Genomic DNA, 108,998 nt, shown 5'->3' with positions numbered 1-108,998 from the left:
CCCGCCCGGCGCCCAGCACCACAATCGCGTCGCCGCGCTGCGCCAGCCCCGCCCACTCCGCCTGTCTGAGCGGCTCCTGCTGCTCCAGCTGGCGCGCGCCCCATTCCACCGTCACCGGCAGGCTCATTACCAGTAAGCCGAGGAAACCGGAAAAGAAACAGAACACCGAGAAGCGCGGGTAGCGCCGGCGCAGGACAAAGCCCAGGAACAGCAGCAAAAGCAGCAGTCCCGGCGGCATGAAAATCTGTTTGAGGATGAAGCGGATCGGCATTGGCGACTCCTTGTCGAGGCGCCAAGCCTAACGGATCGATGGGGTATCAGCGCGCTTTCGCGTTACGGAACAACTGCGAGCCGCAGGACGTGCAGGGCAGCACACCCTGGTTGCGGCTCCAGGCGACCGGCGAGCCACACAGCGCGCATTGCAGCTGCTGCGGGCGCGGCACCAGGCGCGGACGACTGGGCGGCGTGGCCTGGCGCACATGGCGCGGTGCGCGGGTCGGTGAATGCTCCAACAGCGCAAGCTCTTCCGCCGCGGCATGCCAACCGCGCAGCCAATTCACATCCTGATCCAGATAGGCCCGGATCAATGCCAGCTCCGCACTGCTCAAGCCGCGCAACTCCAGCTCCATGGGGCATTCGTCACGTAGCCGCTCAGCGGTATCGGCCTCATCCAGGGCCAGTGCGAGCCGTTGCAACAACCGTTCATACAGACCGGAACCCGAAGCACTTGCGCGATGCAGCTCAGCCATCAGTCACCTCAAGACAGGCGGAAACCTCCCGCCTTCAGGCAAAGCTTAGCGGCCCCCCCCGTGCCACACCGAGCGTGCGACAAACGGCGCGGGCTACCGGCTCGGGTGGGGGTCATGTATGCTACGAGGCTTTCTGTAGCCACCTGACCCTTGCTTTCTCAGGGGCCGGTGAAGCGGAGGGCCACTCGACCTTCCCGGCTGCACAATTCTTTTCCGTACAGGTTCAAATCGCGCCATGCACGAGCAATATCAGCCCCTCGAGATCGAATCCCAGGCCCAGAACTTCTGGAACGAACACAACTCCTTCCGCGTCGACGAAGTCGCCGGCAAGAAGAAGTTCTACTGCCTGTCGATGTTCCCGTATCCGAGCGGCAAGCTACACATGGGGCACGTGCGCAACTACACCATCGGTGACGTGATCAGCCGCTACCACCGCATGCAGGGCAAGAACGTCCTGCAGCCGATGGGCTGGGACGCCTTCGGCATGCCGGCGGAAAACGCCGCGATGAAGAACAACGTCGCACCGGCGGCCTGGACCTACGACAACATCGCCTACATGAAGTCCCAGCTCAACAGCCTGGGCCTGGCCATCGACTGGTCCCGCGAAGTCACCACCTGCAAGCCGGACTACTACCGCTGGGAACAGTGGCTGTTCACCCGCCTGTTCGAGAAGGGTGTGATCTACCGCAAGAACGGCACCGTGAACTGGGACCCGGCGGACCAGACCGTGCTGGCCAACGAGCAGGTCATCGACGGCCGCGGCTGGCGTTCGGGTGCGCTGATCGAGAAGCGCGAAATCCCGATGTACTACTTCAAGATCACCGCTTACGCCGAAGAGCTGCTGTCCAGCCTCGACGACCTGCCGGGCTGGCCTGAACAGGTCAAGACCATGCAGCGCAACTGGATCGGCAAGTCCCGCGGCATGGAAATCGCTTTCCCCTACGACCAGGCTTCCATTGGCGATACCGGCCAGCTGAAGGTCTTCACCACCCGTCCGGACACCCTGATGGGCGCCACCTACGTCGCCGTGGCCGCCGAGCACCCGCTGGCCACCCTGGCCGCCGAGCGCGATCCGTCGCTGCAGGCGTTCATCGACGAGTGCAAGCGCGGCGGCGTCGCCGAAGCCGACATCGCCACCCAGGAGAAGAAAGGCGTCGCCACTTCCCTGTTCGTCGAGCACCCGCTGACCGGCGACAAGCTGCCGGTATGGATCGCCAACTACGTCCTGATGACCTACGGCGAAGGCGCCGTGATGGCGGTTCCCGGCCACGACGAGCGCGACTTCGAGTTCTCTAACAAGTACGGCCTGCCGATCGTCCAGGTCATTGCCAAGGTCGAAGGCGACAACGACTTCGAAGCCGGCACCTGGAAAGAGTGGTACGGCCTGAAGGACGAGAGCGTCATCACCGTCAACTCCGGCAAGTACGACGGCCTCGGCTACCAGGCCGCGTTCGACGCCATTGGCGCCGACCTCGCCGCCAAGAACCTCGGCCAGCAGCGTACCCAGTTCCGCCTGCGCGACTGGGGTATCAGCCGCCAGCGCTACTGGGGCTGCCCGATCCCGATCATCCACTGCGACGCCTGTGGCGACGTGCCGGTCCCGGCCGACCAACTGCCGGTAGTCCTGCCTGAAGACGTGGTACCGGATGGCGCCGGCTCGCCGCTGGCCAAATTGCCGTCGTTCTACGAGTGCAGCTGCCCGAAATGCGGCCAGCCGGCCAAGCGCGAAACCGACACCATGGACACCTTCGTCGAGTCGTCCTGGTACTTCGCCCGCTACGCCTGCCCGCAGTTCGAAGACGGCATGCTGGACAAGAAGGCCGCCAACTACTGGCTGCCGGTCGACCAGTACATCGGCGGTATCGAGCACGCCATTCTCCACCTGCTCTACGCACGCTTCTTCCACAAGCTGATGCGCGACGAAGGCCTGATCGACTCCGACGAGCCGTTCAAGAACCTGCTGACCCAGGGCATGGTCGTCGCCGAGACCTACTACCGCGTCGCTGCCAACGGCGGCAAGGAATGGTTCAACCCGGCGGACGTGGAAGTCGAGCGTGACGCCAAGGCCAAGGTCATCGGTGCGCGTCTGAAGACCGACGGCCTGCCGGTGGAAATCGGCGGCACCGAGAAGATGTCCAAGTCAAAGAACAACGGCGTTGACCCGCAGGCCATGATCGACGCCTACGGCGCCGACACCTGCCGCCTGTTCATGATGTTCGCCTCGCCGCCGGACATGAGCTGCGAATGGTCCGACTCCGGCATCGAAGGCGCCAACCGCTTCCTGCGCCGCGTCTGGCGCCTGGCCCAGGCCCACGTCAACGCAGGCCCGGCCGGCGCGGTGGACAAATCCGCCCTGGACGATGCGCAGAAGGCCATTCACCGCGCCATACACCTGGCCATCCGCCAGGCCAGCCAGGACGTCGGCCAGCACCACAAGTTCAACACTGCCATCGCCGCCGTGATGACCCTGATGAACGTGCTGGAAAAGGCCCCGGCCGAATCCGCCGCCGACCGTGCCCTGCTGCAGGAAGGCCTGGAAACCGTCACCCTGCTGCTGGCCCCGATCACCCCGCACATCTGCCACGTGATCTGGCAGGAGCTGGGCAAGGACGGCGCCGTGATCGACGCCAGCTGGCCGCAGGTCGACGAAGCCGCCCTGGTGCAGGACAGCCTGCAACTGGTGGTACAGGTCAACGGCAAGCTGCGCGGCCACATTGAAATGCCCGCCAGCGCCAGCCGCGAGGAGGTCGAGGCGGCCGCCCGCGCCAACGAGAACGTGCTGCGCTTCACCGACGGCCTGACCATTCGCAAGGTCATCGTGGTGCCCGGCAAGCTGGTCAATATCGTCGCCAACTAAAAGCAACGCTGGAAAAGACCCATTCGCCCGTGGCACCTTCGCCACGGGCATATCGGATCAACAGGAGTGAGGAAGCTTGATGAAACGTATCCTGACCAGCCTCGCGCTGATCGGCCTGGCCAGCGTGCTGAGCGCCTGCGGTTTCCAACTGCGCGGCCTGGGCGATACGAACTTTGCGCTCAAGGAAATCGACGTGAGTGCGCGCAACGCCTATGGCGAGACCGTCACGCAGCTCAAGCAGGTGCTTGAAGGCAGCGGCGTGAAAGTCGTCTCCCGCGCGCCCTACCACCTGATCCTGGCCCGCGAGGACGTAACCCAGCGCAGCGTCAGTTACACCAGTTCCGCCCGTAGCGCGGAAAACGAACTGACCAACACTCTGAGCTACGAGATTCGTGGCACCGACAACCTGCTGCTGCTCGCCAACCAGGTCCAGGTCCGCAAGGTCTACGTGCAGGATGAGAACAACCTGATCGGCTCCGACCAGGAAGCCCAGCAGATTCGTGCCGAAATGCGTCGTGACCTGGTCCAGCAGATGGTCACCCGCCTGCAGCTGATCACCCCGGCGCAGCTCGACGACCTGCAGGCCAAGGCCGAAGCCAAGGCCAAGGCTGAAGCGGACGCGATGAAGGCCGCGGACGAGGCTGCAAAGTCTCAGCCGCAGCAATCGCCGATCGAATTCCCGAAAGCGCAGTAAGCGACAAGGGGCCGGCCAACCGGCCCCTTTCTCATTATGAAGCTCAATCCCGGACAACTCGCCAAGCACCTGCAAGGCAACCTCGCGCCCGTCTACGTGGTCAGCGGCGACGAGCCCCTGCTCTGCCAGGAAGCCTGCGATGCCATCCGTGCCGCCTGTCGCCAACGTGATTTCGGCGAGCGCCAGGTATTCAACGCCGAAGCCAACTTCGACTGGGGCCAGCTGATCGAAGCCGGCGCCAGCCTCTCGCTGTTCGCCGAAAAGCGCCTGATCGAACTGCGCCTGCCCTCCGGCAAGCCCGGCGACAAGGGCGCGGCCATCCTCCAGGAATACCTGCAGCGCCCGCCGGAAGACACCGTCCTGCTGGTCAGCCTGCCCAAGCTCGACGGCAACACGCAGAAGACCAAATGGGCCAAGGCCCTGATCGACGGCGATGCTGCCCAGTTCATCCAAGTCTGGCCCATCGACGCGCACCAGTTGCCGCAGTGGATCCGCCAGCGCCTGTCCCAGGCCGGCCTCGCTGCCAGCCAGGAAGCAGTCGACCTGATCGCCGCGCGCGTGGAAGGCAACCTGCTGGCCGCCGCGCAGGAAATCGAAAAGCTCAAGCTGCTCGCCGAAGGCCAGCAGATCGACGTCGATACCGTCCAGGCCGCCGTGGCCGACAGTGCGCGCTTCGATGTTTTCGGCCTGATCGACGCCGCCCTGAACGGCGAAGCCGCCCATTGTCTGCGTATGCTCGAAGGCCTGCGCGGCGAAGGTGTGGAGCCGCCGGTGATCCTTTGGGCGCTGGCGCGGGAAGTTCGCGTGCTGGCCAGTCTCGCCCAGCAGTTCAGCCAGGGCGTGCCGCTGGACAAGGCCTTCAGCCAGTGTCGCCCGCCGATCTGGGACAAGCGCCGCCCGCTGATGAGCAAAGCCCTGCAACGGCACACCACGCAACGCTGGAACCAGATGCTGCAGGACGCCCAGCTGATCGATGCACAGATCAAGGGCCAGGCTCCCGGCAACGTCTGGAACAGCCTCGCCCGCCTCGCCCTGCTGGTCGCCGGCCAGCGCATCGGCCTGCCTTCGGCCTGATCGCGTTTTCCTCGGTGCAGCCGCGCGGTCAGCCGGCGAGTCATCGCGGACGGAGTCCGCTCGACAAGATCAAGAGCCCCTAACCCTGGCTACGCGCCCCGCTCCTCAAGCGGGAGAGGGGACCGTTCGGTGCAGGATGCAACCTGGGCGTCAGCCACGATCTGCCCCCTCTCCCTCAGGGAGAGGGCTGGGGTGATGGGAATTCAGCGGCACTGACGTCTCGAAGAGAACAGCCGCTCCCCAACCCGATCAACCCCGGCGCGATATTGCAGAACCTGCCCCCGTAGGAGCGAGCTTGCTCGCGAACCGCCCAGCGCCCGGAACTTCAGGACCGCGCCGGCACTGTCCGGTGCGCCTGCCCCTCCGCCCGGTCCAGCGCCACGCCACGGGTATCGCGGCCGGTGCTGATCAACACGCAGATGAGGATCGCCACCGTCCCGGCCACGATGGCCATCGCCGTGCCATAGCTGTAGCTCTTGGCAATTTCTGCCTGCAGCGGCGCGTTCACCGAAGCAATCAGGTTGCCCAGCTGGTAGACGAACCCCGGCAACACCGCACGGGTTCCCACCGGCGCCAGCTCGTTGAGATAAGCCGGAATAACACCCCAGGCGCCCTGGACCATGAACTGCATGAGGAAGGCCCCCACGCCCAGCGCCACCGCGCCATGGCTGAAGGCCCACAGCGGCAGTACCGGCAATGCCAGCAGCGAACCGCAGATGATCGCCTTCTTCCGCCCTATGCGCTCGGACAGGCTGCCGAAGAGGATACCCCCCAGGATCGCCGCGATGTTGTAAGCCACCGCAATCAGGCTGACCGTGTGCGTATCGAACCCGTGCTGCACCTTCAGGAAGGTCGGGTACAGGTCCTGCGTGCCATGGCTGAAGAAGTTGAAGCAGGCCATCAGCAGCACGGCATACAGGCACAACTTCCACTGACTGCGCAGCACCGGCCACAGCGGTGTCGACTCCTTGCGTTCGCGCGCCGCCTGCCAGATCGGCGATTCCGGGACCTTGAACCAGATGAACGCCACCAGCACCACCGGCAGGCAACCGACGATGAACATCCCGCGCCAGCCCAGCACTTCGAAGAACAGGCCGTAGATGATCGAGGCGATCAGGTAACCCGCGGGATAACCGGCCTGGAACAGCCCGGACACCATCCCGCGCGAACGCTCGGGAATGGTCTCCATCGCCAGCGACGAGGCCACGCCCCAGATTCCGCCCATGGCCACACCGTAGACCACCCGCAGGATCAGGAAGGTCGTCAGGTTCGGCGAAAACGCCGAGGCCAGCTCCAGCAGCGAGTAGATCAGGATGTTGATCATCAGCACCGGCCGACGCCCATAACGCTCGGCCGCACGACCAAACAGCAGCGCGCCGATGGGCCGCACGGCCAGGGTCAACAGGATCGCCAGCGATACCTGGGGCAGATCGACATGGAAGGTCTGGGCGATATCGGTGAGGACGAAGACCAGAAGGAAGAAGTCGAAGGCATCCAGCGTCCAGGCGAGCACCGAAGCGATCACCACATTGCGCTGGGTCGGGGACCATTGCTGCATGACGTATCTCCAGCCGGCGGCGCCGCGGTCCCTGCACGCCAGAGCGATAGTTAGCCAGCTATTAAGCTAGCCGAGCTCCAGTACGCGCCACAGCCGTCCGACTGAAAAGGTCTGTTACAAATTTTGCGACAAAGCGCCGCAGTCACCTCGCAACCTGCAGGACCTGACTTACCCCAACGACCTCACTCCCACTCGCGAACCTGGCGCACCTCCACACACCCCAACCGACCCGGCGGAATCTTCGCGGCGATACGCTCGGCCTCCTCCATGCTCTGGGCCTCGATCAGGTAGAAACCGCCCAGCTGCTCGCGCGTCTCGGCGAATGGCCCGTCCGTCACTGCCAGCCTCTCACCCTGGCCGCGCAGCGTGCGCCCCGTGGCGGTGGGCAGGAGCGCATTGGCGGCGATGTAGTTGCCGCTGCGGCGCAGTTGCTCGCTGTAGGTCATGCACTCGTCGACGATGGCGCGCAGTTCGGCCTCCGGCAGCCCTGCCGCCTTGTGCTCGTCGAAATAGATCATGCAGAGAAACTTCATCGCTCTGGTCCTCGTAGCTGTCCGATGCGCCAGGAAGGTGCGCCGCAGCCAGCGTAGTCCCGAATGACCTTCCGCGGCCTTGGCCCGAGCGCCGGCTGACCAAAGGCATTGGACAGGCGTGCCAGATAGGCGGAACATTTGCGCGCCGGCAACGGCGCCGGCCTCAATGAGGAAAGCCCCATGGCGAAGAAATCCAAACGGCCGAACAAGGCCAAGTCCCTGATCGCACAGCCCCTGTTCCGCAGCCGCCAGGAACAGCCGGCCAAAGGCAAAGGCAGCTACCGCCGCGAAGCCTCCCGTAACTGGGAGGCTTCTTCGCTTCTGGCGGCCTGAAACAGCAGAAAACCTGAACCACCCCTGCCCTTTCGCTTTCAACCGGACAGCCACGCACCTGGAGGTCCAACCATGAAAGCGCCCCTGATAGTCGCCATCCTCGCTCTTCCCTTCAGCCTCTCCGCCCATGCGTTCTGCTCCGACCAGGAAGCCGAAGCCAAGGGCAAGCAAGTCGCCGCCAAGGTCACCGAAGTCACCCGCAGCGATCCCCAGCGCGCGCAGAAGCTCAACGAAAAACTCGCGGAAATGAAGAAGTCCCGTTCCAGCGAACAGCGCCCGGACGACTGCGCCGCCTACGACGACATGCTCAAGGAACTCGATCAGAGCGCCCCGAAGGTCGACAAGGAAACCGGCGCCAGCCCCAAGCAATAACCAGGATCGCGCCGGCACGAATGTCTTGGCGGTTTACCAGCGGGCTCGGCCACCCAGTGGCGGGAATTTTCCACCGCCGCGGCCGTCGAACCTTGCGTATCCGTCGTCTCTGCCCAGCGCAGACGCGTCACAATGGCCATGTTAAGGTGGCCCCTCGCCTGCCAGTATCCGAGGAGAGCAATGCGCAAGCCTGTTTCACCCGTTGTCGGCCAACGCTGCCTGCTCGTCGCCGCCCTGTCCCTGGCCAGCTTCGGCCTGCTGACCTCCTGCACCGAGCCACCGCCCAAAGGCGCCGCCACCGAGCGCGCGCAACCCGCGCAGAGCTTCGCCCAATGGCGCGACGGCTTCCGCGCACAGGCGCTCGCCGCAGGCATCCCCGCTTCAACCTTCGACAGCGCATTCGAAGGCATCGAGCCGGATGAATCGGTTGTCACTGCCGACCGCAGCCAACCCGAGTTCAGCCGTCCCGTCTGGCAATACCTGGAAAGCGCGGTGTCATCCGCGCGAGTACGCAACGGACAGGACCGCCTGCAACAGAACGCCGAGGTACTGCAGCGCATCGACGCAACCTACGGCGTAGACCGGGAGGCCGTCGTGGCGATCTGGGGCATGGAGAGCAACTTCGGCCAGCAGATGGGCAGCAAGAACGTCATCCGCTCCCTCGCTACCCTGGCCTACGAAGGCCGTCGCCCGGACTTCGGCCGCGACCAGTTGATCGCCGCGCTGCAGATCATCCAGCACGGAGACGTGCCCGCCAGCAACATGATCGGCTCCTGGGCCGGCGCCATGGGGCAGACGCAGTTCATTCCGACCACGTACAACCACTATGCGGTGGACTTCGATGGCGACGGTCGCCGCGATATCTGGGGCTCGTCCACCGACGCCCTGGCCTCCACCGCCAATTACCTGAAGAGTTCCGGCTGGCGGCAAGGCCAGAGCTGGGGGTTCGAAGTGCGCCTGCCGCAGGGCTTCGACTATGCCCAGGCGGACATGGACATCCGCAAGCCAATGAACGAGTGGCTGCGCCAGGGCATCAAGGTGGCCAGCGGGAACCTGCCCAGCGACCCGCAAGCCAGCGTCGCGCTGCTCCTGCCCGCCGGTCACCGCGGTCCGGCCTTCCTGGTGACGGACAACTTCCGCACCCTTCTCAAATACAACAACTCGACCTCCTATGCCCTGGCGGTCGGACTGCTTGCCGATAGTTTCAAAGGCGGTGGTCGACTGGCAGGCAGTTGGCCGGTCGAAGACACTCCGCTCAGCCGCAGCCAGCGCCTGGAGTTGCAGCAATGGCTCGCGAGCCACGGCTATCAACCAGGTACCCCGGACGGCATCATCGGCGCCAATACCCGCAAGGCGATCCGCGCCTTGCAACAGTCCCTCGGCGAACCGGCGGATGGCTATCCCACCCCCGCGCTGCTGCAGCGCATTCAGCGTGACGATACCGCGCGCTAATGCAGGCTGGCTTCGGCGTCCTGGGGATTGCCGTCGTCGTCGATCCAGCTGAAACGCAGCCTCGCTCCCGATCCGGGCAACGATACGTTGCCCGCCAACAGGGGCAGGTCAAGGTGGTCGTACGGAGCCAGCATGTCTCCTTTTACCGCCAGCCGCTTGCCTCCTGCATCAATCTGCAGCTCCCCCAGCGTCATGTAATAGGGCGTGGGATTTTCCGCCCTCAACATCTGCCCATTCGCGCCCTGGACGACGGTGAAAATCAGCTTGGCGGCAGCCTCCTCCTCGGCATACGGCAAGTGTCCTGGACGATAAAGCACCTTCATCTGGGTGTGCATGGTCACCACGAGGCGCTGCTGGTCAGGCGGCAGCCCCTTGGATGCGTCAGAAGGAGGGATTTCGTGGATGTTCAGCCAGAACAAGGTTTCGCGATCGGCCGGCAAGGTTCCGCCGGTGAACAGCAGACGCAGGGTTCGGTGCTCTGTGGGGGCCAGGCGGAATACCGGCGGCAGGGTCATCATTGCGGAGACGGCCTTGTCAGGTGTCGAGTCCAGGGCGCCGTCGTCTATCCAGGTCTGCACCAGGACAGGATAAGTATTGAGGTTGGCCAACCGCAGGGTGACCTCACGATTGCCGGCCGGGAAGATTACCCGGGTATGCTCGGCCGTAACGCCGGCCATGGCCGGCGGTGCCGTCCAGCCCATGATCAGGCACAGGCCGAACGCGCTACAGGCTCGCACGAACTCATTGAACACGGATCAGCACTCTGGCCGTGGAATAGACCCTGCCAGCAGTAACCGGCTCACCGGTGCCCGCCGGCAACTTTTTCAACGTTGCGGTGAAGGTTTCACTGTAGTTGCCGTTGCCCAGATTACTGGTCGAAGCCGGGTCCACCAGGCGATACCAGCCGGCAGCATTGGCCACCGCGTCGCTGGTCTTGCTGGTATTGCCAGCGGAGTTGTCCACGCTGAGGAGGTTCATCGCGGTGCCTGGCGTGCTCTGGCGATAGATCTGGATGCCGACGCCGCGAGCGATGCCATTGCTGACCCCACCCACCGGGTACTGGTCCGACAGCAGATAGGGCAGGCCGGTCGAACTGGTGTTCAGCCCTGATAGCGCCTGCGCAGCCGCCACGGCACCAGTGGACGGCAGGAAGCCCAGAGCCGTCGCCGAGGAAGTCGTACAGCTGGAGGTGTTAGGCGTGCCCCAGCCGCAGGTCCCAGTGCCACTGGAGGTGTCCGCGTAGGTGTTGCTGACGATGGCGCCGCTCTGGCAGTTGAACTGGATGCTGAAGTTCGCCGTGCGGCTTCCGTTGCTGTTCAGCTCGCCCACCGTAATAGAGGGGAACTGCACCAACGGCGTCGCATTGGTCAATGCACAGGTAGAGGAGCGGCGCACCGAGATGCCCGACAGCCCGAGGAAGCCCGGCCATGTTCCTTCGTTATATCCCCACTGGTTTGCCCCCCCGGAGTAGGAGTCGGCACCGGGCGTCGGGCCGTTGAGCCCCGGCCCCGCGAAGCCAAGGTAGCCTAATGCCAGATTGGAGGGGAAGCTGCTTCCAGCTGAGTTGTTCGTTTGCGGAACGCTCGTCCATTTCCCGCCGGTCGCCCCGGCACCATTGTCGACACGGATCAGCTCAACCTGAACCTGGGCAAAGTTCTTTGCCTTGACCAGCAGGTAACCTTTGGTGTCCACATCCAGTCCAGTCAAGGCCCGCTGCTGCCAGTAACGGGTGAAGTATCCACCTCCCGGATTGAGGTTCTTGATGCGGATTCCGATGTTGGTCCAGGCCGTGTAGTAGGCATTGGGAACGGCGGCCACAGGGAAACTCTCCGCATAGCGGTCATTACCGTGGGTCGCATACAACTCGTAGAGACTGCCAGCATCGCCAGGCGCGCAGCGGAACAGTATCTGCTCGGGGTTGTAGCCACCCGACTTGCCCCATTGGGGAAAGAGTGCCGTGCTGGAGGTCAGGACGGTGCCTATGGGCTGGAAATTGGTATCGCTGGAAACGTTGACGACGCCGGAAAGCCCCAGAGAACCACCGCTATCGCCGCGCGCCCCGGGGTACCAGTAGACCACCACGCCGTCAGACGGCTGAATGGTGTAGTTATCCGGCTGGTTGCCAGTCGTGTTGTTCACCTGATAGCAAGTCGCGTACGCCGACTGCAGAAGGCCGAAGGAAGCGGCAGCCAGCGCGACGATGATGCCGTGTCGGACCGTGCAGCGCACCCGGGAAGAAATGGCTGATAGGCTGAACATGTTTTTCTCCGCATCAATCACTTCGTGACGGACACGCAGTGCGCATCCAGATGGATAAGGGCCTGGCTGTCGTCCTGCCCTTTCAGGTCATAAGGGATCTGGCAGGTCTCGTCGGACGCCTCGCCCCACCTCACTTTCAGGTGGCCCTGTTCGCCCTCGGCGCGCGCATAGAGTTGCCCGCCCTGGCCGACCATACCGATAGTGGCGCCCTGCTCATCGAGCACATCAGCCCCCAACGGCAGGACAGAGCCATCGGGGCGCGTGGCCTTGATCAGCAGCGCATGTCCGGCCAGGGTCTTGAACGTCAGCTTGACCATCGCACCGGCGTAAGGAGCAACCTGGCGGTCTGTCTCGACCAGTTCCGCGTCCTGGTTGATGCCCGCGGGATCGATGCTCACCGGGTTGTAGTGATAAGGGGAAAGCGCCGGTACCACCGCGTAGCCAGAGCTATTGATGCGCGCCCCTTGACCGCCGCGGACGGCAGCGCCCTCAGCTCCCTTGGCCTCGACCAGGGCGAAGGTATCGCCCAGATAAGGGCCAAACGTCAGGCCTCCGCTGTGCAGTACGGCGGCACCACGGGCACTGCCGCTCACCTGCTTGTACCCCTCGCCCTGGGAATAACTGGTGCCCAGCGCTACTGAAGGCAGTTGCTTCTGTAACGTGCCCCCCCAGTCCGTGGTGCGGCTGTCGGAGTCACGGTTGGCGTTGATGCTGTAGCCCAGCGTACGACTCTCTCCCGCCGTGCCGCTCAGGCCCGTCTGGTAGGAGGTATCGTGCGAATCACCGGAGCGCCGCGTCACCGAAGTCGTCAGGTTGGGAGCTTTGCTGCTGGAGCCCAGCGGCAGCGAAACGCTCAGCATGAAGACACTGTCATCAAAGTTATTGGTCGTGTCCTTGCGCGTAACGTAGTCGGGCAGCGGCTGGTCGTCATACAGGGTCGGGTCGTAATGCACCGACTTCTGCCGGGTGTACGAAAGGTTGTAGCTGACATTCCGCCAGGAGCTCGAATAACCGGTTTGGACCTGAGTGTCTCGACTGCTGCCGTCGTAGTAGTCCGCTGTCGAGCCCGATAGGTACAGGTTGCCGTAGCCGCCCAGCGACTGGCTGATGGTGGTCACGAACTGGTTGCGCTGCTGGTAAGTGGTCGAAGACCAGGTCGCACCATCTTTCTCGGCGGCGCGAACCCCCAGGACGTCGCTCAGGTCACGGAAGCCGTCGGTGGAATAGCGGTATCCGGCAAGAGTCAGGGTCGTCGCCGTGGGTTGGAAGGTGCGGCTGTAGGAAGCCTCCATGCGCCAGCCCTGCTTACGCGCGTCATCCTCGACCTTGGCGGAGGAGAATGTAGTGTTGAGGCCAAAGGCCCCCAGATCACTGGCCAGCACACCACCGCCCAGCAGCGCCAGGTAATCGTTCGCCACCCGCGCACCGCTGTTGAGCGTCACGCTATTGGTGATACCGCGCTGATACGTGAAATCGCCGAACAGATCCTCACCGTCGCCGTAATAACGCGCCTGGCCAAGACTGACGCTGTAGCGTGACTGGCCTGGACGCATCGAATCGGGTACGGCGGCGAACGGTACGGTGAAGGACGACACTTGTCCGTCAGCCTCGATGACGCGGACGTTCAAGTCTCCCTGGTAGCTGGTGCCGCCAAGGTCGTTGATCACGAAAGGGCCCGGCGCAACCGTGGTCTCATAGATATCGTGGCCGTTCTGGCTGACCACCACGCGGGCGTTGGTTGCCGCTACGCCGTGGATCTGCGGCGCGTAGCCGCGCTGGGAGTCCGGCAGCATGCGATCATCGGAGGCCAGCTGGACACCACGGTACCCCATGCTGCTGAACAGCCCCCCCGGGGTGAAGCTGTCACCCACCGTCATTTCGCTACGCAGTTCCGGCAATGCACGCTGGGCATATGTACGGATCGCGTTGAAGTCGCGGGCGCTCTGGCCTGCATAATCGGAGTAGCGATAGCTCGACTGCTGGCGAAGGCGCCAAAGCCCCAGGTTGATGCCCGAATTGAGCCCCAGGTAGCCATAGTCGGACGTGGCGCTGCCACTGCTGTCATATTTGGAGTGGTAGTAGCTGCCGTCGTAGTTGACGAATGCCATGGTGTCACCGGCATCCCACTCACTCGCACTGACGTAGCCGCGCGGCTTGTTGTCCATCACTGCCTGGGGGATCGACAGATCCAGCCGCAGCAGGGCAACGTCCAGCTTGTAGAGGCCACCGGGAACGCGTTGGTCCAGGGCTAAGCAAACCGGCTTGTCACTCAGCGGATCGCTATCGCGCTGGCCATTGTGCTGCACCGAGGAGCTGAGCAACTTGCTGGCCAGGACATGTACCGAGTCCACCAGGAAGTGATCGCTCAGGCAAGGAACAGCCTTGGCGTGCTCGCCTTCGCCTTCGGCACGGAACTCGACGGACTGGCGCGAGATGAAGGCGCCATTGACGAAAAGATCGACACTGTAGGTACCGGCATCGATCTGATCCGGACGGTTGAATCGCGACAGCTGTCCCTTACCCATAGGCGATCCCATCAACAGGCTGTCGTCGAACTGATAAGCCATCAGGTCCGGACTCGCATCGCTATGGGCTGCGCCAATGACCAGCAGCAGAGAAAAGCCCACGGTCGCCAGCAGCATCTGGCGGGCTGGAAAGGGGGGATGTCGGCTCATGATCAATGTCCGACTGCGTGCTCAATGGCAATTTGCGAGCCGTAGTCGTTCACCAGCGAAGCGCGGAGTGTCAACTCGCCAGCCGGCAGGCTCTGACCATGAGCCAGCGCCCAGACTGCCTTGGATTTCGGCGAGACCATACTGGTTTCCAGCGCGAATTCGCGACCGCCGACGACCACTTTGGCTTCAACGAACGAGGCAAAGTAGCCGGTGGGATTGCTGACCTCGATCACCGAGGCGTTGCCCTGGTGCGAGGCGGCGAACTGCAGGCTCTTGCCCAAGGACTCTGGCTTCCCGACGATACCGCTGGGGCGATAGAACAGCTTCAGCCGGCTGCGAGTCATGATCAGCATCTGGTTCTGATCCTTGTAGGCCTCATTGCGCGGGGGAATCTGCAGCACGTTGAGATAGAACACCGACTCCCGATCCTGTGGCAGACCGGAGCCGGTGTAGAGCAGGCGCAGGTTCTGGCCGGCCTTGGGCTCCATGCGAAACATCGGCGGAGTCAGCACGAACGGTGCATCCGCTTTTTCCGGCACGGAATCGGGGTTATTTACGTCAACCCAGGCCTGAATGACGTTGGGAAAGGGATCCTGGTTTGTCAGCTGGACGGTTTTTTCGCGTGCATCGCCCGGATAGATCACGCGTGTTCCCGTCACTACCACGCTGGCGGACGCCGTCGAGGCGAGCAGCGCCGCCGACAGTCCGAACAACATCGTCAGACAGGATTTTCTTACAATGCCTTCAAGTAATGCGTGCATGGTACCAACCTCATCTGTGGTGACTGGCACCTACTTCCTTGTTGCGCCAACTTATTCACGACCACTAAAACCAATAAAAAATCAAACTTAAAAAACGGCATAAAATAAAGACAAAAAAACTCCCCCGACCAACTTCAGAACAAGAAGCCACAGGCAAAACTCTTATTGGAGATTCGCTAATTAAAAAATGATAAAGGGCAATTCCCTATGCCCTACCCGATAGGGTTAAAACCGGTCTTACAGGTACGTAACGGTGTATTCAGTTACGCCAGTGACCGCACCGGCAGTCGCACCGCCAAGTACGGATACGTACTGCACTGCATAGTCATGCGAGCCGGAGGTAGCACCGCCCAGAGAAATACCGGTAGCAGCACTGACTACGCCACCGCTCAGGTCGATGACGGCGCCACCAGAGCTTTCCAGCAACTGCAGGGCCACGTTGGTTGCAGGCGAGGCGGTCGCAATGTTGCTCAGGTTACCGTCGCCATCGACGTTATGACCGAGGAACCTGGCCTTCACCGACTGCGCGCCGGTGGTGGAGCAGCCAGTTACACCGAGGGTAAACGGAGTTACACCAGTGGTGGAGTTTGCAGCTGCCAGGGACGATGCCGGAACGACCGGCAGCAGAACAGTTGCGTTACCCTGAGTACCGTTGATAGTGACGGTGCAAGTCTGGTCAGTTACTTCACCTTGGAATGTAATGGTATCTGCCGCGGCCGCAAAACCTGGGACAGCAACAATTGCCAGAGCAATAAGTTTCTTCATATGAGCGTACATGAGTGTTCTCCATAAACCGGGTACCAACTACCCTGGTAAATTAATTATTGAGCGCACACCCATCACAGATAACCAGAAACTCCCCATCACACTGTAAGAAAACTCTCTAATGAGGAAATTTCCTGCGCGAGCGAAAGAAAATCCCCGCAAGAGAAAAGAACAAACGGCAGCTAACTTTATGAATTTAAAGCAAGAAACAAAAAAGCCGGCATTACGGAGTAATGCCGGCCTTGGGGACGAGGTGACGATCAGCCGATCTTGGTGCCGTGCGCCTGCTGGTCGGCGTGGTACGAGGAACGTACCAGCGGGCCGGAAGCGACGTTCTTGAAGCCCATCTTCTCGCCTTCCTCGGCGAACCAGGCAAAGGTGTCCGGGTGGACGAAGCGCTGCACCGGCAGGTGGTTGCGCGAAGGTTGCAGGTACTGGCCGAGGGTCAGCATGTCGATGTCGTGCTCGCGCATGCGGTGCATGACTTCGATGACTTCCTCGTCGGTCTCGCCCAGGCCGAGCATCAGGCCGGACTTGGTCGGTACGTGCGGCACCATCTGCTTGAACTTCTGCAGCAGGTCCAGCGACCACTCGAAGTCGGAGCCCGGACGGGACGACTTGTACAGGCGCGGGACGGTTTCCAGGTTGTGGTTGAACACGTCCGGCGGCTCGTTGGCGGTGATTTCCAGGGCGATGTCCATGCGGCCGCGATAGTCCGGCACCAGGGTTTCCAGCTGGACGCCTGGGGACAGCTTGCGGATCTCGCGCAGGCAGTCAGCGAAGTGCTGGGCGCCGCCGTCACGCAGGTCGTCGCGGTCCACCGAGGTGATCACCACGTACTTCAGGCGCAGATCGGCGATGGCGATGGCGAGGTTGGTCGGCTCGTCGACATCCAGCGGCTTAGGACGGCCATGGCCGACGTCGCAGAACGGGCAGCGACGGGTGCAGATGTCGCCCATGATCATGAACGTCGCGGTGCCACCGGAGAAGCACTCGCCCAGGTTCGGACAGGAGGCTTCCTCGCAGACACTGTGCAGCTTGTGCTTGCGCAGCAGTTGCTTGATGCGGTCGACCTCGGGGGAAACGGGGATGCGCACGCGAATCCAGTCGGGCTTCTTCGGCAGTTCGTCGGTGGGGATGATCTTCACCGGAATGCGCGCGACCTTTTCTGCGCCGCGCAGCTTGACGCCAACTTCCACCTTGCCGGGCTTGGCGGCCGGGGCGGCCTGACCGGAGTTCTCCACAACAGTGCTCATCTAGGTTAGATCCCGCCCGTTAGGGTCTTCTGTGCCGCGTAGCCAAGGCGTTCGACGAGTTCGCCACGCAGGCGCTCGCGCACATCGGCCAATGCGATGGGGCCAGCCAGCTGACTGAGCTGGGTCATGGCCATGCCTGCGTAACCGCAGGGATTGATGCGTCGAAAGGGTTCCAGGTCCATGTCCACGTTCAAGGCCAGACCATGGAAGGAGCGGCCATTGCGGATGCGCAGGCCGAGGGATGCGATCTTCGCGCCGTCCACATAGACGCCCGGAGCATCGGGTTTGGACACAGCGGTAACACCGTAGCTGTCCAGCAGGCCGATAAGGCTCTGTTCGATGCGCGAGACGAGGTCGCGCACGCCGATGCCGGAGCGGCGCACGTCAAGCATCAGGTAGGCGACCAGCTGGCCGGGGCCGTGGTAGGTCACCTGACCGCCGCGGTCGACCTGGACGACCGGGATGTCGCCGGGAAACAGCACGTGTTCGGCCTTGCCGGCCTGCCCCTGGGTGAATACGCGCTCGTGCTCGAGCAGCCAGACTTCATCGGGCGTGACAGGTTCGCGCTCGGCGGTGAAGCGCTGCATGGCGTGCCAGGTCGGCTCGTAAGGCAGGATGCCCAGCTCACGAAAGCCCAGCGTTTCGCCCATCAGAGCACCATGTGGACGCGGCCGGTGGCGCGCAGGTCTTTATGGATGTTCTGCAGTTGGTCGACGCCGGTGGCAGTGATCAGCACCTGCACGGACAGGAAGCGGCCGTTGCGGCTGTCACGGGTGACCAGGGTGGTGATGTCGAGGTCCGGCGCGTGGCGCTGGATGACTTCGACGACCAGGTCCGGGAAGCCTTCCCCGGCGTCGCCGATGACCTTGATCGGATAGCGTTCGCAGGGGAACTCGATCTTCGGTGCAGGCTGTTCTGGGGTGTCAGCGGTATCAGGGGTATCAGTCATGGCTGTCGCGGGCGGATGGCCCGCCTCCGCATGAGCGTCCGGGTGGGGCGCTCCGGGTGGATCGGACGGCAACTGCCGGACCACGGGGGGACCAGGCAGTCGCAGGCGGGCATTTTACCCGAGTTTGCGACTGCGCGGGCGGGTCAATCCCGGCCTTGTATACAAAAGTACAAGGCCGGGACAGGCGGTCAGTTGAACAGACCGAAGAAGAACAGGCGGATGCTGTCCCAGATACGGCGGAAGAAACCGCCTTCTTCCACGGCGTTCAGGGCGACCAGATCAGAGGTGCGGACGACCTTGTCACCCAGCTTGACCTCGACCTTGCCGATCACCTGACCCTGCTGGATCGGCGCCATCAGGTTCGGTTCGACAACCATGTTGGCCTGCAGCTGCTTGAGCTGGCCGCGCGGTACGGTCATGGTCAGGTCTTCGGACAGGCCGGCCTTCACTTCGTGTTCGGAGCCTTTCCAGACCATGGCCTTGGTCAGCTCGGCGCCCTTCTTGTAGAAGGTCTGCGATTCGAAGAAGCGGAAGCCGTAGGTCAGCAGCTTCTGGGTCTCGGCGGCGCGGGCCTGTTCACTGTTGGTGCCGAACACCACGGCGATCATGCGCTGGCCGTCGCGCACGGCGGAAGCCACCAGGCAATAGCCGGCTTCGTCGGTGTGGCCGGTCTTCAGGCCGTCGACGGTCTTGTCGCGCCACAGCAGCAGGTTGCGGTTGGGCTGCTTGATGTTGTTCCAGAAGAACTCTTTCTGCGCGTAGATGGCGTAGTGGGTCGGCTCGCCGTAGATGATGGCGCGGGCCAGTACAGCCATGTCCTTGGCGGACGAGTAATGGTCCGGGTTGGGCAGGCCGGTGGCGTCCATGAAGTGGGAATTGGTCATGCCCAGCTTCTGCGCGGTGGTGTTCATCATGTCGGCGAAGGCGTCTTCGCTGCCGGCGATGTGCTCGGCCAGGGCGACCGAGGCGTCGTTGCCGGACTGGATGATGATGCCGTGCAGCAGGTCGCTCACCGAGACCTGGGAGCCGACCTTGATGAACATGCGCGAACCGCCGGTGCGCCAGGCATGTTCGCTGACGGTGACCAGGTCGGATTCGGCGATGCGGCCGCCTTCGATTTCCTTGGTGGCGATGTAGGCGGTCATCAGCTTGGTCAGGCTGGCGGGCGGCAGGCGCTCGTCGCCGGCGTTCTCGACCAGGATGTTGCCGCTGGCGCCGTCCATCAGCACCCAGGCCTTGGCCGCGAGTTGCGGGGCGGCGGGAACGACTTCAGCTGCCCAGCTGGCCACGGGGGCGCTGAACAGCACGAGCAAGGACAGGCGTTTGGCGAAGTTGAAGATGTTCATCCGTCTCTCTGGGGTTCACTAATGGTCAAACAATCCCCCGCGGGGGATCTCGTGAGGCGGCCTCTATGTGCCGCTATCGCACGTACGGTGGAATCTCAGTCCAGGCGCACGAGCTTGGGTTGGCCAAGGTTGGCCACGCGGATGCTGTCCTGCATCCGGCTTGCTTCATCCTGCGTTCCGATCGGCCCCAGGCGCACCCGGTACAAGGTCTGCTGGTTGACCACGACCGAGCTGATAAAGGATTTCGCCCCCGTCAGGCCGCCGACTTTCTCCTTGAGCAGCTCCGCAGCGTCCGGGTTGGCGAAGGCACCCACCTGGAGATACAGGCCATCGGCTGGTAATGAAGCGTTTTTTTTTGAGTCGATCTGGACCGGCGCCACCGGTACGGCGTGTTGCGCCGGCGGCGGGGTGTAGGTCTCGATGGGCTGAGCCATGGCGACCGCCTGTGGCTGCGCGGCGGAGGGCTGCGAGGCCATCTTCGGCAAGGCCATGATCATCGGCGGCTGCTTGCCCTGGGAAGCCCACCAGCGGTCGGGGTCGATACCCTCGACCTTGACGTGCGCAGTGCCGGTTTCGGCGTAGCCGAGCTTCTTGGCGGCGGCGAAGGACAGGTCGATCACCCGGTCGGAGTAGAACGGGCCGCGGTCGTTGACGCGGACGATGACGCTCTTGCCGTTGTCCAGGTTGGTGACGCGCACGTAGCTGGGCAGCGGCAGGGTCTTGTGCGCGGCGGTCATGCCGTACAGGTCGTACTGCTCGCCGTTGGCGGTGGCCTGGCCGTGGAACTTGGTGCCATACCAGGACGCCGTGCCGGTCACGCTATAGGCACTGGCGTTATTGAGCGGGTAGTAGGTCTTGCCCAGCACGGTGTAGGGGTTGTTCTTGAACGGCCCGTTGTGCGGCATCGGCACGGCGTCCGGGATGCGCGAGACGTCGACGTCCCACCAGGGCGCGCCGTCGCGGTGCGGACGGTTGTAGTCATAGGGGCCGGAAATGCCGTTGTTCACCTGCGGCTGCGGTTGAGGCGCGCGGTTACCGGTGCAACTCGCGAGGAACACGGTGCTCAGGCCAACGCAGGCGGCCAGCGACCAGAGGCCGGGACTTGCGATTCGCTTGCTCAATGGACACCTCGTGCCTTGGCGATCTCGCCGGCCAGCTGATGGACCGCCATGGCGTACATGGCGCTGCGGTTGTAACGGGTGATCACATAGAAGTTCGGCAGGCCGACCCAGTACTCGGTGCCCTGCGCGCCTTCCAGGCGCATGGCGGTGACCATCAGGTCATCGCGAATCACGTCATGGGTACGCCAGCCCTGAGAGCGTAGCTGGCCGAGGTTCATCTGCGGGTCGAGCCCCTGGGTGAGCGCGTCCTCGGCAGTGGAGGTGCCGATTTCCGCCTGCGACACCACCGGCTCGCCGGTGTGCCAGCCGTGCTGCTTGAAGTAGTTGGCGACGCTGCCGATGGCATCGGTGGGGTCGCTCCAGATATTGATGTGGCCGTCGCCGTCGAAGTCCACGGCATAGGCACGGAAGCTGCTCGGCATGAATTGCGGCAGGCCCATTGCACCGGCGTAGGAGCCGGTCAGGCTGAGCGGGTCGACCTGCTGTTCGCGGGCCAGCAGCAGGAACTGCTTGAGCTCCTTGCGGAAGAAGTCGGCGCGCGGCGGGTAGTCGAAGCCCAGGGTGGACAGCGCGTCCATCACCTTGAAGTTGCCGGTGTTGCGGCCGAAGAAGGTCTCGACGCCAATGATGGCGACGATGTACTGGGCTGGTACGCCGTATTCCTGCTCGGCACGGGCCAGGGCTTCGGCATTCTGGTTCCAGAAGTCCACGCCACGGTTGATGCGCGCGTCGGTGACGAAGATCGGACGGTATTCCTTCCAGGTCTTCACCCGTTCGGCAGGGCGGGAGATGGCGTCGAGGATGGACTGCTTGCGCTCCACATCGTGGAAGAGGCCCATGAGCTGTTCGCCGGCGAAGCCGTAGTCACGGGTCATCTCGCTGACGAACTCGGCGACCTGGGGCGAACCATCGTAGTCGCCCGCGGCAGCAACGCCGGACACGCCGATCGCCCCCGCGATTCCGACCCAATGTACCCCCCTGGCAGCCCAGGCGCGCAGTACTTGCATTCCGTTCTTCACTCTTGTCATCAAACCTGGGTGATCCACTTCCGATGGGTATGGATCGACATCAAAACGCCGAACCCTGACATCAGGGTCACCAGCGAAGTTCCGCCGTAACTAATGAAGGGCAGCGGTACCCCCACCACTGGCAACAATCCGCTGACCATACCAATGTTGACGAACACATACACGAAGAAGGTCATGGTGATACTGCCGGCGAGCAACTTGCCGAACAGCGTCTGTGCCTGCGCCGTGATCACCAGCCCCCGGTAGATCACCAGCAGGTACAGCACCAGCAGGAGGCACACCCCGACCAGGCCGAACTCTTCGCCGAGCACGGCAATGATAAAGTCCGTATGGCTTTCGGGCAAAAAATCCAGATGGGATTGCGTACCCAGCAGCCAGCCCTTGCCGAAGACGCCACCCGAACCGATGGCTGCCTTGGACTGGATGATGTTCCAGCCGGTGCCCAGCGGGTCGCTTTCCGGGTCGAGGAAGGTCAGCACGCGCTGCTTCTGGTAGTCGTGCATGACGAAGTACCACATGCCCACCGCGACCGGCACCGCGGCCGAGACGGCGGTGATGATCCAGCGCCAGCGCAGGCCGCCGACGAACAGCACGAAGGAACCGGAGGCCAGCACCAGCATGGCGGTACCCAGGTCCGGCTGCTTGAGGATCAGCACGAAGGGCACGACGATCAGCGCCAGGCCGATCACGCTGTGCTTGAAGCCCGGCGGCAGGGCACGCTTGGACAGGTACCAGGCGATGGTCATGGGCATCAGCAGCTTCATGAATTCCGCCGGCTGGAAGCGGATCACCCCGGGAATATTGATCCAGCGGGTCGCGCCCATGGCGTTGTGGCCCATCACGTCCACCACCACCAGCAGGGCCACGCCGATCAGGTAGCCCAGCGGCACCCAGCGGGCGAGGAAGCGCGGCTCGATCTGTGCCAGCACGAACATCGCGCCCAGGCCCAGGCCGAAGGAAGACGCCTGCTTGATCAGCAGGTCCCAGCTCTTGCCGCTGGCGGAATACAGGACGAACAGGCCGGCCGAGCCGAGGGTCACCAGCAACAGGAGCAACAGGCCGTCGATATGCATGCGTTGCAGCAGGCTGGAGCGCCGCTTCATCACATCTTCGCTGGACAGCGTGCGGTCGAAATTTCCGTTCTTGGTCATGGTTTGGGCGCCTCCGCCGTAGCCTGAGGTGCGTATTCGGGTTTGAGCTTGCCGGTCTCGTCCAGCAGCCAGGCGTCGGTCACGGCCTTGAGCACGGGGGCGGCGACGCCGGAGCCGGACTCGCCGTTCTCCACCATCACCGCCACGGCGATCTGCGGATTGTCTGCCGGGGCGAAGCCGACGAACAACGCGTGGTCACGATGGCGCTCGAGCAGCTTGGAGCGGTTGTACTTCTCGCCCTGCTTGATCGCCACGACCTGCGCGGTACCGGACTTGCCGGCAATACGATAGACGGACGTGGCGCCGACCTTGTGGGCGGTGCCGCGGGCGCCGTGGACCACCTGCTGCATGCCGTAGTCCACCAGGTTCCAGTTGTTCGGGTCCTTGAGCTCGATGTCCGGCATCGGGTCCTCGTCCACCGGCGGCTTGCCGTCGATGGTCTTGGCCAGGTGCGGGCGAATCCACTTGCCCTTGTTCGCCAGCAGCGCGGTCATTTGCGCCAGCTGCAGCGGCGTGGACTGCATGTAGCCCTGGCCGATGCCCAGAATCAGGGTTTCACCCGGGAACCAGGCCTGCCGGCGCAGGGCGCGCTTCCACTGGCGGGATGGCATCAGGCCATCAGCCTCGCCATACATGTCCAGAGCCACGCGCTGGCCGAAGCCGAACCGGCTCATGTAGTCGTGCAGCCGGTCGATCCCCAGCTTGTGGGCGAGATCGTAGAAGTAGGTGTCGTTGGACCGCATGATCGCGGTTTCCAGGGTGACCCAGCCGTCGCCGGTGCGGTTCCAGTTGCGGTACTTGTGGTCGTAGTTGGGCAATTGATAGAAGCCGGGGTCGAACACACGGCTGGTGGGCGTCACCACACCCGCGTCGAGCCCCGCAATGGCCACCGCCGGCTTCACCGTCGAGCCCGGCGGGTACAGGCCGCGCAGTACGCGGTTGTACAGCGGGCGATCTTCAGAGTCACGCAGCGCCGCGTAATCCTTGAAACTGATGCCGGTGACGAACAGGTTAGGGTCGTAGGCCGGCTGGCTGACCATCGCCAGCACCTCGCCGGTGGACGGCTGGATCGCCACAATGGCGCCGCGGCGGCCGGCGAGCGCAGTCTCGGCGGCGGCCTGCAGCTTGCTGTCGATGCTCAGCACGATGTCCCGGCCGGAAATCGGCTCGGTGCGCTTGAGCACGCGCAGCACGCGGCCACGGGCGTTGGTCTCGACTTCCTCGTAGCCCACGGTGCCGTGCAGCGCGTCTTCGTAGAACTTCTCCACCCCGGTCTTGCCGATGTGGTGGGTGCCCGAATACGCCACCGGGTCGAGTCTCTTCAGCTCCGCCTCGTTGATCCGGCCGACGTACCCGACCGAGTGGGCGAAGTGCTCACCCAGCGGATAATGGCGGACGAACTGCGCGGCGACGTCGACGCCGTTCAGGCGGTACTGGTTCACCGCGATGCGGGCGATCTGCTCCTCGGACAGCTCGAACATGATCGGCACCGGCTCGAACGGCCGCCGCCCCTGCTTCATGCGCTTCTCGAAGATGGCCTTGTCTTCCTCGGTCAATCCAAGGATTTCGACGAGGTTCTTCAACGTATCCTGCAGGTTCTCCGTACGTTCGCGGGTAATCGTCAGGCTGAAGCTGGGACGGTTGTCGGCGATGATCACCCCGTTGCGGTCGAAGATCAGCCCACGATTGGGCGGAATCGGCTGCACGTGGACGCGGTTGTTCTCCGACAGCGTCGAGTGGTACTCGTATTGCGTCACCTGCAGGTGATACATGCGCGCCACCAGCACCAGCGCGAGCAGGAAGATCGCTACCCCGCCGACGATGACGCGGGCGCGGACCAGGCGGGCGTCCTTCTCGTGGTCCTTGAGCTGTATCGGCTGCGGCATCGAAAACGGCTACGACTACTTGTGGTAGGGGTGCCCGGACAGCACTGTCCAGGCGCGGTAGATCTGCTCGCCGACCAGGATGCGCACCAGCGGGTGCGGCAGGGTCAGCGGCGACAGCGACCAGCGCTGTTCGCTGCGCGCGCAGACCTCCGGCGCCAGGCCTTCCGGCCCGCCGACCATGAGGTTGACGGTGCGCGCGTCCAGGCGCCAGCGGTCGAGTTCCTGCGCGAGCTGGGGGGTGCTCCAGGGCTTGCCTTCGACTTCCAGGGTGACGATGCGTTCCCCGGGCTGGACCTTGCTCAGCATGGCCTCGCCTTCCTGGCGGATCAGCCGTGCCACGTCGGCATTCTTGCCGCGCGTGTTCAACGGGATTTCCACCAGTTCCAGGGACAGCTCCGAGGGCAGGCGCTTGACGTACTCCGCCCAGCCCTCTTCCACCCAGCGCGGCATGCGCGAGCCAACCGCGATCAGACGCAGGCGCACGACACGCTTACTCGGCGCTGTGGGACGCGCGGCTCTGCTCGGCGCCCTGCCACAGACGCTCCAGGTCGTAGAACTGGCGGGTGGCCGGCTGCATGACATGGACCACGACGTTGGCGAGGTCGATCAGGACCCATTCGCCGCCTTCCTGGCCTTCGCTGCCGATCGGGCGCACGCCCTGTTCCTTGACCTTTTCCAGCACGTTGTCGGCCAGCGACTTGACCTGACGGCTGGAGGCGCCGGTGGCGATGACCATGACGTCGGTGATGCTGGTCTTCTCGCGCACGTCGATGACGGTGATGTCCTGCGCCTTGAGATCTTCCAGGGCGGCGATGGTCAGTTCGACCAGTTGTTCGGTTTGCATGTATGACTCTCTGACTTGTTCAGTGGGGCGCCTGGTACAGGCCGTGCGCCTCGATATAGTTCAATACCGCATCCGGCACCAGGTAGCGCACCGAGCGCCCCTGCGACAGGAGTTGGCGGATCTGCGTGGCGGAAACTGCAAGCGGCGTCTGCCAGACGAAGGTGATCTGCCCGGCTGGGCCGATCATCGCCTTCGGGTCGGCAACACTGCGCGCCGCCAGCAGGTCGCGCAGGTCTTCCGGCGGCTCGCTGTCGGCATCCGGGCGCTGCAGCACGACGATATGACTGTGCTCCAGCAGCTCTTCCCAGCGATGCCAGGTCGGCAGGCCGCAGAATGCGTCCCAGCCGACCAGCAGGAACAACTGGTCCTGCTCATCCAGCTCCCCACGCAGCGACTCCAGGGTGTCGATGGTGTAGGAGGGTTTGTCACGCTTCAGCTCGCGGTCGTCGACCACCAGCGGGTCTACGCCGGCAACCGCCAGCTCGACCATCGCCAGCCGCTGCTCCGGTTTCACCTGGGGGGTGTCGCGGTGCGGCGGGCGGAAGTTGGGGATCAGGCGCAACTCGTCGAATTCGAACTGCTCGGCCATCTCCAGCGCACTGCGCAGATGACCGATGTGCACCGGGTCGAAGGTGCCGCCGAACAGACCGACACGACGGGAACGCGCCTTGTTCATCAGGTCCGCACGTGCCCGTCGCCGAACACCACGTACTTCTCGCTGGTCAGGCCTTCCAGGCCGACCGGACCGCGGGCGTGCAGCTTATCGGTGGAAATGCCGATCTCCGCGCCCAGGCCGTACTCGAAGCCATCGGCGAAGCGGGTCGAGGCGTTGACCATGACCGAGGCCGAATCCACTTCGGTGAGGAAGCGGCGGGCATCGGTGAAGTTCTCGGTGATGATCGCGTCGGTGTGTTGCGAGCCGTAGGTGTTGATGTGCTCGATGGCCTGGTCCAGGCCGTCGACGATGCGGATCGACAGGATCGGCGCGTTGTATTCGGTGCGCCAGTCTTCCTCGGTGGCTTCCAGCACATCGGCGCCCAGCAGTGCACGGGTGGCGGCATCACCGCGCAGCTCCACGCCCTTGTCGCGGTAGATGGCGGCCAGCGGCGGCAGCACGCGGTCGGCGATACCGGCGTGCACCAGCAGCGTTTCCATGGTGTTGCACGGCGCATAGCGCTGGGTCTTGGCGTTGTCAGCGACGCGGATTGCCTTGTCGATATCGGCGGCAACGTCGATGTAGACGTGGCAGATGCCGTCCAGGTGCTTGATCACCGGGACCTTGGCGTCACGGCTGATGCGCTCGATCAGGCCCTTGCCGCCGCGCGGAACGATGACGTCGACGTACTCGGGCATGGTGATCAGCGCGCCGACAGCGGCGCGGTCAGTGGTTTCCACGACCTGCACGACGCTGGCCGGCAGGCCGGCCTTGGCCAGGCCCGTCTGGATGCACGCGGCAATCGCCTGGTTGGAATGGATCGCCTCGGAGCCGCCGCGCAGGATGGTGGCGTTGCCCGATTTCAGGCACAGGCTGGCGGCGTCGATGGTCACGTTCGGGCGGGATTCGTAGATGATCCCCACCACGCCCAGCGGCACGCGCATCTTGCCCAGCTGAATACCGGACGGCACGTAGCGCATGTCGCGGATTTCACCGATCGGGTCCGGTAGCGTGGCGACCTGGCGCAGGCCCTCGATCATGTCGTCGATGCGTGCCGGAGTCAGGGCTAGGCGGTCCAGCATGGCTGGCTCCAGACCATTGGCACGGCCATTGGCCAGATCCTGCTCGTTGGCTTCGGTCAGCTGGGCGCGGGCGGCGTCCAGGGCATCGGCAGCGGCCAGCAGGGCTTGGTTCTTCTGCGCGGTCGTGGCGCGCGCGACGATGCGCGACGCTTCACGGGCGGCGCGGCCCAGGCGGCTCATATAGTCGAGAACGGACTCGGTCATGATCAAACGCGTCTGCGTGAGGGAAATGCGCAAGTATAGCGGGAGCGCCCCCTCAGCGGCCAGCCACAGCAGCCGGCCGGTCAGCGACGCGCCGCACGTAACGCCCACCCGCCCCACGCCCCGCCCCATCGGCGAAACGGTGACATTCGCAGGCCCCCAGGCCCCATCCGCCGCCCGAAGGTTGGGTAACCAAATTCGTATCGGCTGGTTACCTTGCAAGCATGGCTAATTGCCCCCGCAGTGCTCGCATGCCAGGGACTCACGCCAGGGAAGAACAACAAGAGGCGGCCCACCGCCGGAGAACTGCCATGCGCTATCGCACCGATTACAGCGCCCAGGCCCTGACCGCCGCCCCGGCGGTGCTGGAACTGGACGGTTGGCAACTGCACTACCAGGCCTTTTCCTCCAGGGAAGATGACACCCGCCCGCCGGTCCTGCTGCTGGGCGGCGCGTTCCAGAGCTTCCGATCCTTCGCCAGCGAGGTTTCCGAGCTGCTCGCCGGGCACCCGGTGATCCTCCTCGACCTGCCCAGTCAAGGCGGCAACCTGCAACTGGCGCCCCAGCTGAGCCTGGAAGACCTGGCCGACCTCATCGCCGCTTTCGCCGAAACCCTGCAATTGCCGCCTCTGATGCCGATCGGGTTGTCCTACGGCTCGGCGCTGGCCGCGCTGTTCGCCGCCCGCCACCCGGCGCGCTGTGGTCGCCTGCTGCTGGCCGGCATCACCGCCTTCGGCCGACCCGGCGCCCGCGCCCTGCTGGTTGAAGCCCTGGCGCGCCTGGAGCTGGGCGAGCAGGAACCCTTCGCCCATGGCGTGCTGACCGGCCTGATCAATCCATTGCGCCTGGGCGATACCGGTGTATCCCCGGTGTTCCGCAAGGCCCTGTTGCGCCAGCTGCAGCGCCTGACCCCAGCGGAAATCGAACGCTACCGGCAGAACAGCCAGCGCCTGCTGGCCTTCGGCGGCTTCGACCGTCACCCGCAATGCCCGACCCTGGTGCTGGCCGGCGAGTACGACCATTTCACCCAGCCGTGGGAACACGCCGAGTTCGCCCACGCCTGCGCCGACGCCGAGTTCGCGCTGATCCACGACGCCGACCACCTGGCCCAGTTCGAACGCCGCGATGCCTGTGCGCGGCTTTACAACCCGTTCCTGCTCGGCGAGCCACTGCCACGCAGCGCCGCCGGCAGCACGCGCTTCCTGCGCCAGCAGCTGCTGCACCTGGAGCGCCGCTTCGAGGCGCGCCTGGCACCGGCCGATCAACGCGCGGTACTGCGCAACAGCGAGGGCGGCGAATGGCGCTGCGAACTGGCGGAGCTGGGCTATTTCGGTGGCCTGATCCGCGTCGAGCTGCCGGCGGATCGCCCTGCGCGCGGCTGGAAGCTGGCCGCCGCCGGTTTGCCTGAGCTGGATATCCTGCCGTTACGCTACAGCGGCGACGGCCTGGCGTTCATCTTCGCCCACGGCGACCCACAGGCCAGCGCCGCGCTGGCGGCGATGGTGGTGCCGATGCAGCAGGGGGCGTGTGCGGCTTGATGGTTTGAATGTGGCGATTTCGGAGGCCGGGCTCTTCCCTCTCCCAGAAGGGTGAGGGGACTGGAACGGCATCATGCGAAACGTCAGATGCGCAGGCCGGCACCGAATGACTCCCTCTCCCCGTGGGAGAGGGCTGGGGTGAGGGGAAGCGCGGGCACAAGCGTCCTGCATTGATATTGTTCGCGAGCAAGCTCGCTCCTACATGCCCCCGAATAAGCCGCGGCTGCTCTTCGTAGGACCGAGAGGGAAGCCTAGTTCTTGCTCGCGAACCGCTCAGCCCCGAACAGTCCCGAACCTAAAGCCGCGCCTCGATCACCCGCACCAGACTCGGCATCCGCCCTTTCGGCAAGCCCAGCCCCACCCCATCCACCTGCGGATCGAGCACGCCCACCCGGCCAAACCCGCAACCAACGAACGCCTGCTCGATTTCCGCCGCGCTGCGGTAATGCAGCGGATAGCCACCCCGCGTCAGCTTGCCGATCAGCCCGACGCCCCAACGAATCTGCCGGTAGCGCGGGTGCTCGCGCAGGTCGGGATAGAGCTCGGTCAGGTAGGTCGCCTCGGGGAAGCGCCGCAGGGCCACGGCCAATCGACGCCAGAACCCCTCGATCACCGGGCGCTGGAAGTAATTCACCAGCCCTTCGGTAATCACCACCACGGGGCGCTCAGGGTCCAGTTCGGAGAGCAACGCGGCGAGGCTCTGCTCGCCGTCTTCGGCAAGGATATCCACAGCACGCACGCGGTGCTTGCCGTCCAGCCAGCCCTGCTCCTGCAGCAGCGCAGACTTGCGCGCGGCCATGGGCGGCAGGTCGGCTTCCAGGTAGGTCAGCTGGGGATAGCGCTGACGGAAACGCCGGCCTCGGGGCGACAAGCCACAGGCGATCTCGACCACCTGGGAAACGCCGCGCGACTCGATGGCCTGGGTCAGCCGGGCATCGATCAGCAGGTGACGTTGTAACAGGAAGTCTTCGATATTCAGCCCGAAGCCGACCCGCGCACCCCAGTTGATCGGCGCCACGCAACCGTGCACCCAGCGGCCGAACGCCGTTGCGAAGGCCGGATCGGCAAGCTGGTGGCGATACCAGACGTAACCGGTGTAGTGCGCGCTGGGGGTAATGTGGGCGCTGTCGGCCCGGATCCGTTCAGCCATGCTTAAGAATCTTGTTGTTATGATTCCCCAGCCTAAGACCGGCCCGAGAACCGCGACAATCCGATGCCCGCCGAACCCAACCTAAGTTTGCCCTGGCCAGGGGCCAATCCCCTGCCGGACGCCTTCTTCAATCGCGATGCCCTGACCGTCGCCCGCGAACTGCTGGGCAAGGTGATCCGCCATCGGGTCGGCGACCTGTGGCTCTCCGCGCGAATCATCGAGACCGAGGCCTATTACCTGGCCGAGAAAGGCAGCCACGCATCGCTGGGCTACACCGAAAAGCGCAAGGCGCTGTTCCTCGATGGCGGGCACATCTACATGTATTACGCGCGCGGCGGCGACTCGCTGAACTTCAGCGCCGGCGGCGCCGGCAATGCCGTACTGATCAAGTCCGGGCACCCCTGGATGGACCGCATCTCCAGTGACGAATCACTGGCCGCCATGCGCCGGCTCAACCCCGCCGCCGACGGCAGCGAGCGCCCGCTGGGCAAGCTGTGCAACGGCCAGACACTGCTCTGCCGCGCGATGGGCCTGAAAGTGCCGGACTGGGACGCCCAGCGCTTCGACCCGCAGCGCCTGTTCGTAGACGATATCGGCGAAACGCCGTCGCACGTTATCCAGGCCGCGCGCCTGGGCATTCCCCACGGCCGCGACGAGCACCTGCAGTACCGTTTCGTCGATGCCACCTTCGCGCCCTTCTGCACGCGCAACCCACTGCGCCGCGGACAGGTCGAAGGCCATGACTACCACCTGCTCGGAACCCAGGACGCCACCTTCCGATGATCGATCTCGCCGCCTTCAACACCTGGATGGCCACCCATCCGCAATGGCTCGCCCTGGTCCTGTTCCTGGTCGCCTTCCTGGAATGCGCCGCCATCATCGGCATCATCCTGCCCGGCGTGGTGATGCTCTTCGCCATCGCCGTGCTGGCCGGCAGCGGCGCCCTGGGGCTGGGGGAAACCCTGGCATTGGCGTTCTTCGGCGGCCTGCTCGGTGACCTGTCGTCCTACTGGATCGGCCGCCACTTCCACCAGGACATCCGCCGCCTGCCAGTGCTGCGCCACCACCCGGAATGGATTGCCAGCGCGGAAGGGTTCTTCCACCGCTATGGCGTGGCGAGCCTGCTGGTGGGCCGCTTCATCGGCGCGCTGCGCCCGTTCCTGCCGATGGTTGCGGGCATGCTGGACATGCCGTTCGGCCGCTTCGTCAGCGTTTCCATCATCGCCGCCGCCGGCTGGTCCATCGCCTACCTGGTGCCGGGCTGGGCCACCGGTGCGGCCATGCGCCTGCCGTTGCCCGAAGGCTTCTGGCCGGAGGCCGGTGTGGTTGCCGCGTGCATCGCCGTGGTGTTCGCCCTAGTGATCCACGCCGAGCTGCGCAAGGAGCGCAATGCTCCGCTGATCGGCGCCGTCGGCTGCTTCGTACTGCTGTTCGCCATGCTGATCGGCTGGCCGCATCTGGACGCTCTGGACAAGGGCCTGATGGCGCTGGTGCAGGAACACCGCCACGCGTGGCTGGACCATGTGATGGTGGCTGTCACCCGCGTTGGCGACTTCCGCACCCAGTTCATCGCCGGCGCGCTGCTGGCGATACTGCTGGCCGCCCTGCGGCTGTGGCGCCACGCCTTCTTCGCCGCCGGCACCATGGTCGGCACCGCGCTGCTCAACACTGCGCTCAAGCACCTCTTCGGCCGTGCCCGGCCCGAGGTGATCGCCGATCCGCTGTCCGCCTTCAGCATGCCCAGCGGCCACAGCTCGGCGTCCTTCGCCTTCTTCCTGGTACTCGGGGTGCTGGCCAGTCGGGAGAAATCCCCGCGGGTGCGCCTGACCTGGATGCTGCTGGCGGTGATTCCGGCGGCGAGCATTGCGCTGTCCCGCGTCTACCTGGGCGCCCACTGGCCCAGCGACATCATCGCCGGCGCCCTGCTCGGCGCGGCGGTGTGCGCCGCCAGCCTGTGGATAAGTCAGCGACGCATCGAGCTGCCAGCCCTGGCCCCGCGCATCTGGTGGAGCCTGTTGCCGACCGCCATGGTGCTGCTGGCGGTAGCCAGCGCCTGGGGGCTGTCGTCGGCCATTCACCGCTACACGCCGCTCTGACCCGGCTTCAGGCCCAGGGGCGCTCGCGCATCAGTTCGGCGCAGCGCAACTGGACGAACTCGCGCAGCTGGGTCACCGCCCGGCTGAGCTGCGCGCGGTGGGTGCAGAACAGGTTCATCGGCGTGGCTTCGCCCAGGTAATCCACCAACGCCACCTCCAGCCGGCCGGCACGCACATCGGCCGCCACGTCCAACCAGGACTTGTACACCAGCCCCTGCCCCGCCACGGCCCAGCGCCGTACCACATCGGCGTCGTCACAGAGACGATCGCCGCGCACCGTCACCTCGTGTTGCTTGCGGCTGTCGCTGAAGCGCCAGCGCTCGTGGGCCCGGCCGCCCAGCATGTACAGCAGGCAGTTGTGCTTTTGCAGCTCGTCCGGGTGCTGCGGCTTGCCGTGGCGAGCGAAGTACTCGGGCGCGGCGCAGAGCACCCGGCGGTTGTCCGGGGCCAGCGGAAGCGCGACAAGGTTCGAGTCCCCCGGCAACCCCAGGCGGAAAGCCACGTCCACCGGTTGCCGGTAGAGATCGGCCTGACGGTCGCTGATCAGCAGGCGCAGGTTCATGCGCGGGTGCAGCGCCTGGAATTCGTCCAGCCAGGGCAGCAGCACATTGCGGCCGAAATCCGAGGGCGCCGAGACCTGGAAGTTGCCGGCGATCTCGCTCTTGCCGCCAGCCAGCAACTGACGACCGTCATCCAGGCTCTGCAACGCAGCGCGGGCGTGGGCCAGGTACAGCTCACCCTCGGCGGTCAGGCGCAGGCTGCGGGTCGAGCGGGCGAACAGGCGCACGTCCAGCTCGCTTTCCAGGCGTTTGAGCGCGGCGCTGGCCACGGCTGGCGACAGCTCCAACTCTCGGGCAGCGGCGGAAAGGCTGCCGCGCTCAGCAGTGCGGACGAATATCTGCAGGTCGTCGAAGCGCAGCATTTTCAAAAATCCGTTGAAAGAGACTCTCTACTTACGCGGTTTTTCTTCCCGACGAAAGAGAGCAGCATGCCCTCACCTTCCCCGCCCAACTGGAGATACCCGGATGAGCCTGACCCTGATCGCCATCATTCGCGCCAAGCCCGGCCGCGCCGACAGCCTGCAGGAGCGCCTGCACGGCATGCTCGCGCCGTCCCGCGCCGAGGCCGGCTGCCTGCAGTACGACCTGCACCGCGATATCAAGGACGCCGATCTGATCTACATGATCGAGCAGTGGCGCGACGAGGATGCCCTGGCCGAGCACGAGGCCAGCCCGCACTTCCAGGCCTTTGTGAAGGCCGCCGAACCTGACCTGGCGGAACTCGATATCCGCCTGATGAACCGCATCGACTGACCGTTCAAAGCGAATAGGAATTCCCATGAAAGCCATCGGTTACACCCAGAGCCTGCCCAGCAGCGACGCCAACTCGCTGCTCGACATCCAGCAGCCCGAACCCACGCCCGGCCCGCGCGACCTGCTGGTGGAAGTGCGCGCCATCTCCGTCAACCCGGTGGACACCAAGGTGCGCCAGCGCGCACAGCCCGCCGAAGGCCAGCACAAGGTGCTCGGCTGGGACGCCAGCGGCGTGGTCCGCGCCGTGGGCAGCGAGGTCAGCCTGTTCAAGCCGGGCGACAAGGTCTGGTATGCCGGCGACCTGACCCGCCCCGGCAGCAACTCCGAACTGCAATTGGTGGACGAGCGCATCGTCGGCGCCATGCCCAAGAGCCTGGACTTCGCCCACGCCGCCGCCCTGCCGCTGACCACCATCACCGCCTGGGAACTGCTGTTCGACCGCCTGCAGGTAGCCGAAGGCAGCGCCAGCAAGGGCCAGAGCCTGCTGATCGTCGGCGCGGCCGGCGGCGTCGGATCGATCCTTACCCAACTGGCGCGCCAGCTCACCGGCATGACCGTGATCGGCACCGCCTCGCGCCCGGAAACCCAGGAATGGGTGCGCAACCTCGGCGCGCACCACGTGATCGACCACCGCAAGCCGCTGAGCGAAGAGCTCAAGCGCATCGGCATCGGCGAAGTCACCCACGTGGCCAGCCTGAACCAGACCGAGCAGCACCTGCCCGAAATCGTCGCCAGCCTGCGTCCGCAGGGCCGCCTGGCGCTGATCGACGACCCGGAGAACCTCGACGTGCGTCTGCTCAAGCAGAAGAGCCTGTCGCTGCACTGGGAGTTCATGTACACCCGCTCGATGTTCCAGACCGACGACATGATCGAGCAGCACAAGCTGCTGCAGCGCGTGGCCGGGCTGATTGACAGCGGCGTGCTGAAGACCACCCTGGGCGAGCACTTCGGCAAGATCGACGCCGCCAACCTGCGCCGCGCCCACGCGCTGCTGGAGAGCAACACGGCGAAGGGCAAGATCGTCCTGGAAGGGTTCTGACCTCAGGCGCCGATGGGCGTGGACGCAGGACGGATAACCCGTTCGGGGTTTTCCGCCCTGCGGTCTGCTCCTTGCCGCTGGGGACAGAGGTTCGCGAGCAAGAACTAGGCGTTCCCCTCGGTCCTACAAAGAGCGCACTGGTGCTTCCGGTTACCTGTAGGAGCGAGCTTGCTCGCGAACCCGGCCGACTCAGTCGTCGGCCTTGGCACCCGCGAGCAACCGGCAAAGCTTCTCGGTGGCATCGAGCATCGCGAAGCTCGGCTTCTCCAGGTTGCGATCCGGCACCACCCAGAGCTGCTGGAGCCGCGTAGCGCTGAGTTGCTGCATGCCGGTCCAGGTGCGCAGTTGATCGTCGCTGGCCGCCAGGATCACCTGAGGGTCACGCGCCAGCACCGCTTCCTGGCCAACCTGCGGGGCAGGCAGGTCGAGGTCGGCGAACAGGTTGCGGCCACCGCAGACTTCCAGCGCCTCGCTAATGATCTGCCGACCGCCGACGGTATAGAGCGGGCGGTCCCACACCTGGTAGAACACCCTGAGCGGCTGTTCGCGCCGGTACTGCGCACGCAACTGCGCCATTCGCACATCGAAGGCTTGCGCCAACGCGTGGCCCTTCTCCGCTTGCCCCAGGCGCTCGCCCATTTCGCGGAATTGCCGGGAGATATCTTCCAGATGGTGCGGATCGGCCACGTAGAGCGGAATGCCCACGGCCTTCAGGCGCTGCAACTGCGCATCAGGCACGGCGCCGGGCCAGACCAGCAGCAGGTCGGGCTGCAGGGCAAGAATCTGTTCGAGATTGACCTGCCCGTAGCGGCCGACGGACGGCAGGGCTTTCAACGATTGCGGACGCGGCCCGCCGTCGAGCAGGCCGGCCAGCCGGTCGGCGGCGCCCAGTTCGAGGACCATGTCGGTGAGCGAGGGCGCCAGGCTGACCACCCGCTCTGCCGCCGCCACCGGCAAACCGGCGAGCAGCAGGAGCAGGCAGAGGAAGCGGCGCATCAGGCCAGTTGGCGCGGCAGGCGATACAGCCAGAGGATGACCAGGCTGGCGAAGCCCAGCAGCAGGACCGGCACACCATGCAGGTCAACCAGCACCGCCAGGGCGCCGATCCACGCCGGGATGCTGCCCACCAGCGCACCACCGCGCTGCGCGGCACCCAGTGCCTGCCACGCCGCAGGCTCGTCCGCGCCATCGCGAGCCTTGCCGGTAGCGATCAGTGCGTGCTTGTAGCGACGGAACAACGGCAGGGTGAGGAACATCGACACCAGGCCGACGACGAACACCGGTGTGGCCAGCTTGTCCGAGAACGGCGCATCGCCTACCAGTGCCAGCATCAGGTGCTGCGGTGCCAGCGCGAGCGCCAGCAGCAGCCACCAGATCAGATTCAGCCGGCGCCGGGCAGCGGCGCGATTCACGACGCAGAGACCTCGGCCTCGGCTTCGCCCTGATGCATATTGCCCAGCATGTGACCCAGCTTGCCTGCCTTGGTCTGCAGGTAGCGCTTGTTGTGCGGGTTCAGGCCCTTGTGCAGCGGCACCCGCTCGGCGACGGTCAGGCCGTAGCCTTCCAGCGCCTTGACCTTGCGCGGATTGTTGGTCATCAGCTTCAGCGAGCAGACGCTCAGGTGCTGCAGCATCGGCAGGCACATGGCGTAGTCGCGCTGGTCGGCGCCGAAGCCCAGGGCCAGGTTGGCCTCCACGGTATCGGCGCCCTCATCCTGCAGGGCATAAGCGCGGATCTTGTTGATCAGGCCGATACCACGGCCTTCCTGGCGCAGGTACAGCAGCACGCCGCGGCCTTCCTTGGCGATGGCCGACAGTGCGCCCTCGAGCTGGAAACCGCAGTCGCAGCGCAGGCTGAACAGCGCATCGCCGGTGAGGCATTCGGAATGCAGACGCCCCAGCACCGGCTGGCCGTCATCGAGCTTGCCCATGGTCAGGGCGACGTGTTCCTTGCCGGTTTCCTCGTCGAGGAAGCCATGCATGGTGAATTCGCCAAAGGGGGTGGGCAGCTTGGAGGCGGCGACGAAAACGACAGACACCGGAAACTCCTGAAAGATTTATCTAAGGAAGGAGGACCGGCATTGTAGCAGCAGCGCCGGCCGCACCGTCATTGCGAATTCTGCAAGATAAGCATCGATGCGGTTGATAGAAGCCCCGCCGTCAGTGCTTGGCCTGGATGTACATGATGCCCTGCTCTTCCCGCCAGCCGACGCGGTTGAGGAAGCTCATGCCGAGGAGAATCTCGGTGGGATAATCACCTTGGACCACCGCCGCCTCGACGCCGAGCAACTCGATGCCGCCAAGCTTTACGCTGTTGAGCATCACCCGCCAGCTCTTGACGGTGCCACTGGCCGTGGAGGCCATCATCGGTGTACCGCTGGCGCGGTAATCGATCCCCAGGCGCCGGGCCTCGCCTTCGTTCATGGCGATAGAGGTGGCGCCGGTATCCACCAGGAACTGCGCGTTCTGGTTGTTGATGGTGCCCGCGACCCAATAGTGGCCGCCGGTGCCGCGGGCGATGCTCATCTCGGTGCGTGCTGAGGGCGCGGCATAGCCGCCGCTGTTGTACTCGCGGCTCAGCTCATAGGTCTGCTCTACCCCGCCCACGCGCAGCACCGCCTTGTGGCTGTCGGCGCTGACCACCTGCACGCCTTCGGGGCCGGTCTGGCCGACTTTCACCAGCTTGCGCTGGCCGTCGATATTGAGCACCGCGGCACCGGGGAACAAACCGACCACCTGTACCTGCGGGGCCGCCACGGCAGCGATGGAACACAGGGACAGGCAGATCAGGGCGGACAGGCGCATTCGATCACTCCTTGGGCGGCAGCAGTGGTTTCAGCGGGGCGTAGGGCCAGTGCCAGCGAGCAAAGATGCGCTCCAGCTCGCCGCTGCGGTAGAGCGCCTGCATGCGCGAATCATAGAGTTTCGCCAGCGCCCGCCCGCGGTCGTTGTTGGCGAAGCCAAGATACAGCGGAATCGAGCCGACATCGGTGATGTGGTAGACGCTGGCGTCGACACCCTTGGCCTCGATCATCTCTTCCAGCTCGGGGCGGGCATCGATGAAGTAGTCGATGCGGTGGCCATCGAGCATCGGCAGCGCGGAGCTGCGCCGCTGCAGTTCGTTGCGCTGCTTCAGGTGATCGAGATAGCGGTCGAAGGCGTAGCCGCGCATCCAGGCCAGGCGGTAGCTGTCGAGCGCGGCCAGGGTCGGCCTGGGGGAAGTGTTCAGGCCCAGCGCACCAATGGGGTCGACGTCGTAAGGCCAGTGCGGATAGATGATGTTGTCGATTTCGTTGCGGTAGGAGCCGACCCAGGCATCCGCCTCTGCGCGCTGCACCAGCCCGACCGAGCGGACGTAGGGCTCGCTGCGCAGTTTCAGGCGTACGCCTTCTGGCTCATAGATGGCCCGCAACAGGTCCCAGGCCAGGCCACGGCCGTCGGCCTGGGTGTAGTTGACCCAGACCTCGCTGGCCACCTGGATTTCCCCGGGAACACCAGCAAGCCTTTGGGCGGGCTTGTCAGCGGCCGCGGCCGGGGGCACAGCCATCGACAGGAACGCCACCGGCAGCCAGCACAGGCAGAGAAGCAGGCACAGCAGTCGGCGCATCGAACGTCCTCAGATCAGCCAGTGGGCCCAACCCCATGTCAGGCCTTGCATCACCAACCAGGCGAACACCCCGGCCAGTACATCGTCCAGCATGATGCCCACGCCACCGTGGACGTTGCGGTCCACCCAGCTGATCGGCCAGGGCTTGGCGATGTCGATGATGCGGAACACCACGAAGCCAACCAGCAGCCACCACCAGCCTTCCGGCACCAGCCAGAGGGTGATCCACATGCCGACCATCTCGTCCCAGACGATGCCTTCGTGATCGTGCACGCGCAGGTCGTCGGCGACCTTGCCGCACAGCCAGAAGCCGAACAGCATGGTGACGCCCAGCATCAGCCAGTAACCCCAGTCCGGCAGCATCTGCCAGAGTGGTATGAAGGGTAGCGCAACCAGCGAACCCCAGGTGCCCGGCGCCTTCGGCAGGGTGCCCGAGCCGAAGCCGAAGGCCAGGAAATGCCAGGGATTGCGCCATACCGAATGGGGCACGGGTTGGGCGGGGGCCTGGTTGGGGTGTTCTGTCACGGTCACTCCATGAAATGCAGGTAGCCGCCCTGACGCGGCGTGATATCGGCACCGTTGCCGTCGAGCACGCGTACGCCCGAACCGGCTTCCACCCTACCGACCACACACAGGGCCGGCCAGTTCGCCGCCAGTGCCGCCAGGTGCTCAGGCGGCAGCGTGAAGGCCAGGACATAGTCGTCGCCGGCGCCCAGCTTGAGTTGCAGCGCGCGCTCGGCGCCCAGCAAGGCTTCCAGCGCAGGACTGGGCGGCAGCTTGTCGGCTTCGACAATGAGCGCCACTGCCGAGGCGCGAGCGATATGCCCGCAGTCGGCCAGCAGCCCATCGGAAATATCCAGCGCCGCCGTTGCCTTGCCACGCAGCGCCTGGCCGAAGTCCAGTTGCGGTTGCGGCGACCAGTAGCGCGCCAGCAGCGGCTCGGCGACGGACGGCTCGGCGGTCATCTCGCCGAGCACCAGCGGCAATGCCCCGCCCGCCTCGCCCAACAGGCCGCCGACACAAAGCAGGTCGCCGGGACGCGCGCCGGAGCGGGTCAGCGCCTGTCCGGCGGGCACGCCGCCGAACACGGTGACGGTCATCGCCAGCGGGCCGCGGGTGGTATCGCCACCGATCAGTGCCAGCGAGCACTCCTGCGCCTTCTGGTTCAAGCCACGGGCAAAGCCTTCCAGCCAGGCCGGATCGGCCTCGGGCAGGGTCAGTGCAAGGGTGAAACCGATAGGCGAGGCGCCCATGGCCGCCAGGTCGCTGGCAGACACCGCCAGGGCACGCTGGCCGAGCAGGAAGGGATCGCAGACGGTGGGAAAATGCACACCGACGACGAGTGTGTCGGTGGAAATCGCCAGCTGTTCGCCGGCGCGGGGCACCAGGAGCGCGCAGTCGTCGCCGATCCCCAGGGCCACTGCCTCGCCGCCGGCCGCACAGGCGGCCGAGGCGAAGTAGCGACGGATCAGCTCGAACTCACCCATGCTCAGAACCTGTTCAGGATCTGTAGCGAGAGGCCGTCAGCGGAGCGAAGAGCAGCACAGGAACCGGAGTTTATGAGCCATAAATGAGGCTTCCGAGCAGCGCATGAGCTCCGATCACGGTCTCGCAGTAGGATCATGGGCAGGTTCTCAGCGCTTGGCGCCCCGAAGTTCGGCGGCGCGCAGGCGCGGAGCGAGCTTGTCCAGCACGCCGTTGACGAACTTGTGTCCGTCAGTGGCGCCGAAGGTCTTGGCCAGCTCGATGCCTTCGTTGATGACGACCTTGTACGGCACGTCCAGGCGATTGCGCAGCTCGTAGGTGGCCAGGCGCAGGATGGCCAGTTCCACCGGGTCGATCTCTTCCAGCGCACGGTCCAGGCAAGGCGTGAATTCCTCGTCCAGATCGGTCTTCAGGCGCGGCACGCCGTGCAGGATCTCGTGGAAGTAGGCGCCGTCGACATCGCTGAAATCGTTGTCGGTACGGAAGGTCGCCTCGATCTCGTTGAGCGGCTGGCCAGCCATCTGCCAGGAATACAGAGCCTGCACCGCGAGGCTGCGGGCCTTGCGACGCATGGCGATCTTGTTCGGCTTGGCGGGCTTGGCCGGGGTGTTGCCGTCCTGGGTGCTCACTTGGCCTCCAGCTGCGACAGCAGGCTCACCATTTCCAAGGCGGACAGGGCTGCCTCGGCGCCTTTGTTGCCGGCCTTGGTGCCGGAGCGCTCGATGGCTTGTTCGATGGAGTCGACAGTCAGCACGCCGAAGGCGACCGGCACGCCGAACTGCAGGGAAACCTGCGCCAGGCCCTTGGTGCACTCACCGGCAACGTATTCAAAGTGCGGGGTACCGCCACGGATCACCGCACCGAGGGCGATGATGGCGTCAAACTCGCCGCGCTGGGCAACTTTCTGCGCCACCAGCGGGATTTCGAAGGCGCCCGGAGCACGGATCACGGTGATGTCGCTCTGGGCAACGCCGTGGCGCACCAGCGCGTCAATGGCGCCTTCCACCAGGCTTTCCACCACGAAGCTGTTGAAGCGGCCAACCACCAGGGCGAAGCGGCCTTTGGGGGCGATGAAGGTACCTTCGATGGTCTTCAGGGTCATGGGCAAGTCTCACTGTTAAAGAGCCGGAGCGTCAGCGTGACGCTCCGCAAATAGGGTAGAAGAACGGCACCGCCGTGCCAGGGCACGGCGGCGAGGTTCATTCGGGTAGTCCTGAGCGCGTCGCGAGCGCAGGTCGGGCAAGGCGGAAGTCGCCGAAAAAGCGCAGTTTACTGAAGTAAATGAGCATTTTGAGGCGGCTTCCAACGCGGCCTGACCAAGCGCAGCAGCGATCAGGGCTGCCCGTCAGCGGGCAGATATTCTACTACTTCCAGGTCGAAACCGGATATCGCATTGAAGCGCATCGGTGCCGACATCAGGCGCATCTTGCGCACGCCCAGGTCACGCAGGATCTGCGAACCGGCACCCACGGTGCTGTAGGTGGTGGTCGGCTTCTGCGCGGGCGCCGGGGTATTGGTGATCTCGCGGACGTGCGCCAGCAGGTCATCGCCGCCAACCTGGTGGCCCAGCAGCAGGACCACGCCGGTGCCGGCCTCGGCTACCTTGGCCATGGCCGCACGCAGGCTCCAGCGGCCCGCCTGGTTGACCATCAGCAGGTCGCGCAGCGGGTCGGGGTTGTGCACACGCACCAGGGTCGGTTCTTCCGCGCAGACCTTGCCCAGGGTCAGCGCCAGGTGCACATCGCCTTCCACGGAGTCGCGGTAGGTGATCAGGTTGAACTGGCCCAGCTCGGTATCCAGCGGCTGCTCGGCGAGGCGCTCGACGGTGCGCTCGTGGATCAGGCGGTAGTGGATCAGGTCGGCGATGGTGCCGATCTTGATGTCGTGCTGCTTGGCGAACTCTTCCAGTTCCGGGCGACGGGCCATGGTGCCGTCGTCGTTCATGATCTCGCAGATCACCCCGGACGGCTCGAAGCCGGCCATGCGCGCCAGGTCGCAGGCGGCTTCGGTGTGGCCGGCGCGAGCCAGCACGCCACCGGGCTGGGACATCAGCGGGAAGATGTGGCCGGGGCTGACGATATCGGCAGCGACGGCGTTCTTCGCAGCGGCAGCCTGCACGGTGCGGGCGCGGTCGGCGGCGGAGATGCCGGTGGTGACGCCTTCGGCGGCCTCGATGGAGACGGTGAACTTGGTGCCGAAGCCGGAACCGTTGCGCTGCACCATCAGCGGGAGCCCCAAGCGCTCGCAGCGCTCACGGGTCATCGGCATGCAGATCAGGCCGCGGGCAAAGCGGGCCATGAAGTTGATGTCTTCGGTGCGGACACACTCGGAGGCGATGATCAGGTCGCCCTCGTTCTCGCGGTCCTCGTCATCCATGAGGATGACCATCTTGCCCTGACGCATGTCGTCGAGCAGTTCTTCAATGCTGTTGAGTGCCATACGGGGACGAGCCTTTTCAGTGTTTCAGGAAGCCGTTGTCGGCCAGGAATGCTTCGGTGATGCCGCCGGCGCCGGCGCTGGGTTCAGCCGCCTTGTCGCCGAGCAGCAGACGCTCCAGGTAGCGCGCCAGCAGGTCCACTTCGAGGTTGACCAGGCGGCCACCGCGGTAGTCGGCCATGATCGTCTCCTGCACGGTGTGCGGGACGATGGTCAGCTCGAACTCGGCGCCGTTGACCGCGTTCACCGTCAGGCTGGTGCCGTCCACGGTGATCGAGCCCTTGAGCGCGATGTACTTGGCCAGCTCGCGCGGTGCGCGCACGGTGAACTGGATCGCGCGGGCGTTTTCCTCGCGTTTGACGATCTCGCCGACGCCGTCGACGTGGCCGCTGACCAGGTGGCCGCCCAGGCGGGTGGTCGGGGTCAGGGCCTTTTCCAGGTTCACCCGGCTGCCAATCTTGAGCTGCGCGAACGCGGTGCGCGCCAGGGTCTCGCGGCTGACGTCGGCCCAGAAGCCGTCGCCGGGTAGCTCGACGGCAGTCAGGCAGATGCCGTTGACGGCGATGCTGTCGCCCAACTTGACGTCGCCGAGGTCGAGCTTGCCGGTCTTCACGTACAGGCGCACGTCACCGCCTTTCGGGGTGATGGATGCGATGGTTCCGATGGATTCGATTATGCCGGTGAACATGTTGCCTCCCACACGGAGAAGGCAGCCGGCCGACAGGCCCGCGAAGCCAACAGGGAAAGGTATTGCATGAGGCGAACTCCTGTTTTTCGTTAGAAAACAGGGCGTATCGGATCGAAGGGACTTCTCGGACGCGCGCAGGCACGCCCCGATGGCTATCCCGTTCTCTCTTCATCCGGACTATGACCGTCGGCCCCGGAATCACACCGGGTCTGCTGACCCTGGCCATCCGGCGAACCGGTCTGGACAGGCGCTCGCGGGCTAGACGCATTGCGCGTCATTACCGCCGGTGGGGACTTGCACCCCGCCCTGAGAACGTCAATCGCGGTCGTTACAGCGTCGACCGCGTGTGGCGTTTTACCACAGGCCGGCGCAAGTCGGAAGCTTCCTATTGATCACTGCGCGTCCGCCGACTGGCCGGCGAGGGCTACGCCGGCGCGCCATCACAGCGGTCTGGCGGTGACCAGCCAGTCGTCACCCACGGCACGGATGTCGACGATCTTCAGCTCGCGGGATTCGCTCATGCGCTCCAGCGGCAACTCCAGCAGCGGCCTCGCGGAGGAACCGAGCAGCTTGGGCGCCATGAAGATGTTGTACTCGTCCACCAACCCGAGGCGAGCGAAGGCGCCGGCCAGCCGTGGCCCGGCTTCCACCAGCACTTCGTTGACGCCACGGCGGCCGAGCTCGCTCAGCAGTGCCAGCAGGTCGACCTGGCCGTCGAGGCCGGCAAGGTTGAGCAGTTCGTGGCCGACCACCGCGTAGTTCGGGTCGTCCTGGGTGCTCACCACCAGCGTCGGACCGGCCTGGAAGAAAGTAGCGGTCAGCGGCACCCGCAGGCGCCCGTCGATCAGCACGCGCAGCGGCTGGCGCTGCGAGGCCAGCTCGGTCTGCTCGGCGTCCAGGCCCAACTCATCCGGGCGTACGGTCAGACGGGCGTCGTCGGTCAGCACGGTATCGGCGCCGGAGAGCACCACACTGGCCTGCGCGCGCAGGCGCTGCACGGCGCGGCGCGCGGCCGGGCCGGTGATCCACTGGCTCTCGCCACTGGCCATGGCGGTGCGGCCGTCCAGGCTCATCGCCAGCTTCACGCGGACGAAGGGCAGGCCGGTCTCCATGCGCTTGAGGAAGCCCTGGTTGAGGGCGCGGGCTTCGTTTTCCAGCACGCCGGAGCGCACCTCGATACCGGCTTCGGCAATGCGCCGCATGCCGCTGCCCGCGACCTGCGGGTTCGGGTCCTGCATGGCCGCGACCACGCGGGCGAGGCCGGCGCTGATCAAGGCGTCGGCGCAGGGCGGCGTACGACCGAAGTGGCTGCAGGGCTCCAGGGTGACGTAGGCGGTGGCGCCACGGGCCTTGTCGCCGGCCTGGCGCAGGGCGTGGACCTCGGCGTGAGGCTCGCCGGCGCGCACATGCCAGCCTTCGCCGACGACTTCGCCATCGTGGACGATGACGCAGCCGACGCGAGGGTTGGGATGGGTCGTGTACCAGCCCTTGCGGGCCAGCTCGATGGCGCGGGCCATCCAGGCTTCATCCGGGCAGTTCACGGAATCGACGCCGCTCATTCTTTCGCCGGCTCCCGGGCCAGGCGCTCGATTTCCTCGCGGAACTCGTTGAGGTCCTGGAAGCGGCGGTAGACCGAGGCGAAGCGGATGTAGGCGACTTCATCGAGCTTCTGCAGCTCGGCCATCACCAGCTCGCCCAGCACCCGCGACTTGATCTCGCGCTCGCCGGTGGCGCGCAGCTTGTGCTTGATGTGCGCCAGCGCCTCTTCCAGCCGCTCGATGCTCACCGGGCGCTTCTCCAGCGCGCGCTGCATGCCGGCGCGCAGCTTGTCCTCGTCGAAGGGCTGGCGGCTGCCGTCCTGCTTGATCAGGCGCGGCATGACCAGCTCGGCGGTCTCGAAGGTGGTGAAACGCTCGCCGCAGGCCAGGCACTCGCGGCGCCGGCGGACCTGGTCGCCCTCGGCGACCAGGCGCGAATCGATGACTTTGGTGTCGTGGGCGCCGCAGAAAGGACAATGCATGGCGAGTCTTGGGCAGTCTTGTCGGAGGAAGAGGTAAGGGGCCATGGTAGCGCATCGCCTGGCTGAAGAAACCCTGCTCCCCGCAGACAAGCCGCAGGCATTACGCTATATAAGCGCCCGCCTGGAATCTGCCGCGATGGAGCCCGCCATGTACACCCGCCTGCTCTGCTTGTCCCTCACCGTCCTGCTGGCCGCCTGCGCCAGCGAAAAACCCGTGCCCGCCGCTGCGCCGGCACCCGCACCGAAGAACTCGGCGCCTGCCGCACTGGAACCGGTGCCGGCGCAAATGCGCGCCCTCTCCGGCCAGCTCAGCAGTTCCCAGGGCTACCTGCCGGCGGGTAGTGAAGTGGAAGTCGCGCTGCTGGTGATCGACGAGCGCGACCGTCCGCAACAACTGCTTTCCAGCGAGAAGCTCATTGCCAACGGCCAGGCGCTGCCCTTCCGGCTGATCTTCAATCCGCAGTCCTTCCCGGCCAATGCCCGCGTGGAACTGCATGGCCGCGTCTCGCAGTCCGGCCAACTGGCCTGGCGCCTGCCGCCGGTGCGCATCACCCAGCCGGAAACCCGCGCCCTGGGAGAGCTGCGCCTGGAGCGCGCACCGTGACGCCACCGCTTTCCCTGCAACAGGCCCTGGGCGAACTGCTCGGTGACGCACGCCTGTGCGCCGAACGCCTGCCGGGTACCGACATCGACCTGTGGCTGATCGATGCGAACAACATGGATCGCGAGTTCAGCCCCGACGAGACCCGGCGCATCCTCGAAGAGCCGCCCTACTGGTGCTTCTGCTGGGCCAGCGGCCTGGTGCTGGCACACTGGCTGGCCGAGAAACCCGAATGGGTGCGCGGCAAGCGCGTGCTGGACTTCGGCGCCGGCTCGGGCATCGCCGCCATCGCCGCCGCCAAGGCCGGTGCCGCCGAGGTGGTGGCCTGCGACCTCGACCCGCTGGCGCTGGACGCCTGTCGCGCCAACGCCGAGCTCAATGGCGTGGAGCTGACCTACTCGGCGGACTTCTTCCAGGAAGAAGACCGCTACGACCTGATCATCGTTGCCGACGTGCTCTACGACCGCGCCAACCTGCCGCTGCTGGACGAGTTCCTCAGCCGCGGCCGCGAAGCCCTGGTGGCCGATTCACGGGTCCGCGACTTCAGCCATCCGCTGTACCAGCGCCTGGGGATTCTCGATGGCTGCACCTGGCCGGACCTGGCCGAGCCGGCCGAATTCCGCCACGTCAGCCTGTACCACGCGCAACGAGGCTGAGCCGAACTGGCATTCGTAGGATGGTGTGGAGCGAAGCGATACCCATCACTCACCGCACCAACAGCATGAGTATCGCCTAGGCTCCATCCATCCTACGTTCAAGGGCAGCAATCGCGGGTTGTTTCCGTCAGGCAGCGCCCCCACTTATAGTGGCAACCACCTTCATCGCCCCACTCGCCCGAGATTTCCCATGAGCGATACGCCCTACATCTTCGACGCCAGCATCGCCAACTTCGATCAGGTCGTCATCGAGAACTCCTTCCACAAGCCGGTGCTGGTCGACTTCTGGGCCGACTGGTGCGCCCCGTGCAAGGCGCTGATGCCGCTGTTGGCGCAGATCACCGAGTCATACCAGGGCGAGCTGCTGCTGGCCAAGGTCAACTGCGACGTCGAGCAGGACATCGTGATGCGCTTCGGCATCCGCAGCCTGCCCACCGTGGTGCTGTTCAAGGACGGCCAGCCGGTGGACGGTTTCGCCGGTGCGCAGCCGGAATCGGCGATCCGCCAGATGCTGGAGCAGCACGTCCAGCCGCCCGCCCCGGCTGCCGGCAACCCGCTGGAACTGGCGCAGGCTGCCTTCAACGAAGGCCGTTTCGCCGAGGCCGAAGCGCAGCTCAAAGTCCTGTTGAGCGAAGACAACACCAACGCTGCCGCGCTGATCCTCTACGCCCGCTGCCTCGCCGAGCGCGGCGAGTTGGGTGAAGCCGAGACCGTGCTGGACGCGGTGAAGAGCGACGACCACAAGCAGGCGCTGGCCGCCGCCAAGGCCCAGCTGACCTTCCTGCGCCAGGCTGCCGACCTGCCCGATGCCGCCACCCTGAAGACGCGCCTGGCCGCCGACGCCAACGACGACGAAGCCACCTACCAGCTGGCTGTGCAGCAACTGGCGCGCCAGCAGTACGAGGCAGCGCTGGACGCCCTGCTCAAGCTCTTCGTGCGCAACCGCAGCTACGGCGAGGACCTGCCGCGCAAGACGCTGGTCCAGGTGTTCGACCTGCTGGGCAACGACCACCCGCTGGTGATCGCCTACCGCCGCAAATTGGCGAACCTGCTGTATTGATGAAAAGGGCGCCAATCGGCGCCCTTTCCTCATGCAGGAGCGAGGGGACGCCTAGTTCCTGCTCGCGAACCGAACCTGCTGCGGGGCTGTTCGCGAGCACGCTCGCTCCTACAGATATCCTGCTACTCCTCGACCCAGGTGAAGACCTGCACACCGTCGCGCACCTCGATCTTCACCTGCGGGCTGTGCCGCAGGCGCACCAGCAATCCCTTCGCCGCTCCCGTGCTGCCCGCCAGCGCTTCCAGTTCACCCATCAGCTCCGGCCCTTCCGTGCTGCCGCTGCGGCGCAGCAGGTCCTGCGCGGCCAGCCATAGTTTGTCCGACGGGCCAGCAGCCGTTGGCTGAGCGGCAACCGGCGCGGACGGCACAACGGCCGCCACCGGCAGGTTCTGCGCCAGACGGGCCCAGTCGGCGTCGTCCATTTCCACAGTCAGGTCCACCGGCCAGTCGCCGATGGTGCCCTTGATTCTCAGCATCGCCCTTCTCCTCACGCGGTTTCGCGCATGCTCCCACGGCATCGGCGCCACGCCAAACGCACGCTAAGCTGGCCTTAATTTTTCATCTGTTATAACGTAACAAAATCATTCATCAGACCGGAGTCTCCCATGCGCCCCCTGCTCCTCGCTGTCGCCCTGCTGCCCCTCGCCGCTCAAGCCCACGACGAACATGAACACGGCAGCCTCGGCAAGCACGAGCATGGCGTCGCCCAGCTCAACGTTGCCCTCGACGGCAAGACCCTGGAACTGGAGATGGACAGCCCGGCGATGAACTTCGTCGGCTTCGAGCATGCCGCCACCAGCGACGCCGACAAGGCCACGGTCGCCACCGTGCAGGCCCAGCTCAAGCAACCGCTGCAGCTGCTTGCCCTGCCCGCCTCAGCCAAGTGCAGCGTGCAGTCGGTGGAGCTTTCCAGCCCGCTGTTCGGCGATGCGCCCAAGGCAGAAGAGCACGACCATGACGACGGCGACCATGACGAACACGAAGGTCACCACCACGCCGATATCGACGCTCACTACCAGCTCACCTGCGCCCAACCTCAGGACCTGGCCACTCTCGACTTCGCGCCGCTGTTCAAGCGTTTCCCGGCGACCCAGAAGATTCAGGTACAACTGATCGGCCCGAGCGGCCAGCAAGGTGCAGAATTGACCGCCGCCAACCCGACCCTGAACTTCTGATCACGACGCGCTGAAATGACCGCATTGCTCGAACTCGACAACCTCGGCTTCGCCTGGCCAGGCCAGGCGGAGCTGCTGGACATCCCCGCCTTCACCCTGGCCCGCGGCGAAACCCTGTTCCTCAAGGGCCCGTCCGGCAGCGGCAAGACCACCCTGCTCGGCCTGCTCGGCGGTGTGCAGCGCCCGCAGCGCGGCAGCGTGAAGCTGCTGGGCGAGGACATCGCCCAGATGAAGTCGGCGCGCCGCGACCATTTCCGCGTCGACCACACCGGCTACATCTTCCAGCAGTTCAACCTGCTGCCATTTCTCTCGGTGCGCGAAAACGTCGAGCTGCCCTGCCATTTCTCCCACAGCCGCGCCGAACGGGCCACCCTGCGCCATGGCAGCGTGACCAAGGCTGCCGAGGCACTGCTCAAGCACCTGGGGCTGGGTGAGGCGACGCTGCTCGAGCGCCGCGCCGACAGCCTGTCCATCGGCCAGCAGCAGCGCGTCGCCGCTGCCCGAGCGCTGATCGGCCAGCCGGAACTGGTGATCGCCGACGAGCCCACGTCGGCACTGGACGCCGACGCCCGCGAAGCCTTCCTCCAATTGCTGTTCGCCGAATGCCGCGAGGCCGGCGCCAGCCTGCTGTTCGTCAGCCATGACCAGAGCCTGGCGCCGCTGTTCGACCGCAGCGTCTCGCTCGCCGACCTCAACCGCGCCGCCCGCGCCCCGGGAATCTGAGCATGTACCTGTTGCGCCTGGCGCTCGCCAGCCTCTCCAACCGCCGCTTCACCGCGCTGCTGACCATCTTCGCCATCGCCCTCTCCGCCTGCCTGCTGCTGGCGGTGGAGCGCGTGCGCACCGAGGCCAAGGCCAGCTTCGCCAGCACCATCTCCGGCACCGACCTGATCGTCGGCGCGCGCTCGGGCTCGGTGAACCTGCTGCTCTACTCGGTGTTCCGCATCGGCAATGCCACCAACAACATCCGCTGGGAAAGCTACGAGACCGTCACCCACAGCCCGCTGGTGAAGTGGGCGATCCCGATTTCCCTGGGCGACTCGCACCGCGGCTACCGCGTCATGGGTACCGACACCGGCTATTTCGAGCACTACCGCTTCGGCCGCGGGCAGCTGCTGGAACTGTCCGAAGGCCGACCGTTCGGCCAGGACCTGTTCGATGTGGTGCTCGGTGCCGAAGTGGCCCAAGCGCTGCACTACAAGCTGGGTGACAAGATCGTCCTGGCCCACGGCGTCAGCACCATCAGCCTGGTGCAGCACGACGACAAGCCGTTCACCGTGGTCGGCATCCTCAAGCGCACCGGCACTCCGGTGGACCGCACCCTGCACATTTCCCTGCAGGGCATGGAAGCGTTGCACGTCGACTGGAAGAACGGCGTGCCGGCCCGTGGCGCCGGGCGCATCAGCGAGGACCAGGCGCGGACGATGGACCTGCAGCCCAAGGCCATCACCGCCTTCCTGCTGGGCCTCAAGAGCAAGGTCGCCACCTTCACCCTGCAGCGGCAGATCAACGAATACGACGGCGAGCCGCTGATGGCGATCCTCCCCGGCGTGGCGTTGCAGGAACTCTGGGGGTTGATGGGCACGGCGGAGAAGGCGCTGTTCGTGGTCTCGCTGTTCGTCGTACTGACGGGCCTGATCGGCATGCTCACGGCCATTCTCACCAGCCTCAACGAGCGCCGCCGGGAAATGGCCATCCTGCGCTCGGTGGGCGCACGCCCCTGGCACATCTTCAGCCTGCTGGTGGCCGAAGCCTTTGCCCTGGCGCTGGCCGGCGTAACGCTGGGCGTCGGGCTGCTCTATGCTGGCGTTGCCGGCAGCCAGGCCTACGTGCAGGCGAACTACGGCATCTTCCTGCCACTGGCGCTGCCCAGCGCCTATGAATGGTCGCTGCTGGGCGGCATACTTCTGGCCGCGCTGCTGATCGGCTGTGTGCCGGCGTGGCGTGCCTATCGGCAATCGCTGGCCGATGGCCTGTCGATCCGCCTCTGAGCCAGCCCCGTGCAAGCCACCCCGTACAGAGAAGTCCCATGCGCCGTCTGCTGTTCCTGCTGCTGATGCTCACCAGCGCCGCCGTCTGGGCGGCGCCGCGCGAGCTGACCTGGCCCGAGCTGATCCCCGAGGGCGCGCCGCCGCCTCCACCGCCCGTGCCGCTGCATGACATGTCCAAGCTCTCCGACGTGCTCAACGCCGAGAGCGGCCCGGCGGTGAAGCAACAGACACCCGACGCCCCGGTGGTCAAGGCGCTGGATGGCCAGCAGGTGAAGATGCCCGGCTACATCGTGCCGCTGGAAGTCGAGGAAGACGGCCAGACCGTCCGCGACTTCCTGCTGGTGCCCTACTACGGCGCGTGCATCCACGTGCCACCGCCGCCGTCCAACCAGATCGTCTATGTTCGAGGCGGCAAGGGTGTAAAAGTCGACGAGCTTTACCAGCCGTTCTGGATCATCGGCACGCTGAGCGTGAAAGCGGTGGAGAGCGACCTCGCCGAGGCCGGCTACCAGATGCAGGCCAGCAGCATCGAACCCTACGAATACACCGGGCAGTGACGACCGTGCGGCATCTTGCCGCACGCCTTTGCCATGGGAAGCTTGGGGTCTTTATTGAGCCAAATCAAAAGAGCGCTTTTAGCGCTCTCTACTATTCTGAGCACCAACACTTATACCAAAGAGATATTGGAGCTCATCATGCGTAAGTCCTGGCTCACCGCCTCGCTTCTCTCACTCGCCGTCGCAGCACCGATCGCAGCCCAGGCCGCCGACATTCGCGGCCACCAGGCTGGCGACTTCCTCGTTCGCGGTGGTTTCGCCACCGTCGCACCGGACGACAGCAGTTCCAACATCAAGCTCGACGGCGGCAAGGTCAGCGGCACCAAGGCCACTGTCGACAGCGACACCCAGCTGGGCCTGACTTTCGCCTACCTGCTCACCGACAAGATCGGTATCGAGCTGGTTGCCGCCACTCCGTTCAAGCACCAGGTTGACGTGAAGGGCCTGAACCGCGCCACCGGCCTGACCGGCCTGGACGGCAAACTGGCCGACATCAAGCAGCTGCCGCCGACCGTGCTGCTGCAGTACTACCCCATGGGTGGTACCAACTCCGCCTTCCAGCCTTACGGCGGCCTGGGCATCAACTACACCACCTTCTTCGACGAAGACCTGGCCAGCAACCGCAAGGACCAGGGCTTCAGCAACCTGAAGCTGCAGGACTCCTGGGGCCTGGCCGCCGAACTGGGCATGGACTACATGCTCAACGAGCACGCCTTCGTCAACGCCGCGGTCTGGTACATGGACATCGATACCAAGGCCAGCGTCGACGGCCCGTCCGCCCTGGGCGTGCAGAAGACCAAGGTCAATGTCGACGTCGACCCCTGGGTTTACATGGTCGGTTTCGGCTACCGTTTCTAACGGAGCAAACGTGAAAAGGCGCCCAAGGGCGCCTTTTTCATTTTCAGGGAACCGGTATGTATCTCGAACTCAAAGCACTGCACGTCAGCCTGGCCATCATCAGCACCGCCCTTTTCCTGCTGCGCCTGGGGCTGAGCTGGTGGGGCAGGCAGCCTTCGGGCTGGCAACGCGGCTTGCCTCACCTGATCGACACCCTGCTGCTGCTCAGCGCCCTGGGCCTGGTGCACCTGGCAATGCCCTGGCCCCTGCCGGTCTGGCTGCAGGTGAAGATCGGCCTGCTGGTGCTCTATATCGTGCTCGCAGCCTTCGCCATGCGCAGTACCTCGCGGGCACCCAAGGCGGCCTTCAGCATCCTCGCCCTGAGTTCGCTGGCAGGCGTGTTCTTCCTGGCGGTCAACAAACCCTGGTGGTAATCAGCTGGGCCAGGCCGTCGGCCAGCGGCGTCGGCTCGTCCAGGCTGTAGCGCTGCAGCAGGCGGCGATTGTCGGCGCGGGAGTGGCGGATATCGCCGTGGCGCGCCGGCTGGTAGGTGATCGGCGGCAGGCCGCCAGTGAGCTTGCCGATCTCGGCCAGCAGCTGGTTCAGGCTGGTGGACTGGTCCAGGCCGACGTTGATCGCCGACTCGGCCACCTCGTCCGCCAGCAGCGCGGTCATCAGCAGCTTCACCAGGTCACCGACGTAGATGAAGTCGCGGGTCTGCTCGCCGTCGCCGAACACGGTGATCGGCAAGCCTTGCTCGGCGCGCTGGGCAAAGATGCTGATCACCCCGGAATACGGCGAAGACGGGTCCTGGCGCGGACCGTAGACGTTGAAGAAGCGGAAGATCGCCGGCTCCAGCGCGTGCTCGCGGCGATAGAAGTCCAGGTAGTACTCGCTGGCCAGCTTGTCCGAGGCGTAGGGCGTCAGGGGCGCCTTCACCACGTCTTCGTCGATGGCGCTGCCTTCGCCGTTCTGCCCATAGACCGCCGCGCTGGAAGCGAACAGCACTCGGTGGATGCCTTCCTGGCGCATGGCCTCGCAGAGGTTCAGGGTGCCGATGAAGTTGGCGCGGTGGGTACCCACCGGGTCTTCCACCGAGGCCTGCACCGAAGCGATCGCCGCCAGGTGCACGACACCCTGGCAACCGCTCACCGCAGCGCGCAGCGCTGCTTCATCGGCGACATCGGCGACGATCAGCTCGACGCGCGGATCGAGGTTCTCGCGCTTGCCGGTGGACAGGTCGTCCAGCACGCGCACGGCAAACCCTTGCGCCAGCATTGCATCCGCCAGGTGGGAGCCGATGAACCCCGCGCCGCCGGTGATGAGGATGGGCTGCGCGGAGGGAATGAGACGATCAGACATGGCGGTAGTAACGGTCCAGCAGGGCGGGCAGGCCGGCGCGCCAGGCGCGCGGCTTGATACCGAAGGTATGGAGGATCTTCTTGCAGGCGAGCACCGCGTGTTGCGGTTCGTCGCCGGCATCCGGGCGCGCGGCGTGGGCCTGCGGGCTCGGTTCCTGAACGGCCAGGGCGCGGAAGGCGCGCGCTTCGCCGAGCACCACCTGGCCCAGGGACAGGGTGGTGGTCGCTTCCAGGCCGCCGTAATGGTAGGTGCCCCAGAGCGGCGCCTGGCAATCGAGTTGCTTGAGTACCGAGAGGATCACCCGGGCGGCATCGTCCACCGGGGTCGGGTTGCCGCGCCGATCGTCGGCGAGGAACAGTACCTGCTCCTTTTCCGCCCGTTCGAGGAAGCGGCCGAGCACGCCGTTGGCGCTGTCATCCAGCAACCAGCCGAAACGCAGCAGCACGTGGCGCGGGCAGGTCGCCCGCACCCACTGTTCCATGCGCCATAGCGCCTGGCCACGCGGGCCGAGCGGCAGCGGCTCATCCTTCTCGCTATAGGCAGTGGCGCGGGCGCCATCGAATATGCGGTAGCTGGAGGGCTGGATCAGCAGGATTTCGTGGTGCTGGCAGAGCTCGGCCAGACGCTCCACCGCACGCTCCTGGCTGGCCAGGCGGGCAGCCTCGACAGCCTCGGCCTGGAACCAGTCGAAGTAGTAGGCGAGGTTGATCACCGCGTCCGGACGGGTCTCGTCCAGCAACACGGTGAGGCTGGCGGCGTCCCATCCCTGGTCGGGCGGTCGGGGGGCGAGGAAGCCGATGTCTTCCTCGGCGCCCAGGCGGATAAGCGCCTGTCCAAGGGCATTACCGCCACCCAACAGCATCAGGCGCATGCGCATATTCTGGGGGTCACTCGAATACGTGGGTTACCAGCGGCGCACGGGGCACCGTGGATGATGCCCGCATTTTTCCTGCCCCCCGGCACAGCGTCAAGCTTGGCCGACCCGCTGCAGCCTTGGCCGTGCGCGATAGTTACGCCCTAGGAGCGTCGGCGGAACAGCGGACGCGGCTCGATGGCCGAGCGCCCATAGAGCACACTGAGCCCTGCGAGCCCCTTCAGGGCGTCCTCCACGGACTTGTCCTCGCGCACGGCAAAGGCGTCGAAACCGCACTGGCGCAGGTGTGCCAGTTGGTCGCGCAACACGTCGCCCACCGCGCGCAACTCGCCGCGCCAGCCCAGCCGGCTGCGCAACAGATAGGCCAGGCTGTAGCCGCGGCCGTCGCGGAAGCTGGGGAAATCGATGGCGATCAGTGGGATCTCATCCAGCCATTGCGCAAGCTGTTGCGGATCGTCATCCGGCCCGAGCAATACGCCATGCCCTTGTAGGAGCGAGCTTGCTCGCGAACCACCCAGCTCCGGCGCCGACTGGAGCTCCTGTTCGCGAGCAAGCTCGCTCCTACCGGTGCACCGCTCCAGCCAGGCCTTGAGCGGCAGGATCAGGTTGCCATTGGGCAACTCCTCTGGCACTTCACGCAGCAAGGTCCAGGGATCATTCGGCGCCAGCTCGGCCACGCCATCAGACAGGCGAATCAGATTCTTCATGCAGGCACCTCCGCCTGGCGGTAGACCCGCGCTTTGAAAGGCTCCAAGCCGATGCGCTCGACCGTCTCGACGAAACGCTCGCCGGCGCCGCGCTGCTCGACATAGGTCTGCACCAGCGCCTCGATCACGTCCGGTACCTCGGCGGCGCTGAACGAAGGGCCGATCACCTTACCCAGCGCACTCTTCACACCTTGCGCGCCGCCCAGGGTGATCTGGTACCACTCGCTGCCGTTCTTATCGACGCCAAGGATGCCGATGTTGCCGATGTGGTGGTGGCCGCAGGCGTTCATGCAGCCGGAGATATTCAGGCTGAGGTCGCCCAGGTCATGCAGGTAATCCAGGTTTTCGAAGCGCTGCTGGATGCCCTGGGCGATGGGGATCGACTTGGCGTTGGCCAACGCGCAGAAGTCACCACCGGGGCAGGCGATGATGTCGGTCAGCAGCCCCTGGTTCGGCGTGCCCAGGCCCGACGCGCAGGCTTCCAGCCAGAGCGCGTGGAGATCGGCCTTGCGCACGTCCGGCAGGACCAGGTTCTGTTCGTGGGCGACGCGGATCTCGCCGAAGCCGAAGCGCTCGGCCCAATCGGCCACGCGCTCCATCTGTTCAGCAGTGGCATCGCCTGGCGGCGCCTCGGCGCCCGGCTTGGTGGACAACACCACGCTGGCATAACCCGACACGCGGTGCGGGCGCACATTGCGCGAAACCCAGCGGGCGAACGCGACATCGGCAGCCAATGCCGTGCCGTAGGCGAGATCGTCAGCGGCCGCGTAGACCGGCGCTTCGAAGGCGGCAGCCACACGCTCATATTCATCAAGGGTGAGCTGCGCCTCGCCATCGCGCAGGTGCTGCCACTCTTCTTCCACCTCGCGGGAAAACGCCTCGATACCCAGCGCCTTCACCAGGATCTTGATCCGCGCCTTGTACTTGTTGTCGCGCCGGCCGTAGCGGTTGTACACGCGCAGGATGGCCTCGACGTAGGACAGCAAATGCTGCCAAGGCAGGTCGTCGCGGATCACCTGGCCCAGCATCGGTGTGCGCCCCAGCCCGCCGCCCACCAGCACCTTGAGGCGCAGTTCGCCGTCCTCGGCGCGGCGCAGGTAGAGGCCGATGTCATGCATCATCACCGCCGCACGATCTTCCTCGGCGGCGCAGAGGGCGATCTTGAACTTGCGCGGCAGGAAGAGGAATTCGGGGTTCACCGTGGACCACTGGCGCAGGATTTCCGCCAGCGGGCGCGGGTCGAGGAACTCGTCGGCGGCGACCCCGGCGAAGGCCTCGGTGGTGATATTGCGCACGCAGTTGCCGGAGGTCTGGATGGCGTGCATCTCGACATCGGCGAGGCGCTCGAGGATGTCCGGCACGCGCTCCAGTTCCACCCAGTTGAACTGGATGTTCTGCCGCGTGGTGAAGTGGCCGTAGCCGCGGTCGTGCTCGCGGGCAATCCACGCCAGGGTGCGCATCTGCTCGCTGGACAAGGTGCCGTAGGGAATCGCCACCCGCAGCATGTAGGCGTGCTTCTGCAGGTACAGGCCGTTCTGCAGGCGCAGCGGCAGGAATTCCTCTTCGCTCAGCTCATCGCTCAGGCGCCGCTGCACCTGGTCGCGGAACTGCGCCACCCGTTCACGCACCAGGGCGCGGTCGTAATCGTCATATCGGTACATCGCCAGGCCACCTTCGGATCGTTGCGTGGCAGCCTGCTTCTGTCGTCGGGCGCGCCACATTGCGGTTGACCGAACTATGGCCGGCGGCTGTTGTGCAAAACAGCGGCAGATAACACGGGAAAAACCGGATCAGATGCGCGAGACGCCTGCCCCGGCGGGCCTGCGACCGGTTGCCGCAACAGGCCCGATCAGCCCCCTTATGGCACGTGGCGCCAACCCTGCAACGACGCGGCGCGGAGCGCATTTCACCATCTGATATGGTTTTTTCTGGCGAACCTGAATCTGTTTCGGGTGCAGACCGGTTCGTACAGTCGCGGCGCCTCTTCTGCCTGATGGGCCACGATAATGAGCGAAAGAATCCCCGCGAAGGTCATCGAAATCGACGCACCGCAACGTTTCACCCCGCCGCCGAAACCGCTGTCGGCGGTCACCCCGACGGTCTACACCAAGCGCTTCGCCGGACGTTTCCGCGACCTTCGCCGCCTCGGCGGCGCGCTGCTGTTCCTGCTGTTCTTCGGTACCCTCTGGCTGCAGTGGAACGGCCGCCAGGCGGTGCTCTGGGACCTGCCCGAGCGCAAGTTCTACATCTTCGGCGCAACCTTCTGGCCGCAGGATTTCATCCTGCTCTCGGCAATCCTGATCATCGCCGCCTTCGGCCTGTTCTTCATCACGGTGTTCGCCGGGCGTGTCTGGTGTGGCTACACCTGTCCGCAGAGCGTATGGACGTGGATCTTCATGTGGGCCGAGCAGGTCACCGAAGGCGACCGCAACCAGCGCATGAAACTGGACAAGGGCCCCGCCAGCGCCGAGAAAGTCCTGCGCAAAAGTGCCAAGCACGGCCTCTGGCTGCTGATCAGCCTGGCCACGGCAGTCACCTTCATTGGCTACTTCACGCCGGTGCGGCCGCTGGTGGCGGACCTGCTCACCTTCAGGCTCGACCTGGAAAGCACCTTCTGGGTCGCCTTCTTCGCCGCCGCCACCTACGCCAACGCCGGCTGGCTGCGCGAACAGGTGTGCATCCACATGTGCCCGTACTCGCGCTTCCAGAGCGTGATGTTCGACAAGGACACCCTGATCATTTCCTACGACGCAGCGCGCGGCGAGTCCCGTGGCGCACGCAAGAAGGACGCCGATCCCAAGGCCCTCGGCCTGGGTGACTGCATCGACTGCCACCAGTGCGTACAGGTCTGCCCCACCGGCATCGACATCCGCGACGGCCTGCAGATCGCCTGCATCGGCTGCGCCGCCTGCATCGACGCCTGCGACTCGGTGATGGACAAGATGGGCTATGACCGCGGCCTGGTGCGCTACACCTCCGAGCGTGCGCTCGAAGGCGGCAAGACCCACCTGCTGCGTCCGCGCCTGATCGGCTATGCGGCGGTGCTGCTGGTGATGATCGGCGCCTTCGTCTGGGCGCTGGAAGCGCGACCGCTGATCAACCTCGACGTCGCCCGCGACCGTGGGCTGTTCCGCGAGAACGCCGCCGGCGAGATCGAGAACATCTACAACCTCAAGCTGATCAACAAGACCCAGCAGCCGCAGCACTACCACCTGAGCCTCGCCGATGGCACCGGCTACCGCCTGCAGGGCGTGCCGGAGCTCATGCTGCAGCCGGGCGAGATCCGCGACTTCGCCGTCTCGGTCGCCAGCGAAGCGCAGAGCAGTGCCGGTGGTTCGCTGCCACTGCACTTCAGGGTCAGCGACGGCAACGAAGCCATCGACGCCGCCAGCACCTTCGTCTCGCCGAGGCGCTGAGCATGGCACGGGAGCTTGGCGTGACCTCGGCGCAGCGCCTAGAGTGGGCGGATTCCACCACCGCCCAGGGCGCCCCACAGGACAAGATGAAGCGCTACGAGAAATTCGCCGACGAGATCGCCGGCCTGATCCGCAGCGGCGTACTCGCCCCCGGCCAGAAAGTCCCCTCGGTGCGGCACGCCAGCCGCACCTACGGGGTCAGCGCTTCGACGGTGTTCCAGGCGTATTACCTGCTGGAGGACCGAGGGTTGATCGTTGCCCGCGCGCGCTCCGGCTACTTCGTCCGCGAGCACGTGCAGCGCGCGCTGGCCGAGCCGGAAATCGCCCGCCACGACGCGCAGACCACCGAGGTGGACGTCAGCGAACTGGTGTTCTCGGTGCTCAGCTCGATCAAGGACCCGGACACCGTGCCGTTCGGCTCGGCCTTCCCGGCGCCGGAGTTGTTCCCCCTGCCGCGCCTGGCGCGCTCCATGGCACATGCTGTGCGCGACATGGACCCGCGTTCGGTGGTGGCTGACCTCGCCCCCGGCAGCCACGCCCTGCGCCGGCAGATCGCCCTGCGCTACATGGTCGGCGGCATGCCGCTGCCGGTGGAGGAGCTGGTGGTCACCAACGGCGCGCTGGAAGCGCTCAACCTGTGCCTGCAGGTGGTGACCCAACCCGGCGACCTCGTGGCCATCGAAGCCCCGGCCTTCTATGCCAGCCTGCAAGTGCTGGAACGGCTGAAACTGAAAGCGGTTGAGATCCCCGTGCACCCGCGCGAAGGCATCGACCTCGACGTACTCGCCGACAGCCTGGCGCGTCTGCCGATCAAGGCCTGCTGGTTCATGAGCAACTTCCAGAACCCGCTGGGCGCCAGCATGAGCGAGGAGAAGAAACGCGCCCTCGCTGCCCTGCTGACCCAGCACCAGGTGCCGCTGATCGAAGACGACGTCTACGCCGAGCTGTACTTCGCCGCCCAGGCACCCAAGCCGGTGAAGGCCTTCGACACTGAGGGCCTGTTCATGCATTGCAGCTCGTTCTCCAAGAGCCTGGCGCCGGGCTACCGCGTGGGCTGGGTCGCTGGCGGGCGCTATGCCGAACAGATCGAGCGGCTCAAGCTGATGACCAGCCTGTCGGCGTCGGTGCCGGCCCAGGCGGCCATCGCCGACTACCTGCAACACGGCGGCTACGACCGCCACCTGCGCAAGCTCCGCCACGCGCTGGAAAGCCAGCAGCACGCGATGCTCGCCGCCGTGGCCCGGCACTTCCCCGCCGCCACCCGCGTCACGCGCCCCAGCGGCGGCTACTTCCTCTGGCTGGAACTGCCCGAGCAGATCGACGCGCTCAAGCTATTCCAACTCGCCCACGCCCAGGGCATCAGCCTCGCACCCGGGCCGATCTTCTCGGCGACGCGGCGCTTCGGCCACTGCCTGCGCCTGAACTACGGGCATCCGTGGACTGCCACCAGCGAACAGGCGATGGAAACCCTCGGCCGGATCATCCACTCGCTGCAGGGCTGAAGGCTCGAACTGCAGGACTGATCCGCACATTCGGAAACGATCTGTATCTGTGCGGCAAGTTGTCGCAGGAATACCCTGTCAGGCGGGAAAACCGGACAAGGGACGCTGCCATGGACGCGGAAGGCCTGATGATCTTGCTCACGGTGGGCGCCGCGCTCGGCGTGCACCTGTGGGTGCGTTGGTACCTGCGGCGCGCCTTGGAGCCGCGCTCGGAACAATGGCTCGCCTGAACCGCTCCTGCGAAGAGCAATGCCGGATCGGACCGGGCCTGCGCCCGCAGATGCGCAGGGATCAGCGGCCGGCTTGAAAACACTGGGCGTGGCGGGCGGCTGTTGCTATACAGGCAACGCCCACTGACCCTCCACGGACGGCCCAATGAATCTCTGGCAGCGCGACCTCAGCCATTCCCCCTATGCCGAACGGGTCCGCGCCGAACAGTTCGACGTATTGCGGCGCAACTCGCCCTTCTCCATCATTGCCGCCTACCTGGTCGCCGGCCTCACCACCTGGGTGCTCAACGGCGCGCTGCCGCTGGAGTCGCTGCTGGCCTGGTTCGCCGCACAGACCCTGCTCGGCGGCGCACGCCTGTGGCTGCTACGGCGCTACGACCAACTACGCGACAGCGGCGCCAGCCCCCGGCGCCGCTGGCTGATCCAGGTGATGATCACCACCGGCCTCTCGGGCCTGCTCTGGGGCCTGCCCGCCGCGTACTGGATGACCGTGCTGCCACCCTCGATGCAGATGTACGTGGTGGTCGTCCTGCTGGGCCTGGGCACCGGCGTGATGAATGCCTACAGCATCGTCCTGCCGCTGTTCTACCTGTTCATCGTACCGGCCTTCACCCTGCCATTCGCCGCCCTGCTGGTGCTGCTGCCGGACGCCCTGAGCAAGACGCTCGGCGCGGCAGCGCTGGTCTACGCCGTCACCATCTTTGCCTTCGCCTACCGCTTCCACGCCACCCTGGTGGACTCGCTGCTGCTGCGCTTCGAGAACAGCGAGCTGCTGCGCAAGCTCAGCATCGAGAAAGAGGCCGCCGAACGCAGCGACCAGGCCAAGACCCGCTTCCTCGCCAGCGCCAGCCACGACCTGCGCCAGCCGACCTACGCGCTGGGCCTGTACCTGGGCGCACTGAAGAAACAGCCGCTGAACGAGGCCAGCGAGAACCTCGTCGACCACATTTCCCGCGCGCTCGCCGCGCAGGGCTCGCTGTTCGACGCGCTGCTGAACATCTCACGACTGGACGCCGGCATCGTCCAGCCCAGCCTGCAGGCCTTCTCCCTCGCCGAACTGCTCGAACGTATCCAGCAGGAATGCAGCGTGCAGGCCGCAGACAAAGGCCTGAACCTGCGCGTACGCCCCGGCGCACCGTTCGTGAAGTCGGACCCGGCGCTGTTCGAACGCATCCTGCGCAACCTGGTGGAAAACGCCATCCGCTACACCGACCACGGCGGCGTGCTGATCGGCTGGCGACGCCGTGGCCGCCAGGTGCGCGTGGAAGTCTGGGACAGCGGCCCGGGAATTCCCGAGCGCGAGCAACAGAAGGTGTTCTGGGAATTCCACCAGCTCAACAACCCCGAGCGCGACCGCAGCAAAGGCCTTGGCCTGGGGCTGGCCATCGTCCAGCGCACCGCCAGGTTGCTCGACCATCCGCTGGCGCTGCTCTCGCGCGAAGGCCACGGCAGCGCCTTCATGATCAGCCTGCCCCGCGCCACCGCCGTGCAGCCGCGCAAAGCGGAAATCCTGCCGCCGCGCACAGTGGTGGGCAGCGACAAGCTGATCTACGTGATCGAGGACGATGCGGAAAACCGCGAAGGCCTGCGCCTGCTGTTCCAGAGCTGGGAATACCGGCATGTCATCGTCGCCGACGTCGCCGACCTGCTGGCCGACCCGACCGCTTCCGCGCAGAAGCCGGACCTGATCATCAGCGACTATCGCCTGCGCGACCACCAGACCGGCATCGACGCCATCGCCCGCCTGCACGGGCACTACGAAGACGACTGGATCGCCGCCGTGCTGGTCACCGGCGACACCGACCCGCAGCTGCTCGCCCAGGCTTCGGCCCATGGCTGGCCGCTGCTGCACAAGCCGCTGGCAGCGGAGCAGCTGAAGGCGATGATCGATGAGCAGTTCAGTGAACTGGAGCCGCTGGACGATCCCCTGTAGGAACGCGGGAGCAACTGGTTCCTGCTCACGAACGGACCTCGCCGATGACGCCAGCGTCAGACAGTTCGCGAGCAAGCTCGCTCCTACGAAGAACGACTACGGGCGATACAGGTGCGCATGCCCCGCGCTGTACAGCGATGAGTCGGCGAAGCCTTCCGCCCCCAGCACCTTGCCCACCAGGATCAGCGCCGTGCGCTTGAAATCCTTTGCCGCGGCCTTTGCCAGAATATCGCCCAGCGTACCGGTGACCTGATCCTGGTCCGGCCAGCTCGCCCGGTGGATCACCGCGATGGGGCAATCGGCGCCGTAGTGCGGCAGCAGTTCGGCGACGATGTTCGGCAACTGCCCCACGCCGAGGTGAATCGCCAGGGTCGCGCGGTGCTGCGCCAGTTCGGCAAGGGATTCGCCTTCGGGCATGCGTGTCTTGCTGGCGTAACGAGTGAGGATCAGCGTCTGCGAGATATCCGGCAGGGTCAGCTCGCAGCCGAGTATCGCCGCACAGGCAGAGGTGGCCGTGACGCCGGGAACGATCTCGTAGGGAATGCCCAGTTCACGCAGGTGGCGAATCTGCTCGCCGATGGCGCCGTACAGTGAAGGGTCGCCGGAGTGCACGCGGGCAACGTCCTTGCCTTCGCTGTGGGCCTGCGCCAGCAGTGCAACGATCTCGTCCAGGTTCAGCTCGGCGGTGTTCACCACGCGCTCGGCGCTGTGTCCTTCCAGCACCGCTGGCGGTACCAGCGAGCCGGCGTAGAGGATCACCGGGCAGGAACGGATCAGCCGCTGGCCCTTGACCGTGATGAGTTCCGGGTCGCCGGGGCCGGCGCCGATGAAATGGACCGTCATGGCTGCTCCTGTTCGGATTCGACGGGGATGAAGGCCAGCGCGCAGGTGGCCTGATCGCTGCGGCGTTTGCCCACCAGCAATCGCGCCGGCGCACCGGCCTGGGCTTCGGCCTGCAGCAGTGCCGCGGCTTCGGCCACGCTGGCAGCGCCGATGGCCGTGCGGACCGTTTCGGATGTGCGGTCCAGGCGCGGTTCGCACGCGGCCAGTTGTTGCGGCGTGAACAGCGCCAGCGGCAGGTCGAGGGCGGCAGACAGTACCGTCAGTCCCTCCTCGTCGGCCTTCAGCGTGGCGCTGGCCAGCGCAGTGAGGTTCGACTCATCGAGACCGGCCTCGGCCAGCGTCTGCACCAGCAAGGCGCGCAGTTCATCGAGCGTGCAGCCGCGGCGGCAACCGAGGCCGGCAACCAGCGTCATCAGCAATCTCCCAAAAACAAAACCCCGCAGACGGCCGGGCCGGCTGCGGGGTCGAGCATAACGCCTGGGTCAGACCGACGGTGCGAAGCGACGGAACAACCAGGCGGCGACAAGGCCCAGGGCCGCCCAGAACACCGCGTTGGTGATCAGCGAGGCGACGATGAACTCGTGGGCGATGCTTTCCGGCGCGAGGCTGGAATGTACTTCCGGCTGCGGCGCGCCGATCACATGCGGCACCACCAGCAGGGCGATACCGATGCCACGCAGCGCCCAATTGCGGCCGAACACCAGCAGCGCAAGGCCGCCAGCGGTGGCAGCGGCGGTGCCGATCCACCAGGTCTGGCGCAGGGTCAGGTCGGCGGCGGCGGTGCCGGGCACCTCCGGCGGCAGGCCAAGGGACGGCGCCAGGGTGAACACGTCGAAACCGGCCAGGCCCCAGAGCAGGCCTTCGGAGGTCTTGCCCGGCGCACGCAGGGTGAACAGGCCAGCCAGCATCAGGGCGAAGCCCACCGCGACCACCAGGTTGCCGCCAGTGGTGGAGAGGATGCGCTGCCAGCCGTCTTCCGGCTCCCAGGCTTCCGCGTCGTGCTCGTGGGCGGCCACTGCACCAGCAGCGTGTTCATGGGCGTGCTCGTGGTTTTCTTCGACCAGCGCGGCAGCCGGTTCGGCTTTCTCGTAGGTTTCCGCCTTGAGGATCAGCGGGGATACCCACAGCAACTGGACCACAGTCAACACCAGCGCCGCGATCAGACCGGCGAAACCGGCGGTCTGGGCGATACGTTTGATCATTTGCTCTTTCCTTTTCCTTCTCCGAACTCTCAAATCGAGCGAGCTAGAGCCAGGCAAGGCGGAGGGCCGGGGACGCGGAGTTGACTGTAGTCAATGAGCAGTCCACGACGATTCTCCAACGCAGCCTGGCCGACGCGCAGCCGATTGGACTCAGAACAGCGTCAGTGGCAGGGGAAGCCCGCACTGTGACGAGTATCGTGGGCGGCGTTGTGCACCGCATCGATGTGCGAAAAGCCGGCGAAATACACCAGCAGCGCACCGAGCAGGCTGGCGCCAACGGCCAGGCTGATGCGCTTGGAAAGGGGGATGGAAGTGCTCGACGCGTGCGTCAGGGTGCTGCTGGACATGAACGTTCCCTCTGGAAATCAAAGTAAGAGAACGCAGAGGTTGAACGCATTCGAACGCGCCGGAACGGCCGCGCCACGGCCTGCGCCCGCCCACCGCGGGTTTGCCAAAAACGAAGAATTCCAGGCCGGTCTCCGGGCTTGCGATGTCGGCCAGTGGCCAAGCGGGTCAACCTTCCCATGCCGGAGCACAGTGGCTACTGATGACCCTACGATCGCTTACCGTTGCGGGGGCAGCGCCGGACTGGTCCTTGCGGACGCACCGGCTTCCCGTTTCACCTCGCGCGCGTGGCGCGAGACACCTGAAACCGCGCTAGCTGACCACGAAGCCCTGCAAGCGTCAACCGATCCCCGGCGATTGACCGCCCCGCCGTCGCTGCGTAGCCTTCCTCCCTTCGAGGTTCTCCGGCGCTGGCCGGAGCTAAGAGGGAACGTGGAAATCTTCGGATGCGCCACGGCTGCCCCCGCAACTGTGAACAGCCTGTTCTTTCACGAGCCACTGCCGGCCACGGCGGGAAGGCGAGAGAACTCAAGAGGGCTGTGAGCCAGGAGACCTGCCTCGAGCAGCATCACGACAACCGGGCGGGGTGATCCGGTGGCGACCTTCGTTGCGCGGCGAACCCGCGCGCGCGCCCTTCATCCGCCCTCTCGCACCGCATCCTGCTCACGAGGCGCGCATGAAGACCCTGGCCAAACTCCCCGTCACCATCGTCACCGGCTTCCTTGGCGCCGGGAAGACCACCCTGCTCCGCCACATGCTGGATAACGCCGAAGGTCGCCGCATCGCGGTGATCGTCAACGAATTCGGCGAGCTGGGCATCGACGGCGAAATCCTCAAGCAGTGCTCCATCGGTTGCAGCGAAGAAGAAGCGGTCGGCCGCGTCTTCGAGCTGGCCAACGGCTGCCTGTGCTGCACCGTGCAGGAAGAATTCTTCCCGGTGATGCGCGAGCTGGTGGCGCGCCGTGGCGACCTCGACCAGATCCTCATCGAGACCTCGGGCCTGGCCCTGCCCAAGCCGCTGGTGCAAGCCTTCCAGTGGCCGGAAATCCGCAACGCCTGCACCGTTGACGCGGTGATCACCGTGGTCGACAGCCCGGCCGTGGCCGCCGGCACCTTTGCCGCCCATCCCGAACAGGTGGACGAGCAGCGCAAACAGGACCCGAACCTGGACCACGAATCGCCGCTGCACGAACTCTTCGAAGACCAGCTCGCCAGCGCCGACCTGGTGGTGCTGAACAAGGCCGACCTGCTCGACGCCGACGCGCTCGCCCGCGTCCGCGCCGAAGTCGCCGAGGAGCTGCCGCCAGCGGTGAAGATCGTCGAAGCCAACTCCGGCCAGCTGCCGCTCTCCGTGCTGCTCGGGCTGAATGCCGAGGCCGAGCTGCACATCGACAACCGCCCCACACATCACGATCACGAGGGGCACGAGGACCATGACCACGACGAGTTCGACTCCTTCCACGTCGACCTGCCGGAAGTGGAGGAACGCGCCCTGCTCGACGCATTGAACGCGCTGGTCGAGCGCCATGCCGTGCTGCGCATCAAGGGCTTCGTCGCCATTCCCGGCAAGCCCATGCGCCTGCTGGTGCAGGGCGTCGGCAAGCGCTTCGACAAGCACTTCGACCGTGCCTGGCGCAGCGATGAAACCCGTAGCACGCGCCTGGTGGTGATCGGCCAGGAGCTGGACCAGGCCACCATCGCCAACGAGCTGCGTACCGCCCTGGCGTAACACTGTTTTTTGTAGGAGCGAGGGGGACGCCTAGTCCTTGCTCGCGAACCAACCCCGCAGCGGGGCAATGTTCGCGAGCAAGCTCGCTCCTACGAAGAGCCACCATCGAGCAAGCCCATGCACCTGCTGCGCACCCAACCCGGCGGCTTCGTCCCCGACGACGGCATCGCCGACCTGGCCCAGACGCCTGCCGACCTGGTGATTCTCTGCAGCGGCGATTCGCACCTGGCGCTGCTCGCCGAGGCCGCCCGCGAGCTGCCGGAGGACTACCCGAGCCTGCGCCTGGCCAACCCCATGCAACTGCAGAACCACGCCTCGGTGGACCTCTACGTCGACGAGGTACTGCAGCACGCCAAGGTCATCCTGATCTCCGTGCATGGCGGCGTCGGCTATTGGCGCTACGGCATGGAGCAACTGGCGGCGCTGGCCGAGCGCGGCATCACGCTGATCGCCGTACCCGGCGACGACAAGCCCGACCCCGAACTGACCGCGCTGTGCAATGTGCCCGCGCTGGACGCCGAGCGCCTGTGGCAGTACCTGCGCCAGGGCGGCCTGGACAATGCCCGGCAGTTCTTCGCCTGTCTCGCCACGCGCCATCTGCAACGCGACTACCCGTGGAGCGAACCGCAGACGCTGCCGCGCGTCGCGCTGTATCACCCGCAGACCGGCAGTTGCGACCTCGCCCGCTGGCAGGCCGACTGGCACCCGGAGTGCCCGGTGGCCGCCTTGCTGTTCTATCGCACGCACCTGCAGGCGGCGAATACCGGCTTCATCGATACCTTCTGCGAACGCCTGCAGGCCCAGGGCATCAATCCGCTGCCCATCGCCGTCGCCAGCCTCAAGGAAGCTGCGTGCCTGGAAACGGTGGAAAACCTGCTCGATAGCGCCGACGCCGAACTGATCATCAACACCACGGGCTTCGCCCAATCGAACCCGGAATCGCCGCAGGACCGGCCGTTCCGACGCGACGTGCCGGTGCTGCAAGCCATCTGCTCACTGGACAACCTCGACCTCTGGCGCGCCAATCCGCAGGGCCTCGGCCCCCGTGACCTGGCCATGCACATCGCGCTGCCGGAGCTGGACGGCCGCCTCATCACCCGGCCGATCAGCTTCAAGGGCCTGGCCTGGCGCAGCGAGCGCAGCCAGAGCGACGTGGTCTGCTACCTGCCGCACCGGCCGGGCATGGATTTCATCGCTGAACTGGCGCGGCGCTGGATGCTGCTGGCGCGCAAGGCCAATGTCGACAAGCGCGTGGCGCTGATCCTGGCGAACTACCCGACCCGCGACGGCCGCATCGGCAATGGCGTGGGCCTCGATACGCCAGCCGCCGCGCTGAATATCCTCCGGGCGCTGGAGGCCCAGGGCTATCCCGTCGCCGGCCTGCCCGAGTCCGGCACCGCGCTGATCCACAGCCTGCTCGGCGGCGTCAGCAACGATCTCGACAGCCTCGACCTGCGGCCCTGCGCGCAGAGCCTGGCGCTGGACGACTACCTCGCCTGCTTCGCCCGACTGCCCGAGGTCAACCAGCAAGCCGTGCGCGAACGCTGGGGTGAGCCGCAGCAGGACCCGATGTTCCGCAGCGGCCGGATGATGGTCGCCGGCCTGCGCTTCGGCCTCGGCTTCGTTGGCATCCAGCCGGCGCGCGGCTACCAGTTGGACGCGGCGGCGATCTACCACGATCCGTCGCTGGTGCCGCCCCACGGCTACCTCGCCTTCTACTTCTGGCTGCGCGAGGTGTTCGGCGCCGACGCATTGGTCCACGTCGGCAAGCACGGCAATCTGGAATGGCTGCCGGGCAAGGGCGTCGGGCTCTCCGAGGAGTGCTGGCCGGACGCGATCCTCGGCCCGCTGCCGAACCTCTACCCGTTCATCGTCAACGACCCCGGCGAAGGTGCCCAGGCCAAGCGCCGCGCCCAGGCGGTGATCATCGACCACCTGATGCCGCCGCTGACCCGTGCGGAAAACTACGGCCCGCTGCGCGACCTCGAACGCCTGGCCGACGAGTACTACGACGCCTCCCTGCTCGACCCGCGCCGCGCCAACGAACTGCGCGGCGACATCCTCACGCTGGTGCGCGACACCTCGCTGGATCGCGAGCTGGGCTTGCAGCTGAGCGACGACCCGGAAAGCTGGTTGCCGCAGTTGGACGCCTACCTCTGCGACCTCAAGGAATCACAGATTCGCGATGGCCTGCATGTGTTCGGCGAATCGCCGGTGGGCGAACTGCGCCGTGACACACTGCTGTCGCTGGTGCGCATTCCACGCGGCGACGGACGCGGCGGCAACGCCAGCCTGCTGCGGGCGCTGAGCGAAGACCTGAAGCTCGGCCGCGATCCGCTGGACGAAGCCTTCGCCGAGCCGTGGGCAGGTCCGCGCCCTGATGTGCTGACCGCCGTCAGCGACGAACCCTGGCGCAGCAATGGCGACACCCGCGAGCGCCTGGAGCTGTTCGCCCTGCGCCTGATCGATGGCTCGGCCAGCGCGCCCGGAGACGCCAGCGCGGCGGTCCTCGCGCAACTGCACCAGCAGATCGCGCCGGCCCTCGACGCCTGCGGCGCCAGTGAGATCGGCCACCTGCTCGCCGGCCTCGCCGGCCGCTTCGTCCCGCCCGGCCCCAGCGGCGCGCCCAGCCGTGGGCGGGTCGACGTGCTGCCCACCGGGCGCAACTTCTTCACCGTGGACGTGCGCAACCTGCCCACGCCCACCGCCTTCCGCCTCGGCTTCCAATCCGCCAGCCGCCTGCTCGAACGCCACCTTCAGGACCACGGCGACCACCTGCGCCAGCTCGGCCTGTCGGTGTGGGGCACCGCGACCATGCGCACCGGCGGCGACGATATCGCCCAGGCGCTCGCGCTGCTCGGTGTGCGCCCGGTGTGGCAGGCCGGCAGCCAGCGCGTGGAGGATTTCGAGATCCTGCCGATCAGCCTGCTCGACCGCCCACGGGTGGACGTGACGCTACGGGTATCCGGCTTCTTCCGCGATGCCTTCGCCAACCTGATCCGCCTGTTCGACGCCGCCGTGCAGGCGGTCGCCGCGCTGGACGAGCCGGACGACCTGAACCCGCTGGCCGCCCGTGTGCGTGCCGATCAGGCACGCCTGCTCAGCGAGGGCCTGGAAAGCGACGAAGCCCGCCGCCAGGCCGGCTGGCGCATCTTCGGTGCGCAACCCGGCGCGTACGGTGCCGGCGTGCAGGGCGTGATCGAGTCGCGCCAGTGGGACAGCCGCGCCGACCTCGCCGAGGCCTACCTGAACTGGGGCGGCTACGCCTACGGTGCCGGCGATGACGGCACCCCGGCGCGCGAACGCTTCGCCCAGCGCCTGTCCGGCCTGCAGGCGGTGCTGCACAACCAGGACAACCGCGAGCACGACATCCTCGATTCCAACGACTACTACCAGTTCCAGGGCGGCATGCTGGCCGCCGCCGAGGTCATCCAGGGGCAATCACTTTCCAGCTACCACGGCGACCACAGCCAGCCGGACAACCCGCGCATCCGTACCCTCAAGGAAGAACTCGGCCGCGTGGTGCGTTCCCGTGCGGTGAACCCGAAATGGATCGCCGGGATGAAGCGCCACGGCTACAAGGGCGCCTTCGAACTGGCCGCGACGGTGGACTACCTGTTCGCCTTCGACGCCACCAGCGAACTGGTCGACGACCACCAGTACCGCCTGCTGGCCGACGCCTACCTGCTGGACGACGACACCCGCGAGTTCATCCGCCAGCACAACCCCGAAGCCCTGCGCGACATCGCCGAGCGCCTGGTAGAGGCGCAGCAGCGCGGGTTGTGGGAAGAGCCGGGGGAATACCGAGAGGTGCTGGAGAACCTGCTGGTGGATAGCGAGGAGCAGTGAGGGATTCCCAGCTGGCGTGGGGGCGGACTCCGTCCGCGATAGGATTGCCGCGCGCCGGATACCATCGCGGACGAAGTCCCCTCCTACACAAGTGCGGAGTGGCGCATTGACCTGTAGGAGCGAGCTTGCTCGCGAACCCGCCCAGCTTCGAAGCGGCCGGGAAACTCGTTCGCGAGCAAGCTCGCTCCTACAGGAAATCCTCAGCTGCGACGCAGGCGCTCGGCCGCGTTCAGCAACAACGCCTCGGTACCGCTCCAGCCGAGGCAACCATCAGTGATCGACACGCCGTAGCGCAGCTCGCCGGACAGCGGCTGGCAGCCGTCGAACAGGTGACTCTCCAGCATCACACCACGCAGCGAGCCGTCGCCGGCCAGGCGCTGGTCAAGCACGCTGTCCAGCACCGCCGGCTGGCGCAGCGGGTCCTTGCCGCTGTTGGCGTGGCTGCAATCGACCATGATGCTCGGATCGAGGCCGAGCTTCTCCAATCCCTGGCGAATCTGCTGCACGCTGGCCACATCGAAGTTCGGCCCGGCGTGGCCGCCGCGCAGCACCAGATGGGTGTCCGGGTTGCCCTGGGTCTGCACCAGCGACGGGCGGCCCTGCGCATCGATGCCGAAGTGCTGGTGCGGGTGCGCGGCCGAGCGCATGGCGTCAGTGGCGATGCCGATGCTGCCATCGGTGCCGTTCTTGAAGCCCACCGGCAGATCGAGACCACTGACCATCTCGCGGTGCACCTGCGATTCGCTGGTGCGCGCACCAATGGCGGCCCAGCCCAGCAGGTCGTCGAAGTAGCCGGCCACCAGCGGTTGCAGCAGTTCGGTGGCGACCGGCAGGCCGCGTTCGAGCATGCCCAGCATCAGCCGGCGCGACAGTTCCAGGCCGCCGGCCATGTCGCCGCTGCCGTCCAGCTGCGGGTCGTAGACCAGGCCTTTCCAGCCGATGGTGGTGCGCGGTTTCTCGACGTAGGCGCGCATTACCAGCAGCAACTGGTCGCTCACCTGCGGGGCGAGTTCGGCGAGGCGGTCGGCGTATTCGAGGGCGGAGACAGGGTCGTGCAGCGAGCACGGGCCGATCACTACCAGCAGGCGAGGGTCGCGGCCATCGAGTACGGCGCGGATCGCGTCGCGGCCTTCGCGGACACGGTGGGCCATGGCGGCGGACAGCGGCAGGTGCTGGCGCAGTTCGGCAGGGCTCGGCAGCGGTTGTTCGCGGCGGCGAGCGGAGGGCAGCGGCAGGTCGAGGACTTCGGCGGTGGCTGCGTGTGCTTGGCGGATCAGGGTGGAGGTGGAAGCGTTCATCTGACTGGCATCCTTGGCCGGCGCGGTGGTCGTTCCGCGCTCGGCGCTCTATCTAAGTGTTCGTGGCAAGGCTCGTTGGGTGGCACGCAGCGCGCTGCTAAATCGCCAGTCGGAGTTGCGGTAATAGCGGTAGTCGGTGGTGTAGGCGGTCATGTCTCGATCCTCTGTCTGAGCGTTTTCGCTCGTTTCAATGCGTTGGGCCTTGTGGGCCGGAAAAACAAAAACCCCGGTCGGGTTGCCGACCGGGGTTTTGGGAAACTGTCTGGTTGGCGACCCTGCTTGCTAGGGCGCCTGTGGGGTATCAGGCGCGCCTTTGGCTAAACCAATACCCATAGAAGAAATAACCGGCAGCAGCGGCCAGGACCTGCGCGCGAGCAACCACGGAGCCAATGGCACCGAGGCGGGCGAGGGACTGGATGGGCAAGCTGGACGGCATGATGTTCTCCGTGGAAGTAGAGCCAAGTTACTGCATCGCGGCGTGCCGATCAATGACTTGGCTCTATCGTTCTGATGGACATTGGTCGCACCTCCTACGCCCGGTTCGCTACCATGCACGGACGAAATCCGCAGGAATCCCCCATGAGCGCCCTTCCCCACTTCCCCCTGGCCGCCGTCGTCGGCGCCGATGAGCTGAAGCTGGCCCTGTGCCTGGCGGCCATCGACCCCGCCATCGGCGGTGTGCTGATCGAAGGGCCACGCGGGATGGCCAAGTCCACCCTCGCGCGCGGCGTCGCCGATCTGCTGGACGGCGGGCGCTTCGTCACCCTGCCGCTGGGCGCCAGCGAGGAGCGCATCGTCGGCACCCTCGACCTGGACGCGGCGCTGGGCGAAGGTCGCGCGCAGTTCTCCCCTGGTGTGCTGGCCCACGCCCACGGCGGCGTGCTCTATGTGGACGAAGTGAACCTGCTGCCCGACCACCTCGTCGACCTGCTGCTCGACGTGGCCGCCAGCGGGGTCAACCTGATCGAGCGCGACGGCCTGTCCCATAGTCACCCGGCGCGCTTCGTGCTGATCGGCACCATGAACCCCGAGGAAGGCGAGTTGCGCCCGCAACTGCTGGATCGCTTCGGCCTCAAGGTGCAACTGCACGGCTCCCCGGCGCCCAGCGAGCGCGCCGAGATCGTTCGCCGTCGGCTGGCCTTCGATGCCGATCCGCAGGCCTTCCTCATTCAGTGGCAAGGCGCACAGCAAGCGCTGCAACAGCGCTGTGTCGATGCCCGGCAAGGCCTTGCCGCGATTGCGCTGGATGATGCTGCATTGAACGAGATCGCCGAGCGCTGCCACGCCGCTGGCGTCGATGGCCTGCGCGCCGATCTGGTCTGGTTGCGCGCAGCCCGTGCCCACGCCGCCTGGCGCGACGCCAACGCCATCGAGGCGCTGGACATCGAGGCGGTGGAACACTTCGCCCTCGCCCATCGTCGCCGCCCTGCACCACCGCAATCGACAATGCCGCAGCAACCGTCGTCCAGGCAGGCGCAAGCACCCTCCAACGCCTCCAACGGCGAAGGCCAATGGGGTGAACTCCCCGCCCAGAACGTCACGATGGGCGAGCGCCGACAGTTGACGGGCTGGCCAAAAAAGCCCTGAGCATCCGCCCGCGCCAGGCCCCAGGCGCGGATGCCAACCCCCGACCCGGCCAACTTGCGGGCGGCCGCAGCGGCGCCCGCCAGCCGGGCGCGCACGGCCGGATCGACTGGCCCGCGACCCTGCGCAATGGCCGCCCGCAGCACCGCGCCGACCTGGTACTGCGAGCCCGCAGCCACAAGCCCAGCGAACTCTGGCTAGTGATAGTCGACGCCTCTGCCAGCACCCGCCGCCACGGCGCCCTCGCCCAGGCCAAGGGGCTGCTCGCCGACACCTTCGAACAGGCCTATCGCCAACGCGCGCGCCTCGCCGTGCTGCATGCCACCGGCGCACAGCCGCGCTGGTTGTGGCAGGGCCAGAAGGCATCGAGCCAGCTTCAGGTGTGGCTGGAGCAACTTGGAGCCGGAGGCGGCACCCCGCTGATCGAAGCGCTTGAGCAAGCCCGCGAATGGCTGGACAAGCGCCAGCGGCAGAAGCCAGCCGAACGCCAGCACCTGCTGATCCTGACCGATGGCCGCCTGCGCGACTGGCCGGCGTTGCAACCGATGGGCTGCCCGACTGTGCTGGTGGATATCGAGGGCGGCGCGGTCAGGCTGGGGCGGGCACAAGGACTGGCACAAGAGCTGGGAGCGAATTACCGCAGGATCGCCGAGTTGTCCGGCATGGACCGATAAGCGCGCCACTGTCACCTGCGAGCCGATCTGGCTAAAGTGGACTGCCGATGGATCGGGCATGTTCAAGGACAGAACTCTTCATGCAGACACGCACACTACTGCTGGCAGGCTTGGCCGCAGCCCTCGCCTACTATGCCTATGATGCCTACCACCGCCGCCAGGCCGCGACAGCCGTCGCACAGGCTAGCGCGCCGGTGGTAGTCCCGACCGACGCCCCCGGCTTCATGGAGACGCCCGCGCAGATTTCCGCGCAAAGCCAGAGCGAGATCATCAGTCACTACAGATCCCAGGGCTATCGCCTGAGATGCTATGGCGACCTCGGACCACGGGAACGCATTCGTAACGACGACTACCTTTGCCTGGCGCCGATCAGCTCGGCCTTCGCTGACATTCCCGCCAGCCAGGTGGTGTTCTTCTTCAGGAAAGAACGCCTGAGCCATGTGCGCTTTCTCTTTCCACCCAGTTCATTCAAACCGCTTCGGTACTACCTGACCACCGGACTTGAGAACGCCAGGCGCCTGCCCGAGTCCAGGTTCGGCGACTTCGGCCTGGACCCTTCGGGTAACAACCTGGTGGTCTGGAGAACGCGGCACGGACTTCTCACTGCCACGGAGACCAACCGTGCCGGCGAACCGGTGGTTGTCCTGTGGAGCGCCAAGACGAACTTCACTCGAATGAAGAACAACCCTTGGGCCAAGTAGTGCCGCGCTCACTCAAGGTTCCCCATTGCGCCCATGCAGCAGGAACCCCGGCCGCTCGCTCAGCCGCTCGTAGTAGGCGGCAACTGCGGGCAGTTCCGGGCGCTGCATGAGCGTCAGGTACCAGCGGTTCACCGACAGGCCAAGGACGACGTCGGCAAGGCTGAAGCAGGCGCCGGTGACGAAGGCACCGGTGCGCTCCAGCTGCCGGTCCAGCAGGGACATGCAATGGTTCCACTGCGCCTCGCTCAGGGCGATGGCGGATTCGTCGGTATGGCTGGGGCTGTTGCGCACACGGGCCATGAATACATAGCGCCAGGCATTGTTCAGTTCGGTGGCCTGCCACCCCATCCATTGCTCCACCAGCGCGCACTCACGGGGCGAGTTGGGCAGCAGCTCATCGAGCGGATACTGGCTGGCGAGATAGCTGCAGATGGCGTTGGACTCCCAGAGCACGAAGTCGCCGTCGACAAGCACCGGCACCATGGCATTGGGGTTGAGTGCGATGAATTCAGCCGAAGCCGTGGAGCGAAAGCCCGAGCCCCAGTCCTCCCGTTCGTACGGCAGGTTCAGTTCGGCGCAGGTCCAGAGCACCTTGCGCACATTGATCGATGAAGCGCGGCCGAGGATTCGCAGCATGGTGTCACTCCCTGTGAAAACCGGGGCTCAGCATAGAGGCGCGCCGGCCACCGGAGAAGCTTCATGACGGTTCTGCAGGAGCGAGCCTCCTCGCGAACCATGACGACGCTGTGAACGCTCCTCGTTCGATGCGTTCCCTCATTCCGCCAGCAGGCGTTCCAGCGCCGCCCACAGCGACTCAACGCTGTCGAACTCCCGCGCCACGAGCGGCAGCGCCGGGCGCGCCAGAATCAGTACCGGCACGCCCCGCTCGCGGGCGACCTGCAGCTTCGGCTCGGTGGCCTGGCTGCCGCTGTTCTTGCTGATCAGCACGTCGGTACCCAACCGCGCGAACAGCTCGCGTTCGCCCTCCAGGGTGAACGGTCCGCGGGCGCCCAGTACTTCGGCGCGCGCATTGCCTGGGAGGTTTTGCAGACAGCGCACCGTCCAGTGCTGGTGGGCGGGAATTTCATCGAGGTGTTCCAGCGGCTCACGACCCAGGGTGAACAGCGGACGGCGAAATTCTTTCAGTGCGCCGATCAACCCAGGCCAATCGGCGACCTCGCGCCAATCATCGCCAGCACCCGACTGCCAGCCGGGCCGCCGCAGCGCCCAGCACGGCACACCGGCCAGCTCCGCAGCATGCGCGGCGTTGGCGCTGATCTGCGCAGCATAGGGATGGGTCGCATCGAGCAGGAGGTCGAAGCCCTGTTCGCGGATGAATCCGGCCAGGCCTTCGGCGCCACCGTAGCCACCCACGCGCACTTCGCAGGCGAGGTCGTCCGGCACCTTGCCCAGGCCGGCCAGGCTGTAGAGATGCTGCGGTCCCAGCCGTCGCGCAATAGCCAGCGCCTCACCGATTCCGCCCAGCAGCAGGACCCGTTTCATCTCACCTCCAGCGCCTCGCCCACCAGGTTGCCCTGGCGGTCGATGGCGAAGACTTCCAGCGTTACTTCAACGGGCACGATACGCCGGGCGAAGGCCAGCGCGCGGGCGCACACCGCATCGCCCAGGGCGATACCCTCGGCGCGGCACAGCGCCAGCGCCTGCTGGCTGGTGTTGGCCTCGCGCATGCGTTGCTGCAGGTCTGCCGAAGCCCCGATCCCGGCGCCCCACTCGGCCAGTTGCGGCAGGTCGATGCTGGAGTGGCGGCTGTGCAGGTCCATGTGGCCGGCGGCGAGCTTGCTGATCTTGCCGAAGCCGCCGCAGACGCTGAAGCGCTCCACCGGCACCTTGCGCAGGTGCTTGAGCGCGGCACCGGCGAAGTCGCCCATCTCGATCAGCGCGGTGTCGTCGAAACCGTAGCGACGGCGCATGGCGTCCTCGCTGGCGTTGCCAGTGCAAGCAGCCAGGTGGCGGAAGCCGTTGGCGCGGGCGACGTCGATGCCCTGTTGGATCGAGGCGATGTAGGCCGAGCAGGAGAACGGCCGGACGATACCGGTGGTGCCGAGGATCGACAGACCGCCGAGGATGCCCAGGCGCGGATTCATGGTCTTCTGCGCCAGTTCGGCGCCGCCCTCGATATGGATCGTCACCTCGAAGCCGCCGGCATAGCCACACTCGGCCGCCAGCGCGGCAAGGTTGTCACGCATCATCTGACGCGGCACCGGGTTGATCGCCGGCTCGCCCACCGGCAGCACCAGTCCGGGTTTGGTCACCGTGCCGACACCGTCCCCGGCATGAAAGCGCACACCCGGCTCATCGCTCAGCACGACACGGGCGAATACCAGCGCGCCATGGGTCACGTCCGGGTCGTCGCCGGCGTCCTTCAGCGTGCCGGCTTCGGCACCTTCAGCAGTAAGCCGGCAGAACTCCAGGCGCAGGGTCGCGCAGCGCGCCTTGGGCAGGGCGATCTGCGCGGCATCCAGCGCTTCACCGGTGAGCAGCAGGCGCGCTGCCGCGAGGCTGGTGGCCGTAGCACAACTGCCGGTGGTGTAGCCGCTGCGCAGCGGGCGTGGCTGCTCCGGGGTTTCTTCGCGCATGCTCACTCGGCCAGCGGCTTCCAGACTTCCAGCAAAGTGATCGGCAGCGCCGCGCGCCAGGTGTCGAAGCCACCCAGCGGCTGCGCCTGGGACACCGACAGGCGGGTCAGCTCACCGCCGATGCGCGCGCGCCAGCTCAGCAGCATGGATTCGCTCTGCAGGGTGACGGCGTTGGCCACCAGGCGGCCGCCGGGTTTGAGCTGCTCCCAGCACTGTTCGAATACGCCGGGCAGGGTCACGCCGCCGCCGATGAAGATCGCATCGGGACGCTCCAGCCCCTGCAGCGCTTCTGGCGCCGCGCCGCAGACCAGTTGCAGCGCCGGTACACCGAGGGCATCGCGGTTGAAGCGGATGTGCTCCTGGCGCCCTTCGTTGGCTTCGATGGCCAGCGTGCGGCAGCTCGGATGCGCGCGCATCCATTCGATGCCGATGGAGCCGCAACCGGCGCCGACATCCCAGAGCAGCTCGCCCGGTTTCGGCGCCAGCCGCGCCAGGGTCACGGCGCGTACATCGCGCTTGGTCAACTGACCGTCGTGGCGATAGTCATCGTCGCGCAGGCCGACCGTGAGCGGCAGGCGCTGCGCGTCTTCACCTGCGATGCACTGCACCGCCAGCAGATTCAGCGCAGCCGCCTGCGCCAGCGACCAGTCATTCGCCAGACCATCGATGCGTCGTTCGTGGTCGCCACCCAGGTGCTCCAGCACGCTGAGCCGGCTCGCAGCAAACCCCCGCTCGCGCAACAGCGCAGCAACGGCCGCAGGACTGTCGCCGTCATTGCTGAGGATCAACAGCTTCACACCGTTGTGGATCTGGGCGTTGAGTGCGGCCAATGGACGCGCCACCAGCGACAACAGCGTGCAGTCCTGCAATGCCCAGCCCATCCGCGCGGCAGCTAGCGAGGCGGAGGACGGAGCGCAAAGCACGCGCATTTCCTCGGCCGGAACCTGGCGGGCCAGGCTTGCGCCGACGCCGAACCACATCGGGTCGCCGCTGGCCAGCACGCAGGTCGGTTCGCCGCGCCGGCGCAGCACCGGCTCCATGCTGAACGGGCTCGGCCAGGCCTGGCGGTTGGCGCGCAGGCAGTGCGGCAGCAGCTCCAGCTGGCGCGGCGCGCCGATCACTTCGCTGGCGGCGAGCAGGGCACGGCGCGCGGCCTTGCCGAGGCCGGCGTAACCGTCCTCGCCGATGCCGACGATGGTCAGCCAGGGCGTCATGAAAATTCCTCGAGAGTGCGACGATCGATCCGACGGGCAGGCTTTTCCTGCCTTCGGGCAAAGCAGGCATAATACCCGCTTCGTCGGTGCTCGTAGGACGCTTCGCCCCTATCGGTGAGGTTTCCGGGAGCCGAAGAGGGAACACGGTTAAGCCGTGGCTGCCCCCGCAACTGTAAGCAGCGAGTCCGCGCAATGCGGCGCCACGGGACAGCGTTCCGTGCCGCCGGCCAGGCCACTGGGCAACCGGGAAGGCCGCGCTGGATGAGGACCTGCCAGCCAGGAGACCTGCCGACGAAACCAGTCGCGTGTGCAGACATCGAGCGGGGTGTATCGGTGTCGTGAAGTCCCCTGTGGGGATTCGCAGGTCACCGCGACCCAGCCCTGGTGACCTCAGTGCAAGACACATCCGCTCTGCCCGTCCGCCCGCATGCCTGCCCCGGCCTGCTGCGCATCGTGGCCTCCCGCGATGGCGGCATCTGCCGCATCAAGCTGCCCTGTGGGCAACTGGACGCCAACGCCGCGCGCGCCATCGCCCTGGCTGCCGAACGACATGCCGACGGCGTGCTGGAGGCGACCAACCGCGCCAACCTGCAGATTCGCGGCGTGCATGCCGGCGCTGAAAATGCGCTGAGCCATGAACTGTTGGCCGCCGGCCTCGGCCCACGTGAATTGGCGTCGGATGATGTGCGCAATCTGCTGGTCAGCCCGGCGCTCGGCCTCGACGCCGCCACGGCTTTCGACGCGGCTCCGCTGGCCCGCCAACTGCTCGACCTGCTGGAGCGCACCCCGCGCTTCCATGGCCTGTCGCCCAAGTTCGGCATCCAGCTGGACGGAGGCGAAGCCCTGGCAATGCTGGCGCACCCCAACGATCTCTGGCTGTCGGCGATGTCTGACGACGCAGCACCGCTGTTCGCCTTCGGCCTGGCCGGTTGTCCGCCACGGAACGAGACGGATCGCCCCGCCCTTGCCGCCGTCAGCGCCGAGCAGGTGCCGCTGCTGGTGGAAACCTTGCTGCAGCTGTTCCTCGACCTCGCCGGCGACGGCCAGACGCGCATGCGCCACCTGCGCGAAATGCTCGGCGACGAAGTGCTGCTGGAGCGCCTGCAGCAACGCCTGCCCTTTGCGCTGCAACTCGGACCCGCTGTGGATAACTGGCGTCGCCCTGCAGCGCAGGCTTTCGGCCATCTCGGGATTCAGCCTCAGCGCCAGCCAGAAAGCACCATTGTCGGCGCGGGATTCGTCCTCGGCCGCCTCGACAGCGCCACACTGTTCGGCCTCGCCGATCTCGCCGAGCGCTTCAGCGGCGGGCAACTGCGGCTGACACCCTGGCAAAGCCTGATCCTGCCGGATGTGGCCCAGGTGGATGCCGCCGTTGCACTCGGCGCACTGGGCGGCCTCGGCCTGGTGATCGACGCTGCGCAGCCGCTGTCGCGCATCGTCGCGTGCAGTGGCTCCAGCGGCTGTGCGCGCGGGCTGGCCGATACCAAGGCCGATGCCTTGCGCCTCGCCGAACGCCTGCGCCACGCGCCACCAGCCGGCGTGCATCTGTGCGGCTGCCCGCGCTCCTGCGCCGCCGCCCACGTCGCCCCCTACACCCTGCTGGCCGTCGCCGACGGCCGCTATGACCTGTTCCGTCGCGCCGATGGCGTGGCCGGCTTCGGCCAGCCGCTGGCGCGCAACCTTTCCCTCGATGCCGCCGGCGACCTGCTGGCCGCACCCGGAGCCCAACCCGATGCTTGATTACATTCGCGACGGCCAGGCGATCTATCGCCAATCCTTCGCCACCATCCGCGCCGAAGCCGACCTCACCGGCATCCCGGCCGACCTGGAGAAACTGGCCGTGCGCGTGATCCACGCCTGCGGCATGGTCGACGTGGTGCAGGACCTGCGCTTCTCCGCAGACGCCGGTGCCATCGGCCGCGCGGCGCTGGCCGCGGGCGCGCCGATCCTCTGCGATGCGCGGATGGTCGCCGAGGGCATCACCCGCGCGCGCCTGCCGGCACACAACGAGGTGATCTGCACGCTCAACGATCCGGACGTCCCGACGCTCGCCCGCGAGCTGGGCAACACCCGCTCGGCGGTGGCCCTGGAGCACTGGCGCGAGCACCTCGAAGGCGCCGTGGTGGTGATCGGCAACGCGCCGACCGCCCTCTTCTACCTGCTGGAAATGCTCGATGCCGGCGCACCGAAACCGGCACTGATCCTCGGCTTCCCGGTGGGCTTCGTCGGCGCCATGGAGTCCAAGGACGCCCTGGCCGCCGACAGCCGCGGCGTGCCCTACGTGATCGTCCGCGGCCGTCGTGGCGGCAGCGCGATGGCGGCCGCGGCGGTGAACGCACTCGCCACGGAGGTGGAGTGATGGCCGGCCGCCTGATCGGCCTGGGCGTCGGCCCGGGCGACCCCGAACTGCTGACCCTCAAGGCGCTGCGCCTGCTGCGCGCGTCCCCGGTGATCGGCTACTTCGTGGCCAAGGCCAAACACCACGCGGGCCAGGGCGGCAACGCCTTCGCCATCATCGAGGAGCACCTGCTCGATGAGCAGCAACGCCTGCCGCTGGTGTATCCGGTGACCACCGAAAAGCTGGAACCGCCGCTGACCTACGAAGGCGTGATCAGCGACTTCTACGACACCGCCGCCGCTCAGGTGGCCGAGCATCTGGACGCCGGCCGTGACGTCGCGGTGATCTGCGAGGGCGATCCCTTTTTCTACGGCTCCTACATGTACCTGCACAACCGCCTTTCGGATCGGTATGACACCGAAGTCGTACCCGGCGTCTGCTCGATGCTCGGCAGTGCGGCCGTGCTCGGCGTGCCACTGGTGTACCGCAACCAGAGCCTCTCGGTGCTCTCCGGCGTGTTGCCGGAAGACGAACTCAAGCGCCGCCTGGCCGACACCGACGCAGCCGTGGTGATGAAGCTCGGCCGCAATTTCGACAAGGTCCGCCGCGTGCTGCGCGAGTTGGGCCGCGACGGCGGCGCACACTACGTCGAACGCGCGACCATGCGCGAGCAGCGCATCGTCGCGCTGGATGCCGTGGACCCGATGGCGTCGCCCTACTTCTCGATGATCGTCATCCCCGGCCAGCGGTGGAACGGCTAATGCGCACCGCTATCGTCATTCTCGGCCAGGGCGCACTGGCCACTGCCCGGCGCCTGCAGAAGGTTTATCCACAGGCGCGCGTGATGGGTCTGAAGGACCGTGTTGAAGACGCCGACGAGTCTTACGCGAACTTCGGCGATACCCTGCGCCAGCTCTACCGCGACGACACCCCGATCATCGCCCTGTGCGCTGCCGGCATCGTCATCCGTACCCTTGCCCCGCTGCTCGTGGAGAAGGGTGCCGAACCGCCGGTGCTGGCCGTCGCCGAAGACGGCAGCGCCGTGGTGCCGCTGCTCGGCGGGCTCGGCGGGGTGAATCGCATCGCCCGCGAAATCGCCGCCGCACTGGAGGTGGCGCCAGCCATCACCACCAGCGGCGAGCTGCGATTCGGCGCCTGCCTGCTCGATCCGCCGCAAGGCTATGCGCTGGCGGACATCGAGCAGGGCAAACGCTTCGTCTCCGACCTGCTGGGCGGCGACACGCTGCGCATCGAAGGCGACGCCCCCTGGCTGGACAAGCTGGACCTGCCGCTGGCCGAAGACGCCGCGCATACCTTGCGCATCGATGCGGGCGCCGCTGGCATCGCACACAACGAACTGCGCATCCATCCGCGCGTCGTGCTGGCTCACGTCACGCTGGTGGATTCGCATCTGCCTGAGCGCATCCACCAGGGCCTGGCGCAAGCCGGATTGGCAAAGGCATCGCTGGCGGCGGTCATCGCGCCGCGCTGCCGCATGGCCGATCCGGCCCTGGCAGAGGCCGCCAGCGAGCTGGGCGTGCCGCTGCGGTTTATCCACAGCGACGACGAGTTGCCACCGGCCGTGCTGCACGGCGACTCCTTCCACCTGCACCGCGCCGCGACGCCGGTCGAAGCCCAAAGCATCGGCCAGCCACGCGGCAAGCTCAGCGTGATCGGCCTCGGCCCCGGCGCCAGCGACTTCATGATCCCCGCCGTGCGCCGCGCCCTGGACGAAGCCCAGGACCTGCTCGGCTACGAAACCTACGTGAAGATGGCCGAGCCGCTGCGCGAGGACCAGGTGCGCCACTGCACCGACAACCGCGAGGAAATGCAGCGCGCCCGCCACGCTTTCGAGCTGGCCGCCAGCGGGCGCCGGGTTGTCGTCATTTCCTCCGGCGACCCCGGCGTATTCGCCATGGCCGCCGCCGTGATGGAAGCCCTGCACGAGAGCGACGACCCGCACTGGCATGGCGTGGAGCTGGAGGTGCTGCCGGGCGTGTCCGCCGCACTGGCCGCCGCGGCCAAGGCCGGGGCGCCGCTGGGGCACGATTTCTGTCTGATTTCCCTGTCGGACAACCTCAAGCCCTGGGAAACCATCGAGAAGCGCCTCGACCATGCCGGCGCCGCCGACCTGGCCATGGCCTTCTACAACCCGATCTCCAAGGCCCGCCCCTGGCAGTTGGGGCGCGCACTGGAAATCGTCCGCCGCCACCGCACGCCAGAGACGCTGGTGGTGCTCGGCCGCGATATCGGTCGCCCGGCGGAGGCCCTGCGCGTCGTCAGTCTCGGCGAGCTGACCCCGGAGATGGTCGACATGCGCACCCTGGTGATCATCGGCTCATCGCTGACCCGACGCTTCTCCCGCGTCGGCGGTGGTGACTGGGTGTACACGCCGCGCTGGTACCGCTGAGAAAAGGCACGAGGCCTGTTTGTAGGAGCGAGCTTGCTCGCGAACGGATTTCCCGGCAGCTCCGGTGCCGAACAGTTCGCGAGCAAGCTCGCTCCTACAGGAAACACCGGAGCCTCAGACATATCTTGCAAATGGCCATCGCCTTGTTGAAAATGCGATAAATTATCATTTGCAGTTTTGCGCGCCCATGTCTTCCACCTACGACGTCCAGTCGCTCTACAGCGACCATCACGGCTGGCTGCACAACTGGTTGCGCGGCCGGCTGGGCAATGCCGCCGATGCCGCCGACCTGGCGCAGGACACCTTCGTGCGCGTGCTGCTGCGGCCCGAGCGCAGTGAACTGCGCACCCCGCGCGCCTTCCTGCGGACCGTGGCCCGAGGCCTGGTGATCGATCACTGGCGCCGCGAGGAACTGGCGCGCGCCTACCTCGAATCCATCGCGCACCTGCCCGAGGCACAAGTCCCCTCGGCGGAGGCGCAGCACAACATCCTGCAACTGCTGGAAAACATCGCCCGCCTCCTCGATGGCCTCAAGCCCAAGGTGCGCAGCGCCTTCCTGCTGGCCCAGTGCGAAGGCATGCCGCATGCGCAGATCGCCGAGGAACTGGGCGTTTCCGTGCGCTCGGTGGAGCGCTACATCGCCGAGGCGCTGTTCCACTGCTACCAACTGCGGTACGCCGAATGAATGGCGCCACACCCGATCCACGGGTGGTGAAGCAGGCGATCCAGTGGACCCTGCGGCTGAACGGCAATGCCGATGCCGAACTGCGCAACGCCTGCGAACACTGGCGCCAGGCCAATCCCGAACACGAAACCGCCTGGCTGCGGGTGCAGGCGCTGAACAGTGAACTGGCGGCCGGCTACCAGGCAGTGCCCGGCGCTCGGGTGGCGCTGGAAACCCTGGAAAGCTCCACTCAGCGCCTGCAGCGGCGCCAGGCGCTCAAGCTGCTGTCGACCTTCGCCGTCGGCGCCTCCGCGCTGTGGCTGGCCCGCGAGGTCACGCCCTGGCAACGCTGGATGGCGGACTTCAGCACAACCGTCGGCGAGCGCCAGCGCTTCACCCTGGCCGATGGCAGCGTGCTGCAACTGAACACCGACAGCGCGGTGAACGTGTGCTTCGATACGAACCAGCGCCTGCTGCTTCTGGAGCGTGGCGAGATCCTGCTGAGTACGGCGAAGGACGCTTCACGCCCACTGCGGGTGAGCAACCGGGATGGTCTGTTCGAGGCGCTGGGTACGCGGTTTGTCCTGCGCCAGGACGAGCGCACCACACGCCTGAGCGTCGAGGAAGGTTCGGTAGCCATCGCTCCGCGCGTGCGCGGCCAGACCACTGCCATCGCCGAGCCCGGACAGACCTTCGAGATCAACGGCGACAGCGCCCTCCTGGCCGAACGCAGCAACATGGACAGCGCCGCCTGGGCCGATGGGCTGATCGTTACCCGCGACATGCGCCTGGCCGACTTTCTCGCCGAGATCGGCCGCTATCGCCACGGCCACCTGCACTGCGATGCCAGTGTGGCCGACCTGCGCCTTTCCGGCGTGTTCCGTCTGGATGACACCAACCAGTTGCTGGCCCTGCTACCGCAGACGCTGCCGGTGCGGGTGGAGAAGCGCACGGACTGGTGGGTGACGGTCAGCGCGCGGAGCTGAATGGGAAGATCGGCGCTCGGCTCAACACCCTCTCCCCCGCCCTCTCCCTGAAGGGGGAGGGGGTTATCCGTGCGAACGGAAAGAACTGCGCCCACCGGCGAGCAAAGGCGTATCACCCCACTCCGATCAGCCCCCTCTCCCTTCGGAGCGGGGCGCGCAGCCAGGGCTAGGGAGAGGGGCCCTTGTCCGAGCCTCAAACCAAGCCACCGATAAGGTCGCCGCAAAATAATATTTCTTCGCAATCGAGAATTATTTTTGTCGGGTTTCGCCGCCTCGGTCGGCAAGGAGGAATAACCCGATCATTCCCTTGCCCACGGAAGCCCCTCCATGCGAGCCGTCCACACCCCGACCGCCTCCCCCGCCCTGCCCCGCGCCAGCCGCCTGGCCCATGCCGTGCGCGGCGCGCTGCTGTGCGCCAGCCTCGGCGCCAGCCTGCCGCTGACCGCCTTCGCCGCGGACGATGCCGCCATCACCAGCAGCCGCGCCTATGCAATCCCGGCCGGCCCGCTGGGCGAGGTACTGAACGCCTTCGCCCGCGAAGCGGGGATCACCCTGTCGGCAACCCCGGAGCAGACTCGCGGGCTGAATTCGGCGGGGCTGAACGGCACCTACTCGGTGGACCAGGGCCTCGGGCGCCTGCTGGTGGACACTCCGCTGGAGGCCGTGGACCAGGGCAACGGCAACTACGTGCTGCGCCCGGCCGCACCGACCGACGTGCTGGCCATGCCGTCCAGCGACGTATTCGCCCTGGGCAACGCACTGGGCGAGGAAGACGGCTACCTGGCGACCCACAGCCAGATCGCTACCAAGACCTCCAAGTCCCTGCTGGAAACCAGCCAGAGCGTCTCGGTGATCACCCGCGAGCAGATCGACGACACCGCGTCGAAGACCGTGCAGCAGGCGATCCGCTACACCCCCGGCATCTTCACCGGCCAGGTCGGCGCCTCGAACCGCTACGACTACATCGTCATGCGCGGCTTCGCCGACAACAGCGTCGACAACATCTACCTCGACGGCCTGAAGGCCATGGGCGACAGCGGCACCTTCAGCTCGATGCAGATCGACCCGTACTTCCTCGAACGTATCGATGTGCTCAAGGGCCCGTCCTCGGTGCTCTACGGCCGCAGCCTGCCCGGCGGGCTGGTGGCGCTGACCAGCAAGAAGCCGCTGTACGAGGACTACCACCAGATCACCGGCACCGTCGGCAACATGGGCCAGAAGGAAATGGGCTTCGACTTCAGCGGCCCGCTGGATGAGGAAAAGCGCATCGCCTACCGCCTGGTCGGCCTGGGCAAGGGTTCGGACACCCAGTTCGACCACGTCAAGGAAGAGCGCTACGCCATCGCCCCGACCCTGGCCATCGACTTCACCGACGACACCACACTGACCCTGCAGGGCTACCTGCAGCATGACCCGAACGGCGGCTACCACGGCGGCGTGCCGGCGGATGGCGCGCTGTTCCACCACAACGGCCAGAAGATCTCCCGCGAATTCTTCGACGGCGAGCCGAGCAAGGACGACTTCGACCGTACGCAGCGCATGTTCGGCTACCAGCTGGAGCACCGCTTCGACGACGTCTGGACTGCGCGGCAGAACTTCCGCTACCTGGACTCCGACGTCGACCTTTCCCAGGTCTATGCGTACGGCTGGACCGCGCCTGACGAGAACACCCTGAACCGCTACTTCTCCGGCGCCAGCGAGCACCTGCAGGCGTACATCATCGATAACATGGCCCAGGCCGAATTCAACACCGGCGCCGCCAAGCACACCCTGCTGATGGGCCTGGACTACCAGAAACGTCGCACTACCGTGGACTGGCGCTCGGGCTCGGCGCAACCGCTGGACGCCTTCGACCCGCACTACGGCAACGACGCCATCAGCTACTACCCCGACGACAACCATACCCGTCGCCTGGAGCAGACCGGCGTCTACCTGCAGGACCTGATCGACATCGACAACTGGCGCTTCTCGCTGGGCATGCGCGAGGACTGGGTGACCGTCGAGGACAAGAATCGTAGCACCGGCAGCAAGGCCGACGACGACTGGAAGAAGTTCACCGGCCGCCTCGGCGCGCTGTACCTGTTCGACAACGGCATCGCGCCGTACATCAGCTACTCCGAGTCGTTCAACCCCAACGCCTACTCCGACCAGTCCGGTACACCGCTGGAACCGACCGAGGGCAAGCAGTGGGAAGCCGGCCTGAAGTTCCAGCCCGAGGGCAGCCGCAGCCTGTACACCGCATCGGTCTTCCACATCACCCAGGAGAACGTCGCGTCGAAGGAGCCGCAGGACAACTTCTACACCTCCGTGGGCGAAGTGCGCTCCCAGGGCCTGGAGCTGGAGGCCCACACCCAGGTCACCGACAACCTCAAGGTGCTCGGCAGCTACACCTACACCGACATTACCTACACCAAGTCGCTGGACGGCAACCAGGGCCACACCCCGAACCAGGCGCCCAAGCACATGGCCTCGCTCTGGGCCGACTACGGCTTCAACGCCGGCCCGCTGGATGGCCTGACCCTCGGCGGCGGCGCCCGCTATGTCGGCGAGACCTGGGCGGACAAGGAAAACACCCTGCGCGTGCCGGACTACACCCTGGTGGATGCGCGCATCGGCTACGACCTTTCCCGTGTCGGCCTGAAGGGCCTGGATGTCAGCCTCAACGCCAACAACCTGCTGGACAAGGATTACGTGGCGTCCTGCTACAGCCTGGACTTCTGCTACTTCGGCGAGAAGCGCAACGTCACCGCGACGGTGAACTACCAGTTCTGATCGCCTGCCGCTCGGTTCGCCGGGCGGTTTCCCCAGAACCTCCGCATTGCCTGCGCGCGCGGATGGTTTTTGTAGGCATTCAGGACTCACAAGCCCCGTGGCGCGGCCGTCGCCACGGGGCTTTTTACTTTCTAGAACTCTGCTGCGTGGCGGTAGCGCGTCTCCAACTCCAGGGCGACGCGATAGGCTTGCGCCTCGCTCTCGCTGTGGAAGATGCCGACCAGCAGGCCTTCCTGGTACACATCCCAGCAACGCCCGCCGTGGGCGCGGAACTCGCGGGATTTATGGTCGTCGTCACGCTCGGTCACTGTAATGCTCATGTCTTTTCTTCTCCGGTTTTGCCGTACATCAAGGCAGCTCCAGAATCATTCAGTTAGCTAGCTAATTAAATAGTCGCCACCGAGAAAGACTTTTACGAACATTCGCCAAAACGAGCGTCCCAGAAACGCAAAAGCGCAGCTCGAAGGCTGCGCTCTTGGGCGACGAATCGTTCGGATCAGAACGGAATATCGTCGTCGAAGCTGTCGTAGTCCGGAGCCGGTTGCGGCGCGGGCTGGGACTGCTGCTGCGGCGCAGGGCGCTGGGCCTGCTGCGGACGCTGCTGCGGCTCGCGGGGAGCGCGCGGAGCATCGTCACCACCGGCGCCCGGACGGCCGCCGAGCAGCTGCATGTTGCCGTTGATGTCGACCACGATCTCGGTGGTGTACTTGTCCTGACCGTCTTGGCCCTGCCACTTGCGAGTGCGCAGGCTGCCTTCGACGTAGATCTGCGAGCCCTTGCGCACGTACTCGGCGACGATCTCTGCCAGGCGACCGAAGAACACCACGCGGTGCCACTCGGTACGCTCCTGCTGCTGGCCGGTCTGCTTGTCCTTCCAGCTCTCGCTGGTGGCCAGGGTGACGTTGGTCACCGCGTTGCCGTTGGGCATGTAACGGGTTTCCGGATCGCCACCGACGTTACCCACCAGAATGACTTTGTTAACCCCACGGGCCATGACGCTCTCCTAAAGGCTTCAGCACGTCGCCTGCTCGGCGCCGGCGAGGCGCTCGAGGGACGTGCGATCAACTTGTTGGGAATCCACTTTGACATAAGCAGCCGCTTCTTCAACGACCACCATCACATCGCTCACACCGGGCAATGCCTTGAAACGCTCAGCCAACGAAGCATCGCGCAGGGCCTCATCGGAAAGAGGCAGGCGAATACTCGTTACATACGGAGGTTCGCGCATGGTAACAGCAATCGCCAGCCAGAGGGCAGCCAGCACCGCGCAGCCGATGAACACCCCGTCGAGCCCGCCGTGCTGGTACATCCAGCCGCCGAGGATGCCGCCCACGGCGGCGCCGAGGAACTGGCTGGTGGAGTACACGCCCATCGCCGTGCCCTTGCCGCCGGCCGGCGACACCTTGCTCACCAGCGAGGGCAGCGAGGCCTCCAGCAGGTTGAACGCGGTGAAGTAGACGATGATGCCGAACACCAGTTCCTTGAGGCTGTTACCGAACTCCCAGAAGAACAGTTCGCAGAGCATCAGGGTCGCCACGGCGCCGGTCAGCACACGTTTCATCTGGCGCTTCTTCTCGGCGTAGATGATGAACGGGACCATGCCGAAGAAGCCCACCAGCAGCGCGGTCAGGTAGACCCACCAGTGTTCTTCCTTGGGTAGCCCGGCACGCTCGACCAGCGCCAGCGGCAGCGCGACGAAGCTGGCCATGAGGATCGCGTGCAGCACCAGGATGCCGGCGTCCAGGCGCAGCAGCTCGCCGTTCTTCAGGGTCGGCAGCAGCGACTGCTTGGCCACGCTCGACTCGCGATGCTGCATGCGGTGATCAGGCGTTGGCACGAAGAACAGGATGATCAGCATGCCCACCAGGGCCATGCCGGCGGTGAACCAGAACAGCCCGTGCAGGCCGAACCAGTGGGTCAGCACGGGGCCGGCAACCATCGCCACGGCGAAGGACACGCCGATGCTCATGCCGATCATGGCCATGGCCTTGGTGCGGTGCTGCTCGCGGGTGAGGTCGGAAAGCATCGCCATCACCGCCGCGGAAATCGCCCCGGCGCCCTGCAGGACGCGGCCGGCGATGATGCCCCAGATGGAATCGGCGTTGGCCGCCAGCGCCGCGCCGGCGGCGAACACCAGCAGGCCGACGATGATGATCGGCCGGCGACCGATGCGGTCGGACAGGGTGCCCAGCGGGATCTGCAGGATCGCCTGGGTCAGGCCGTAGGCGCCGATGGCCAGGCCGATCAGTGCCGGGGTGGCGCCGGCCAGGTCCTGGCCATAGGTGGCAAGCACCGGCAGGACCATGAACATGCCGAGCATGCGGAACGCGAAGACCAGGGACAGGCCGGCGGCCGCGCGGGTTTCGGTGCCACTCATGCGCTCAGTGTGGGAATCGTGCATAGGCCCCTCATGGACAGACGAAAGACGGGATGCGCTAAATTGCCCCCGGTGGCGCCGCGTCATCCGGGCCCCACAGGGCCGGTTGTCGCAAACGCCGAAAAATAGCCGCGCATTCTACCAGCCCAACGGTCCAAGGGCACACACGCGCTACTTTGCCGCGTACCCGCCACGCCCCGTATAATCGATAGTTTTCGCCCGCCATGCGAGGCCGCTGTGGACAAGATCCTCATCCGTGGGGCACGTACCCACAACCTGAAGAACATCGACCTGACCCTGCCGCGCGACAAGCTGATCGTGATCACCGGCCTGTCCGGTTCCGGCAAGTCTTCCCTGGCCTTCGACACGCTCTACGCCGAGGGCCAGCGCCGCTACGTGGAATCCCTGTCGGCCTACGCCCGGCAGTTCCTCTCGATGATGGAAAAGCCTGACGTCGACACCATCGAAGGCCTGTCGCCGGCGATCTCCATCGAGCAGAAGTCCACCTCCCACAACCCGCGTTCCACCGTGGGCACCATCACCGAAATCTACGATTACCTGCGCCTGCTCTACGCCCGCGTCGGTATTCCGCGCTGCCCGGACCACGACATCCCGCTGGAAGCACAGACCGTCAGCCAGATGGTCGACCAGGTGCTGGCGCTGCCCGAGGGCCGCAAGCTGATGTTGCTGGCCCCGGTCATTCGCGAGCGCAAGGGCGAACACCTGGCGGTATTCGACGAGATGCGCGCCCAGGGCTTCGTCCGCGCCCGAGTCGACGGCAAGCTTTACGAGCTGGACGAAGTGCCGAAGCTGGACAAGAAGCTCAAGCACTCCATCGACATCGTGGTCGACCGCTTCAAGGTCCGCGGCGACCTGCAGCAGCGCCTGGCAGAGTCCTTCGAGACAGCGATCAACCTCGCCGACGGTATCGCGCTGGTCGCGCCCATGGATGATGAAGAAGGCGAGGAGATGATCTTCTCCGCGCGCTTCGCCTGCCCGATCTGCGGCCACTCGATCAGCGAGCTGGAACCCAAGCTGTTCTCCTTCAACAACCCGGCCGGCGCCTGCCCGACCTGCGACGGCCTGGGCGTAAAGCAGTTCTTCGATGCGCGCCGGGTGGTCAACGGCGAGCTGACCCTGGCCGAGGGCGCCATTCGCGGCTGGGACAGGCGCAACGTCTACTACTTCCAGATGCTCGGCTCGCTGGCCGGGCACTTCGGCTTCAGCCTGGAAGAGCCTTTCCAGGATCTCGACCCGGATCACCAGAAGTTCATCCTCAATGGCTCGGGCCGCGAGAACGTCGAGTTCCGCTACCTCAATGACCGCGGCGACATCGTCAAGCGCGCACACCCGTTCGAAGGCATCCTGCCGAACCTGGAGCGCCGCTACCGCGAAACCGAATCGGCCACCGTGCGCGAGGAGCTGGCCAAGTTCCTCAGCACCCAGCCCTGCCCGGACTGCCACGGCACCCGCCTGCGCCGCGAAGCCCGCCACGTGTGGGTCGGCGACAAGACGTTGCCGGCGATCACCTCGATGCCGGTGGGCACCGCCTGCGAATACGCCGAGAGCCTGACCCTAACGGGCCGCCGCGGCGAGATCGCCTCGAAGATTCTCAAGGAAATCCGCGAGCGCCTGCAGTTCCTGGTCAACGTCGGCCTCGACTACCTGACCCTGGACCGCAGCGCCGACACCCTCTCCGGCGGCGAGGCCCAGCGCATCCGCCTGGCCAGCCAGATCGGCGCGGGCCTGGTGGGCGTCATGTACATCCTCGACGAACCTTCCATCGGCCTGCACCAGCGCGACAACGAGCGCCTGCTGGGCACCCTCACCCACCTGCGCAACCTGGGCAACACGGTGATCGTGGTCGAGCACGACGAGGACGCCATCCGCCTCGCCGACTACGTCGTGGACATCGGCCCGGGTGCCGGCGTACACGGCGGGCAGATCGTCGCCGAGGGCACACCGCAGCAAGTCATGGATCACCCGGACTCGGTCACCGGCGCCTATCTGTCCGGCCGCACCAAGATCGTCGTGCCCGCCGAACGCACCCCGCGCAACAAGAAGCAATTGCTCAAGCTCAAGGGCGCGCGCGGCAACAACTTGCAGAACGTCAACCTGGAAATCCCGGTCGGCCTGTTCACCTGCATTACCGGCGTTTCCGGTTCGGGCAAGTCGACGCTGATCAACAACACCCTGTTCCCGATCACCGCTACCGCGCTCAATGGTGCCACCACGCTGGAAGTCGCGCCCTACGACTCGTTCGATGGCCTGCAGCACCTGGACAAGGTGGTGGACATCGACCAGAGCCCGATCGGCCGCACCCCGCGCTCCAACCCGGCGACCTATACCGGGCTGTTCACGCCGATCCGCGAGCTGTTCGCCGGCGTGCCGGAAGCCCGTTCGCGCGGCTACGGTCCGGGGCGCTTCTCGTTCAACGTCAAGGGCGGCCGCTGCGAGGCCTGCCAGGGCGATGGCGTGATCAAGGTGGAGATGCACTTCCTGCCGGACATCTACGTCCCCTGCGACGTCTGCAAGGGCAAACGCTACAACCGCGAGACCCTGGAAGTCCGCTACAAGGGCAAGAGCATCACCGAGGTGCTGGACATGACCATCGAAGACGCCCGCGCGTTCTTCGATGCCGTCCCCGCCATCGCCCGCAAGTTGCAGACGCTGATGGATGTTGGCCTGTCCTATATCAAGCTGGGCCAGAGCGCGACGACACTCTCCGGCGGTGAAGCGCAGCGGGTGAAGTTGTCCCGCGAGCTGTCCAAGCGCGATACCGGCAAGACGCTGTACATCCTCGACGAGCCGACCACCGGCCTGCACTTCGCGGATATCCAGCAACTGCTGGACGTGCTCCATCGCCTGCGCGACCACGGCAACACCGTGGTGGTGATCGAGCACAACCTGGACGTGATCAAGACTGCCGACTGGCTGGTCGATCTCGGCCCCGAGGGTGGCTCCAAGGGTGGACAGATCATCGCCACCGGCACGCCGGAGCAGGTCGCGGAGTTGGCGGTGTCGCACACCGGGCACTTCCTCAAGCCATTGCTGGAGCGTGATCGGGCCTGATCCACACCGGCATGAAAAAGCCCCTGTCGCCGATCGGCGCAGGGGCTTTTTCTTGTGCTCTTCGTCGGACGGAGGGGGACGCCCACGAACCGCCCCAGACCTGAGTTATTGGGTAACTCTGTTCGCGAGCAAGCTCGCTCCTACAAAAGAAAGCCCCCGGAGACTGGGCGCCGAGGGCTTTTAATGAAGCGAAGCTATGGATCAGATCTGCGACTGCAGGTAATTCTCCAGACCCATCTTGGCGATCAGGCCGAGTTGCTGCTCCAGCCAATAGGCGTGGTCTTCCTCGGTATCAGTCAGCTGCACGCGCAGGATATCGCGGGTGACGAAGTCCTTGTGCTTCTCGCACAGCGCAATGCCCTTGGCCAGCGCAGCGCGCACATGGCGCTCCAGCTTCAGGTCGGCTTCCAGCATTTCCGGCACGGTCTTGCCCGGGTGAATGTCGTCCGGGCGCATGCGCGGGGTGCCTTCGAGCAGGAGGATGCGGCGCAGCAACGCATCGGCGTGCTGAGTTTCCTCTTCCATCTCGTGGTTGAGACGCTCGTAGAGCTTGGTGAAGCCCCAATCCTCATACATGCGCGAGTGGATGAAGTACTGGTCGCGAGCGGCCAGCTCACCGGCCAGCAGCGTGTTGAGATAATCGATAACCTCGGCGTGGCCTTGCATCAGCCTTCTCCCTGGGACGTGACAGCGAATTAAACGGCGCTATGGTCGCGACTGGCCATGACCGGGGTCAAGTCCGCGATGCCCCACAAACGCAACCGCCCTCCGAAGAGGGCGGCTGGCAGAACGGTTTCAGCTTAGTCGAGCTTCAGGCCCAGCGCCTTGGCGACGCCTTCGCCGTAGGCCGGGTCGATCTTGAAGAACAGCGCGAGCTGACGACGCTGGATCGCTTCCGGTACGCCTGCCATGTCCCCGGCAATGTTCTCGTACAGGCGCTGCCGCTGCGCTTCGTCAAACAGACGGAACAGTGCAGCCGGCTGACTGTAGTAATCGTCGTCCACACGGTGGTTCCAGTGGTCGGCACTGCCTTCCAGGGTCAGCGGCGGCTCGGAGTAATCCGGTTGTTCCTGCCATTGGCTGAAGCTGTTCGGCTCGTAGGTGACGGTCATGTCACCGTTATTGCCGTCCACCCGCATGGCGCCGTCGCGGTGATAGATGCGCGGGTTGTTACGCGCAGCGTTCACCGGGATCTGGTGGTGGTTCACGCCCAGGCGATAGCGGTGTGCATCGCCGTAGGAGAACAAGCGCCCCTGGAGCATCTTGTCCGGCGAGAAACTGATGCCGGGAACGATGTTCGCCGGGCTGAAAGCAGACTGCTCGACCTCGGCGAAGTAGTTCGCCGGGTTGCGGTTGAGCTCGAAGTAACCCACCTCGATCAGCGGGTAGTCGCCATGCGGCCAGACCTTGGTCAGGTCGAACGGGTTGTAGCGGTAGGTCGCCGCGTCCTTCTCCGGCATCACCTGTGCGTACATTTTCCAGCGCGGGAAGTCGCCGCGCTCGATGGCGTCATACAGGTCGCGCTGGGAGCTCTCGCGGTCAGCACCGACCAGTTTCGCCGCTTCCTCATTGCTCAGGTTCTCGATGCCCTGCTGGGTCTTGAAGTGGAACTTGACCCAGAAGCGTTCGTTGCTGGCATTGATGAAGCTGAACGTGTGGCTACCAAATCCATGGACGTGACGGTAGCTGCGCGGCAGGCCGCGGTCGCTGAAGTCGATGGTCAACTGGTGCAGGGCTTCGGGCAGGTGCGAGAAGAAATCCCACTTCAGCGTGGCGTTGCGCAGGTTGGTGCGCGGATCTCGCTTCACCACGTGGTTCAGGTCGGGGAATTTCAGCGGGTCGCGGAAGTAGAAGACCGGGGTGTTGTTGCCGACCAGGTCCCAGTTGCCTTCCTCGGTGTAGAACTTCATCGCGAAGCCGCGGATGTCGCGCTCGGCGTCGGCTGCGCCACGCTCGCCGGCAACCGTGGAGAAACGCAGGAACAGGGGAGTCTGCTTGCCGACCTCGGCAAACAGCTTGGCGCGGCTGTAGCGCGTGATGTCCTGGGTGACGGTGAAAGTGCCGTAGGCGGCAGAGCCCTTGGCGTGCATGCGACGCTCGGGGATCACCTCACGATCGAAGTGCGCCAGCTTCTCCAGGAACCAGACGTCCTGCAGCAGCATCGGACCCCGCGGGCCGGCGGTCTGGACATTCTGGTTATCGGCGACCGGAGCTCCAGCTGCAGTCGTCAGACGGGTGTTGTCACTCATCGTTACTCTCCTCAACGGCGGGGTGCCTGTATGCCGGCCGACTGCGGAGGCAGAAGGCTCGGCCCGACATCCCAATCGGACAATTAAGCGCCTCCAACGGCATTGCGGCTGTTGATCCAGCTCAGCAAGCAGTAGAAGTCGACGGCGTTAAGGATCGGTGACAAGGGGCTTGATAAGCCAATTTATTGATTCGAGCCTATCAATAGATAAAAACTTTTCTCCAGGCGATAAAAAACCGGGCACAAGGCCCGGTTTCTTATAAGGCGTAAACCTTACTCTGCAGCTTCTACTGCTTGGCCGCCAACAGCGCGGTCAATCAGTTCGACGTATGCCATGGGGGCATTGTCGCCGGCGCGGAAGCCGCACTTCAGGATGCGCAGGTAGCCGCCCGGACGGTTGGCGTAGCGCTTGCCCAGTTCGTTGAACAGCTTGCCTACGGCTTCTTTCGAACGGGTACGGTCGAAAGCGAGACGACGGTTGGCAACGCTATCCACTTTAGCCAGGGTGATCAGCGGCTCGGCAACGCGACGCAGTTCCTTGGCCTTGGGCAGGGTGGTTTTGATCAGTTCGTGTTCGAAGAGCGACACAGCCATGTTCTGGAACATAGCCTTGCGGTGCGCGCTGGTGCGGCTCAGGTGACGACCACTTTTACGATGGCGCATGGTTCAATTCCTTTCCAAACTTTACGTTCGGTAGCTACGACGATCAGGCAGTAGCCTTGTCGTCTTTCTTGAGACTTGCCGGCGGCCAGTTATCGAGGCGCATACCGAGGGACAGACCGCGAGAGGCCAGAACGTCCTTGATTTCGGTCAGGGACTTCTTGCCCAGGTTCGGCGTTTTGAGCAGCTCTACTTCGGTGCGCTGAATCAGGTCACCGATGTAGTAGATGTTCTCTGCCTTCAGGCAGTTGGCCGAACGGACGGTCAGCTCAAGGTCATCGACCGGACGCAGCAGGATCGGATCGATCTCGTCTTCCTGCTCTTCAACGACGGGCTCGCTGTCGCCTTTGAGGTCCACGAACGCTGCCAGCTGCTGTTGCAGGATGGTAGCGGCGCGACGGATAGCCTCTTCAGGGTCCAGGGTGCCGTTGGTTTCCAGATCGAGGACCAGCTTGTCCAGGTTGGTACGCTGTTCGACACGGGCGTTCTCGACCACGTAGGCAACACGACGTACGGGGCTGAACGAGGCATCAAGCTGAAGACGGCCAATGCTGCGGCTTTCGTCTTCATCGCTGGTGCGGGCATCAGCCGGCTCGTAGCCACGGCCACGAGCGACTTTCAGCTTCATGTTCAGCGCGCCGTTATCAGCCAGGTGGGCGATAACATGGTCACCGTTGACGATCTCGACATCATGATCCAGCTGAATATCGGCAGCGGTCACCACACCCGAGCCCTTTTTCGCCAGGGTCAGCGTCACTTCGTCACGGCCGTGCAGCTTGATGGCCAGGCCTTTCAGGTTGAGCAGGATCTCGATGACATCTTCCTGCACACCTTCGATGGCGGAGTACTCGTGGAGTACGCCGTCGATCTCGGCCTCGACTACCGCACAGCCAGGCATGGAGGACAACAGGATGCGACGCAGCGCGTTGCCCAGGGTATGGCCGAAACCACGCTCGAGAGGCTCGAGAGTGATCTTGGCGCGGGTTTGGCTGACCACCTGCACATCGATGTGGCGGGGGGTCAGGAACTCATTTACCGAACTCTGCATGGATGCACCTATTTTCTAGCCCTTACTTGGAGTAGAGCTCGACAATCAGGTTTTCGTTGATGTCGGCGGACAGATCGGCACGAGCCGGGACACTTTTGAAGGTGCCAGCTTTCTTGTCGGTGTCCACGTCGACCCACTCAACGCGACCGCGCTGGGCGCACAGGTCCAGAGCTTGGGCGATACGCAGCTGGTTCTTCGATTTCTCGCGAACAGCAACGACATCACCGGCTTTGACCTGGTAGGACGGCACGTTTACGGTCTGACCGTTGACGCTGATGGTCTTGTGGGACACCAGCTGACGGGATTCGGAACGAGTGGAACCGAAGCCCATACGGTAGACGACGTTGTCCAGACGGCACTCAAGCAGCTGCAGCAGGTTTTCACCCGTGGAGCCCTTGCGGCGGGACGCTTCCTGATAGTAGCCACGGAATTGACGTTCCAGAACGCCGTAGATGCGGCGAACTTTTTGTTTCTCGCGCAGCTGCAGACCGTAGTCGGACAGACGACCACGACGCTGGCCATGCTGGCCGGGAACTTGTTCTGCCTTGCACTTCGAGTCGAGGGCACGAACGCCGCTCTTCAGGAAGAGATCAGTGCCTTCGCGGCGGGACAGTTTGCACTTGGGACCAATGTAACGAGCCATTTCTCACTGTCTCCTATTACACGCGACGCTTTTTCGGCGGACGGCAGCCGTTATGCGGGATCGGGGTTACGTCGGTGATGCTGGCGATCTTGTAACCGCAGGCATTCAGCGCACGAACAGCCGACTCGCGACCCGGGCCCGGGCCTTTGACGTTGACGTCAAGGTTCTTCAGACCGTATTCCAGAGCAGCCTGGCCGGCACGCTCGGCCGCTACCTGGGCAGCGAACGGAGTGCTCTTACGCGAGCCACGGAAACCCGAACCACCGGAAGTGGCCCAGGACAGGGCGTTGCCCTGACGATCAGTGATGGTAACGATGGTGTTGTTGAAGGACGCGTGGATGTGTGCGATCCCATCAACCACCGTCTTTTTGACTTTCTTGCGAGGACGAGCAGCAGGTTTTGCCATGACTATATTCCTAAGCGATTACTTGCGGATCGGCTTACGCGGGCCCTTACGGGTGCGCGCGTTGGTCTTGGTACGCTGACCGCGAACCGGCAGACCACGACGATGACGCAGACCGCGGTAGCAACCGAGGTCCATCAGACGCTTGATATTCATGTTGATTTCGCGACGCAGGTCACCTTCAGTGGTCAGCTTGGCCACTTCGGTACGCAGCGAATCGATCTGCTCTTCGCTCAGCTCTTTGATCTTTACAGCCGGGCTGATGCCGGTGGCTGCACAGATGCTCTGTGCGGTAGTGCGACCAACACCATAGATGTAGGTCAGCGAGATAACAGTGTGCTTGTTATCCGGAATGTTTACGCCTGCAATACGGGCCATTCAGAAAAACTCCAATTGACAGCTACCCGGCGCCCAGGGAGCCAAGAAAGGGCGCGGATATTAGCGCTGTAAAAACAAATAATCAACCCGGCAGCACACTAGCTGCCGGGCTATCACGCGTGAATCACACTCAGCCTTGGCGCTGTTTGTGACGCGGCTCCGCGCTGCAGATGACACGAACGACGCCTTCGCGACGGACGATCTTGCAGTTGCGGCACAGCTTCTTAACCGATGCACGAACTTTCATCAGTGACTCCTCGAACCTTACGGGTCAGCGCAGCAGACCGCTGCCATAGCCCTTCAGGTTGGCTTTCTTCATGAGGGATTCGTACTGGTGAGAAACGAGGTGCGATTGTACTTGGGCCATAAAGTCCATCACAACCACGACCACGATCAGCAACGAGGTCCCGCCAAGGTAGAACGGAACGTGGGCAGCTACGACCAGGAACTGGGGCAGCAGGCACACAGCCGTCATGTACAGGGCACCGAACATGGTCAAACGGGTCAGCACGCCATCGATGTAGCGAGCAGACTGTTCACCCGGACGAATACCCGGAATAAATGCACCGGACTTCTTGAGGTTTTCCGCCACGTCCTTCGGGTTGAACATCAACGCTGTGTAGAAGAAGCAGAAGAAGACGATCCCTGCACTAAACAGCAGAATGTTCAGCGGCTGACCAGGCGCGATCGCTTGCGCGACGTCCTGCAGCCAACCCAGGCCTTCCGACTGACCGAACCAGGCACCCAGGGATGCCGGGAACAGCAGGATGCTGCTGGCGAAAATCGCAGGGATTACACCTGCCATGTTCACTTTCAGCGGCAAATGGCTGGTCTGGGCGGCAAACACCTTGCGACCTTGCTGGCGCTTGGCGTAATGCACGGCGATACGACGCTGACCACGCTCGATGAACACCACGAACGCGATGATGGCCACGGCCAGCAGGCCGATGGCGATCAGGGCGAAGATGTTGATGTCACCTTGACGCGCGGACTCGAAGGACTGACCGATTGCTCGGGGCAGGCCTGCGACGATACCGGAGAAGATCAACATGGAGATGCCGTTGCCGACACCCCGCTCGGTGATCTGCTCACCCAGCCACATCATGAAGAGTGCACCCGCCACGAAGGTGGTGACCGACACGAAGTAAAAGCCGAAGTCGTTGGAGAAGGCCACGCCCTGGCTACCCAGACCAATGGACATGCCAATGGCCTGGACAAGTGCCAGGACGAGAGTCGCGTAGCGGGTGTACTGGCTGATCTTGCGACGCCCAGACTCACCCTCTTTCTTCAACTGCTCCAGCTGCGGGCTGATAGCGGTCATGAGCTGCATGATGATCGATGCCGAGATGTACGGCATGATCCCCAGTGCAAAAATACTCATGCGCTCCAGCGCGCCGCCGGAAAACATGTTGAAGAGGCTAAGAATGGTCCCCTCGTTCTGCCGGAACAGTGCCGCCAAGCGATCGGGGTTGATGCCCGGGACTGGGATGTGCGCGCCGATCCGATAGACGATGATCGCCAGGAACAGGAAACGCAGACGTGCCCAGAGCTCGGACAAACCACCACCGTTGCTCAGCGCAGAGAGAGCACCTTGCTTAGCCATTTAGTCCTCGATTTTGCCGCCAGCTGCTTCGATAGCCGCACGAGCGCCCTTGGTGGCGCCGATGCCTTTCAGAGTGACCGCGCGAGTAACGTCGCCCGACAGCATGACTTTCACACGCTGTACGTTCTGGTTAATCACGTTGGCATCCTTCAGGGACTGCACGGTAACGACATCACCCTCGACCTTGGCCAGTTCGGAAGTGCGCACTTCTGCGCGATCCATGGCTTTCAGCGAGTTGAAGCCGAACTTCGGCAGACGACGGTGCAGCGGTTGCTGACCACCCTCGAAGCCCGGAGCGATGGAGCCACCGGAGCGGGAGGTTTGACCTTTGTGACCACGGCCACCGGTCTTGCCCAGACCGCTACCGATGCCACGGCCCGGACGGTGCTTTTCGCGACGGGCACCCGGCGCGGAACGCAGATCGTTCAGTTGCATGGATTAACCCTCCACACGCAGCAGGTAGTAAGCCTTGTTAATCATGCCGCGGTTTTCAGGAGTGTCCTGAACTTCGACGGTGTGATTAATGCGACGCAGGCCGAGGCCTTTGACGCAAGCCTTGTGATTGGCCAGACGGCCGTTCAGGCTCTTGATCAGGGTAACTTTGACAGTTGCCATGGTTAGAGAATCTCCTCGACGCTCTTGCCACGCTTGGCCGCTACCGACTCAGGGGACTGCATGTTCTTCAGGCCCTTGAAGGTTGCGTAGACCACGTTCACCGGATTGGTGGAGCCGTAGCACTTCGCCAGAACGTTCTGCACACCAGCAACTTCCAGGACAGCGCGCATGGCGCCGCCGGCGATGATGCCGGTACCTTCGGAAGCCGGCTGCATGTACACCTTGGAGGCGCCATGGGCGGACTTGGTCGGGTACTGCAGGGTGGTGCCGTTCAGATCAACCTGGATCATGTTGCGGCGAGCAGCTTCCATTGCCTTCTGGATAGCGGCCGGCACTTCACGCGCCTTGCCACGACCGAAGCCAACACGGCCCTTGCCATCGCCAACCACGGTCAGCGCGGTGAAGGCGAAGATACGGCCACCTTTTACGGTTTTGGCGACGCGGTTCACTTGAACCAGCTTCTCGATGTAGCCTTCGTCGCGCTTTTGATCGTTGTTTGCCATAACTTAGAACTCCAGACCGCCTTCACGAGCGGCATCAGCCAGGGCCTTGATACGACCGTGGTACTTGAAGCCAGAACGGTCGAACGCCACCTGAGTGACGCCGGCAGCCTTGGCGCGTTCCGCGACCAGTTGACCAACTTTCTTGGCTGCGTCGACGTTGCCGGTGGCAGCTTCGCGCAGTTCCTTGTCCAGGGTCGAGGCGCTGGCCAGGACCTTGCCGCCGTCGGCTGCAATGACCTGGGCGTAGATGTGCTGGGAGGAGCGGTACACGCAGAGGCGTACGGCTTCCAGTTCGCGCATCTTCAGGCGAGCCTTGCGAGCGCGGCGCAGACGGGTTTCTTTCTTGACGCTCATTTGCTATGCCCTACTTCTTCTTGGCTTCTTTACGAAGGACGACTTCGTCGGCGTAACGCACGCCCTTGCCTTTGTACGGCTCCGGCGGACGGAAGTCGCGGATTTCCGCGGCAACCTGGCCAACCAGCTGCTTGTCGATACCCTTGATCAGGATGTCGGTCTGGCTGGGGGTTTCCGCGACGATGCCGGCAGGCAGTTCGTAATCAACCGGGTGGGAGAAGCCGAGAGCCAGGGACAGCACTTGGCCTTTGGCCTGCGCTTTGTAACCAACACCAACCAGCTGGAGCTTGCGCTCGAAGCCTTGGCTGACGCCGATCACCATGTTGTTGACCAGAGCGCGGGTGGTACCGGCCATGGCACGGGTCTGCTGGTCGCCGTTACGCGCAGCGAAACGCAGCTCACCGTTGTCCTGAATGACTTCGACGGACGGATGTACTTTCAGCTCCAGAGCACCTTTGGCGCCCTTGATCGAAAGTTCCTGACCAGCCAGCTTGATTTCAACGCCGGCAGGCAGAATGACGGGGTTCTTAGCAACGCGAGACATGCTGATTCCCCTTAGAACACAGTGCAGAGCACTTCGCCACCGACGCCAGCGGCACGGGCAGCACGGTCAGTCATCACACCTTTGTTGGTGGAGACGATCGAAACGCCCAGGCCGCCGCGAACTTTCGGCAGCTGGTCTACGGATTTGTACTGGCGCAGGCCAGGACGGCTGATTCGCTTCACTTCCTCGATGACAGGCTTGCCTTCGAAGTACTTCAGCTCGATCGACAGCAGAGGCTTGGCCTCGGCGGTGACTTGGAAATCCGCAATGTAACCTTCGTCCTTGAGGACTTTGGCGACTGCCGCTTTCAGCTTGGAAGACGGCATGCTCACGACGGTCTTCTCAGCCATCTGGGCATTACGGATGCGAGTTAGCATGTCTGCTAACGGGTCCTGCATACTCATGGGCTTAATGCTCCTGATACAAAAGATAAGCCTTCAACTTCATAACTCGCCCTCAAAACGCCGGACGATCTAAACCCGGGCTCGGGGGAGCCGGGTATTCTAGAGATCGCTCAAAAACGAATCAAGCCCCACGAGGGGGCTTGCTTCGCAAAGCGATCAACGGAGCCGTTGCCGACTCCGTCTAGCACTTACCAGCTGGCTTTCACCAGGCCCGGTACGTCACCGCGCATTGCCGCTTCACGCAGCTTGTTACGGCTCAGGCCGAACTTGCGGTAGTAACCGTGCGGACGACCGGTCAGACGGCAACGGTTACGCAGGCGGCTGGCGCTCGCGTCACGCGGTTGCTTCTGCAGGGCGACCTGGGCATTCCAACGATCTTCCGCAGTGGTGCTCGGATTAACGATGATCGCTTTCAGCTCGGCACGCTTTTTGGCGTACTTGGCTACCGTGCGCTGACGCTTCAGCTCACGGTTCTTCATGCTCTCTTTAGCCATGGTCCTACTCCAATCAGTTGCGGAACGGGAATTTGAAGGCGCGCAGCAGGGCACGACCTTCATCATCCGAACGCGCGGTAGTGGTCAGAGTGATATCCATACCGCGGAGGGCATCGATCTTGTCGTAATCGATTTCCGGGAAGATGATCTGCTCTTTGACGCCCATGCTGTAGTTGCCACGGCCGTCGAAGGACTTGGCATTCAGACCGCGGAAGTCACGAACGCGCGGCAGGGAGATCGACAGCAGACGGTCCAGGAACTCGTACATGCGATCGCCACGCAGGGTGACTTTCACGCCGATCGGCCAGCCTTCACGAATCTTGAAGCCAGCGATGGACTTACGAGCGTAAGTCACAACCGGCTTCTGACCCGCGATCTTTTCCAGATCAGCTACGGCGCTCTCGATGACTTTCTTGTCGCCGACAGCTTCGCCAAGACCCATGTTCAGGGTGATTTTGGTAACGCGCGGAACTTCCATCACGTTCGCCAGCTGAAGCTCTTGCTTCAGCTTGGGAGCGATTTCCTTCCGATAAATTTCTTTCAATCGTGCCATGGTGATCTACCTAGCTCCCTCAAGCCTGAACCGGTTTCTGGGTCGACTTGAAGACACGAATCTTCTTACCGTCTTCGACTTTGAAACCAACGCGGTCAGCCTTGTTGGTTTCAGCGTTGAAGATGGCGACGTTGGAGACGTGCAGAGGCGCCTCCTTCTCGACGATCCCGCCTTGCTGGTTGAGCATGGGGTTGGGCTTGGTGTGGCGCTTGACCAGGTTCACACCGCCAACGACCAGACGGTCGTCAGCCAGAACCTTGAGCACCTTGCCACGCTTGCCCTTGTCCTTGCCGGCAATGACGATGACTTCGTCGTCACGACGAATTTTTTGCATGACGGCTACTCCTTACAGCACTTCAGGGGCAAGGGAGACGATCTTCATGAACTTCTCAGTACGAAGTTCACGAGTCACCGGCCCGAAGATACGGGTGCCGATCGGCTCCTGCTTGTTATTCAGCAGGACGGCGGCGTTGCCGTCGAAGCGAATGATGGAACCGTCGGTACGACGTACGCCGTGCTTGGTGCGAACGACCACGGCAGTCATTACCTGGCCCTTCTTCACCTTGCCACGCGGAATTGCTTCCTTGACGGTGACCTTGATGATGTCGCCAATGCCGGCGTAACGGCGGTGCGAACCGCCGAGTACCTTGATGCACATTACGCGACGCGCGCCGCTGTTATCAGCGACTTCGAGCATGGATTGAGTCTGAATCATCTTCTATCTCCGACCCTTAGACTTCAACCGCGCGCTCGACGACATCAACCAGGGTCCAGGCCTTGGTTTTGGCCAGCGGACGAGTTTCGCGAATGGTGACCAGGTCACCAATGCGGCACTGATTGGTTTCGTCGTGGGCGTGCAGTTTGGTCGAACGCTTCACGTATTTGCCGTAGATCGGGTGCTTGACGCGACGCTCGATCAGAACGGTAACGGTCTTGTCCATCTTGTCGCTGACGACGCGGCCAGTCAGCGTACGGACGGTTTTCTGAGCTTCAGCCATGATTACTTACCTGCTTGCTGGTTGAGCACAGTTTTCACGCGAGCGATATCGCGCTTAACCTGCGAGAGCAGGTGAGACTGCCCCAACTGGCCAGTTGCTTTCTGCATGCGCAGATTGAACTGGTCGCGCAGCAGGCCGAGCAGTTGCTCGTTCAGCTGCTCAACGGATTTTTCACGAAGTTCATTCGCTTTCATCACATCACCGTCCGCTTAACAAAGGAGGTGGCGAGCGGCAGCTTTGCAGCAGCCAGGGCGAATGCCTCACGCGCCAGCTCTTCGGATACACCCTCGATCTCGTACAGGACCTTGCCCGGTTGAATCTGGGCTACCCAGTACTCGACGCCGCCCTTACCTTTACCCATACGTACTTCCAGGGGCTTCTTGGTAACAGGCTTGTCGGGGAATACGCGGATCCAGATCTTGCCGCCACGTTTTACGTGACGGGTCAGCGCACGACGTGCGGACTCGATCTGACGCGCGGTGAGACGGCCACGGCTGGTTGCCTTGAGGGCGAACTCGCCGAAGCTGACTTTAGAACCGCGATGAGCCAGGCCACGGTTGTGACCGGTCATTTGCTTGCGGAACTTCGTACGCTTGGGTTGCAGCATTTGCGTACTCCTTACTTAGCAGCTTTTTTACGAGGAGCGGGCGCTTGGGGCTTCAGCTCTTCCTGGCGGCCACCAATGACCTCGCCTTTGAAGATCCAAACCTTCACACCGATCACACCGTAGGTGGTGTGCGCTTCGTAGGTTGCATAGTCGATGTCGGCACGCAGGGTGTGCAGGGGCACACGACCTTCGCGATACCACTCGGTACGAGCGATTTCAGCGCCGCCCAGACGACCGCTTACCTGGATCTTGATGCCTTTGGCACCAATGCGCATGGCGTTCTGTACAGCGCGCTTCATGGCGCGACGGAACATAACGCGACGCTCCAGCTGCTGAGCTACGCTTTGCGCAACCAGCATACCGTCGAGTTCCGGCTTGCGGATCTCTTCGATGTTGATGTGCACAGGCACACCCATTTGCTTGGTCAGGTCCTGACGCAGCTTCTCAACATCTTCACCTTTCTTGCCGATCACGATGCCGGGACGAGCGGTGTGGATGGTGATGCGTGCGGTTTGAGCCGGGCGATGGATATCGATACGGCTTACGGACGCGCTTTTTAGTTTGTCTTGGAGATACTCACGTACCTTCAGGTCGGCGAACAGATAATCGGCGTAAGTGCGCTTATCTGCGTACCAAACGGAGGTGTGCTCCTTGACGATACCCAGGCGGATGCCATTGGGATGTACTTTCTGACCCATCTGATCGACTCCGTTACTTGTCCGCAACCTTGACAGTGATATGGCAAGACCGCTTGACGATGCGATCAGCACGGCCTTTGGCACGCGGCATGATGCGCTTGAGCGAACGACCTTCGTTGACGAAGACGGTGGAGACTTTGAGATCGTCTACATCGGCGCCTTCGTTGTGCTCGGCGTTGGCCACGGCCGACTCCAGCACTTTCTTCATGATCTCGGCGGCTTTCTTGTTGCTGAAAGCCAGGAGGTTGAGCGCGTCGCCCACCTTCTTCCCGCGGATCTGGTCGGCGACCAAGCGGGCTTTCTGGGCGGAGATACGAGCGCCCGAGAGCTTAGCGGCTACTTCCATCTTCCTTACCCCTTAACGCTTGGCTTTCTTGTCCGCAGCGTGCCCACGATAAGTGCGGGTAGCAGCGAACTCGCCGAGTTTGTGACCGACCATGTCTTCGTTGACCAGAACCGGCACGTGTTGACGGCCGTTGTGGACAGCGATGGTCAGACCAACCATGTGCGGCATGATCATAGAACGGCGCGACCAGGTCTTGATCGGCTTGCGGTCGTTCTTTTCTACCGCCACTTCGATCTTCTTCAGCAGGTGAAGATCGATAAAAGGACCTTTTTTCAGAGAACGTGGCACTGTCGTATCCCTCTATTTACTTGCGGCGACGGACGATCATGTTGTCGGTACGCTTGTTCGCGCGAGTCTTCTTACCCTTGGTCTGAAGACCCCACGGCGATACCGGATGACGACCAGCAGAGGTACGACCTTCACCACCACCATGCGGGTGGTCGACCGGGTTCATGGCAACACCACGAACGGTCGGGCGAACGCCACGCCAGCGTTTGGCACCGGCTTTACCCAGCGAACGCAGGCTGTGCTCGGAGTTCGAGACTTCGCCCAGGGTCGCACGGCAGTCAGCCAGGACTTTACGCATCTCACCGGAACGCAGACGTACGGTTACGTATGCACCTTCACGGGCAACCAGCTGAGCCGAGGCGCCAGCGGAGCGAGCGATCTGAGCGCCTTTGCCAGGCTTCAGTTCGATACCGTGGATGGTGCTACCCACCGGAATGTTGCGCAGCGGCATGTTGTTGCCGGCCTTGATCGGAGCGCCGATACCGGAGATCAGTTGATCGCCAGCCACCACGCCTTTGGGGGCGATGATGTAACGACGCTCGCCGTCCGCGTATTTCAGCAGAGCGATGTGAGCAGTACGATTCGGATCGTATTCGACGCGTTCAACGATGGCAGGGATGCCGTCCTTGTTGCGGCGGAAGTCGACCAGACGATAGTGCTGCTTGTGGCCACCACCGATATGACGGGTGGTGATACGACCGTTGTTGTTACGGCCGCCCGACTTGGACTTCTTCTCGAGCAGGGGAGCGAACGGAGCACCTTTGTGCAGGTCCTGGTTCACTACCTTGACGACGAAACGACGACCAGCGGAAGTCGGTTTGCATTTAACGATTGCCATGATGCACCCCTTTACTCAGCGCCAGCTGCGAAATCGAGATCTTGGCCCGGCTGGAGAGCGATGTACGCTTTTTTCCAGTCGTTACGCTTGCCCAGGCCGCGAACGGTACGCTTGGTCTTACCCTGAACGTTCAGGGTGGTGACGCGACGTACTTTCACGCCGAACAGGCTTTCTACGGCCTTCTTGATTTCCAGCTTGGTTGCATCAGTGGCAACCTTGAAAACGAATTGGCTGTTGCCGTCCGCCAGGCCGGTGGCCTTCTCGGAGATATGCGGGCCCAGCAGCACTTTGAATACGCGTTCCTGGTTCATGCCAGCAGCTCCTCGAACTTCTTCACGGCAGACACGGTGACCAGCACCTTGTCGTAGGCGATGAGGCTGACCGGATCGGAAGCCTGAACGTCACGTACATCGACGTGGGCCAGGTTGCGAGCTGCCAGGTACAGGTTCTCATCGACGCCTTCGGTGACGATCAGTACATCTTTCAGGCCCAGGCCTTCCAGCTTGCTGACCAGACCTTTGGTCTTCGGTGCATCGACAGCGAAGTCGGCAACGACAACCAGACGATCCAGACGAACCAGCTCAGAGAGGATGGAGCGCAGAGCAGCGCGGTACATCTTCTTGTTGAGCTTCTGGGAGTGATCCTGGGGCTTGGCTGCGAAAGTCGCGCCGCCGCCACGCCAGATGGGGCTACGGATGGTGCCAGCACGAGCACGACCAGTGCCCTTCTGACGCCACGGCTTCTTGCCACCACCGGAGACTTCGGAACGAGTTTTCTGAGCCTTGGTGCCCTGACGACCGCCAGCCATGTAGGCGACGACTGCCTGGTGAACCAGGGTCTCGTTGAATTCGCTACCAAAAGTACGCTCGGAAACCTCGATCGCCTGAGCGCCATTTACATTCAGTTGCATCTCAGCTTCCTCTCTTAACCGCGAGCCTTGGCTGCCGGACGCACCAGCACATCACCACCGGTAGCGCCAGGAACGGCACCTTTGACCAGCAGCAGATTGCGCTCTGCATCGACACGCACGACCTCAAGGGATTGAACGGTTACACGCTCAGCACCCATGTGGCCCGACATTTTTTTGCCCTTGAACACTCGACCAGGAGTCTGGCACTGGCCGATGGAACCCGGGACGCGGTGGGAAACGGAGTTACCGTGGGTGTTATCTTGACCACGGAAGTTCCAGCGCTTGATGGTACCGGCAAAGCCTTTACCCTTGGACTCGCCGGTAACGTCTACCAGCTGGCCTGCCTGGAACAGATCGACAGAGATGGAATCGCCTGCCTTGAACTCCTCTTCGCCCAGACGGAATTCCCACACGCCGCGACCGGCGGCGACATTCGCCTTGGCAAAGTGACCGGCTTGCGCCTTGGTCACGCGAGAAGCACGGCGCTCGCCAGCAGTTACCTGCACAGCGCGATAGCCATCGCTTTCTTCGTTTTTGAACTGGGTGACGCGATTCGGCTCGACCTCAATGACCGTGACCGGAATGGAGACACCATCTTCGGTGAAGATGCGGGTCATGCCGCACTTACGACCGACAACACCAATTGTCATCTTTAGAACCTCTTTAGTGTACGGGGCTTTCACCCGCTATGGCCGCCCATTTCAGAGCGTTACACGACCAATGCCGAAGGCATTAGCCGAGGCTGATCTGTACTTCGACGCCAGCAGCAAGGTCGAGCTTCATCAGCGCGTCGACGGTTTTGTCGGTCGGCTGAACGATGTCGAGAACACGCTTGTGGGTACGAATTTCGTACTGGTCACGAGCGTCCTTGTTGACGTGCGGGGAAATCAGCACGGTGTAACGTTCCTTGCGGGTCGGCAGAGGAATCGGACCACGCACCTGAGCGCCAGTACGTTTCGCGGTTTCCACGATTTCCTGGGTAGATTGGTCGATCAGGCGGTGATCAAAAGCCTTCAACCGAATACGGATTTGTTGATTTTGCATTTGACCTCAGACTCCAAGTTGCCATTCCCAACGGACGGACTCCGCCCGTTAAAAGGAGGCGCAATTGTACGGATGCGCCTGGGGGGTGTCAATATTTAACCAACTCAACGAAAAAGGGACCCCGAAGGGTCCCTTTTTCTGGAGCGGATCAGCGATTACTCGATGATCTTGGCAACCACGCCGGCGCCAACGGTACGACCGCCTTCGCGAATCGCGAAGCGCAGGCCATCTTCCATGGCGATCGGAGCGATCAGGGTAACAACCATTTTCACGTTGTCGCCCGGCATTACC

Annotated in this window: 119 protein-coding genes, 1 pseudogene and 4 riboswitches (1 of these 124 running past the window's edge); of the genes and pseudogenes, 36 read left to right on the top strand and 84 right to left on the bottom strand. The window is 64.8% G+C overall.

The annotated features are described in order from the left end of the window. Together A6723_RS10700 and A6723_RS10695 are read right to left on the bottom strand one after the other, a co-directional pair. Window positions 1-271: the 5' portion of a YdcF family protein gene (locus A6723_RS10700; protein WP_054906775.1), read on the bottom strand. It extends 491 nt beyond the left edge of the window; the window shows 271 of its 762 coding nt (coding positions 1-271); it begins with the start codon at window positions 269-271; its stop codon lies beyond the left edge, outside the window. Window positions 272-317: 46 nt separating this feature from the next. Then, on the bottom strand, window positions 318-749 hold the full coding sequence (locus tag A6723_RS10695) for a hypothetical protein (protein WP_054906774.1): 432 nt from the start codon (window positions 747-749) through the stop codon (window positions 318-320). 235 nt (window positions 750-984) lie between these two features. Here A6723_RS10695 and leuS point away from each other — a divergent pair, with 235 nt between their 5' ends. The 3 genes from leuS (at window position 985) to holA (ending at window position 5,374) form a co-directional block, all read left to right on the top strand. Continuing rightward, window positions 985-3,606 carry a leucine--tRNA ligase gene (gene leuS / locus A6723_RS10690; protein ID WP_054906773.1) on the top strand — a complete coding sequence of 874 codons (2,622 nt, stop codon included), beginning with the start codon at window positions 985-987 and terminating at the stop codon, window positions 3,604-3,606. Between the two features lie 79 nt (window positions 3,607-3,685). Further along, the gene (gene lptE / locus A6723_RS10685; protein ID WP_024763980.1) at window positions 3,686-4,300 is read left to right on the top strand and encodes an LPS assembly lipoprotein LptE; all 615 of its coding nucleotides are present in this window, start codon (window positions 3,686-3,688) and stop codon (window positions 4,298-4,300) included. 36 nt (window positions 4,301-4,336) lie between these two features. Then, window positions 4,337-5,374 (top strand): DNA polymerase III subunit delta, encoded by a 1,038-nt coding sequence (gene holA, locus A6723_RS10680; protein ID WP_054906772.1) that lies wholly within the window; start codon window positions 4,337-4,339, stop codon window positions 5,372-5,374. A gap of 325 nt (window positions 5,375-5,699) precedes the next feature. Here the strand turns inward: holA and A6723_RS10675 are convergent, their stop codons facing one another. Beyond that, window positions 5,700-6,932, bottom strand: a complete 1,233-nt coding sequence (locus A6723_RS10675; RefSeq protein ID WP_054906771.1) for an MFS transporter — start codon at window positions 6,930-6,932, stop codon at window positions 5,700-5,702. A gap of 182 nt (window positions 6,933-7,114) precedes the next feature. After that, window positions 7,115-7,465: a YciI family protein gene (locus A6723_RS10670; protein WP_054906770.1), complete on the bottom strand. Its 351-nt coding sequence runs from the start codon at window positions 7,463-7,465 to the stop codon at window positions 7,115-7,117. Between the two features lie 180 nt (window positions 7,466-7,645). Here A6723_RS10670 and arfA point away from each other — a divergent pair, with 180 nt between their 5' ends. The 3 genes from arfA to A6723_RS10655 all read left to right on the top strand — a co-directional run bounded on the left by arfA (window position 7,646) and on the right by A6723_RS10655 (window position 9,622). Next, window positions 7,646-7,798, top strand: coding sequence for an alternative ribosome rescue factor ArfA (arfA, locus tag A6723_RS10665; protein WP_037006939.1), 153 nt, complete (start codon window positions 7,646-7,648; stop codon window positions 7,796-7,798). A gap of 72 nt (window positions 7,799-7,870) precedes the next feature. Next, complete coding sequence (locus tag A6723_RS10660) at window positions 7,871-8,170, top strand: hypothetical protein (RefSeq protein WP_054906769.1); 300 nt, start codon at window positions 7,871-7,873, stop codon at window positions 8,168-8,170. A 180-nt stretch (window positions 8,171-8,350) separates the two neighbouring features. Beyond that, window positions 8,351-9,622 (top strand): lytic murein transglycosylase, encoded by a 1,272-nt coding sequence (locus A6723_RS10655; RefSeq protein ID WP_054906768.1) that lies wholly within the window; start codon window positions 8,351-8,353, stop codon window positions 9,620-9,622. On the opposite strand, the gene A6723_RS10650 is transcribed toward A6723_RS10655, so the two are convergent. The 17 genes from A6723_RS10650 to A6723_RS10570 all read right to left on the bottom strand — a co-directional run bounded on the left by A6723_RS10650 (window position 9,619) and on the right by A6723_RS10570 (window position 27,604). Beyond that, the gene (locus tag A6723_RS10650) at window positions 9,619-10,374 is read right to left on the bottom strand and encodes a molecular chaperone (protein WP_139092952.1); all 756 of its coding nucleotides are present in this window, start codon (window positions 10,372-10,374) and stop codon (window positions 9,619-9,621) included. The two genes, A6723_RS10655 and A6723_RS10650, sit on opposite strands and share 4 nt — an antisense overlap. Then, the gene (locus A6723_RS10645) at window positions 10,364-11,881 is read right to left on the bottom strand and encodes a fimbrial protein (RefSeq protein WP_054906767.1); all 1,518 of its coding nucleotides are present in this window, start codon (window positions 11,879-11,881) and stop codon (window positions 10,364-10,366) included. Before A6723_RS10645 ends, A6723_RS10650 begins: the two co-directional genes overlap by 11 nt. A 17-nt stretch (window positions 11,882-11,898) precedes the next feature. Further along, window positions 11,899-14,523, bottom strand: coding sequence for a fimbria/pilus outer membrane usher protein (locus A6723_RS10640; protein WP_083192821.1), 2,625 nt, complete (start codon window positions 14,521-14,523; stop codon window positions 11,899-11,901). Between the two features lie 35 nt (window positions 14,524-14,558). Next, window positions 14,559-15,317 (bottom strand): molecular chaperone, encoded by a 759-nt coding sequence (locus A6723_RS10635; RefSeq protein ID WP_082450444.1) that lies wholly within the window; start codon window positions 15,315-15,317, stop codon window positions 14,559-14,561. A 237-nt stretch (window positions 15,318-15,554) separates the two neighbouring features. Beyond that, the gene (locus A6723_RS10630; protein WP_256233603.1) at window positions 15,555-16,094 is read right to left on the bottom strand and encodes a fimbrial protein; all 540 of its coding nucleotides are present in this window, start codon (window positions 16,092-16,094) and stop codon (window positions 15,555-15,557) included. Window positions 16,095-16,342: 248 nt separating this feature from the next. After that, entirely contained in the window at window positions 16,343-17,338 is a 996-nt protein-coding gene (gene lipA, locus A6723_RS10625) for a lipoyl synthase (protein WP_024763986.1), read from the bottom strand. A 5-nt stretch (window positions 17,339-17,343) separates the two neighbouring features. Then, window positions 17,344-17,988 (bottom strand): lipoyl(octanoyl) transferase LipB, encoded by a 645-nt coding sequence (gene lipB, locus A6723_RS10620; protein ID WP_024763987.1) that lies wholly within the window; start codon window positions 17,986-17,988, stop codon window positions 17,344-17,346. Further along, window positions 17,988-18,287, bottom strand: a complete 300-nt coding sequence (locus A6723_RS10615) for a DUF493 domain-containing protein (protein WP_024763988.1) — start codon at window positions 18,285-18,287, stop codon at window positions 17,988-17,990. Before A6723_RS10615 ends, lipB begins: the two co-directional genes overlap by 1 nt. 188 nt (window positions 18,288-18,475) lie before the next feature. Continuing rightward, the gene (locus tag A6723_RS10610) at window positions 18,476-19,633 is read right to left on the bottom strand and encodes a D-alanyl-D-alanine carboxypeptidase family protein (RefSeq protein ID WP_054906759.1); all 1,158 of its coding nucleotides are present in this window, start codon (window positions 19,631-19,633) and stop codon (window positions 18,476-18,478) included. A gap of 95 nt (window positions 19,634-19,728) precedes the next feature. Further along, window positions 19,729-20,754, bottom strand: coding sequence for a septal ring lytic transglycosylase RlpA family protein (locus A6723_RS10605; RefSeq protein WP_139092951.1), 1,026 nt, complete (start codon window positions 20,752-20,754; stop codon window positions 19,729-19,731). After that, the gene (mltB, locus tag A6723_RS10600; protein WP_139092950.1) at window positions 20,751-21,773 is read right to left on the bottom strand and encodes a lytic murein transglycosylase B; all 1,023 of its coding nucleotides are present in this window, start codon (window positions 21,771-21,773) and stop codon (window positions 20,751-20,753) included. Before mltB ends, A6723_RS10605 begins: the two co-directional genes overlap by 4 nt. An 8-nt stretch (window positions 21,774-21,781) precedes the next feature. Next, a complete protein-coding gene (gene rodA / locus A6723_RS10595; protein WP_139092953.1) occupies window positions 21,782-22,885 on the bottom strand; it encodes a rod shape-determining protein RodA in 1,104 nt (367 codons plus the stop codon). 44 nt (window positions 22,886-22,929) lie between these two features. Further along, window positions 22,930-24,819, bottom strand: coding sequence for a penicillin-binding protein 2 (gene mrdA / locus A6723_RS10590; protein ID WP_054906756.1), 1,890 nt, complete (start codon window positions 24,817-24,819; stop codon window positions 22,930-22,932). Window positions 24,820-24,834: 15 nt separating this feature from the next. Then, complete coding sequence (rlmH, locus tag A6723_RS10585; RefSeq protein ID WP_015475414.1) at window positions 24,835-25,302, bottom strand: 23S rRNA (pseudouridine(1915)-N(3))-methyltransferase RlmH; 468 nt, start codon at window positions 25,300-25,302, stop codon at window positions 24,835-24,837. Window positions 25,303-25,309: 7 nt separating this feature from the next. Continuing rightward, window positions 25,310-25,663 carry a ribosome silencing factor gene (rsfS, locus tag A6723_RS10580; RefSeq protein ID WP_024763994.1) on the bottom strand — a complete coding sequence of 118 codons (354 nt, stop codon included), beginning with the start codon at window positions 25,661-25,663 and terminating at the stop codon, window positions 25,310-25,312. A gap of 19 nt (window positions 25,664-25,682) precedes the next feature. Further along, window positions 25,683-26,339 (bottom strand): nicotinate-nucleotide adenylyltransferase, encoded by a 657-nt coding sequence (gene nadD, locus A6723_RS10575; protein ID WP_054906755.1) that lies wholly within the window; start codon window positions 26,337-26,339, stop codon window positions 25,683-25,685. Then, window positions 26,339-27,604, bottom strand: coding sequence for a glutamate-5-semialdehyde dehydrogenase (locus A6723_RS10570; protein WP_054906764.1), 1,266 nt, complete (start codon window positions 27,602-27,604; stop codon window positions 26,339-26,341). Before A6723_RS10570 ends, nadD begins: the two co-directional genes overlap by 1 nt. A gap of 308 nt (window positions 27,605-27,912) precedes the next feature. On the opposite strand from A6723_RS10570, the gene A6723_RS10565 reads away from it, so the two are divergent. Next, a complete protein-coding gene (locus tag A6723_RS10565) occupies window positions 27,913-29,139 on the top strand; it encodes an alpha/beta fold hydrolase (RefSeq protein WP_054906754.1) in 1,227 nt (408 codons plus the stop codon). Between the two features lie 295 nt (window positions 29,140-29,434). On the opposite strand, the gene A6723_RS10560 is transcribed toward A6723_RS10565, so the two are convergent. After that, window positions 29,435-30,289: a class I SAM-dependent methyltransferase gene (locus A6723_RS10560; RefSeq protein ID WP_054906753.1), complete on the bottom strand. Its 855-nt coding sequence runs from the start codon at window positions 30,287-30,289 to the stop codon at window positions 29,435-29,437. A 63-nt stretch (window positions 30,290-30,352) separates the two neighbouring features. Between A6723_RS10560 and A6723_RS10555 the strand changes: the two genes are divergently transcribed. Then, window positions 30,353-31,072, top strand: a complete 720-nt coding sequence (locus A6723_RS10555) for a DNA-3-methyladenine glycosylase (RefSeq protein WP_054906752.1) — start codon at window positions 30,353-30,355, stop codon at window positions 31,070-31,072. After that, window positions 31,069-32,385 carry a bifunctional DedA family/phosphatase PAP2 family protein gene (locus A6723_RS10550; RefSeq protein ID WP_054906751.1) on the top strand — a complete coding sequence of 439 codons (1,317 nt, stop codon included), beginning with the start codon at window positions 31,069-31,071 and terminating at the stop codon, window positions 32,383-32,385. The genes A6723_RS10555 and A6723_RS10550 overlap by 4 nt, the downstream gene beginning before the upstream one ends. Before the next feature lie 7 nt (window positions 32,386-32,392). Here the strand turns inward: A6723_RS10550 and A6723_RS10545 are convergent, their stop codons facing one another. After that, window positions 32,393-33,307, bottom strand: a complete 915-nt coding sequence (locus tag A6723_RS10545; protein WP_054906750.1) for a LysR family transcriptional regulator — start codon at window positions 33,305-33,307, stop codon at window positions 32,393-32,395. Window positions 33,308-33,410: 103 nt separating this feature from the next. On the opposite strand from A6723_RS10545, the gene A6723_RS10540 reads away from it, so the two are divergent. Both A6723_RS10540 and A6723_RS10535 read left to right on the top strand, forming a co-directional pair. Further along, on the top strand, window positions 33,411-33,698 hold the full coding sequence (locus A6723_RS10540) for a putative quinol monooxygenase (RefSeq protein WP_054906749.1): 288 nt from the start codon (window positions 33,411-33,413) through the stop codon (window positions 33,696-33,698). A gap of 25 nt (window positions 33,699-33,723) precedes the next feature. Continuing rightward, the gene (locus A6723_RS10535; protein ID WP_054906748.1) at window positions 33,724-34,737 is read left to right on the top strand and encodes a zinc-binding alcohol dehydrogenase family protein; all 1,014 of its coding nucleotides are present in this window, start codon (window positions 33,724-33,726) and stop codon (window positions 34,735-34,737) included. Between the two features lie 189 nt (window positions 34,738-34,926). On the opposite strand, the gene A6723_RS10530 is transcribed toward A6723_RS10535, so the two are convergent. The 13 genes from A6723_RS10530 to nrdR all read right to left on the bottom strand — a co-directional run bounded on the left by A6723_RS10530 (window position 34,927) and on the right by nrdR (window position 44,972). After that, complete coding sequence (locus tag A6723_RS10530; protein WP_054906747.1) at window positions 34,927-35,733, bottom strand: cobalamin-binding protein; 807 nt, start codon at window positions 35,731-35,733, stop codon at window positions 34,927-34,929. Continuing rightward, window positions 35,733-36,149 (bottom strand): hypothetical protein, encoded by a 417-nt coding sequence (locus tag A6723_RS10525; protein ID WP_054906746.1) that lies wholly within the window; start codon window positions 36,147-36,149, stop codon window positions 35,733-35,735. Before A6723_RS10525 ends, A6723_RS10530 begins: the two co-directional genes overlap by 1 nt. Beyond that, window positions 36,146-36,775 carry a GTP cyclohydrolase II gene (gene ribA, locus A6723_RS10520; RefSeq protein ID WP_054906745.1) on the bottom strand — a complete coding sequence of 210 codons (630 nt, stop codon included), beginning with the start codon at window positions 36,773-36,775 and terminating at the stop codon, window positions 36,146-36,148. The genes A6723_RS10525 and ribA overlap by 4 nt, the downstream gene beginning before the upstream one ends. A gap of 121 nt (window positions 36,776-36,896) precedes the next feature. Next, window positions 36,897-37,541, bottom strand: a complete 645-nt coding sequence (locus A6723_RS10515) for a TIGR02281 family clan AA aspartic protease (protein ID WP_054906744.1) — start codon at window positions 37,539-37,541, stop codon at window positions 36,897-36,899. A gap of 4 nt (window positions 37,542-37,545) precedes the next feature. Further along, window positions 37,546-38,343 carry a transporter substrate-binding domain-containing protein gene (locus A6723_RS10510; RefSeq protein WP_082450442.1) on the bottom strand — a complete coding sequence of 266 codons (798 nt, stop codon included), beginning with the start codon at window positions 38,341-38,343 and terminating at the stop codon, window positions 37,546-37,548. 9 nt (window positions 38,344-38,352) lie between these two features. After that, a complete protein-coding gene (locus A6723_RS10505) occupies window positions 38,353-38,868 on the bottom strand; it encodes a phosphatidylglycerophosphatase A (RefSeq protein ID WP_054906743.1) in 516 nt (171 codons plus the stop codon). Between the two features lie 2 nt (window positions 38,869-38,870). Beyond that, window positions 38,871-39,830: a thiamine-phosphate kinase gene (thiL, locus tag A6723_RS10500; RefSeq protein WP_054906742.1), complete on the bottom strand. Its 960-nt coding sequence runs from the start codon at window positions 39,828-39,830 to the stop codon at window positions 38,871-38,873. Window positions 39,831-39,977: 147 nt separating this feature from the next. Beyond that, window positions 39,978-40,457, bottom strand: a complete 480-nt coding sequence (gene nusB, locus A6723_RS10495; protein ID WP_024764009.1) for a transcription antitermination factor NusB — start codon at window positions 40,455-40,457, stop codon at window positions 39,978-39,980. Then, the gene (gene ribE, locus A6723_RS10490) at window positions 40,454-40,930 is read right to left on the bottom strand and encodes a 6,7-dimethyl-8-ribityllumazine synthase (RefSeq protein ID WP_015475395.1); all 477 of its coding nucleotides are present in this window, start codon (window positions 40,928-40,930) and stop codon (window positions 40,454-40,456) included. Before ribE ends, nusB begins: the two co-directional genes overlap by 4 nt. 230 nt (window positions 40,931-41,160) lie before the next feature. After that, on the bottom strand, window positions 41,161-42,267 hold the full coding sequence (gene ribBA / locus A6723_RS10485) for a bifunctional 3,4-dihydroxy-2-butanone-4-phosphate synthase/GTP cyclohydrolase II (protein ID WP_054906741.1): 1,107 nt from the start codon (window positions 42,265-42,267) through the stop codon (window positions 41,161-41,163). A 16-nt stretch (window positions 42,268-42,283) separates the two neighbouring features. Beyond that, window positions 42,284-42,952, bottom strand: coding sequence for a riboflavin synthase (locus A6723_RS10480; protein WP_024764011.1), 669 nt, complete (start codon window positions 42,950-42,952; stop codon window positions 42,284-42,286). A gap of 155 nt (window positions 42,953-43,107) precedes the next feature. Continuing rightward, window positions 43,108-43,270, bottom strand: a riboswitch (FMN riboswitch). A gap of 122 nt (window positions 43,271-43,392) precedes the next feature. Beyond that, a complete protein-coding gene (gene ribD, locus A6723_RS10475) occupies window positions 43,393-44,511 on the bottom strand; it encodes a bifunctional diaminohydroxyphosphoribosylaminopyrimidine deaminase/5-amino-6-(5-phosphoribosylamino)uracil reductase RibD (RefSeq protein WP_139092949.1) in 1,119 nt (372 codons plus the stop codon). Next, window positions 44,508-44,972, bottom strand: a complete 465-nt coding sequence (gene nrdR / locus A6723_RS10470; protein ID WP_024764012.1) for a transcriptional regulator NrdR — start codon at window positions 44,970-44,972, stop codon at window positions 44,508-44,510. Before nrdR ends, ribD begins: the two co-directional genes overlap by 4 nt. Window positions 44,973-45,108: 136 nt before the next feature. Here nrdR and A6723_RS10465 point away from each other — a divergent pair, with 136 nt between their 5' ends. The 3 genes from A6723_RS10465 to trxA all read left to right on the top strand — a co-directional run bounded on the left by A6723_RS10465 (window position 45,109) and on the right by trxA (window position 47,289). After that, a complete protein-coding gene (locus A6723_RS10465; RefSeq protein WP_054906740.1) occupies window positions 45,109-45,576 on the top strand; it encodes a YbaY family lipoprotein in 468 nt (155 codons plus the stop codon). Further along, the gene (locus tag A6723_RS10460) at window positions 45,573-46,229 is read left to right on the top strand and encodes a methyltransferase (RefSeq protein WP_054906739.1); all 657 of its coding nucleotides are present in this window, start codon (window positions 45,573-45,575) and stop codon (window positions 46,227-46,229) included. Before A6723_RS10465 ends, A6723_RS10460 begins: the two co-directional genes overlap by 4 nt. 190 nt (window positions 46,230-46,419) lie before the next feature. Then, a complete protein-coding gene (gene trxA, locus A6723_RS10455) occupies window positions 46,420-47,289 on the top strand; it encodes a thioredoxin (RefSeq protein ID WP_054906738.1) in 870 nt (289 codons plus the stop codon). A gap of 122 nt (window positions 47,290-47,411) precedes the next feature. Here the strand turns inward: trxA and A6723_RS10450 are convergent, their stop codons facing one another. Next, complete coding sequence (locus A6723_RS10450; RefSeq protein ID WP_054906737.1) at window positions 47,412-47,765, bottom strand: hypothetical protein; 354 nt, start codon at window positions 47,763-47,765, stop codon at window positions 47,412-47,414. A 129-nt stretch (window positions 47,766-47,894) separates the two neighbouring features. Here A6723_RS10450 and A6723_RS10445 point away from each other — a divergent pair, with 129 nt between their 5' ends. The 6 genes from A6723_RS10445 (at window position 47,895) to A6723_RS10420 (ending at window position 52,283) form a co-directional block, all read left to right on the top strand. Continuing rightward, window positions 47,895-48,464, top strand: a complete 570-nt coding sequence (locus tag A6723_RS10445) for a DUF2796 domain-containing protein (RefSeq protein WP_054906736.1) — start codon at window positions 47,895-47,897, stop codon at window positions 48,462-48,464. 15 nt (window positions 48,465-48,479) lie between these two features. Next, the gene (locus A6723_RS10440; RefSeq protein ID WP_054906735.1) at window positions 48,480-49,187 is read left to right on the top strand and encodes an ABC transporter ATP-binding protein; all 708 of its coding nucleotides are present in this window, start codon (window positions 48,480-48,482) and stop codon (window positions 49,185-49,187) included. Window positions 49,188-49,189: 2 nt separating this feature from the next. Then, window positions 49,190-50,455 (top strand): ABC transporter permease, encoded by a 1,266-nt coding sequence (locus A6723_RS10435; protein ID WP_054906734.1) that lies wholly within the window; start codon window positions 49,190-49,192, stop codon window positions 50,453-50,455. A gap of 38 nt (window positions 50,456-50,493) precedes the next feature. Beyond that, entirely contained in the window at window positions 50,494-51,012 is a 519-nt protein-coding gene (locus tag A6723_RS10430; RefSeq protein WP_024764020.1) for a DUF3299 domain-containing protein, read from the top strand. A 138-nt stretch (window positions 51,013-51,150) separates the two neighbouring features. Then, window positions 51,151-51,870, top strand: coding sequence for an OmpW family protein (locus tag A6723_RS10425; RefSeq protein ID WP_054906733.1), 720 nt, complete (start codon window positions 51,151-51,153; stop codon window positions 51,868-51,870). Between the two features lie 56 nt (window positions 51,871-51,926). Further along, window positions 51,927-52,283, top strand: coding sequence for a SirB2 family protein (locus A6723_RS10420; RefSeq protein WP_054906732.1), 357 nt, complete (start codon window positions 51,927-51,929; stop codon window positions 52,281-52,283). On the opposite strand, the gene A6723_RS10415 is transcribed toward A6723_RS10420, so the two are convergent. The 4 genes from A6723_RS10415 to A6723_RS10400 all read right to left on the bottom strand — a co-directional run bounded on the left by A6723_RS10415 (window position 52,264) and on the right by A6723_RS10400 (window position 56,453). Continuing rightward, window positions 52,264-53,211 carry an NAD-dependent epimerase/dehydratase family protein gene (locus A6723_RS10415; RefSeq protein ID WP_054906731.1) on the bottom strand — a complete coding sequence of 316 codons (948 nt, stop codon included), beginning with the start codon at window positions 53,209-53,211 and terminating at the stop codon, window positions 52,264-52,266. The two genes, A6723_RS10420 and A6723_RS10415, sit on opposite strands and share 20 nt — an antisense overlap. Next, the gene (locus tag A6723_RS10410) at window positions 53,204-54,088 is read right to left on the bottom strand and encodes a sugar nucleotide-binding protein (protein WP_024764024.1); all 885 of its coding nucleotides are present in this window, start codon (window positions 54,086-54,088) and stop codon (window positions 53,204-53,206) included. Before A6723_RS10410 ends, A6723_RS10415 begins: the two co-directional genes overlap by 8 nt. A 140-nt stretch (window positions 54,089-54,228) precedes the next feature. Next, a complete protein-coding gene (locus A6723_RS10405; RefSeq protein WP_054906730.1) occupies window positions 54,229-54,792 on the bottom strand; it encodes a DUF934 domain-containing protein in 564 nt (187 codons plus the stop codon). Next, window positions 54,789-56,453: a nitrite/sulfite reductase gene (locus A6723_RS10400; protein ID WP_054906729.1), complete on the bottom strand. Its 1,665-nt coding sequence runs from the start codon at window positions 56,451-56,453 to the stop codon at window positions 54,789-54,791. Before A6723_RS10400 ends, A6723_RS10405 begins: the two co-directional genes overlap by 4 nt. A 345-nt stretch (window positions 56,454-56,798) precedes the next feature. Between A6723_RS10400 and ccoG the strand changes: the two genes are divergently transcribed. From ccoG to A6723_RS10385, 3 genes are all read left to right on the top strand, one after another. Beyond that, window positions 56,799-58,208, top strand: coding sequence for a cytochrome c oxidase accessory protein CcoG (gene ccoG, locus A6723_RS10395; RefSeq protein WP_054906728.1), 1,410 nt, complete (start codon window positions 56,799-56,801; stop codon window positions 58,206-58,208). 86 nt (window positions 58,209-58,294) lie between these two features. Then, entirely contained in the window at window positions 58,295-59,710 is a 1,416-nt protein-coding gene (gene mapR, locus A6723_RS10390) for a GntR family transcriptional regulator MpaR (protein ID WP_054906761.1), read from the top strand. A gap of 375 nt (window positions 59,711-60,085) precedes the next feature. Next, entirely contained in the window at window positions 60,086-61,873 is a 1,788-nt protein-coding gene (locus A6723_RS10385; RefSeq protein WP_054906727.1) for a hybrid sensor histidine kinase/response regulator, read from the top strand. 96 nt (window positions 61,874-61,969) lie between these two features. Here the strand turns inward: A6723_RS10385 and cobM are convergent, their stop codons facing one another. The 4 genes from cobM to A6723_RS10365 form a co-directional block, all read right to left on the bottom strand. Then, window positions 61,970-62,716: a precorrin-4 C(11)-methyltransferase gene (gene cobM / locus A6723_RS10380; RefSeq protein ID WP_054906726.1), complete on the bottom strand. Its 747-nt coding sequence runs from the start codon at window positions 62,714-62,716 to the stop codon at window positions 61,970-61,972. Then, a complete protein-coding gene (locus A6723_RS10375) occupies window positions 62,713-63,129 on the bottom strand; it encodes a cobalamin biosynthesis protein (protein WP_054906725.1) in 417 nt (138 codons plus the stop codon). The genes cobM and A6723_RS10375 overlap by 4 nt, the downstream gene beginning before the upstream one ends. 69 nt (window positions 63,130-63,198) lie before the next feature. Continuing rightward, the gene (locus A6723_RS10370; RefSeq protein WP_054906724.1) at window positions 63,199-63,918 is read right to left on the bottom strand and encodes a CbtA family protein; all 720 of its coding nucleotides are present in this window, start codon (window positions 63,916-63,918) and stop codon (window positions 63,199-63,201) included. Between the two features lie 161 nt (window positions 63,919-64,079). After that, a complete protein-coding gene (locus A6723_RS10365) occupies window positions 64,080-64,265 on the bottom strand; it encodes a CbtB-domain containing protein (RefSeq protein WP_024764032.1) in 186 nt (61 codons plus the stop codon). A 105-nt stretch (window positions 64,266-64,370) separates the two neighbouring features. After that, window positions 64,371-64,583, bottom strand: a riboswitch (cobalamin riboswitch). A 60-nt stretch (window positions 64,584-64,643) separates the two neighbouring features. Then, window positions 64,644-64,839, top strand: a riboswitch (cobalamin riboswitch). Window positions 64,840-64,939: 100 nt separating this feature from the next. On the opposite strand from A6723_RS10365, the gene cobW reads away from it, so the two are divergent. Next, window positions 64,940-65,992 (top strand): cobalamin biosynthesis protein CobW, encoded by a 1,053-nt coding sequence (gene cobW / locus A6723_RS10360; RefSeq protein WP_054906723.1) that lies wholly within the window; start codon window positions 64,940-64,942, stop codon window positions 65,990-65,992. Between the two features lie 117 nt (window positions 65,993-66,109). Continuing rightward, window positions 66,110-69,841, top strand: a complete 3,732-nt coding sequence (gene cobN, locus A6723_RS10355; protein WP_054906722.1) for a cobaltochelatase subunit CobN — start codon at window positions 66,110-66,112, stop codon at window positions 69,839-69,841. Between the two features lie 200 nt (window positions 69,842-70,041). Here the strand turns inward: cobN and A6723_RS10350 are convergent, their stop codons facing one another. Then, window positions 70,042-71,139: a 3-deoxy-7-phosphoheptulonate synthase gene (locus tag A6723_RS10350; RefSeq protein WP_054906721.1), complete on the bottom strand. Its 1,098-nt coding sequence runs from the start codon at window positions 71,137-71,139 to the stop codon at window positions 70,042-70,044. A 579-nt stretch (window positions 71,140-71,718) separates the two neighbouring features. Here A6723_RS10350 and A6723_RS10345 point away from each other — a divergent pair. The 3 genes from A6723_RS10345 to A6723_RS10335 all read left to right on the top strand — a co-directional run bounded on the left by A6723_RS10345 (window position 71,719) and on the right by A6723_RS10335 (window position 74,098). Next, entirely contained in the window at window positions 71,719-72,726 is a 1,008-nt protein-coding gene (locus tag A6723_RS10345; protein ID WP_054906720.1) for an ATP-binding protein, read from the top strand. Then, window positions 72,723-73,397 carry a VWA domain-containing protein gene (locus A6723_RS10340; RefSeq protein ID WP_371914054.1) on the top strand — a complete coding sequence of 225 codons (675 nt, stop codon included), beginning with the start codon at window positions 72,723-72,725 and terminating at the stop codon, window positions 73,395-73,397. Before A6723_RS10345 ends, A6723_RS10340 begins: the two co-directional genes overlap by 4 nt. An 80-nt stretch (window positions 73,398-73,477) precedes the next feature. Then, complete coding sequence (locus tag A6723_RS10335; RefSeq protein ID WP_054906718.1) at window positions 73,478-74,098, top strand: hypothetical protein; 621 nt, start codon at window positions 73,478-73,480, stop codon at window positions 74,096-74,098. A gap of 12 nt (window positions 74,099-74,110) precedes the next feature. Here A6723_RS10335 and A6723_RS10330 read toward each other — a convergent pair whose 3' ends face one another. The 4 genes from A6723_RS10330 to A6723_RS10315 form a co-directional block, all read right to left on the bottom strand. After that, window positions 74,111-74,734, bottom strand: a complete 624-nt coding sequence (locus A6723_RS10330; protein WP_054906717.1) for a glutathione S-transferase family protein — start codon at window positions 74,732-74,734, stop codon at window positions 74,111-74,113. A gap of 138 nt (window positions 74,735-74,872) precedes the next feature. Continuing rightward, the gene (locus A6723_RS10325; RefSeq protein WP_054906716.1) at window positions 74,873-75,601 is read right to left on the bottom strand and encodes a cobalt-precorrin-6A reductase; all 729 of its coding nucleotides are present in this window, start codon (window positions 75,599-75,601) and stop codon (window positions 74,873-74,875) included. Beyond that, window positions 75,598-76,695 (bottom strand): cobalt-precorrin-5B (C(1))-methyltransferase, encoded by a 1,098-nt coding sequence (locus tag A6723_RS10320; RefSeq protein ID WP_054906715.1) that lies wholly within the window; start codon window positions 76,693-76,695, stop codon window positions 75,598-75,600. The genes A6723_RS10325 and A6723_RS10320 overlap by 4 nt, the downstream gene beginning before the upstream one ends. A 2-nt stretch (window positions 76,696-76,697) precedes the next feature. Further along, window positions 76,698-77,909: a bifunctional cobalt-precorrin-7 (C(5))-methyltransferase/cobalt-precorrin-6B (C(15))-methyltransferase gene (locus A6723_RS10315; RefSeq protein ID WP_054906714.1), complete on the bottom strand. Its 1,212-nt coding sequence runs from the start codon at window positions 77,907-77,909 to the stop codon at window positions 76,698-76,700. A 67-nt stretch (window positions 77,910-77,976) separates the two neighbouring features. Continuing rightward, window positions 77,977-78,217, top strand: a riboswitch (cobalamin riboswitch). Window positions 78,218-78,293: 76 nt separating this feature from the next. On the opposite strand from A6723_RS10315, the gene cobG reads away from it, so the two are divergent. From cobG to A6723_RS10280, 7 genes are all read left to right on the top strand, one after another. Then, complete coding sequence (cobG, locus tag A6723_RS10310) at window positions 78,294-79,649, top strand: precorrin-3B synthase (RefSeq protein WP_371914053.1); 1,356 nt, start codon at window positions 78,294-78,296, stop codon at window positions 79,647-79,649. Next, window positions 79,642-80,268, top strand: coding sequence for a precorrin-8X methylmutase (locus A6723_RS10305; RefSeq protein WP_054906712.1), 627 nt, complete (start codon window positions 79,642-79,644; stop codon window positions 80,266-80,268). Before cobG ends, A6723_RS10305 begins: the two co-directional genes overlap by 8 nt. After that, on the top strand, window positions 80,268-81,008 hold the full coding sequence (locus tag A6723_RS10300) for a precorrin-2 C(20)-methyltransferase (protein WP_054906711.1): 741 nt from the start codon (window positions 80,268-80,270) through the stop codon (window positions 81,006-81,008). Before A6723_RS10305 ends, A6723_RS10300 begins: the two co-directional genes overlap by 1 nt. Then, window positions 81,008-82,657, top strand: coding sequence for a precorrin-3B C(17)-methyltransferase (cobJ, locus tag A6723_RS10295; RefSeq protein ID WP_054906710.1), 1,650 nt, complete (start codon window positions 81,008-81,010; stop codon window positions 82,655-82,657). The genes A6723_RS10300 and cobJ overlap by 1 nt, the downstream gene beginning before the upstream one ends. A 187-nt stretch (window positions 82,658-82,844) precedes the next feature. Further along, a complete protein-coding gene (locus A6723_RS10290) occupies window positions 82,845-83,342 on the top strand; it encodes a sigma-70 family RNA polymerase sigma factor (RefSeq protein WP_054906709.1) in 498 nt (165 codons plus the stop codon). Next, window positions 83,339-84,307 (top strand): FecR domain-containing protein, encoded by a 969-nt coding sequence (locus tag A6723_RS10285; RefSeq protein ID WP_054906708.1) that lies wholly within the window; start codon window positions 83,339-83,341, stop codon window positions 84,305-84,307. The genes A6723_RS10290 and A6723_RS10285 overlap by 4 nt, the downstream gene beginning before the upstream one ends. 327 nt (window positions 84,308-84,634) lie before the next feature. Continuing rightward, window positions 84,635-87,079, top strand: coding sequence for a TonB-dependent siderophore receptor (locus A6723_RS10280; protein WP_054906707.1), 2,445 nt, complete (start codon window positions 84,635-84,637; stop codon window positions 87,077-87,079). 131 nt (window positions 87,080-87,210) lie between these two features. Here the strand turns inward: A6723_RS10280 and A6723_RS10275 are convergent, their stop codons facing one another. The 3 genes from A6723_RS10275 to A6723_RS10265 all read right to left on the bottom strand — a co-directional run bounded on the left by A6723_RS10275 (window position 87,211) and on the right by A6723_RS10265 (window position 89,480). Continuing rightward, window positions 87,211-87,399 (bottom strand): hypothetical protein, encoded by a 189-nt coding sequence (locus A6723_RS10275; RefSeq protein ID WP_024767074.1) that lies wholly within the window; start codon window positions 87,397-87,399, stop codon window positions 87,211-87,213. A gap of 176 nt (window positions 87,400-87,575) precedes the next feature. Further along, window positions 87,576-88,073, bottom strand: a complete 498-nt coding sequence (gene ssb / locus A6723_RS10270; RefSeq protein WP_017521888.1) for a single-stranded DNA-binding protein — start codon at window positions 88,071-88,073, stop codon at window positions 87,576-87,578. Between the two features lie 18 nt (window positions 88,074-88,091). Beyond that, window positions 88,092-89,480 carry an MFS transporter gene (locus A6723_RS10265; protein ID WP_054906706.1) on the bottom strand — a complete coding sequence of 463 codons (1,389 nt, stop codon included), beginning with the start codon at window positions 89,478-89,480 and terminating at the stop codon, window positions 88,092-88,094. Between the two features lie 213 nt (window positions 89,481-89,693). On the opposite strand from A6723_RS10265, the gene uvrA reads away from it, so the two are divergent. After that, window positions 89,694-92,528 (top strand): excinuclease ABC subunit UvrA, encoded by a 2,835-nt coding sequence (gene uvrA / locus A6723_RS10260; protein WP_054906705.1) that lies wholly within the window; start codon window positions 89,694-89,696, stop codon window positions 92,526-92,528. 201 nt (window positions 92,529-92,729) lie between these two features. Here the strand turns inward: uvrA and bfr are convergent, their stop codons facing one another. The 31 genes and pseudogenes from bfr to A6723_RS31205 all read right to left on the bottom strand — a co-directional run. Further along, a complete protein-coding gene (gene bfr / locus A6723_RS10255; RefSeq protein ID WP_054906704.1) occupies window positions 92,730-93,194 on the bottom strand; it encodes a bacterioferritin in 465 nt (154 codons plus the stop codon). Window positions 93,195-93,328: 134 nt separating this feature from the next. Beyond that, window positions 93,329-94,777: a catalase KatA gene (gene katA / locus A6723_RS10250; protein WP_054906703.1), complete on the bottom strand. Its 1,449-nt coding sequence runs from the start codon at window positions 94,775-94,777 to the stop codon at window positions 93,329-93,331. Window positions 94,778-95,049: 272 nt separating this feature from the next. Beyond that, the gene (rplQ, locus tag A6723_RS10245; protein WP_015475338.1) at window positions 95,050-95,439 is read right to left on the bottom strand and encodes a 50S ribosomal protein L17; all 390 of its coding nucleotides are present in this window, start codon (window positions 95,437-95,439) and stop codon (window positions 95,050-95,052) included. Between the two features lie 43 nt (window positions 95,440-95,482). Further along, complete coding sequence (rpoA, locus tag A6723_RS10240; protein ID WP_024767078.1) at window positions 95,483-96,484, bottom strand: DNA-directed RNA polymerase subunit alpha; 1,002 nt, start codon at window positions 96,482-96,484, stop codon at window positions 95,483-95,485. 22 nt (window positions 96,485-96,506) lie between these two features. Beyond that, window positions 96,507-97,127, bottom strand: coding sequence for a 30S ribosomal protein S4 (gene rpsD / locus A6723_RS10235; protein WP_054906702.1), 621 nt, complete (start codon window positions 97,125-97,127; stop codon window positions 96,507-96,509). Window positions 97,128-97,143: 16 nt separating this feature from the next. Further along, complete coding sequence (gene rpsK / locus A6723_RS10230; RefSeq protein ID WP_003093689.1) at window positions 97,144-97,533, bottom strand: 30S ribosomal protein S11; 390 nt, start codon at window positions 97,531-97,533, stop codon at window positions 97,144-97,146. Between the two features lie 18 nt (window positions 97,534-97,551). Further along, a complete protein-coding gene (gene rpsM / locus A6723_RS10225) occupies window positions 97,552-97,908 on the bottom strand; it encodes a 30S ribosomal protein S13 (RefSeq protein ID WP_024767079.1) in 357 nt (118 codons plus the stop codon). A gap of 130 nt (window positions 97,909-98,038) precedes the next feature. Then, window positions 98,039-98,155, bottom strand: coding sequence for a 50S ribosomal protein L36 (gene rpmJ / locus A6723_RS10220; protein WP_014854209.1), 117 nt, complete (start codon window positions 98,153-98,155; stop codon window positions 98,039-98,041). 24 nt (window positions 98,156-98,179) lie between these two features. Beyond that, window positions 98,180-99,511: a preprotein translocase subunit SecY gene (secY, locus tag A6723_RS10215; protein ID WP_024767080.1), complete on the bottom strand. Its 1,332-nt coding sequence runs from the start codon at window positions 99,509-99,511 to the stop codon at window positions 98,180-98,182. Continuing rightward, window positions 99,512-99,946, bottom strand: coding sequence for a 50S ribosomal protein L15 (gene rplO, locus A6723_RS10210; protein ID WP_045215310.1), 435 nt, complete (start codon window positions 99,944-99,946; stop codon window positions 99,512-99,514). It lies immediately after the preceding gene. Window positions 99,947-99,949: 3 nt separating this feature from the next. Next, window positions 99,950-100,126: a 50S ribosomal protein L30 gene (rpmD, locus tag A6723_RS10205; protein ID WP_009617174.1), complete on the bottom strand. Its 177-nt coding sequence runs from the start codon at window positions 100,124-100,126 to the stop codon at window positions 99,950-99,952. Between the two features lie 2 nt (window positions 100,127-100,128). Further along, window positions 100,129-100,629, bottom strand: a complete 501-nt coding sequence (gene rpsE, locus A6723_RS10200; protein WP_009617173.1) for a 30S ribosomal protein S5 — start codon at window positions 100,627-100,629, stop codon at window positions 100,129-100,131. Between the two features lie 3 nt (window positions 100,630-100,632). After that, on the bottom strand, window positions 100,633-100,983 hold the full coding sequence (rplR, locus tag A6723_RS10195) for a 50S ribosomal protein L18 (protein ID WP_017521897.1): 351 nt from the start codon (window positions 100,981-100,983) through the stop codon (window positions 100,633-100,635). A 10-nt stretch (window positions 100,984-100,993) separates the two neighbouring features. Continuing rightward, window positions 100,994-101,527 carry a 50S ribosomal protein L6 gene (rplF, locus tag A6723_RS10190; RefSeq protein WP_015475332.1) on the bottom strand — a complete coding sequence of 178 codons (534 nt, stop codon included), beginning with the start codon at window positions 101,525-101,527 and terminating at the stop codon, window positions 100,994-100,996. An 11-nt stretch (window positions 101,528-101,538) separates the two neighbouring features. Beyond that, window positions 101,539-101,931, bottom strand: coding sequence for a 30S ribosomal protein S8 (gene rpsH / locus A6723_RS10185; protein ID WP_015475331.1), 393 nt, complete (start codon window positions 101,929-101,931; stop codon window positions 101,539-101,541). 188 nt (window positions 101,932-102,119) lie between these two features. Further along, window positions 102,120-102,425: a 30S ribosomal protein S14 gene (rpsN, locus tag A6723_RS10180; RefSeq protein ID WP_024767384.1), complete on the bottom strand. Its 306-nt coding sequence runs from the start codon at window positions 102,423-102,425 to the stop codon at window positions 102,120-102,122. A gap of 13 nt (window positions 102,426-102,438) precedes the next feature. Continuing rightward, window positions 102,439-102,978: a 50S ribosomal protein L5 gene (gene rplE, locus A6723_RS10175; RefSeq protein ID WP_017521899.1), complete on the bottom strand. Its 540-nt coding sequence runs from the start codon at window positions 102,976-102,978 to the stop codon at window positions 102,439-102,441. A 19-nt stretch (window positions 102,979-102,997) separates the two neighbouring features. Continuing rightward, window positions 102,998-103,312: a 50S ribosomal protein L24 gene (rplX, locus tag A6723_RS10170; RefSeq protein ID WP_024767385.1), complete on the bottom strand. Its 315-nt coding sequence runs from the start codon at window positions 103,310-103,312 to the stop codon at window positions 102,998-103,000. A 12-nt stretch (window positions 103,313-103,324) separates the two neighbouring features. Next, entirely contained in the window at window positions 103,325-103,693 is a 369-nt protein-coding gene (rplN, locus tag A6723_RS10165) for a 50S ribosomal protein L14 (protein ID WP_017521901.1), read from the bottom strand. A 16-nt stretch (window positions 103,694-103,709) separates the two neighbouring features. After that, window positions 103,710-103,976: a 30S ribosomal protein S17 gene (rpsQ, locus tag A6723_RS10160; RefSeq protein ID WP_024767386.1), complete on the bottom strand. Its 267-nt coding sequence runs from the start codon at window positions 103,974-103,976 to the stop codon at window positions 103,710-103,712. A 2-nt stretch (window positions 103,977-103,978) separates the two neighbouring features. After that, the gene (gene rpmC, locus A6723_RS10155; RefSeq protein WP_003093720.1) at window positions 103,979-104,170 is read right to left on the bottom strand and encodes a 50S ribosomal protein L29; all 192 of its coding nucleotides are present in this window, start codon (window positions 104,168-104,170) and stop codon (window positions 103,979-103,981) included. Then, window positions 104,170-104,583, bottom strand: coding sequence for a 50S ribosomal protein L16 (rplP, locus tag A6723_RS10150; RefSeq protein WP_009617163.1), 414 nt, complete (start codon window positions 104,581-104,583; stop codon window positions 104,170-104,172). The genes rpmC and rplP overlap by 1 nt, the downstream gene beginning before the upstream one ends. 11 nt (window positions 104,584-104,594) lie before the next feature. Continuing rightward, window positions 104,595-105,281 carry a 30S ribosomal protein S3 gene (gene rpsC, locus A6723_RS10145; RefSeq protein WP_024767387.1) on the bottom strand — a complete coding sequence of 229 codons (687 nt, stop codon included), beginning with the start codon at window positions 105,279-105,281 and terminating at the stop codon, window positions 104,595-104,597. Between the two features lie 13 nt (window positions 105,282-105,294). Then, window positions 105,295-105,627: a 50S ribosomal protein L22 gene (rplV, locus tag A6723_RS10140; RefSeq protein WP_015475325.1), complete on the bottom strand. Its 333-nt coding sequence runs from the start codon at window positions 105,625-105,627 to the stop codon at window positions 105,295-105,297. A gap of 12 nt (window positions 105,628-105,639) precedes the next feature. Continuing rightward, complete coding sequence (rpsS, locus tag A6723_RS10135) at window positions 105,640-105,915, bottom strand: 30S ribosomal protein S19 (protein WP_017521902.1); 276 nt, start codon at window positions 105,913-105,915, stop codon at window positions 105,640-105,642. A 16-nt stretch (window positions 105,916-105,931) separates the two neighbouring features. Further along, window positions 105,932-106,753, bottom strand: a complete 822-nt coding sequence (gene rplB / locus A6723_RS10130; RefSeq protein WP_024767388.1) for a 50S ribosomal protein L2 — start codon at window positions 106,751-106,753, stop codon at window positions 105,932-105,934. A gap of 11 nt (window positions 106,754-106,764) precedes the next feature. After that, window positions 106,765-107,064, bottom strand: a complete 300-nt coding sequence (gene rplW / locus A6723_RS10125) for a 50S ribosomal protein L23 (RefSeq protein ID WP_015475322.1) — start codon at window positions 107,062-107,064, stop codon at window positions 106,765-106,767. Then, complete coding sequence (gene rplD / locus A6723_RS10120) at window positions 107,061-107,663, bottom strand: 50S ribosomal protein L4 (protein ID WP_017521904.1); 603 nt, start codon at window positions 107,661-107,663, stop codon at window positions 107,061-107,063. Before rplD ends, rplW begins: the two co-directional genes overlap by 4 nt. Window positions 107,664-107,677: 14 nt before the next feature. Then, window positions 107,678-108,313 (bottom strand): 50S ribosomal protein L3, encoded by a 636-nt coding sequence (gene rplC / locus A6723_RS10115; RefSeq protein WP_024767389.1) that lies wholly within the window; start codon window positions 108,311-108,313, stop codon window positions 107,678-107,680. Window positions 108,314-108,395: 82 nt separating this feature from the next. Then, the gene (rpsJ, locus tag A6723_RS10110) at window positions 108,396-108,707 is read right to left on the bottom strand and encodes a 30S ribosomal protein S10 (RefSeq protein ID WP_003243886.1); all 312 of its coding nucleotides are present in this window, start codon (window positions 108,705-108,707) and stop codon (window positions 108,396-108,398) included. Window positions 108,708-108,862: 155 nt separating this feature from the next. Then, window positions 108,863-108,998, bottom strand: a pseudogene (locus A6723_RS31205) (elongation factor Tu); the annotation flags it as partial.

The sequence above is a fragment of the Pseudomonas sp. AU11447 genome (assembly GCF_001672555.2).
Lineage (GTDB): Bacteria > Pseudomonadota > Gammaproteobacteria > Pseudomonadales > Pseudomonadaceae > Pseudomonas > Pseudomonas nitroreducens.
The sequence above is the reverse complement of the archived record's forward strand: the minus strand, read 5'-3'. Positions and strand labels throughout refer to the sequence as shown.

What these genes read in the sequence shown, in the direction of transcription:
- A6723_RS10615 (WP_024763988.1), bottom strand. Translation starts at nt 18,287, where the DNA reads ATGACTGATACCCCTGATACCGCTGACACCCCAGAACAGCCTGCACCG.
- katA (WP_054906703.1), bottom strand. Translation starts at nt 94,777, where the DNA reads ATGAGTGACAACACCCGTCTGACGACTGCAGCTGGAGCTCCGGTCGCC.
- rplW (WP_015475322.1), bottom strand. Translation starts at nt 107,064, where the DNA reads ATGAACCAGGAACGCGTATTCAAAGTGCTGCTGGGCCCGCATATCTCC.
- ccoG (WP_054906728.1), top strand. Translation starts at nt 56,799, where the DNA reads ATGAGCGAAAGAATCCCCGCGAAGGTCATCGAAATCGACGCACCGCAA.
- A6723_RS10285 (WP_054906708.1), top strand. Translation starts at nt 83,339, where the DNA reads ATGAATGGCGCCACACCCGATCCACGGGTGGTGAAGCAGGCGATCCAG.
- A6723_RS10265 (WP_054906706.1), bottom strand. Translation starts at nt 89,480, where the DNA reads ATGCACGATTCCCACACTGAGCGCATGAGTGGCACCGAAACCCGCGCG.
- cobM (WP_054906726.1), bottom strand. Translation starts at nt 62,716, where the DNA reads ATGACGGTCCATTTCATCGGCGCCGGCCCCGGCGACCCGGAACTCATC.
- cobN (WP_054906722.1), top strand. Translation starts at nt 66,110, where the DNA reads ATGCACCTGCTGCGCACCCAACCCGGCGGCTTCGTCCCCGACGACGGC.
- A6723_RS10645 (WP_054906767.1), bottom strand. Translation starts at nt 11,881, where the DNA reads ATGTTCAGCCTATCAGCCATTTCTTCCCGGGTGCGCTGCACGGTCCGA.
- rplX (WP_024767385.1), bottom strand. Translation starts at nt 103,312, where the DNA reads ATGCAAAAAATTCGTCGTGACGACGAAGTCATCGTCATTGCCGGCAAG.
- A6723_RS10695 (WP_054906774.1), bottom strand. Translation starts at nt 749, where the DNA reads ATGGCTGAGCTGCATCGCGCAAGTGCTTCGGGTTCCGGTCTGTATGAA.
- A6723_RS10465 (WP_054906740.1), top strand. Translation starts at nt 45,109, where the DNA reads ATGGAGCCCGCCATGTACACCCGCCTGCTCTGCTTGTCCCTCACCGTC.
- A6723_RS10540 (WP_054906749.1), top strand. Translation starts at nt 33,411, where the DNA reads ATGAGCCTGACCCTGATCGCCATCATTCGCGCCAAGCCCGGCCGCGCC.
- rplD (WP_017521904.1), bottom strand. Translation starts at nt 107,663, where the DNA reads ATGCAACTGAATGTAAATGGCGCTCAGGCGATCGAGGTTTCCGAGCGT.
- rplN (WP_017521901.1), bottom strand. Translation starts at nt 103,693, where the DNA reads ATGATTCAGACTCAATCCATGCTCGAAGTCGCTGATAACAGCGGCGCG.
- A6723_RS10630 (WP_256233603.1), bottom strand. Translation starts at nt 16,094, where the DNA reads ATGTACGCTCATATGAAGAAACTTATTGCTCTGGCAATTGTTGCTGTC.
- rpmC (WP_003093720.1), bottom strand. Translation starts at nt 104,170, where the DNA reads ATGAAAGCGAATGAACTTCGTGAAAAATCCGTTGAGCAGCTGAACGAG.
- A6723_RS10445 (WP_054906736.1), top strand. Translation starts at nt 47,895, where the DNA reads ATGCGCCCCCTGCTCCTCGCTGTCGCCCTGCTGCCCCTCGCCGCTCAA.
- A6723_RS10275 (WP_024767074.1), bottom strand. Translation starts at nt 87,399, where the DNA reads ATGAGCATTACAGTGACCGAGCGTGACGACGACCATAAATCCCGCGAG.
- A6723_RS10385 (WP_054906727.1), top strand. Translation starts at nt 60,086, where the DNA reads ATGAATCTCTGGCAGCGCGACCTCAGCCATTCCCCCTATGCCGAACGG.
- A6723_RS10675 (WP_054906771.1), bottom strand. Translation starts at nt 6,932, where the DNA reads ATGCAGCAATGGTCCCCGACCCAGCGCAATGTGGTGATCGCTTCGGTG.
- cobJ (WP_054906710.1), top strand. Translation starts at nt 81,008, where the DNA reads ATGCGCACCGCTATCGTCATTCTCGGCCAGGGCGCACTGGCCACTGCC.
- A6723_RS10315 (WP_054906714.1), bottom strand. Translation starts at nt 77,909, where the DNA reads ATGACGCCCTGGCTGACCATCGTCGGCATCGGCGAGGACGGTTACGCC.
- A6723_RS10320 (WP_054906715.1), bottom strand. Translation starts at nt 76,695, where the DNA reads ATGCGCGAAGAAACCCCGGAGCAGCCACGCCCGCTGCGCAGCGGCTAC.
- A6723_RS10305 (WP_054906712.1), top strand. Translation starts at nt 79,642, where the DNA reads ATGCTTGATTACATTCGCGACGGCCAGGCGATCTATCGCCAATCCTTC.
- nrdR (WP_024764012.1), bottom strand. Translation starts at nt 44,972, where the DNA reads ATGCATTGTCCTTTCTGCGGCGCCCACGACACCAAAGTCATCGATTCG.
- rpsC (WP_024767387.1), bottom strand. Translation starts at nt 105,281, where the DNA reads ATGGGTCAGAAAGTACATCCCAATGGCATCCGCCTGGGTATCGTCAAG.
- rplO (WP_045215310.1), bottom strand. Translation starts at nt 99,946, where the DNA reads ATGCAACTGAACGATCTGCGTTCCGCGCCGGGTGCCCGTCGCGAAAAG.
- A6723_RS10420 (WP_054906732.1), top strand. Translation starts at nt 51,927, where the DNA reads ATGTATCTCGAACTCAAAGCACTGCACGTCAGCCTGGCCATCATCAGC.
- rplP (WP_009617163.1), bottom strand. Translation starts at nt 104,583, where the DNA reads ATGCTGCAACCCAAGCGTACGAAGTTCCGCAAGCAAATGACCGGTCAC.
- A6723_RS10555 (WP_054906752.1), top strand. Translation starts at nt 30,353, where the DNA reads ATGCCCGCCGAACCCAACCTAAGTTTGCCCTGGCCAGGGGCCAATCCC.
- A6723_RS10550 (WP_054906751.1), top strand. Translation starts at nt 31,069, where the DNA reads ATGATCGATCTCGCCGCCTTCAACACCTGGATGGCCACCCATCCGCAA.
- bfr (WP_054906704.1), bottom strand. Translation starts at nt 93,194, where the DNA reads ATGCAAGGCCACGCCGAGGTTATCGATTATCTCAACACGCTGCTGGCC.
- rpsJ (WP_003243886.1), bottom strand. Translation starts at nt 108,707, where the DNA reads ATGCAAAATCAACAAATCCGTATTCGGTTGAAGGCTTTTGATCACCGC.
- A6723_RS10345 (WP_054906720.1), top strand. Translation starts at nt 71,719, where the DNA reads ATGAGCGCCCTTCCCCACTTCCCCCTGGCCGCCGTCGTCGGCGCCGAT.
- arfA (WP_037006939.1), top strand. Translation starts at nt 7,646, where the DNA reads ATGGCGAAGAAATCCAAACGGCCGAACAAGGCCAAGTCCCTGATCGCA.
- trxA (WP_054906738.1), top strand. Translation starts at nt 46,420, where the DNA reads ATGAGCGATACGCCCTACATCTTCGACGCCAGCATCGCCAACTTCGAT.
- A6723_RS10560 (WP_054906753.1), bottom strand. Translation starts at nt 30,289, where the DNA reads ATGGCTGAACGGATCCGGGCCGACAGCGCCCACATTACCCCCAGCGCG.
- holA (WP_054906772.1), top strand. Translation starts at nt 4,337, where the DNA reads ATGAAGCTCAATCCCGGACAACTCGCCAAGCACCTGCAAGGCAACCTC.
- A6723_RS10670 (WP_054906770.1), bottom strand. Translation starts at nt 7,465, where the DNA reads ATGAAGTTTCTCTGCATGATCTATTTCGACGAGCACAAGGCGGCAGGG.
- mapR (WP_054906761.1), top strand. Translation starts at nt 58,295, where the DNA reads ATGAAGCGCTACGAGAAATTCGCCGACGAGATCGCCGGCCTGATCCGC.
- A6723_RS10570 (WP_054906764.1), bottom strand. Translation starts at nt 27,604, where the DNA reads ATGACCGAGTCCGTTCTCGACTATATGAGCCGCCTGGGCCGCGCCGCC.
- rplV (WP_015475325.1), bottom strand. Translation starts at nt 105,627, where the DNA reads ATGGAAGTAGCCGCTAAGCTCTCGGGCGCTCGTATCTCCGCCCAGAAA.
- ribE (WP_015475395.1), bottom strand. Translation starts at nt 40,930, where the DNA reads ATGACCCTGAAGACCATCGAAGGTACCTTCATCGCCCCCAAAGGCCGC.
- cobW (WP_054906723.1), top strand. Translation starts at nt 64,940, where the DNA reads ATGAAGACCCTGGCCAAACTCCCCGTCACCATCGTCACCGGCTTCCTT.
- lptE (WP_024763980.1), top strand. Translation starts at nt 3,686, where the DNA reads ATGAAACGTATCCTGACCAGCCTCGCGCTGATCGGCCTGGCCAGCGTG.
- A6723_RS10430 (WP_024764020.1), top strand. Translation starts at nt 50,494, where the DNA reads ATGCGCCGTCTGCTGTTCCTGCTGCTGATGCTCACCAGCGCCGCCGTC.
- A6723_RS10400 (WP_054906729.1), bottom strand. Translation starts at nt 56,453, where the DNA reads ATGTACCGATATGACGATTACGACCGCGCCCTGGTGCGTGAACGGGTG.
- A6723_RS10290 (WP_054906709.1), top strand. Translation starts at nt 82,845, where the DNA reads ATGTCTTCCACCTACGACGTCCAGTCGCTCTACAGCGACCATCACGGC.
- rplB (WP_024767388.1), bottom strand. Translation starts at nt 106,753, where the DNA reads ATGGCAATCGTTAAATGCAAACCGACTTCCGCTGGTCGTCGTTTCGTC.
- A6723_RS10370 (WP_054906724.1), bottom strand. Translation starts at nt 63,918, where the DNA reads ATGATCAAACGTATCGCCCAGACCGCCGGTTTCGCCGGTCTGATCGCG.
- A6723_RS10410 (WP_024764024.1), bottom strand. Translation starts at nt 54,088, where the DNA reads ATGCGCATGCGCCTGATGCTGTTGGGTGGCGGTAATGCCCTTGGACAG.
- nadD (WP_054906755.1), bottom strand. Translation starts at nt 26,339, where the DNA reads ATGAACAAGGCGCGTTCCCGTCGTGTCGGTCTGTTCGGCGGCACCTTC.
- A6723_RS10515 (WP_054906744.1), bottom strand. Translation starts at nt 37,541, where the DNA reads ATGCGCCTGTCCGCCCTGATCTGCCTGTCCCTGTGTTCCATCGCTGCC.
- rplC (WP_024767389.1), bottom strand. Translation starts at nt 108,313, where the DNA reads ATGACAATTGGTGTTGTCGGTCGTAAGTGCGGCATGACCCGCATCTTC.
- A6723_RS10610 (WP_054906759.1), bottom strand. Translation starts at nt 19,633, where the DNA reads ATGAACATCTTCAACTTCGCCAAACGCCTGTCCTTGCTCGTGCTGTTC.
- rplF (WP_015475332.1), bottom strand. Translation starts at nt 101,527, where the DNA reads ATGTCTCGCGTTGCTAAGAACCCCGTCATTCTGCCTGCCGGCGTTGAA.
- ssb (WP_017521888.1), bottom strand. Translation starts at nt 88,073, where the DNA reads ATGGCCCGTGGGGTTAACAAAGTCATTCTGGTGGGTAACGTCGGTGGC.
- rpsK (WP_003093689.1), bottom strand. Translation starts at nt 97,533, where the DNA reads ATGGCAAAACCTGCTGCTCGTCCTCGCAAGAAAGTCAAAAAGACGGTG.
- A6723_RS10300 (WP_054906711.1), top strand. Translation starts at nt 80,268, where the DNA reads ATGGCCGGCCGCCTGATCGGCCTGGGCGTCGGCCCGGGCGACCCCGAA.
- A6723_RS10425 (WP_054906733.1), top strand. Translation starts at nt 51,151, where the DNA reads ATGCGTAAGTCCTGGCTCACCGCCTCGCTTCTCTCACTCGCCGTCGCA.
- rpoA (WP_024767078.1), bottom strand. Translation starts at nt 96,484, where the DNA reads ATGCAGAGTTCGGTAAATGAGTTCCTGACCCCCCGCCACATCGATGTG.
- A6723_RS10640 (WP_083192821.1), bottom strand. Translation starts at nt 14,523, where the DNA reads ATGCTGCTGGCGACCGTGGGCTTTTCTCTGCTGCTGGTCATTGGCGCA.
- ribBA (WP_054906741.1), bottom strand. Translation starts at nt 42,267, where the DNA reads ATGGCACTCAACAGCATTGAAGAACTGCTCGACGACATGCGTCAGGGC.
- rpsN (WP_024767384.1), bottom strand. Translation starts at nt 102,425, where the DNA reads ATGGCTAAAGAGAGCATGAAGAACCGTGAGCTGAAGCGTCAGCGCACG.
- A6723_RS10635 (WP_082450444.1), bottom strand. Translation starts at nt 15,317, where the DNA reads ATGCACGCATTACTTGAAGGCATTGTAAGAAAATCCTGTCTGACGATG.
- A6723_RS10530 (WP_054906747.1), bottom strand. Translation starts at nt 35,733, where the DNA reads ATGCGCCGCTTCCTCTGCCTGCTCCTGCTGCTCGCCGGTTTGCCGGTG.
- A6723_RS10335 (WP_054906718.1), top strand. Translation starts at nt 73,478, where the DNA reads ATGCAGACACGCACACTACTGCTGGCAGGCTTGGCCGCAGCCCTCGCC.
- rpmD (WP_009617174.1), bottom strand. Translation starts at nt 100,126, where the DNA reads ATGGCAACTGTCAAAGTTACCCTGATCAAGAGCCTGAACGGCCGTCTG.
- rpsD (WP_054906702.1), bottom strand. Translation starts at nt 97,127, where the DNA reads ATGGCTCGTTACATTGGTCCCAAGTGCAAACTGTCCCGCCGCGAAGGC.
- A6723_RS10375 (WP_054906725.1), bottom strand. Translation starts at nt 63,129, where the DNA reads ATGACGCTGGTTGCCGGCCTCGGTTGCCGCCGCGGCTGCACGCTCGAT.
- rodA (WP_139092953.1), bottom strand. Translation starts at nt 22,885, where the DNA reads ATGAAGCGGCGCTCCAGCCTGCTGCAACGCATGCATATCGACGGCCTG.
- ribD (WP_139092949.1), bottom strand. Translation starts at nt 44,511, where the DNA reads ATGAGCGGCGTCGATTCCGTGAACTGCCCGGATGAAGCCTGGATGGCC.
- A6723_RS10535 (WP_054906748.1), top strand. Translation starts at nt 33,724, where the DNA reads ATGAAAGCCATCGGTTACACCCAGAGCCTGCCCAGCAGCGACGCCAAC.
- A6723_RS10405 (WP_054906730.1), bottom strand. Translation starts at nt 54,792, where the DNA reads ATGAAGAATCTGATTCGCCTGTCTGATGGCGTGGCCGAGCTGGCGCCG.
- A6723_RS10415 (WP_054906731.1), bottom strand. Translation starts at nt 53,211, where the DNA reads ATGTCTGATCGTCTCATTCCCTCCGCGCAGCCCATCCTCATCACCGGC.
- rpmJ (WP_014854209.1), bottom strand. Translation starts at nt 98,155, where the DNA reads ATGAAAGTTCGTGCATCGGTTAAGAAGCTGTGCCGCAACTGCAAGATC.
- leuS (WP_054906773.1), top strand. Translation starts at nt 985, where the DNA reads ATGCACGAGCAATATCAGCCCCTCGAGATCGAATCCCAGGCCCAGAAC.
- lipA (WP_024763986.1), bottom strand. Translation starts at nt 17,338, where the DNA reads ATGAGCACTGTTGTGGAGAACTCCGGTCAGGCCGCCCCGGCCGCCAAG.
- rpsQ (WP_024767386.1), bottom strand. Translation starts at nt 103,976, where the DNA reads ATGGCTGAAGCTCAGAAAACCGTCCGTACGCTGACTGGCCGCGTCGTC.
- A6723_RS10330 (WP_054906717.1), bottom strand. Translation starts at nt 74,734, where the DNA reads ATGCTGCGAATCCTCGGCCGCGCTTCATCGATCAATGTGCGCAAGGTG.
- A6723_RS10435 (WP_054906734.1), top strand. Translation starts at nt 49,190, where the DNA reads ATGTACCTGTTGCGCCTGGCGCTCGCCAGCCTCTCCAACCGCCGCTTC.
- A6723_RS10450 (WP_054906737.1), bottom strand. Translation starts at nt 47,765, where the DNA reads ATGCTGAGAATCAAGGGCACCATCGGCGACTGGCCGGTGGACCTGACT.
- rplR (WP_017521897.1), bottom strand. Translation starts at nt 100,983, where the DNA reads ATGAGCGTCAAGAAAGAAACCCGTCTGCGCCGCGCTCGCAAGGCTCGC.
- mrdA (WP_054906756.1), bottom strand. Translation starts at nt 24,819, where the DNA reads ATGCCGCAGCCGATACAGCTCAAGGACCACGAGAAGGACGCCCGCCTG.
- rpsM (WP_024767079.1), bottom strand. Translation starts at nt 97,908, where the DNA reads ATGGCCCGTATTGCAGGCGTAAACATTCCGGATAACAAGCACACTGTT.
- A6723_RS10510 (WP_082450442.1), bottom strand. Translation starts at nt 38,343, where the DNA reads ATGCGCCGACTGCTGTGCCTGCTTCTCTGCCTGTGCTGGCTGCCGGTG.
- A6723_RS10660 (WP_054906769.1), top strand. Translation starts at nt 7,871, where the DNA reads ATGAAAGCGCCCCTGATAGTCGCCATCCTCGCTCTTCCCTTCAGCCTC.
- A6723_RS10280 (WP_054906707.1), top strand. Translation starts at nt 84,635, where the DNA reads ATGCGAGCCGTCCACACCCCGACCGCCTCCCCCGCCCTGCCCCGCGCC.
- rpsE (WP_009617173.1), bottom strand. Translation starts at nt 100,629, where the DNA reads ATGGCAAACAACGATCAAAAGCGCGACGAAGGCTACATCGAGAAGCTG.
- rpsH (WP_015475331.1), bottom strand. Translation starts at nt 101,931, where the DNA reads ATGAGTATGCAGGACCCGTTAGCAGACATGCTAACTCGCATCCGTAAT.
- lipB (WP_024763987.1), bottom strand. Translation starts at nt 17,988, where the DNA reads ATGGGCGAAACGCTGGGCTTTCGTGAGCTGGGCATCCTGCCTTACGAG.
- A6723_RS10440 (WP_054906735.1), top strand. Translation starts at nt 48,480, where the DNA reads ATGACCGCATTGCTCGAACTCGACAACCTCGGCTTCGCCTGGCCAGGC.
- rplQ (WP_015475338.1), bottom strand. Translation starts at nt 95,439, where the DNA reads ATGCGCCATCGTAAAAGTGGTCGTCACCTGAGCCGCACCAGCGCGCAC.
- A6723_RS10350 (WP_054906721.1), bottom strand. Translation starts at nt 71,139, where the DNA reads ATGAACGCTTCCACCTCCACCCTGATCCGCCAAGCACACGCAGCCACC.
- A6723_RS10655 (WP_054906768.1), top strand. Translation starts at nt 8,351, where the DNA reads ATGCGCAAGCCTGTTTCACCCGTTGTCGGCCAACGCTGCCTGCTCGTC.
- secY (WP_024767080.1), bottom strand. Translation starts at nt 99,511, where the DNA reads ATGGCTAAGCAAGGTGCTCTCTCTGCGCTGAGCAACGGTGGTGGTTTG.
- A6723_RS10480 (WP_024764011.1), bottom strand. Translation starts at nt 42,952, where the DNA reads ATGTTCACCGGCATAATCGAATCCATCGGAACCATCGCATCCATCACC.
- rplE (WP_017521899.1), bottom strand. Translation starts at nt 102,978, where the DNA reads ATGGCACGATTGAAAGAAATTTATCGGAAGGAAATCGCTCCCAAGCTG.
- rsfS (WP_024763994.1), bottom strand. Translation starts at nt 25,663, where the DNA reads ATGCAAACCGAACAACTGGTCGAACTGACCATCGCCGCCCTGGAAGAT.
- A6723_RS10565 (WP_054906754.1), top strand. Translation starts at nt 27,913, where the DNA reads ATGCGCTATCGCACCGATTACAGCGCCCAGGCCCTGACCGCCGCCCCG.
- A6723_RS10545 (WP_054906750.1), bottom strand. Translation starts at nt 33,307, where the DNA reads ATGCTGCGCTTCGACGACCTGCAGATATTCGTCCGCACTGCTGAGCGC.
- A6723_RS10365 (WP_024764032.1), bottom strand. Translation starts at nt 64,265, where the DNA reads ATGTCCAGCAGCACCCTGACGCACGCGTCGAGCACTTCCATCCCCCTT.
- thiL (WP_054906742.1), bottom strand. Translation starts at nt 39,830, where the DNA reads ATGGGTGAGTTCGAGCTGATCCGTCGCTACTTCGCCTCGGCCGCCTGT.
- A6723_RS10325 (WP_054906716.1), bottom strand. Translation starts at nt 75,601, where the DNA reads ATGAAACGGGTCCTGCTGCTGGGCGGAATCGGTGAGGCGCTGGCTATT.